The following is a 115,343-nucleotide window of genomic DNA, read 5'->3' as shown; positions in this document are numbered from 1 at the left end:
CCGAGACACCGCGTCGCTTCGTCGATGCGGTGTTTTCGTGCGCGCAAAACCTATAATCAGCTGACGTCTGACAGCACCTGATCAAGCGCCGAGACGAAGAATTCTGACTGTTCCGCCGTAAAGATCAGCGGCGGCCGGATTTTCAGCGTATTGGCATAGCGTCCTGCGCCACCGACCAGAACCCCTTTGAGCTTCATCGCATTGATGATCTTTTTCGACAGGGCCGCATCCGGCGCGCCGGCGCCATCGACGAGATCAAGGCCGACAAAGAGACCGGCACCACGCACCGCACCGATGCGCGCATGCCGGGATTTGAGCCCCTTCAGCTGATCGAGGAACAGTGCGCCGGTGCGGGCAGCATTCTCCACCAGACCTTCGCCCTCGATCACATCCAGCACTGCCATGCCCGCGGCCGCTGCCACCGGATTTCCGCCGAAGGTATTGAAATAATTGGTGTCGGCACAGAAGGCTTGCAACAATGCCGGGCGGGTGACACAGGCCCCCATCGGAAAGCCATTGCCCATCGGCTTGCCCATGGTGACGATATCAGGCTCGATGCCATGCCGCATGAAGCCCCAGAGCCCGCCGCCGGTGCGGCCAAAGCCGGGCTGAACCTCGTCGGCGACATAGAGACCGCCGGCGTCATGCACCGCTGCGACCACAGGCTTCAGAAAGCCGGCCGGATCGGCGTGGATGCCATCGCTGGAAAAGATGGAGTCGGCGAAGAAGGCCGCCAGGCCAAAACCGGCTTCGGCAAGCTCCGCTGCGGCCTTTTTCACATGGGCCGTGAACCAGCCGGCAACATCGCCTTGCGGCGCATCCGCCTGTGAAGGTGCCGGAATGACCCGCACCCAGTCGGCCGGTTTGCGATTGCGCGAAATATCGGGCGAGATCTCGGTTACAAAGGCGGTATTGCCATGATAGGCGGCCTCGGTGACGATGAAGCCCGCATTGCCGGTCGCCTCGCGGGCAATCCGCATGGCAATGTCATTGGCCTCGCTGCCGGTGCAGGTGAAGATTACATTGGACAGATCACCGGGGAAGGTCGACAGCAGCCGCGCCGAATAATCCTCAACGATTTTCACCAGATAGCGGGTATTCGTCGTCAGTGTTGCCGATTGGCGGGCAATCGCTTCGGCCACATGCGGATGACAATGGCCGACCGAGGGGACATTGTTATAGGTATCGAGATAGGCCTTGCCGTCAGCGTCATACATATAGGCGCCCTCGGCACGGACCGCCTCGATCGGCCTTTCGTAAAACAGTACCGAGGCCGGTCCGAAGGTTGCGGAACGCGCGCGTATCCGCTCGGCAAGCGAGCCATCCAGCTCCCCGGCCTTGGCCGGATCGAAGCGGTTGTGATCGAGAATGCCTTCATGCATGCCCATGGGATTTCCTCAATGATGATTGCTGAGATAGCGCTCGGCGAGCGCCACCGTGCCGTCGGTATAATCCGTGCCCAGGGCCTCGGCCGTCGGCGTTTCGGCATGCGATGCGATCCAGGCCGTCAACTGCATGCGCCGGAGCATGATGAACATCGGCAGCGCCGCCTCATGCGCTGCAGAAAAGGGCGCAACACTGCGATAACCGTCAAGCCATGCCGCCATCAGTTCCGGCACGACCGGCTCATGTTCAAGAAATGAGATCGCTGCTGCGAAATCATAGGCATACCAGCTCAGGCCGCAGTCATCGAAATCAATCACGCCCAGCCGGTCGCCATCGACGAGAAGATTGGCAGCCCGCATATCACAGTGCACCAGACCGAAACGATCCTCGCCTTCGCCGTAGCGGGCGGTATCGGCCTTGAGCACCTCATGGGTCCGCTCCAGCACCGCCTTGCCGCCGGCCGTCAGGCCAAGGGCATCACGCCAGTCACCCCAATGGGCCGACGGACCGAGAATGGTCTCGAAATTCCAGACCTTGCGGTCAAAGCCCTGAGGTTTCTGCCACTGCCGCGCATGGCCATGAAGGCGGGCATTGATGGCGCCTAGCCGTCCGTACCACTTCACCTGGTCGCTGTCGGCATCGGGTTCGCTGCCCGACATGAAGGAGAAGGCAACAGCGTGGCGCTGATGCTCGCCATCGGAGAACTGGGTCAGATAATCACCGCCGGTCGTGGCAATCGGCTGCGGGGTTTCCACCACGCCGTCTTCGCGCAGCGCCGTGATCCAGGCCAGTTCTGAAAGGATCTGCTCCCGCGTATGATAATCCGGCCGGTGAACCCGCACGATCATCCTGTCCCCGCCTGCCGGATCCTGCGCCAGATAGGTGGCATTTTCCGAAATGGTGAGCAGTTTCACCTGCATATCCGGCGGCATGCCCCAGGTCGGGATCGCGCCGCGCACACCGTCTTCAAGCCGCTTGAGAAAATCATCGCTATAGAGCATTCGCCAACCGTCTGTCGTTCCCCATTTTTGGGATATACAACATGATTGCCGTTGCATCTGCAACAGAAATCTCTTAACCCAAAAGTCCTGACCATGGAAAAAGAGCCGACTATTTGAACGCCCCATCGGCAACTACACCATTGATTGGGATGGAAAATCCCGAAAAATGTGACCTTTTGAGGCAAATCGCACTCCAGAAATGAAAAGACCGCAAATAATGTGTGGCATCGCAGGAAAAATGTGGCATCTCGCAGAAATGCACGTGAAAGCGCGTTTTTTAGGCAGTATCCTCACTTGACTAGAATTTCACCCCGCCGTAATGTTGGAAACATCACAGGCCCTTGGCGGCCGATGGCAATTGCGCCCCGATCATCATTCGCTTGCGGATGAGGCCGGGGTTTTTTGTTTTTTGAAGAGCGCACCCGATTTCGATGGCAATTCCGGTCTACCCAGTCACCTTGCTGTTTTCGACATCCGGCGCCTATGCGGCGCTCGGACGTGAAGCGCTGGCCGGCGGCCTTGCCGCCATTGCCGATATCAATGCCGATGACAGTCTCGCGATCCGGCTGGAGCCGCATATTGCCGATCCCGGCGGCTCGGATACGCTCTATGCCACGCTTGCCGAAGCCGAGATCCGAACCGGTGCGCGTCATGTCGTCGGCACCATCACCTCATCGAGCCGCAAGGAAGTCATTCCCGTGGTCGAGCGCCATGCGGCGCTGCTCTGGTATGCCTTTCCCTATGAGGGTTATGAGGCCAGCGACCGGACGCTTTATGTCGGCGCCTGCCCGAACCAGCATCTTCTGCCGCTTTTCGCTCATGTCCTGCCGCGCTACGGATCGCGGGTTTTCATTGTCGGGTCCAACTATATCTGGGGCTGGGAAGTGGCGCGCATCGCCCGCGAACTGGCGGAGGCAAAGGGCGGCACGGTTCTGGCCGAACGTTACCTGCCGCTTGGCATCCAGACCACCGAGCATCTGATTGCCGAAATCATCGACAAGCGTCCCGATTTCATCCTCTCCAATCTGGTGGGCGAGAGCCAGAGCGCCTTTGTCCGCGCCTATGCCGCGCTTGGACGCGACAATGCCGATTTTGCACCGGCAAACCGGCCCGTCATTTCCTGCAACCTGACCGATGTCGACCTTGAAGCGCTCGGCGACGATGGTGCCGGCCACATCACCGCCTCGCCCTATTTCGATGCGCTCGACACGGCAGAAAACCGGGCTTTCAAGGCGCGCATGAGTGAGCGCCATGGCGCCGCCAAGACGATTTCCTCGCCGTTTGCCTCGGTCTATTCGGCCACCGCAATCCTCGGCCAGGCCATTGCCGAGGCTGGCAGCGACGACCCTTCCGTCATTCGCGAAATCGTCACCACCCGGCAGTTTTCAACGCCGATCGGCCCGATCAGCATCAGCCGCAAGACATTGCATGCCGCCCTGCCCTATCATCTGGCGGAAGCCGGGACCGACGGGCGCTTTTCGATCTTCGCCTCCAGCGATGCTGCCATGCCCGCCGATCCCTATCTGGCCTCACCTGCGGCGCGCGCCGCCCTTGAACCACCCCCCGAGCGCAACAGCGACCGGCCCGGCCGGCTGACGGTGATCAAATGACCCAGCGCCGCCGTCCCGACCTCGCCGCGTGGCGGGCGATCATCCTGCATCCGCCGCATGCCTCGGTCGACCAGCTGATCCGCCAGCTGGAAATGCTGCATGTCTCGGTCCGCCATGTGTGGCCGCAGCTCGATGAAGCCGACGCCGACGCCGATGTGATCTTTTTCGATGCCGACAGCGGCCATGACGGCCAGTTTCCCTGGCCGGCCGGCTTTGCCCCCATGCCGCTGATCGCTCTGGTCGGCTCCGAGGCGCCAGGGCGGATCGAATGGGCACTGTCGCAGGGCTCCAACGCCCATCTGATGAAGCCGATCGGCTCGACCGGGGCCTATTCGGCGCTGTTGATGGCCGCCCACGCCTTCGAGGCGGTCAGAACCCGGACAGACGATATCCGCGCCCTTGAAACAAGGCTCAGACAGCGCCCGGCCGTCGTGCATGCGGTGCTGAAGCTGATGCATGACGGTGCACGCGACGAACAGGCGGCGATGAAGACATTGCGCGCCATCGCCATGACCTGGCGGATGACAATCGAGGAGGCGGCAGAAGCGATCTGCCGCGATGACGGACATACCAGGCGTGGTGCCTGAGGCAAAAGGAGTAACAATACGTGACGATCGCGGAAGGTTTCGCGCCCTATGGCGACTACCAGACCTGGTACCGGATTACCGGGGATCTCAAATCCGGCAAGCCGCCCCTGATTGTCGCCCATGGCGGTCCCGGCTGCACCCATGATTATGTCGACAGCTTCAAGGATATCGCTGAAACCGGCCGCGCCGTCATTCATTACGATCAGATCGGCAATGGCAAATCGACCCATCTGCCGGAAAAGGGCGCCGATTTCTGGACCGTCGATTTCTTCAAGAAGGAGCTGCACAATCTGATCGATCATCTCGGCATCCGTGACGGCTACTGCCTGCTCGGCCAGTCCTGGGGTGGCATGCTCGGTGCGGAATTCTCCGTCGACCAGCCGGAAGGCCTGAAGGCACTGGTGATCGCCAATTCTCCCGCCAAGATGGAAACCTGGATTTCGGAAGCCAACCGGCTGCGTGAAGCCCTTCCCGCCGATGTGCAGGAAACGCTTCTGAAGCATGAGACGGCCGGCACCACCGACAGCGCCGAATACAAGGCTGCGACGGACGTCTTCAACGCGCGCCATGTCTGCCGCATCGTGCCGATGCCACCGGAGGTCAAGCATACCTTTGACCAGATCGACGAGGACCCGACCGTCTACCACACCATGAACGGCCCGAATGAATTTCATGTCATCGGCACGATGAAGGACTGGTCGATCATCGGCAGGCTTTCCACCATCATCGCCCCGACCCTGCTGATTTCCGGCCGTCATGACGAGGCGACGCAGGCCTGTGTCACCCCCTATCTCGATGAGATCCCGGATGTGCGCTGGATCGTCTTCGGCAGCTCATCGCATATGCCGCATGTCGAAGAGCGGGCTGCCTGCATGGCTTCGGTTGCCGCCTATCTCGATGAAAAGACCTGCTGACCTCTGCTGCAATACGGGTGGCAGCCCTGCCGCCCGCCCCGACGCATGAAAACCGAAACAACAACCATGAAACAAGAACAAGGAACAGCTAGATGACCTTCGCCAAGACGATCCGCATGGCCGGCACCGCGCTTGCCATCGGCCTTTTGAGCCAGACTGCCCTTTCCGGCATTGCCCATGCCGATGAGCGCGCCGACCTGATGGCCGCCCATCGCGGCGGAACGATGACGCTCTCGGCCGTATCGGCCGCCGGTACCATCGACCCGCATGTCAACTACACCGCCGAATTCTGGCAGGTGTTCCAGATGCTCTATGACGGTCTGGTCAAGTTCAAGCAGGCCTCGCGCGCCGATGGCTTTGAAATCGTGCCGGATCTGGCCGAGGCTATTCCCGAGCCCCAGGATGGCGGCAAGACCTATGTCTTCACGCTGCGCAAGGGCATCAAATTTGCCAATGGCAAAGAGGTTACGCCGGAAGACGTGGTAGCCTCGTTCCAGCGCATCTTCAAGATCCACGGCCCGACCTCGGGCAGCTTCTACAACAACATCGTCGGCGCCGACAAATGCCTTGCCGATGCGGACAACTGCACACTGGAAGGCGGTATCGTCGCCGATGACGCGGCCAACACCATCACCTTCCATCTGGTGCAGCCGGATTCGGAATTCTTCGACAAGCTTGCGGTTCCGCACGCCTCGATCCTGCCGGCTGACACGCCTGCAACCGATGCCGGCACCGCCTATATTCCCGGCACCGGCGCCTACATGATCGAAAGCTACGATCCGAACGACAAGATGGTGCTGAAGCGCAATCCGAACTTCACCGAATGGAGCGCGGACGCCCAGCCCGACGGTTTCCCCGACGAGATCGACTATCGTTTCGGCATGACGGAAGAATCCGCGATCACGGCGATCGAGAATGGCCAGATCGACTGGATGTTCGATGCCCCGCCGGCTGACCGTCTGAACGAGCTTGGCACCCAATATGCCGATCAGGTTCACGTCAATCCGCTGGCCGCCTTCTGGTATGCGCCGATGAACACAAATCTGGCCCCCTTCGACAATGTCAAGGTTCGCCAGGCGGTGAACTACGCCATCGACCGTGACGCGCTGGTCAACATTTTCGGCGGCCCGGTTCTGGCCCAGCCGACCTGCCAGATCCTGCCGCCGGACTTCCCCGGCCATGTCGACAGCTGCATCTACACCAAGGATCCGGGCGAGAGCTGGTCTGCACCGGACATGGAAAAGGCCAAGCAGCTGGTCGAAGAGTCCGGCACGGCCGGCGAGAAGGTCACCGTGATTGCCGAAGACACGGCAACATCGCGCGCCATCGGCACCTATCTGCAGTCGGTACTTGCCGATCTCGGCTATGATGCAACGATGAAGGCGATCTCGCCGAATATCCAGTTCACCTACATCCAGAACACGGACAACAATGTCCAGATCTCGGTATCGCAGTGGTACATGGATTACCCGGCAGCCTCGAACTTCCTCAACGTGCTGCTGTCCTGCGCCTCGTTCACACCGGGCAGCGATGCCTCGATCAACATTGCCGGCTATTGCAACAAGGATATCGACGCCAAGATGACGGACGCCATGCAGACGGCGATCACCGATCCGGAAAGCGCCAACACCATGTGGGCCGATATCGACAAGGCCTATATGGCTGAAGCACCGGTCGCACCGCTGTTTACGCCGAAGAATGTCGACTTCACCTCGAAGCGGGTCGGAAACTTCATGTTCTCCAACCAGTTCCGCTGGGTGATCGATCAGTCCTGGGTTCAGTAACCCGATCCGACACGGCAGGTGCCGGTTTTCCGGCGCCTGCTCCTTTCCCTTGAAGATGACGGAAGACGGAATGTCCGAAGCCCTTGCCGTTCAGCCCGAAGGCGAGCCCGACGCAGCACCGCGCGCCGGTCAGAGCCCGTTTCGCCGCGCCTGGACCATCCTGCTCAGCGACCGGGCGGCGATTGCCTCCTTTGTCGTGCTCGTGGCCATTGTCGCGGCCTGCCTCGCCGCGCCGCTTTATGCACGCTATGTCGCTCAGACCGATCCGTTCCGGTCCAATCTCAACGGCTCGATCACGCTTGACGGCAAGAAGGAAAAGGTCATGCAGGCCTCGACCACCGGGCTGGGTCTCGGTGTCACGCCGATCGGACCGACATGGCAGGGCCAGTATATGCTCGGCGCGGATACGCAAGGCCGCGACGTTGCCGCGCGCCTTCTCTATGGCGGGCGCAATTCGCTGCTGATCTCCTCTGCCGCAACGCTGATCTGTCTGGTGCTCGCCGCCGCGATTGGCGTGACGGCGGGCTTTTTCGGCGGCTGGGTCGATATGGTCCTGTCGCGCATTCTCGATGTCTTATGGGCCTTTCCGGTCTATCTTCTCGCCATTTCGCTCTCGATCGTGCTGCTCTCGCAGGGCTTTGCCATCGGCCCCTTCGAGATTACCTCCGGCAGCCTGATCCTGCCGATCGGCATTATCGGCATCATCTATGTGCCCTATATCGCCCGTCCGGTGCGCGGCCGGGTGATGGCGATGCGCGAAAGCGAATTCGTGCTCGCCGCGCGCGGACTTGGCATTCCGCGCTGGCGCATTCTGATCAAGGATATCCTGCCCAATGTGACGACAACGCTGATCGTCTATATCCCGATCATGATGGCGCTCAATATCGTCACCGAAAGCGCGCTCTCCTTCCTTTCGATCGGCGTGCAGGCCCCCGATGCCAGCTGGGGCACGATCATTCAGGACGGCCAGTCGCTGCTCTACACGCGGCCGATGGTGTCACTGGCACCGGGCATTTCGATCGTGCTGACAGTGCTCGCGCTCAACGTTCTGGGCGATGCCGTGCGTGATGCGCTTGATCCGCGCACCAAGCTGCGCTGAGGGAGAAAAGAGATGATCCTTGCCATTCTCCAGCGCCTTGCCCAGATGGTCTTTGTCCTGTTCGGCATTTCCGTTCTGGTGTTCCTGATCTTCTTCGCCACGCCGGGTTCCGACCCGGCAGCGCGTATCGCCGGGCGCAATGCGGCTCAGGAAACCGTGCAGGCAATCCGCGCCGATTTCGGCTTCGACAAGCCGCTGCCGGTCCAGTACGTGATCATGATGAAGAAGCTGTTCGTCACCCAGGACCTGACCTCCTTCGTCAATCGCGGCCTCAAGGTCGTGCCGCAGGTGATGAATGCGGCGCCGATTACCCTGTCCCTTGTCTTCGGTGCTGCCGTCCTGTGGGTCATCGGCTCCATCATTGTCGGCGTGCTGGCGGCGCTCACCCGCGACACGGTGATCGACAAGGGGCTGATGGTGCTGGCGCTGATCGGCGTGTCCATGCCGGTCTTCTGGTTCGGCGAAATCATGAACCTCGTCTCGCAGAGCCGGTTCCATGATACCTGGCTGTTCTCCTGGGTGCCGGGCCTCGGCTACAAGCCCTTCTTCGATGGCCCCTTCCTCTGGTTCAAGACACTGGTGATCCCGTGGTTCACGCTGGCGGCGCTCTATATCGGCATTTACGGTCGGGTGCTGCGCGCCAATCTGGTCGAGGCTTATCAGGAGGATTATATCCGCACTGCCCGCGCCAAGGGGCTTGCCCCCTCCCGCGTGATGCTGCGCCATGCGCTGCGCATGTCGATGATCCCCTTCGTCACCATGTTCGGGCTTGATTTCGGCGTGCTGGTCGGCGGAGCGGCGCTACTCACCGAAGTGGTCTTCGGGCTCAATGGTGTTGGCCGCCTCACCTATCAGGCCATGCTCAATCTCGACCTGCCGATGATCCTCGCCACCGTGATGTACGCGTCTTTCTTCGTCGTCGTCACCAACGCCATTGTCGACATACTCTATGTCGTGATCGACCCGCGTGTGAGGGGCCGCTGATGAGCGACACAACACCACTTCTCGATGTTCAGGGCCTTTCCGTTTCCTTTGCCACCGACCGCGGCCGGGTGAAGGCGATCGATGATGTCTCCTTCAGCGTATCCAAGGGCGAGATCCTGTCGATCGTCGGCGAGAGCGGATCGGGCAAATCCGTGACGCTGATGTCGCTTCTGGGCCTCAACGACCGCAAGACCTCCTTTGTCGAAGGCGCGGTCTCGTTTCGCGGCAAGCATATCCTCGAAATGCCGGACCGGGAGCTGCGGCGCATTCGCGGCGCGGGGATCGGGCTGATCTCGCAGGATCCGATGACGGCGATGACGCCGGTCTACACCATCGGCTGGCAGATCGCCGAAGCGATCCGCGCCCATGAAAACGTCTCGAAGAAAGCCGCAAGAGCACGCGCCGTCGAGCTTCTCGCCGCCGTTGGCCTGCCAAATCCTGACGAGGCCGTCGACCGCTATCCGCACCAGCTTTCCGGCGGCATGCGCCAGCGTGCGATGATCGCCATGGCGCTTGCCTGCCGCCCCGCCCTTCTGGTCGCCGACGAACCGACAACGGCCCTCGATGTCACCGTGCAGGCACAGGTGCTGGACCTGCTTTTGCGGCTGCGCGATGAATTCGGATCGGCGATCATCCTCATTACCCATGACATGGGGGTCGTGGCGGAAGTCGCGGACCGGGTTCATGTCATGTATGCCGGGCGCATGGTCGAAAAGGGCACGACGGAAGACGTGTTCGAACGACCGATGCATCCCTATACGGTCGGCCTCCTGTCCTCGATACCGCCGTTGACGGGACCGAAACTCGCCCGGCTTTCCGCCATTCCCGGCATGCCGCCAACGCCGGAAAACATTCCCGCCGGCTGTGGCTTTGCTCCGCGCTGTCCCCATGCGCGTCAGGAATGCGCCGCCCGCCCGCCGATCCGCCGCGACAATGACCACAGCGCGCTTTGCGTGCTTGACGACAAGGAAACAGACGCCATGCGCATTGCCTGGTCCAACCGGATGGCGGAGGCATAATCCATGGAAAAACCACTGCTTTCCGCCGTCGGTCTGACCAAGCATTTCACCGTCGGCAAGACGATCCGCCCCGGCTCAGGCCGCATTGTTCACGCCGTTGAGGGCGTCAGCCTCGATGTGATGAAGGGCGAAACACTCGGCCTTGTCGGCGAATCCGGCTCGGGCAAATCCACCTTCGGCCGCTGCCTCACCCGGCTTTACGAGCCGACGGCGGGCCGGCTCGAATTTGACGGTACCGATATCACCAGAACCGGCGAGCGCGGGCTGTTGCCGGTGCGGCGGCGCATGCAGATGATCTTTCAGGATCCCTCCGCCTCGCTCAATCCGAAACGCCGGGTGCGTGATATTGTCGGCGATGCCGTCCGGGTGCACGGACTGCGCCGCGGCAGGGCGGTCAATGAATGGCTGGACGAGCTGATGGATCTGGTCGGCCTGCGCCCGGAATATCTCGATCGCTACCCGCATGAATTTTCCGGCGGCCAGCGCCAGAGGATCGGCATTGCAAGAGCACTCGCCGTGGAGCCGGAGCTGATCGTTGCCGATGAGCCGGTCTCGGCCCTCGATGTCTCTGTCCAGGCGCAGATCGTCAATCTTTTCACCGAACTGCGCGAGAAACTCGGCCTGACCTATGTCTTCATTGCCCACGATCTCGCCGTCGTCCGCCAGGTCTCGACCCGGGTCGCGGTGATGTATCTCGGCACGCTGATGGAAACGGGTCAGACAGACGCGCTTTATGCCGCGCCGCTGCACCCCTATACGCAGGCCCTGCTCTCGGCGATCCCGCAGCCGGAGAACCGCGGCAGGCGCAGGCGGATCCTGCTCACCGGCGAAATTCCAAGCCCGATGAACCCGCCGAAGGGCTGCGTCTTTTCCACCCGCTGTCCGCTGGCGACCGAGCGCTGCCGCACCGAGCGGCCAGAGCTGGCAAAACGCGCCGATGGCCGGGCCGTTGCCTGTCATTTTCCGCTGGAGGCGGCAGGATCGTAAAATTCGTCACGGCTTCTTCCTTCGCACCGCAAAATCTGCATTAATTCCCCGATAAGACAAGGGGACGGACGGTCCGAAGGGCCGCGATCTGGTGAGACATGACCTATGCGATGATGGCGGGCGGCACGCTGTGGCGTTTTGCCGACCTGAAGACATTGATGGCAAAGGCAACGCCGCTGCGCTCCGGTGACCGGCTGGCAGGCGTCGCCGCCGACAGTGCCGAAGAAAGCGTCGCGGCACGCATGGCGCTCGCCGAACTGCCGCTTTCGACCTTCCTCAATGAGGCGCTGATCCCCTACGAAGACGACGAGGTGACGCGGCTGATCATCGACAGCCATGATCAGCACGCCTTTGCCGAGATCGCGCACCTGACCGTCGGCGATTTTCGTGATTTCCTTTTGTCGGATACGACCGACAGCACCGTGCTGTCCCGTATCGCCCCCGGGATCACGCCGGAAATGGCCGCCGCCGTTTCCAAGCTGATGCGCAATCAGGATCTGATCCTGGCGGCGCAGAAATGCCGGGTGGTGACGGCGTTTCGCAACACGATCGGCCTTCCCGGCCGCATGGCCGTGCGGCTGCAGCCGAACCACCCCTCCGACGATCGCATGGGCATCGCCGCATCGATTGTCGACGGGCTGCTTTATGGTTGCGGCGATGCGGTGATCGGCATCAATCCGGCCTCCGACAATGTCGCCGTGCTGTCCGATCTCGTCGAGATGCTGGCCGAGATCATCGCCCGCTACGAGATCCCGACGCAATCCTGCGTGCTGACCCATGTGACCACCTCAATCGAAATGGCCAATCGCGGCCTGCCGGTCGATCTGGTCTTCCAGTCGATCGCCGGTACCGAGAAAGCCAACAGCTCCTTCGGCATATCGCTCGACATGCTGCGCGAGGGCCATGAGGCAGGGCTGTCGCTGAAGCGCGGCACGGTCGGCGAGAATGTGATGTATTTCGAGACCGGCCAGGGCTCGGCCCTTTCGGCGGACGCCTTCTTCGGCTGCGACCAGCAGACGCTGGAAGCGCGCGCCTATGGCGTGGCGCGGGCCTTTTCGCCGCTGCTCGTCAACACCGTGGTCGGCTTTATCGGCCCGGAATATCTCTATGATGGAAAGCAGATCATCCGCGCCGGGCTGGAGGATCATTTCTGCGGCAAGCTGATGGGCGTGCCGATGGGCTGCGACATCTGCTACACCAATCATGCCGAGGCCGATCAGGACGATATGGATACGTTGCTGACATTGCTGGGCACCGCCGGCGTCAGTTTCATCATGGGCATTCCCGGCTCTGACGACGTGATGCTGAACTATCAGTCGACCTCCTTCCACGACCAGCTCTACCTGCGCCAGGTGCTCGGGCTGAAACGGGCGCCGGAATTCGAAGCCTGGCTGGAAAAGGTAAAGGTCACCGACACGGCCGGCCAGCTTCTGCCGCAGGACACCAGCCAGAGCCTGTTGAGGATCGCCTCATGAATGACAATTCTGCCAGAGACGGGGCCAGGAGCGGCCACATCCACGATCCCTGGGAGGGGTTGAAACGCTTCACCGATGCCCGCATCGCCATTGGCCGGGCGGGATCATCGCTGCCGACGCAAGAAGTGCTGTCCTTTGCCCTGTCGCATGCCCGCGCCCGCGATGCCGTGCACACGCCCTTTGATCCCGAACCGCTGGAACAGGGCCTTCAGGCGCTCGGCCTTGCGACCATCCGTGCAACGAGCCGGGTGCCCGACCGCGCCACCTATCTGGCCCGCCCCGATCTCGGGCGGCGGCTTTCCAGAGGCTCGGCAGAGGCCATTGCAGCGCTTGGCGCAGAACCGTGCGACATCGCGCTGGTGATTGCCGACGGGCTTTCGACCACCGCCATTGCCGCCAATGCGCTGGGTTTCGTCAGCCATCTCCTGCCGATGCTGAAGACGATAAAACTCTCTGTCGGACCGGTGGCGATTGTTGAAAACGGCCGGGTGGCGCTCGGCGACGAGATCGGTGAAATCCTGAAAGCCCGCATGGTGATCATGGCGATCGGGGAGCGGCCGGGACTTTCCTCGGTCGACAGTCTCGGCGCCTATCTGACCTTCGCACCGAAGGTTGGCCGCTCAGATGCGGAGCGCAACTGCATCTCCAATATCCGCGCCGGCGGGCTGAAGCCGCCGCTTGCCGCCGAAAAGGCCTTCTGGCTCACCCGCGAGGGCCTGCGCCGCGGGCTGACCGGCGTCAATCTGAAGGAAGAGACCGGCACGATGCTGCCGGAAGACTGAGGCTCAGATCCGCACCAGCGCCTTTGCCAACCGCTCGGCCCAGAGCGCGACGCCTGCAGGCTCTGCCACCAGATCCTGCCTGAGTTCGACCAGGACGGCATCAAGACCGCGATCATCGCCATGCACCGGCACGGCATAGTCGCTTTCCCGATCGATCGAATAGGGCACATTGGCGCCGAGCACGAGGCTTTGATCCGCGCCAAGCGCCGACAGCAAAGCCGCGCCGAAGCCTGAAGCCGCGCCATAAAGCACGCCGGCATGCCAGGGCCGGGCAACACCGAGAAAGACCGGCGTGAAGGAATGGATGGTGACGATCCGGGTCTTCCGGCCTGCGTCCTGGCGGCTGTCGAGACAATCGGCGATGGTTGCGTGAAACGGATCGAAGATCCGCTGCATGCGTCTGTCGATCGCTGCGGCGCTCAGATCACGATTGCCGGGAATATCGGTCGCCTCGGAGCGCTCCGGCATCATGCTTTGAGCGCCCTTGGGGCGATTGAGATCGAGCACCAGCCGTGAAACCGTGCCGAGAAAGGCCGGGGCATCGAGTGCCGCCGCCAGTGCGCGACAGACGTCAGCCGCGCCGATATCCCAGGCAATATGGCGGCAAAGTTCGGTTTCCGGCAGGCCAAGCCCGGCATATTCCGCCGGAATGAAGCGCGATGCATGCTCGCAGATCAGCACGAATTCCGATGCGCCACCGGCATTGACAATCTCGACCGGCGCCGGCCAGTCCTGCACCCTTTCGCCCATCAATAGGCATCCCGGTAAAGGGTGCAGACGGTATCGTCATCGAAATCCTCACAGGCAATCAGTTCAGCCTGCTTCTCGCCGATCAGTGTTTCGATGAAAAGCGGATCGAAGAAGCCGCAGACGACCGGATCGGCAGCAAGGGCCGCAAGCGCATCAGGCAGATTTTCCGGCAGGCGATAAAGCCCCGCCTCTTCGCGTTCTGCATCCGAAAGCGCGGCCGGATCGCCGGAAAAGACCGGCGGCGGCCCGAGCCGCTTCTTGCACCCCTCAAGTCCGGCCAGGACCAGTGCGGCAAGCGCCAGATAGGGATTGGCCGTGGCATCGGCAGCACGATATTCCAGATTGAACTGCTTGGCCGGATTGCGCCCGCCCGCGGTGGACACCGGGCAGGCTCTGAGCGAGGCCTCACGATCCTTGTCGCCAAGCCAGGTATAGGACGCGCTCCAGCTGTGTGGCTTCAGCCGGAAGAAGGAGGCCGGGCTCGACGCCGTCAGCGCCACAAGGGCACGCATATGGGCCAGAATGCCGGCGGCAAAATGCCCCTGCGCCTCTGACATGCAGGCCGGTCCGAAGGGATCGAAACTTGCCGGATAGCCGGCGCGGTCGATCAGGCTGAAATGGATATGCACGCCGTTCCCGACAGCTGAAAGCGCCGTTTTGGGCGCGAAACTGGCACGAAAACCGCTGTTCTGCGCTATTTCGCGGGTGATCTCGCGGATCGCCACTGCCCGGTCTGCGGCCGCCAGCCCGTCACAGGCGGCATGGGTGATCTCGAACTGATCGAGCCCATATTCGGCAATCACCACTTCCGGCTCGACGCCCGCCTCGTCGAGCGCCGCCATCAGCTGCGGGGCAAAGCCGCCCGCGCGCCTGAGACCGGCAAAGGAAAGCACATGACCGAAGGGCAGATCAGCGCCCAGAAGCTGGAATTCATGCTCGAAGGCCACTTTCAGCCGGTAGCCGGTCTCAGCCTCCAGAAGCGCCAGTGCCTGTTTCAGGATGGTGCGGCAGCAGCAGGCCCAGGGGGAGCCATCAAGCTCCACCAGATCACCGCAGATCATGTCGAAGGGGATCTCAGCGCCGCTGTTTTCAGTCCGGAACCGCGCCGTCATGTCCGGCATCAGCTTCAGATCGCCGGTGGAGCCGAAGGGATTGGGATCGGCAATCGTGCCGAACGGTGTCAGCGACAGATTGGCCTGCAGCCAGCCGACGCCGTTTTTCTCCACCTTTTCCAGCACCTTGGCGGCGACGAAGCGCCCGCGGGTGATGGCGGTTAAATCGGTGGTGACAATTCCGGTCAGTGCCTCGTAAGTCATAACCTCACTCCCCCTTGCCAAGCGCATTCAGCCTTTCGACCACCGTTTTCGTATCGGCCTGCCAGCAATAGCCGGAAAAGGCGGCAAGACCGGCCGCCTGGCGTTCCGGCGTCGCGGTCATGGAGGCATCGGTGACGCAGGTGACATAATAGCCCCGGTCGGCCGCATCACGCACTGCCATGTCGACGCACTGATCGGTCATGATGCCGAAAATGATCAGCTGACGGATGCCGAGATTTTTCAGGATGTAGTCGATATTGGTCGAATTGAAGACGCCCGACGAGGTCTTGGGCAGCATGATTTCATCGCCTTCCGGCATCAAGTCCGGCAGCGGCAGCCCGTCTTCAAGGCTTGGCGGAATATGGATCGGCGTCAGCTTGTGATCGAGCGAGCGGTCGCGCCCGTCCTCCGTCAGGCTCTGGATGATGGTGTGCAGCACCTCAACGCCGGCGAAACGCGCCGCCTGTACCAGCGCGATGGCATTGGGTACGGTTTCGCTTGCCGTCATGCGGTAGAAATAGTGATCCGCCCCGCGATCCGGATGATGCGGATCGGCCCCCGGCACCAGCCAGATGCGCTGCATATCGACCAGAAGCAGGGCTGTCGCGCCCTTCTCATAAGGCGCATCGCGCCGCATCAGCATGCCTGAATTCATCGCACTATTCCCCATTTTGCGTATTTTCATCCACCGGTCCGCCCGGGCCGATGCTGCGCGGCGGCCGGTTGCCGCCGCCAAGCGTCACCCGGTTATTGTCCCTGATAGCCTCCAGCCGCTCGATCCGCTCCCGCGCGGCCGGGTCGAGATCGGCGATGAGATAGGAGGCAAAAGCCTCTGCCTGGGCCATGACCGGCGCCATCGTGTCAAAGGGTGAAGCCGCCTGAACCTGGGTCATGATCGTCACCTCGGCCACCTCCGTGACCGGCGAGCACCACGGATCGGTGAACAGCACGATCCGCGCCCCCTGGCTGGCAGCCTGTTCGGCAAAGGAGACGATATCGGCCTGATAACGGCGATAATCGAACACGATCAGCGTATCGGCCCGGCCAATATCGACAAGAAGATCGAAGCGCGCCGGAGACAGAGGGCCGAGATCACGGACATCGGCGCGCATCTGGCCAAGATAGGCAGCAAGCATCGAGGCGATGAAACCGGAAAAGCGCCCGCCGACCAGGCTGACCTTGCGCTTCGGATCCATCACCAGCTTTGCCGCCCGCTCGAAACTCTGCGGCGGCGTCGCCGAGACGGATTTTTCCAGACTGTCGATCACCGAGGCAAAATAGGCGGCAAAGGCACCGGCCGTACCGGCTTCCGCGGGCGGGCGCTTGGCCTCCATCATCAAAAGCGGCGAATGAAGCCGGGCTTCAACTTCTGCCAGAAGCGTATGCTGGAAAGCCGGATAGCCGTCAAAACCAAGCTTGACCGCCAGCCGCCCGACCGTCGGATCGGAAACACCGGCGCGCCGCGCCAGCGCTGTCGCCGGGCCAAGGCCTGCCGCCGGATAATCGGTCAACAGCACACGCACGATCTTCTCCTCCGAGGGCGTGAAGGCGTGGCCGCCGCTGAGAAGAATGTCCCTGATTGCCATGGTGGCGCTGATCCGTGCTGTGGTCATTTCTGTAGAGGAAAATACAGAATGAAGAAATATCGTCAACTGTGAAGAGATATTGACATCACCGGCCAAGCGGGCTTAGCCTCATGTCATAACAAGGGGAACATAGCGGGGTTACGGATCATGGATATCCGCAACTATACTGCCTTCGTCGCTGTCGCGGAAACCATGAATGTGACGCGCGCCGCCGAGACGCTGAACATCACCCAGCCAGCGCTCTCGCGTCAGATCAAGGCGCTGGAAGCGTCACTGGGTGTGGCACTGACGGCAAAATCGGGCCGCAATATCCGGCTGACGCCGGAGGGTGAGGCGCTTTATTCGCGCATCAACGAGGTGCTGGTTGCCGAGCGCAATCTCAGGATCTTTGCCGATGACATCGGTCGCGGCGAAACCGGGCTGATCCGCATCGGCGCCTGCTCACAGCTGATCGAGCGCTACCTGCCATCGTTTCTCAAGGGCTGGCGGCAGGACAATCCCGGCATCGAGATCCGGCTGGAAGATGGCGGCGGGCCGGAGCTTGCCGGCAAGCTGAAGGACGGGCTTTTGCACATGACCGTGAGCGCCGAACCCTCACAGCCAATCGATATTTTCGAGGCCGTGCCACTGGGAACACTCGGCTTTCTTGCGGTTGGCAGCCCGGACTATCTCGGCACCAGCCATGCACCGGTCGAGCTTTCTGACCTTCTCACCATGCCGATCCTGACACTCAACCGCAAACATGCCTCACGCGAGGTGTTCGATGCTGCCTGCCGGGTTTCCGGCACCGTGGCCGAGATCGTGCTGGAAAGCTATTCGCCGCATACACTGTTTGCCATGGCCGATGGCGGCAACGGCGTTGCCGTGGTGCCCTCCTCCGCCCGCCCGCCATCGGAACGGCTGACCAGCCGGCCGATCGCGCTCAAGGGTGCGGCTGTGAAATTCGGCATCTGTGCCATGTGGAATACGCGTCAGCCGCTGCCGGCCTATGGCCGCCGTTTCATCGATGCGCTGGGCGCGCATATCCGCGCCGATCAGGCCATATCCGCGGAAAGCCTGCCCGGCGCCCGCTACGGAAGGCTTCAGGTGATCTGAAGCGTCTCGTCATCCATTCATGCCGTTTGTGCATGGATTTTTCGCTGAATTATTCATTGGACGATGTTTTCGCCTTGGCGCTAGCCTGCCTAACGGCTGTGCAAAACACAAAACTGCACCCAGACAAGGCATTTCAAGCAGGAGCAGAACGGGGACATGGCATTCTTGCGCAACCTCAATCAGGAGCGGATCGTTTTCGCCATCACCATCGCGATTTTCGCGCTGGCCTCGCTGATGCTGCCGGGTTTCTTCTCGGCGGAAAACCTGGTCGCCATTGTCCGCTCGATCTCGGTGCTCGGCATTCTGGCGCTTGGCATGTCGATCATCATCATTGGCCGCGGCATTGACCTTTCCATGGTCGCCATCATGGCGATGACGGTGGCCTGGTATCTGCAGATGCTGAATGACGGCACGCCCGATGGCTTCGCCCTGCTGCTGGCGCTGTCCGGCGTGATTGCCATTGGCCTGATCAACGGCTTTCTCGTCGCCTATGCCGATGTTCCGGCGATCTTCGTCACGCTCGCCACCGCCTCCTTCGTCTTCGGCTTCGTCCGCTCGCAGCTGATCGACACGGATGCCGTGCCCGTGCCCGATGGCCACTGGATCGAGTTTATCGGTAGTCTGCGCTTTGCCGATGTGCCGATCGAGGTGTTCATTTTCGCGGCCCTGGCATTCGCCGCCTTCATCTTCCTGCGCTTTTCCAAATGGGGCCGCTACGTCTATTACGCCGGCGACAATCCGGAAGCTGCCCGCAATGCCGGCATGCCGGTAAGGCCGATGATGGTGCTGCGCTATGTGCTCTCGGCCATTTCCGCCTTCACCGCCGGCATTCTGACGGCCGGGAGCCTGCAGTCGATCAATACCCGCGTCGTCAATTCGACGCTGCTTTACGACATCGTGCTGATTGCCGTGATCGGCGGCATCGGCCTTTCCGGCGGCAAGGGCGGCGTGCGCAACGTGCTCGTCGGCGCGGCGCTGATCGGCATCATGCTCAACGCGATGACCATCCTCGATATTCCGCTTCTTTATCAGAACCTGATCAAGTCGGCGATCCTGCTCGCCGCCATCATCATCGACGGGCTTTTGAACCCGCGTGACGAACAGACCGCCCAGCAGGGCGATATCTGACGCATTGAATGCCCGCCCGGCAACGCATCCGGGCGGAAACCAGAACCGAACCAGGGGAACGACGACAATGAAACTGACGAAGACCATCCTTTCCGCGGCGGCATTCGCCGCCCTCTCCTTCACCGGCATTTCAGCGGCTCAGGCCGCTGGCGATCCGGGTCCGGGCATCTATTCCGAAGCCCTTGCCGGCAAGAAGGTCATGCTGGTGCCGATGGCCATGGGCTTTGACCTGGCCCAGGGCTGGGCCGCCATTCTGGAACGCGAAGTCAAGGCTTTCGGCGGCACCTTCGAAACGCGTGATCCGAACTGGAGCGTTGAAGCCGGTGCCCAGGCGCTGACCGAAGCGATCTCCTCGGCCGAAAAGCCGGATGTGCTGGTCGTCATGTCACCGGACCTCAACTCCTATTCGAAGCTGATGAAGAAGGCGCAGGCCGCCGGCATCTATGTGATCCTGATCGACAACCCGGCCAACTTCAAGGCGGATGCCTATATCGGCTCCGACTGGACCGAGCTTGGCCGCCTTGAAGCCTCGGCTGTCATCAAGGGCTGCGGCCCGGATTCATCGAAGAAGATCGGTCTCGTTCAGGGCGATCAGGTCAACGCCACCAGCCTGTTCCAGTATGCCGGCATCATGGACGTGCTGAAGGATAATCCCGATTTCGAAGTCGTCGCCAAGCCCGACAGCAACTGGGACGCCACCACATCGCGCAATGTCACCACGACCATGCTGCAGCAGCATCCCGATCTCTGCGGCATCATCGATTTCTGGGATGGCGATGCCACCGGCGCGGCAGCGGCAATCCGCGATGCCGGCATGCAGGATCAGATCTACCTCGTCACCACGGGCGGCGGCGAGAAGACGGCGGACTGCGACACGCTGATGGATGGCACCTATGATGCGGTCGTCACCACCGAGCTGAAGCAGGAAAGCTTCAACATGGTCACCATCATCAAATATCTCCTGCAGAGCGGTCAGCCGGCCGGTACGGCATCGCCCTATATCTACACGCTTTTGAAGGCGACCACCAAGGACACGCTGCAGCCTGACAGCTGCTGGGACCTGAAGGCGCTGCAGGCCGAAATCGACGGCTGATTGCCCGCGCATGACGAAACGGGAGGCCTCCCCGAAGGCCTCCCCCATATCCCAAAAGCCTTTTCTTACGGTCATAATCGATGCTCTCTCGCGAACGCCTTCAGGCCTTGCGCTACAATCTCATTCCCGATCATCTGATCGGCGAGATCCTGACCAAGCGCTGGACCGACAACGCCATTCCCTTTGTGGCGCTCGTCGTCGTCGTCTCCATTTTCGGCACGGCGATCCCCGGCTTCTTCGAGCCTTTCTCACTGCAGGAATCGACGCGGCAGCTCGGCGAATTCGCCATTGTCGTCATCGGCCTGACGGTGGTCATGCTCGGCGGCGGCATCGATCTCTCGGTCGGCTCGATCTTCGCGCTTGCGACCTTCTCGGCCGTCTCGACCTTCTTCATTCTCGAACAGCCGGTCTGGGTCTCGCTGCTGGCCTCGCTGGCAACGGGTGCGGTCTTCGGTGCGATCAACGGCTATCTGATCGGATTTCTGCGGCTGCGCGCCTTTTTGACGACGCTTGTGACCTTCATCATCGGCAGAGCGCTGTTCGACATCCTGATCGTGCAGTTCGGCGCCGAGATCCAGATGTCCTTCATGTCGTCGGATGCCTGGGATTTCATCGGCGACAGCACGGTTCTCGGCCTTTCCGTGCCGGTTCTCTCCGCCATCATTCTGGCGATCATCACCCATATCGCACTGACCCGCTCACGCCCCGGCTGGCATGTGCTGGCCGTTGGCGGTTCGCGCCGCTCGGCCCACAATGCCGGTATCCGCGTCCGCCGCACCGTGTTTCTCACCTATGTCTTTTCCGGGCTGTGCGCCGGTTTTTCCGGCTTTCTCATTGCCTGCCGACTATCAGGCGCAGGTCCCGGCACGGGTTCGGGGCTGGAAATTCTGGCACTGACGGCAGCCGTTGTCGGCGGCAATGCGCTTGGCGGCGGGCGCGGCTCGGTCACCAAGGGACTGATGGGCGCCATTATCGTTCTGGTGATGAATAACGGCCTGATCCGGCTTGGCTATGGCACCGGTACCAATCAGATGGTGCTTGGCATCATGCTGGCGGTTGCCGTCACCATCGATATCCGCTGGCTGAAGAACCGCCACAAGGTGCTGAACGAGGTCTATGTCGCTCCGGTCTATCTGAAAATGGGCGAGGCGCTTTCGGCAGAACCCGGCTCCGGCACCGCCTATGCGCTCAACAACCAGCTTTCCGAAGCAAATGCCATCGGCCTTGGCGAACTGGAAGGACCGGAAGACGTCATCCTCGACAATGACGACCATCTTTACTGCGGCACGCGGCACGGCGAGATCGTCCGGTTCTTTGCCCCGGACTACACCCGTTCCGAAGTCTTTGCCCATGTCGGCGGCTTCCCGCTCGGCCTTGCCTTCGACAAGGACCAGAACCTGATTTCCTGCGTTGGCGCCATGGGGCTGTACAAGATCTCACCCGATCGCGAGGTCACCCGGCTTTCAGCGGAAACCAAGCGCTCGATGACGTCAATCGTGGATGATGCGCGCCTGCGCGACCCGAACGACCTCGACATCGCCCCGGACGGAAAGATCTATTTCACTGACAGTACCAAGCGCTATGACGCCCATGAATGGACGCTGGATTCGATCGAGAACCGCGGCACCGGGCGCCTGCTCGTCTATGATCCGAAGGACGGTTCAACCAAGACCCTGCTTGATGGCTACCGCTACACCAATGGCGTCTGCATGGCCCATGACGGCAGGTCGCTGTTCTTCTCCGAAAGCTGGGCCTGCCGCATTCACCGTTACTGGATCGAAGGCCCGAAGGCCGGCACCGCCGAATGCGTCATCAAGGACATGCCGGGCTATACCGACAATATCAACCGCGCCTCCGACGGCACCTACTGGATGGCCTGGCTTGGCATGCGCACGCCGAGCTTCGACCTGTCGCTGCGCCATCCCGCCATGCGCAAGCGCATGACGCGGCGGCTGCCGCAGGATGACTGGCTGTTCCCGAACATCAATACCGGCGGTATCGTCAAATTCGACGATGACGCGAAGATCATCCATGCCTTCGGCGACCTTTCCGGCCAGTCCCACCCGATGGTGACCTCGATGCGCGAGCACAAGGGCGAGCTGTTCATCGGCGGCATCTTGAACAACCGTATCGGCCGCTACCGGATCGATGGGGCGGACAAAAACTGGACAGGCTTTGATTCCTACTGGGGAGGCCGGGCATGATCTTCGATCCGATCCTCGATTTCTTCCGCGGCAAGGCGGTCACCATTCCCCCGCTCGATGGCGCCTTCCGCCCCAATTCCGGGCTCGAACAGGCCAAGGTCGCTGCCACGCTCAGCGAACCGGACAATCTCATTGTCCTTGACGGCGTATTGCACTGCTCTTCCGGCAATGCGCTCTACCGGCTTGCCTCAGGCGAAGCGCCGCAAGCGGTGCAAAGCTTTGACGCCCCGATCACCGCGCTCGCCGTCTCGCCGACCGGCAAGCTTGCCGTGGCGCTGGAAACCGCGGTGCTGCTTGTCGGTGACGAGCCGATCCACCTGCTTCCCGAGATCCGGGCGATCACGGCGCTTGCCTTTGCCGCCGACGGTTCGCTCTGGCTCGCCAATGGCTCTTCCGAACATTCCGCCTCCGACTGGGCAACCGACCTGATGAAGAAACGGGCCACCGGCTCGCTCTGGGTGCGCCGCAAGGAAGGCGAGGCCTTTCACAAAAAAGCATCAGGCCTCGCCTTCCCCTATGGGCTGCTGCCACGCGCCGGCGGCAGCGTCGTCTTTTCCGAAAGCTGGCGTCACCGGCTGATGGAAATCGACGCCGACGGCCATATTTCGGCACTGATCGAGCAGATCCCCGGCTATCCGGCGCGGCTGATGCCGAGCGACGATGGCGGGGCCGTGATGGCCGTTTTCGCCCCGCGCAACCGGCTGATCGAGCTTGTGCTGCAGGAAAGCCATTACCGCTTCGACATGATCGCCACCGTGCCGCGCGCCTACTGGATCGCCCCGGCACTCTCCTCCGGCAAGAGCTTTCTTGAACCGCTGCAATGCGGCGGTATCCGTTCCATGGGCGTACACAAGCCCTGGTCACCGAGCCGCTCCTACGGGCTCGTGGTGCGGCTCGACCGCGAGATGAACCCGGTTTCCAGCTATCACAGCCGCGCCGATGGCAAGCGCCATGGCATCTGCAGCGCCATTGCCTTTGGTGGCGAAATCCACGCAGCGTCCAGGGGCGGCGATATCATCGTCAGCCTTGCCGACAAGACAAGCGAGGTGCATTGACATGGACGAACCGATCATCCGCATGGACAAAATCACCAAGGCCTATCGCGGTGTGCCTGCGGTGAAAGAGGTCGATTTCGAACTGAAGAAAGGCGAAATCCACGCGCTTCTCGGTGAGAATGGCGCGGGTAAATCGACACTGACCAAGATGATGGCCGGCGTTGTCGAGCCGACTGCCGGAAAAATGTTCTTCCACGGCCAGGAAACCGTATTCGCCTCACCGAGTGCTGCCCTTGATGCCGGCATCGCCATGGTGTTTCAGGAAACCAGTCTCGTGCCCTCCATGACGGTGGCGCAGAACCTTTATCTCGGCTCAGAGAAGTTCCTGAACCGGCTGCGCGGCACCTATATTTCCGCCCAGCAGTTTCTGCAGTCGCTCAATTTCGCCGTCGATCCGACCGCGCTGGTGGCAACACTGGGTGCCGCCAAGAAGCAGATGGTCGAGATTGCCCGGGCCGTGCATCACAATGCCGAGGTGATCATTTTCGACGAGCCGACAGCGACGCTGACGCCGGAGGAAAAGCGCCACTTTTTCGCGCTGATCAGACGGCTGAAGGCGCGCGGCGTCTCGGTCGTCTTCATCTCCCATGCGCTGGAAGAGGCGCTGATGATTTCCGACCGGCTGACCATTCTGCGCGATGGCGAACTGGTTGCCACCGGCAAGACCAGCGACTTCACCCGCGACAGCATCATCGCCGCCATGGTCGGCCGCCAGCTGTCCGGCGCGCTCTATCGCGACCGCTCGGAAACCGGCGTGCGCAAGGCTGGCAAGAAGGTGCTCTCGGTCCAGGATATTTCCATGGGCGCGATGGTGCGCAACAATTCCTTCTCGGTGTTTTCCGGCCAGATCACCGGCGTGTTCGGGCTGATCGGCTCGGGCCGGACCGAAACCTTCAAGGTGGTTGCAGGCATCGAGAAACGCGACTTCCTGCGCGGCGGCTCGATCGTGCTCAATGACAGGCCAGTGCGCTATTATGTCCCGAGCGAGGCGGTGAAGGAGGGCATTGTCTATGTCACCGAGGACCGCAAATCGGAAGGTTTCTTCGAGACCATGTCGATTGCCGAGAACATCTATGGCGGGCTGATCGCCGCCGGGCACGACAAGGCCTGGTATGTCAGCAGTGCCGAGATGCAGGCGGTTTCTGCCGACTGGTCGAAGAAGCTCAATATCCGCGCCATCAATGACAATGCCCGTGTGGTCGAGCTTTCCGGCGGCAACCAGCAGAAAGTGGTGATCGGCAAGGGGCTGGTGCAGCAGCCGAAACTGGTGATCTTCGATGAACCGACGCGCGGCGTCGATGTCGGCGCCATCGCGGAAATCCACCAGATCATCAACAAGCTCGCCGATGACGGCCTCGCCGTGGTGGTGATTTCGTCTTACCTGCCGGAGATCATGAATCTCTCTGACCGCATTCTGGTCTGCCGTCAGGGCCGTATAGTCGAGGAGTTCTCGCCCGCCGAGGCAACAGAAGCAAAAATCATGTATGCCGCCGTCCACTGACGGCAGGCAGACAATCAGAGGAAACAGCTGAAGGAGACAATCATGTCAGCGGAACGCACCACCTGGACCTATTGGCGCGGCGAATGGCGCAAGGGCGACGTGCGCATTCTGGGTGCCGCATCCCATGCGACCTGGCTCGGATCGCTGGTGTTTGACGGCGCGCGGCTCTTCAATGGCGTGACGCCGGATCTCGACCGTCATTCGGCCCGCATCAATGCCTCAGCCGAGGCACTGGGGCTGATCCCGACCCTTTCCGCCAGCGATATCGAAGCTCTGACTCGTGAAGGACTGAAGAAATTCGCGCCCGGCACCGATGTCTATATCCGGCCGATGTACTGGGCGGAGGAAAGCGATGTCGGCACCGTGCCGCCGCTCGCCTCCTCCACCGATTTCGCGCTCTGTCTGGAAGAGATGCCGATGGTCGAACCGACGGGCTTTTCGATCACCACCACCAGCTTCATGCGGCCGACGCTGTCTGTGATGCCCGTCAATGCCAAGGCGGCCTGTCTTTATGCCAATAATGCGCGGATGATGCGGGAGGCCAAGGCCAGGGGTTTCCAGAACGCGCTGGTGACCGACTTTGCCGGCAATGTCGCCGAGCTGGCGACCTCGAATGTCTTCATGGTCAAAGGCGGCGACGTCTTCACGCCTGTTGCCAACGGCACCTTTCTGAATGGCATCACCCGCCAGCGTGTGGCAGGCCTGCTCAGCGATGCCGGCATTGCCGTGCACGAGATTTCGCTGACGGTGGACGATTTCCGGCAAGCCGATGAAATCTTCTCGACCGGCAATATTTCCAAGGTCGTGCCGGTGAGCGGCTTTGACGACCGCAGGTTCGAATACGGGCCCATCTCCAAGAAGGCCCGGCAACTTTACATGGACTGGGCGCAAGCCTGACAAAAGGATCATAGGGAGCGACAACATGGCGACCGTAAAACTGATGAGTGATGAAGAGGCGGAGGCAAACCCTGCGGTCAAGGCGGTGTTTGACGATATCCGCGCCACCCGCAAGACCGACTTCATCAATAATTTCTGGCGTGCACTGGCCTTTGATGCCGCATTGCTGAAACGCACATGGGAAGGGCTGAAAGCGGTCATGACCGTTCCCGGCGCCATTGATCCCAAGACGCGGGAGATGATCTACACCGCCGTGTCGATTGCCAATGCCTGCACCTATTGCGTCCATTCCCACACCGCTCAGGCCAAGGCGAAAGGCATGAGCGACGCCGAATATGCCGAGCTTCTGTCGATCGTTGCCCTTGCCGGCCAGACCAACCATCTGGTGACCGGAATGCAGGTTCCCGTCGATCCCGAATTTGTCGCCTGAGGACTGAAGATCATGGACATGGCACTTGTCGCCACGCGACCCGGCGGGTCCGGGGTCATGGAATGGACTGCGCTTGAAACCGGCACGCCGGGCGACGGCGAGGTTCTGGTCCGCCACACCGCCATCGGCGTCAATTTCATCGATGTCTATTTCCGTTCCGGCCTTTACCCCTGGGCGGAAGACACAATGATCCCGGGCGCAGAAGCCGCAGGCGTGGTGGAAGAGATCGGCCCCGGTGTCGGCGATCTCAAACCCGGTGACCGGGTGGCCTATGTGCTGCGCACCGGCGCCTACCGGCAAAGGCGGATCATGCCGGCCGAGCGGCTGGTGAAACTGCCCGACGGGATTTCGGAAAAGCTGGCGGCAAGCGTGATGCTGAAGGGGCTGACGGCACAATATCTGGTCACCGCCTCCCATGTCGTCAAACCCAGCGAGACTGTGCTGGTTCATGCTGCGGCCGGCGGTGTCGGCCTCATTCTCGGGCAATGGCTGAAGGCGCTTGGCGCCCGCGCCATCGGCACGGCGGGCTCGGAGGAGAAGGTGGCGCTGGCGCTGTCCCACGGCTATAGCGATGTGATCAATTACCGCACGGAAGATTTTGCCGCAAAGGTGATGGAACTGACCGATGGTAAGGGCTGTGAAGCCGTTTATGACAGTGTCGGCAAGGATACCTGGCGCGGCTCGCTGGCTTCGCTGAAACGCTTTGGCATGTTCGTCAATTTCGGACAGTCTTCGGGCATGATCGAGGGCTTCAAGCTTTCCGACCTCGCCAAGGGGTCGCTGTCGGCCAACCGGCCGATGCTGTTCGACTATGTTGCGAGCCGCGCTGATCTCGAGGCCCGCGCCGACGATCTTTTCGGCAAGCTGAAAAGCGGTGCGGTGAAGGCCGATGTGATCACCGAAATGCCGCTGCAAGAGGCAGGCGCCGCCCACGACGCGCTGGAAGGGCGCAAGACGCGCGGCTCGCTGGTTCTGACCGTTTAGCAAAAAAAACCCGCGCCTGGCCGGACTGGCGAGGCGCGGGCGGCATTTTCGTCCGTGATTATTCCGGTGTGCCGAGCTCGTGGGCAACCTCATAACCATCCATCTGCCAGGTCTTTACCGATGTGGCATCGAGATCCTGCTTGGCCAGATCGACAAAGCGGATATCGCTATTGTCATAGGTACGGAAATAGAAGCGCTTGTTGACGGTGTCGACAGCCGATGTCCACTGGGTGTAATCGGCAACCAAATTGCCATGCTCATCCTTTTCCGCGTCGCGGGCGACACCGCGCGGAATGTCGAAATTGTTGAGGATGTGGAAAGCCTCGAAGATCGCATCATCGCCGGTCTTGCTGGGCTCGACACCATGCGAGAAGATCGCGGCGCGGACAAAACGTGACGGCGAGGTGAAATCGCCCGGCATGCCCAGAAGGCCGGTGCCCTGGCCAAGACCGTTGATCGTGACAGGGCCAAGCTTTTGCGGCGGCACATTGTCGAGGCCGAGATTGACGTAATTCTGCAGGTTGGTCATGTGCCAGTCAAAGGGCGGGTTGTTGGTGATGACGCCGATCGGATCATCGCTCACCTGAAGCTTGCCACCGACATATTCAATCACGATCGTCTTGCCCGACGCATCGGTGACAACGAAATGGACCGGCAGAACCATGTTGAACTGCTTGAAAATCACCGGCGCGACGACGATGTTACCGAGCGCTGCCTTTACCTCGTCGACCGTGGCGAAATTGTCGAGGATATAGGATCCGAGCTGCCAGGAGGCGAGCGTCTTGCCGGCATCAGCCGCATCATAGGGCTGGTATTCAGCCGACTGCGCAAAATAGAAAAGTCCCATGGAGAGACCTTTCTCATTCACACCATCCACCAGATAGGGCAGGCCCATGGGATTGGCGCCGACGCTGGCATATTTGACATTCCAGGACAGGCCCGTTTTGCCATCCGGCGTCTCGCCAACGCGCTTGAGGCCATGCGGCACGACGATGACAGAGGCGTGGAGATCGACGTTGAACTCCATGGTACGGGCACGCACCACCGCACCATCCTCAGCCGTCAGTGTGATTCCGGTGCAGGCCTCGGCGGCCGGACCGAACAGCATGGCAGCCGTAACGGCGGCCGCGACAAGGCGCATGCCTTTTGAAAATCGGGATGTCATGATTTCTCTCCCTTTGCTTCTGCAAGCGGAGGTTTGCCTCCCCTGCAACGAAGCTGAATATGATTGCCAGTATTGCATCCTCCTCTCAGAAGGACGGCGCCAAGCTAGGAAGGCAACCGGGCAAATGTCTACAAATTGCGGGATGAAAAACCAGAAATGGTCCGGCAAGCGACGAAATGAAGCGGCACAATCACCGCATCAGGCCTGTTCGAACTCCACCAGCGTTCCGGCAAAATCCTTCGGATGGGCGAAGATCACCGGCTTGCCATGGGCGCCGATTTTTGGTGCCCCGAGAAGACGGGTGCCTGCGGCCTCAAGCCGTGCCATCGCCTGATCGAGATCATCGACCTCGAAACAGAGATGATGCACGCCGCCCGCCGGATTGCGCGCCAGAAAGGCCGCAACAGGCGATGCCTCGCCCAGCGGTTCAAGAAGCTCGATCTTGGTATTATCGAGAGAAACGAACACGACGCTGACGCCATGTTCGCTGAGCGCCTCGGCGGCGCTGACCGATGCGCCCAATGCGCGGTAAAGCGCTGACGCCGCCTCAAGATCCGGAACGGCGATGGCAACATGGTTCAGCCGCCCGATCATCTGCCCCTCAGACATTGCGGCGCTTTCCCTCGAGAAGATCAACGATCGCATGGGCCGCGTGCAGCACATTGGTCCCGGGGCCGAAGACGGCCGCAACACCATTTTCAATCAGAAAATCATAGTCATCGCGCGGGATCACCCCGCCGGCCACGACGAGAATATCCTCTGCACCCCTTGCCTTCAGGGCTTTGACCAGCTGCGGCGCCAGCGTTTTATGCCCGGCGGCAAGCGAAGACAGGCCAACAACCCTGACCTTTTCGGAAATCGCCAGATCGGCCGCTTCATCGGGGGTCTGGAACAGCGGGCCGGCGACAACATCAAAGCCGATATCGCCGAAGGCCGAGGCAATCACCCTGGCGCCGCGATCATGGCCATCCTGGCCAAGCTTGGCGATCAGAACCTTTGCCGGTCCCTTCTCCTGCTGATAGCCATCAAGCCGGTTCACCAGCGCCTCATATTCGGCATCGCCTGCAAAGGCCGGTCCGTAGACGCCGCTGACGACCTTCGGGGCGGCATCATGCTCGCCGAAGACCCGGCGCATGGCATCGGAAATCTCGCCGACGCTGGCCCGCGCCCGCGTTGCGTCCACGGCGGCCTCGAGAAGATTGCCATTGCCGGACCGGGCAATCTCTTCCAGCCGCGTCAGACAGGCTTCAACCTTTTTCGGGTCGCGCCAGCGGCGCATGCTTTCCAGCCGCTTCACCTGGGCTGCGCGCACGGCGGAATTATCGATGGCAAGCGTTTCGATCGGTGCCTCGTTTTCCAGACGGAAACGGTTGACGCCGACAACGACCTCTTCGCCACGATCAATGCGCGCCTGCCTGGCGGTTGCTGCGGCCTCGATCATCCGCTTCGGCAGACCATCGCTCACCGCCCTGGTCATGCCGCCGGCGGCCTCGATCTCCTCCATCAGCGCCCAGGCCTTTTCCGCCAGTTCATGGGTGAGGCTCTCGACATAATAGGAGCCGGCCAACGGATCGACGACCCGGGAAATGCCGGTTTCATGGGCGAGGATCAGCTGGGTGTTGCGGGCGATGCGGGCGGAAAAATCCGTCGGCAGCGCGATGGCCTCATCCAGCGCATTGGTATGCAGCGACTGGGTTCCGCCCAGCACCGCCGCCAGCGCCTCATAAGCCGTGCGGATGACATTGTTATAGGGATCCTGCTCGGCCAGCGACACGCCGGAGGTCTGGCAATGGGTGCGCAGCATCTTCGACGTCGGCTTCTTCGGATCGAACCCCTCCATCACCCGGCTCCAGAGCAGCCGCGCCGCGCGCAGTTTCGCCGCCTCCATGAAGAAATTCATGCCGATGGCGAAAAAGAAGGACAGTCGCGGCGCAAAGGCATCGACATCGAGACCGTTTTTCAACGCCGCGCGGACATATTCGCGCCCGTCGGCAAGGGTGAAGGCAAGCTCCTGCACCAGTGTCGCCCCGGCCTCCTGGATATGGTAGCCGGAGATCGAAATCGAGTTGAATTTCGGCATTTCGCCCGCCGTATAGGCGATGATATCGGCAACGATCCGCATCGAGGGTCCCGGCGGATAGATATAGGTGTTGCGGACCATGAACTCCTTGAGAATGTCATTCTGAATCGTACCGGAAAGCTCGGCGCGTGACACGCCCTGCTCCTCTCCGGCGACAATAAAGGCAGCCAGGATAGGGATCACGGCACCATTCATCGTCATCGAAACAGACATCTCCTTCAGCGGAATGCCGTCAAACAGGATCTTCATGTCCTCGACGCTGTCGATCGCCACGCCCGCCTTGCCGACATCACCCTCGACACGCGGATGATCGCTGTCATAGCCGCGATGGGTGGCGAGATCGAAGGCAACCGACAGACCTTTCTGCCCGGCGGCGAGATTGCGGCGGTAAAAGGCGTTGGATTCTTCCGCCGTCGAAAACCCGGCATATTGGCGGATGGTCCAGGGCCGTCCGGCATACATGGTCGCGCGCGGACCGCGCAGAAACGGCGCCTCGCCCGGCATGGAGCCGAGATGGCCGATGCCTTCGAGATCATCCGCTGTGTAGACCGGCTTGACGGCAATGCCCTCGGCGGTCTGCCAGACCAGCGTTTCGGGTGACGCCTTCAGTTCCTTTTCGGCCTGTGCGTTCCAGTTTTCCAGCTGCTCCTTCGCCATCGTCCCGCCCCCTTCAGCAGAATTCCATGATCAGCTCATCGACCGCAAGGCTCTGGCCGGCCTGCGCGGCAACCCGCTTCACCACCGCCTTGCGCTCGGCGCGCAGCACGTTTTCCATCTTCATCGCCTCGACGGTGGCGAGCGTCTGCCCCGCCTCGATCGTTTCGCCCTCATGGACAGCAACCGAGGTAATGACGCCCGGCATGGGGCAGAGAAGCAGTTTCGACGTATCGGGCGCCGCCTTTTCCGGCATCAGCCGGGCCAGAGCCGCCACGCGCGGACGATAGACCCGGCTCGTCACATCCATGCCGCGGAAGCGCAGCCGGATCGCCGTGCCGGTGATCTCGACCTTGGCATCAATTCCATCATTGCCGAATTCGAACCGGGCGAGCGTGCGGCCCGGCTTCCAGTCCGTGCCGAGGCCGAAGCCCTGCTCGCCCGGAAAGCTGAGGAAGAAATCGGCCCCATCGACGGCCACATGAACCGGCTGCGCGTGGCCGCCAAAGCGCACCACCCAGTCACTGCCGACCTTGCGCGTATGATTGCCGATCGTGCCGGACACCGAGGCTGCGCGCAGTTCCAGCATGTGGTGAATAACGGCGGCGATCGCAGCAAGCTCACGTGCAGCCATGCCGTCAGGGGCAACACCGGAAAACCCGTCCGGAAATTCCTCGGCGATATAGGCCGTCGACAGCCGGCCTTCGCGGAAACGCTGCTGCTGCATGACGGCGGCAAGGAAGGGCAGATTATGGCCGATCCCCTCAAGCTCGAACCGGTCCAGCGCTGTTGCCATGGCTGCGACCGCACGCTCGCGATCGGCTGCGAAGGCACAGAGCTTGGCGATCATCGGATCGTAAAACATCGAGATCTCTCCGCCCTCATAAACGCCGGTATCGTTGCGGATGACCGAACCGTCGGGCTGCGGCCCCTCTTCCGGCGGCCGGTATCGCGTCAGCCGGCCGATCGAGGGCAGAAAGCTGCGATAGGGATCTTCGGCATAGAGCCGGCTTTCGATTGCCGAGCCTTTGAGCGTGATGTCGCTCTGAGAGAAGCCGAGTTCCGCACCATCGGCGACGCGGATCATCTCGGCGACCAGATCAAGGCCTGTCACCAGCTCGGTCACCGGATGCTCGACCTGGAGCCTTGTGTTCATCTCGAGAAAATAGAAGTTGCGGTTCCGATCAACGATGAACTCAACCGTTCCGGCGGAGAAATAGCCGACGGCACGCGCCAGCGCCACCGCCTCCGCCCCCATGGCAGCGCGGGTTTCGGCATCGAGAAAGGGCGATGGCGCCTCCTCGATCACCTTCTGGTTACGCCGCTGGATCGAACATTCGCGCTCGCCGAGATGGACGATATTGCCATGCCGGTCGCCCAGAACCTGGATCTCGATATGGCGCGGTTCGACAATGAATTTCTCGATGAAGATGCGATCATCGCCAAAGGCTGAGCGCGCCTCGCTCTTCGACAGGCGAAAGCCCTCCCGGGCCTCAGCGTCATTCCAGGCAATGCGCATGCCCTTGCCGCCACCGCCGGCAGAGGCCTTGATCATCACCGGATAGCCGATTTTTCCGGCAATCACCGCCGCCTCGTCCTCATCGGCGATCAGGCCCATATGGCCGGGAACGGTGGTGACACCCGCTTCCGCTGCCAGTTTTTTCGAGGTGATCTTGTCGCCCATCGCTGCGATGGCGGCGGCTGGCGGACCGATGAAGGTGACACCGGCCTGTTCCAGTGCCTCGGCAAAGGCCTGATTTTCCGAAAGAAAACCATAGCCCGGATGAACCGCATCGGCCCCCGTTTGCGCAATGGCCGCCAGAATCCGCTCGATCACCAGATAGGACTGCGATGACGGCGCCGGCCCGATATGAACCGCCTCGTCCGCCTCGGCCACATGCAGCGCATCGCGGTCGGCATCGGAATAGACGGCAACCGTGCGGATGCCCATCTTCTTCGCCGTGCGGATGACCCGGCAGGCGATTTCACCGCGATTGGCAATAAGAATTTTCCTGATCATAGTCCTCACCCTCAAAGCGGGATCGTGTCGTGCTTTTTCCAATGCGTTGCCTGGCGCTTGTTTCTGAGCGCGGCAAAGGCACGGGCAATGCGGCGGCGGGAGGCATGCGGCTGGATCACCTCATCGATGAAACCGCGTTCGGCAGCGACAAAGGGATTGGCGAAACGGCGCTCATATTCTTCAGTGCGGGCGGCAATCTTGTCCGCATCACCAAGCTCCGACCGGTAGAGGATTTCGCTCGCCCCCCTGGCACCCATCACGGCAATCTCGGCCGTGGGCCAGGCATAATTGATATCGGCGCCGATATGTTTCGAGGCCATCACATCATAGGCCCCGCCATAGGCCTTGCGGGTGATCAGCGTCACCATCGGCACGGTGGCTTCGCTATAGGCAAACAGCAGCTTGGCGCCGTGCTTGATGACGCCGCCGGTCTCCTGCGCCACGCCCGGCAGAAAGCCCGGTACATCGACCAGTGTCAGGATCGGGATCGAAAAGGCATCGCAGAAACGGACGAAGCGCGCCGCCTTGCGCGAGGTCTCGATATCGAGACAGCCGGCCAGCACCATGGGCTGATTGGCGACGACGCCGATGGTTGCCCCTTCCAGCCGGATAAAGCCGGTGAGGATGTTTTTCGCATGCGCCGCCTGGATCTCGCAGAAATCCCCCTCATCGGCGAGCGCCGTGATCAGTTCGCGCATGTCATAGGGCTTGTTCGCGCTTTCCGGCACCAGTGTATCAAGCCGCATTTCCAGCCGCTCGGGATCGTCATGAAAGGGCCGGACCGGCACCGGCGCGCGGTTGTTGAGCGGCAGGAAATCAAACAGCCGCCGGACTTCCATCAGCGCATCGATATCATTGTCGAAGGCGGCATCGGCGACCGAGGATTTCTGCGTATGGGTTTTTGCGCCACCCAATTCCTCCGCTGTCACGACCTCGCCGGTTACCGTCTTCACCACATCCGGGCCGGTTACGAACATGTAGGAGGTATCCCGGACCATGAAGATGAAATCGGTCATGGCCGGCGAATAGACCGCACCGCCGGCGCAGGGGCCCATGATGACGGAAATCTGCGGAATGACGCCCGAGACTTCGGCATTGCGGCGGAACACCTCGGCATAACCCGCAAGCGAGGCAACGCCCTCCTGAATGCGCGCGCCGCCACTGTCATTCAGACCGATCACCGGCGCGCCGACCTTTGCCGCCATATCCATGATCTTGCAGATCTTGCCCGCATGGGTTTCCGATAGCGAGCCGCCAAGCACGGTAAAATCCTGGGAAAAGACATAGACCTGACGGCCATTGATGGTGCCCCAGCCGGTCACCACGCCATCGCCGGCAATCTTCTGCGATGCCATGCCGAAATCGACCGTACGATGGGTGACGTACATGTCGAATTCCTCGAACGAGCCCTCGTCAAGCAGCACTTCGATACGCTCGCGCGCCGTCAGCTTGCCCTTGCCATGCTGGGCGTCAACACGATGCTCTCCGCCGCCGAGCCATGCTTCGGCCCGGCGGCGCTCCACCTCCGCTATCACTGAACGCACAATTTCCTCCTCCGAAATTGACGATCGCAAATTACAATCGAAGGGCGATCTCGAAAAGAGTTGAGAATGTGCGATTGTGGAATTATAAAATAGGAAATATGAAATTGCGAATTTGCAAAATCCGGATGGACCCATGGCAACAGGCAAGCTCTTCATCGGCCGGAAAGTGCGCGAACTCCGTCTCGCCAGCAGGCAGACCCAGGCGCAGTTTGCCGAGCGGCTTGGCATTTCAACCAGCTATCTGAATCAGATCGAGAGCAATCAGCGCCCCGTCTCCGCCACCGTGCTTGTGGCGCTGGTCGACAAGTTCAAGCTGGATTTCTCGGAACTGGCCAGCGGCGAAACCGACCGGCTGCTGTCGGCCCTTTCGGAAGCCCTCAGCGATCCGCTGTTCGAAGCCTACAGCCCGAGCCCGCAGGAACTGAAGCTGATCACCCAGAATGCGCCAGGCTTTGCCCATGCGCTGATTGCCTGCCACCAGGCCTATCGCCGCAATTCGGAGCAGCTGGTCAGCATTGACCGCGATCTCGGCCGCGGCCTGACCGAGATGACCGCCTATGAGGAAGTGCGCGACTTCTTCCACTTCGTCGACAACTATATTCATGACCTCGATGCGGCTGCCGAAAGCCGCGCGGCAACGCTGAAAGCAGCCTCCCACGATCAGCGCCCGGCGCTGGCGGATCATCTGAAGCGCGCCCATGGCATTCGCGTGGCCTATGCCACCGACACGGCGCTGCAGCGTGACTACAACCGCAAGACCGGCGTGCTGACGCTCAATGCCTATGCCCCACCCTCGTCGCAGGCCTTTCAGCTTTCAATCACCATTGCCCAGCAGGAAGCCGGTGAGATCATGGACCGGCTGATCGCCGATGCCGGTTTCCGCAATGAGGAGGCAGGCGCGATCTGCCGCCTCGGCCTTGCCAATTATTTTGCCGGCGCGCTCTTGATGCCCTACGGCATTTTTGCCCGGGCCGCACGCGAGATGCGCCACGATATCGAACTGCTGTCGCTGCGTTTTGGAACCTCGCTGGAGCAGGTCTGCCACCGGCTTTCCACCCTGCAGCGGCCAAACGACAAGGGCGTGCCGATTTTCTTCGCCCGCATCGATCGCGCCGGCAATATCACCAAGCGCCACAGCGCCACGCGGCTGCAATTTGCCCGTTTCGGCTCGGCCTGTCCCTTGTGGAACGCCCATTTCGCTTTCGAGGCTCAGGGCAGCATCATCCGTCAGCTGGCGGAAACCCCGGATGGCGTCGGCTACCTGTCACTCGCCACCGCCGTTTCCAGAGGGCCAGGCGGCTTCAGCCGCTCGCGCGTCAACCATGTGCTGGCCTTCGGCTGCGAGATCACCCATGCCGATGCCTTCGTCTATGCAGACGATCTGGCAACATCCGACCGCAGCCGCTTCGACCCGATCGGCATTTCCTGCCGGATCTGCGAGCGGGCGGATTGCCCCAGCCGCGCCCAGCCACCGTTGAAACGCAGCATCGTCATCGACGCCGACCGCCGTGCCGATCTGCCTTACGGTTTCCTCTAGGGCATGATCCACCGGCCGCAGCGCTGCTTCAAGCGCACGGAAACCGCTTCACGCTGACGGTGGGCGGGCGCGACCATCTGTTGAAAATGACGGCCGATACCGCCTTTGCCATCGACAGCGTCACGCCTGCCGCCAGGCCGTGTCCGGCAGAAATCACGCTACGCCTGAACGCGCTGCCTGCGCAAAAAATGCCAACTTCGCTTGATTTTGCCGGTACCTTCGATAGATAGACGGTGCCTGCGGCGCGACAGATGCGCCGCAGATTTCCGGTTGAAACCGGAAAGGACGAAACATTGCCTCCAGCGAAAGGCCGAAAGCACATTATGCAGACGCCCTATTATCTGATCGACATGCAGCGCCTGAAGGCCAACATGGAAAAGATCGCCTGGCTGCGCGAGCATTCCGGCGCCCGCGCGCTTCTGGCCCTTAAGTGCTTTGCCACCTGGTCCGCCTTCGAGATGATGAGCCGCTATATGGATGGTACCACCTCGTCCTCGCTTTATGAGGTCAAGCTCGGCCGCGAGAAATTTCCCGGCGAAACCCACGCCTATTCCGTTGCCTATGCCGATCATGAAATCGGTGAGGTGCTGGCAAATTGCGACAAGATCATCTTCAACTCGATCGGTCAGCTCACCCGTTTTGAAGACGTCTCCAGCGACAGGATCCGCGGCCTGCGCGTCAATCCGCAAGTCTCATCGTCCGATTTTGACCTTGCCGATCCGGCGCGCCCCTATTCGAGGCTCGGCGAACATGATCCCGAGCGGATCGAAACCGTCATGGACCGGATTTCGGGCTTCATGTTCCACAATAATTGTGAGAATGAGGATTTTGACCGGTTCGAAGCCATGCTCGGCGTGATCGAACAGCGTTTCGGCCATCTGCTTGCCCGGCTCGACTGGGTTTCACTCGGCGGCGGAATCCATTTCACCGGTCCCGACTATCCGCTCGCGAAGCTTTCGGCGCGGCTGAAAGCCTTTGCCGAGAAATACGGTGTCCAGGTCTATCTCGAGCCTGGCGAGGCGGCCATCACCGGGGCGGCAACACTGGAAGTCACGGTTCTCGACACGCTCAACAATGGCAAGGATCTCGCCATCGTCGACAGCTCGATCGAGGCGCATATGCTTGATCTCCTGATCTATCGTGAAAGAGCGAAAATCCTGCCGGATACCGGCCCGCACAAGGTCATGGTCTGCGGCAAATCATGCCTTGCCGGTGATATTTTTGGCGAATTCTCGTTCGAAAAGCCCCTGAAAGTCGGTGACCGCCTGTCGGTCGAGAACGCCGCCGGCTATACGATGGTCAAAAAGAACTGGTTCAACGGGGTTGCCATGCCGGCCATCGCGATCCGCGAAGACGATGGCACGATCCGCGAGGTCCGCCGCTTCGGCTTTGAGGATTATGTCGCAAGCCTGTCATGAAACCGATCCGACGCGCCCCTAAAAAGGACGCATTACTGAATCTCATGGCAGGCCGGAAAAGGCCTGCCGGAACCTTGCTTTTCGCAGTCTTGCCGGACGGGAAGAACCCCGCCATGCTGCTTGAACCGGAGGTGTTTGCCCGATGAAGAAGAATGTACTGATTATCGGCGCTGGCGGGGTGGCCCAGGTGGTGGCCCACAAATGCGCACAGAACAATGACCTGCTCGGCGAAATTCATATCGCTTCGCGCACCGGTGCCAAATGTGAGGCCATTGTCGAAAGCGTCCGTGAAAAAAAGGCCATGAAGGTTGCGGGCGTGATTGCAGCGCATGAACTCAATGCGCTCGACATCGCCGCCACCGTCGCCCTGATCAGGAAAACCGGCGTTGAGATCGTCATCAATGTCGGAACCGCCTTCCTCAACATGTCGGTTCTGGAAGCCTGCCTGGAAACCGGTGCGGCCTATATCGACACGGCGATCCACGAAGAGCCGAACAAGATCTGCGAAACGCCGCCCTGGTATGGCAATTATGAATGGCAACGCAAGGAACGCTGCGCGGAAAAAGGCGTGACCGCCATTCTCGGCGCCGGCTTCGATCCCGGCGTCGTCAATGCCTATGCCCGCCTCGCCAAGGACGATTATGTCGACACGATCACGGATATCGACATCGTTGACATCAATGCCGGCGACCACGGCAAGTATTTTGCCACCAATTTCGACCCGGAAATCAATTTCCGGGAATTTACCGGCGTGGTCTATGCCTGGCAGAACAATGAATGGACCACCAACAAGATGTTCGAGATCGGCAAGGAATTTGACCTTCCGGTGGTCGGCAAGCGCATGGCCTATATGAGCGGCCATGATGAGATCCATTCGCTTTCCAAAAATATGGGTTCACCCAATGTCCGTTTCTGGATGGGGTTTGGCGAGCACTACATCAACGTCTTCACCGTGCTGAAAAGCCTTGGCCTTTTGTCGGAACAGCCGGTGAAGACCGCTGAAGGCCAGGAGGTTGTGCCGCTCAAGGTGGTCAAGGCCGTGCTGCCTGATCCCTCCTCGCTCGCGCCCGGCTATACCGGAAAGACCTGCATCGGCGACTTCGTCAAGGGCACCAAGGACGGCAAGCCGGCCGAAGTGTTCATCTACAATGTCGCCGACCACAAGGAAGCCTACGAGGAAGTCGGCTCGCAGGGCATTTCCTATACGGCCGGGGTTCCGCCGGTGGCTGCGGCCATGCTGGTTGCTTCCGGCGAATGGGATGCCAGGACCATGGTCAATGTCGAGGAACTCAATCCCAAGCCTTTCCTGCATATCCTGAACCATATCGGCCTGCCGACCCGGATCAGGGATGAAAATGGCGACCGGGCAATCGATTTCTCGAAGTAGCGCCCTGACCTGTCGCGCCGGACGCCGGAAACGGTTTTGCCTGGCACGATGCGCAGTCTCAATGTGCTGAGCGCCATGTATCCGAACGGAGGCATGGCGCTTCAGCGGACCGATCGCCCGACAAGAGGCGCCGGAGCCGGCGCTGCAGCCCGTCGCAACACAGCAGCCGCCGGAACGCAAAGGCGGGGTTTTTCTTTTGCTGCTTCGTGCTAAAACCGTCCCGACGAAACGGGCGGACAAGACATGTCACTGAAAGACAAACGCATTCTGCTGATCATTGCCGGCGGCATTGCCGCCTATAAGAGCCTCGACCTGATCCGCCGGTTGAAGGAGCGCGGCGCGGCCGTCACACCGGTGATGACCAAGGCGGCAGAGGAATTTGTCACCCCGCTTGCCGTCGGCGCGCTGTCCGGCGGAACGGTCTTTACCGATCTCTTCTCCCGCACCCAGGAGCAGGATGTCGGCCATATCCGTCTTGCACGTGAGAATGATCTGATCATCGTCGCACCGGCAACCGCCAATCTGATGGCGAAGATGGCCCATGGTCTTGCCGATGATCTCGCCAGCGCCGTATTGCTGGCCCGCGACTGCCCGGTGCTGCTGGCACCGGCGATGAACCCGAAAATGTGGTCGGCCCCGCCAACACAGCGCAATCTCGCAACGCTGCTGATGGACGGCGTCGAGACCATCGGCCCGATGAAGGGTGAGATGGCCGAACGCGGCGAAGCCGGCAAGGGCCGCATGGCCGAGCCGATGGAAATCGTCGTGGCGGCGGAAAAGCGGCTGGATGACAGCCCCAGACCGCTGGCCGGAAAGCACGCGATCGTGACGTCGGGTCCCACCGTGGAAGCCATTGATCCGGTGCGCTACATCGCCAACCGCTCATCGGGACGCCAGGGCCACGCCATTGCGGCAGCGCTTGCGCGGCTGGGGGCTCAGGTCACCCTCGTATCCGGCCCGGTCGCCATTGCCGATCCTCCAGGTGTTGAGACGCTCCATGTGGAAAGTGCCCGCGACATGCTGAAGACGGTGGAAAAGGCCCTGCCTGCCGATATTGCCGTGATGGTCGCGGCCGTCTCCGACTGGCGCGCCGCCGATACGGCGCAACAGAAGATGAAGAAGAAGCCGGGCGAAGCGCCGCCACCGCTGGCGCTCACGGAAAATCCCGACATCCTGAAAACCATCGGCCATCACGCCAGACGACCGCGCCTTGTGGTCGGCTTTGCCGCCGAAACCCGCGATGTCACCGCCTATGCCACCGACAAGCTTGCCCGCAAGGGGGCGGATCTGATCGTCGCCAATGACGTCTCCGAAGAGGGCGTGATGGGCGGCGGCCATAACCGGGTGACCCTGGTGACAAAGTCGGGCGCCGAGGAATGGCCGGACATGAGCAAGGATGCCGTTGCCGAGCGGCTGGCGCACTGGATTGCCGAACGCTTCGTCGCCCAGGCTAGCCTGCCATTCTGATCCGCTGCAGGATCGCCGAACAGGTTTCCGGCCCTTCCGCCAGAACGGCGGCATCAAGTGTGCGCACATGACCGCGCAGCGTGCTGACTTCATCCAGAAGCCCCAGAATGAGCGGCACCGCCTCGTCATTGACCTCCATATCCTCCGTCAGTTCGACAATCAGGGCCAGACGGGCAACATCCGTTTCGTCAAAGGTCGGACCAAGGGCGCCAGGCTGCGGCCTGACCCAGCTGCGGGTGATGCAGATGGACAAACGCTCCACCGTCAGCCTGTCGAGCCGTTGAAGAACCTCATTCTCGCTCAGCATGCTCATCTTTGCTCTCCCTTCCAGCCCGCGCGCGGATCATAGGCATTGCCGACCCGCCAGCTGCGGATTGCCTCTGCCAATGCCTCATCCGCCTTCGGCGGCAAGACAATCTTGAGGGTCACCAGCAGATCGCCGGCGCTGCCGCCGGACTTGGGCACGCCTTTGCCCTTCAGCCGCATGACCCGGCCGGAGGAGGAGTTCGCAGGCACCTTGAGATTGACGCGGCCCGTCGGCGTCGGCGCGGAAACGCTGCCACCCAGCACGGCCTCATCGACAGAGATCGGCAGTTCCATCGCCACATCATCGCCAATGCGTTCAAACACCGGATCCGGCGCGACGCTGATGCGGACAAAGGCATCGCCGGCCGGGCCGCCATTGAGGCCGGGTTCCCCCTTGCCGGAAAGCCTGAGCGTCTTGCCATCCTCGATACCGGCGGGAATGGACAGCTCGATCCGGCCGCCTTCGGGCAGATCGACCGTTTTTTTGGTTCCCAGAAGCGCTTCGATGAAGCCGACCGTCATCTGGAACTGCCGGTCCTGACCGCGCATTTTCATCCGCGCGCCGCCACCGGCCCCAAAGCCGCCGCGGCGGCCGCCAAAGGCCTGGGAAAAGAAATCGCCAAGATCATCGAAATTGCCGTCATAGCCATAGCGGCCCGACGGATCGGCCTCCGCATGGCTGCGATAATATTGCCGCTGCGGCCGCTCCTGCTGGTTCTCATCGATCTCGCCGGCATCATAGCGCCGGCGCTTGTCCGGATCAGACAGAAGATCATAGGCAGCGGTCACGTTCGAAAAGCTCTCGGCCTTCTTCTTGTCGCCGGGATTGAGATCGGGGTGCAGGGTCTTCGCCAGCTTGCGATAGGCCTTCTTGATATCCGCCTCGCTCGCATCCCTGGCGACGCCAAGCACGTCATAGGGGTTTCTGGTTTCGTTCTGCGCCATCCTGATTTCCGTTCAAAGGCAACATCCGTTGCGTTGTTTGCAGAAATTTAGGCATTCACCGCCGCGGTTTCCAGATCACGCGGATGTGATCGGCGCTTATTCTCGCCGCGCCAGCCGGAAGAGAACCGGCCGCGGGGGTCGAAACAGTCCTTGCAAATTTTCAATAATATCGTATATACGAAACTACGTATATTAACACGAGGGAGTTCGTCATGTCGCTTGATCGTATGGTTCTGGCCTTTGCCGGCATTATGGTTCTGATTTCCGTGCTGCTGACTGCGCTTGTCAGCATCTATTTTCTCTGGTTCACGGCCTTTATCGGCATCAATATGCTGCAGTCGGCTTTCACCGGTTTCTGCCCGGCCGCGATGATCTTCCGCAAGCTCGGTTTCAAACCCGGCTGCGCGTTCTGAAAGCCTGACGAGGGGCAATGATGATGAAAATTCCGTTCTGGCATTCCGCCATGATCGCCGGCGCCGTGCTCGCCGCATGGCCCGCCATGGCCGCGACACTGAAGCTTGAGCCCGTGACCGTTCCGGAATGGAAGGCGGTCTATGGCGCCGTCGAGGCACGCGACACCATTCCCGCCCGCGCGCGCATTGGCGGCACGCTGGAAACACTGGTGGTGACCGAAGGCGACGCCGTCAAGGCGGGCGATGTCATCGCAACCGTGAAGGATGACAAGCTCGACTATCAGATCAAGGCCTATGAGGCCCAGCTTCTCGGGCTGGAAGCCTCGCTGAAAAACGCCCAGTCGGAACTGGACCGCGGTCAGCAGCTGAATGAACGCGGCGTGCTGTCGAACCAGCAGCTCGATACGCTGAAAACCAATGTCGACGTGGTCACCAACAATATCGCGGCAACCAAGGCCAATATGGAAGTCGTGTCGCAGCAGATGCATGAGGGTGAAGTCGTGGCACCGGCCACCGGCAAGGTTCTGACCGTGCCGCTGGTCAAGGGGTCCGTCATTCAGTCGGGTGAAACCGTGGCGACGATCGGCTCCGGCGGCATTTTCCTGCGCCTGTCGATCCCCGAGCGTCATGCCAGTCTGCTCGCGGAGGGTTCGACCCTGGAAATCAGCCGCGCCACCGACGGCGCGCTGCAGCAGGGCCGGCTGGTCAAGCTCTATCCCGAACTCGAGAACGGACGGATCATCGCCGATGTCGATGTCACCGCCGATAATCTTCAGGCCGCCTATGTCGGGCAGCGCATTCTGGTGCGCGTTCCGATCGGCTCCCGGCAGGCGCTGATGGTGCCGGCAGACGCTGTCACCACGCGTTATGGCCTCGATTTCGTGACCGTTGACGCCGGCAATGGCGAAACACGCGAGAAAACCGTGATCACCGGCCGCCACAACACGGTCGATGGCAAGGATATGGTCGAGGTGCTGACCGGGCTCGAAACCGGCGATGAGGTGATCCTGCCATGAAACCGCAAAAGCTCGGGATTGCCGGCGGTCTGACGAAGAGTTTCATCTCCTCGCCGCTGACGCCCCTTTTCCTGCTGGCAGCGCTCGCGCTTGGTATTGTGGCACTGTTCACGCTGCCACGCGAGGAAGAGCCGCAGATCTCCGTTCCCATGGTCGATGTCATTGTCGAGGCCCCGGGCCTGAAGGCCGAGGACGCGGTCAAGCTGGTCACCGAACCGCTTGAGACCATCATCAAGGGCATCAATGATGTCGAGCATGTCTACAGCCAGACCAATGACAACCAGGTCATGCTCACCGCCCGCTTCAAGGTCGGCACGCCGGCCGATTCAGCGGTGCTGCGCGTCCATGACAAGGTCATGGCCAATATGTCGGCAATCCCCGTCGGCATTCCCGAGCCTTCCATTGTCGGCCGCACCATTGATGATGTTGCCATTGTCGCGCTGACGCTGACGCCCAGCGCCGACAAGGGCCAGGATGTGACGGCGGCCGATCTGTCACGCGTCGCCCGCGAATTGCAGACCGAGCTCACCAAGATCGACGATGTCGGTCTGACCTATCTCGTCGGCGAGACCGGCGATGCGATCCGTATCGCGCCCGATCCGGAAAAGCTGGCGCTGTACGGCGTCAGCCTGCAGGCCCTGACGGCCAAGGTGACGGCGGCAAACCGCGCCTTTTCGACCGGCACCGTGCGCAACAGCAATATGCAGATCGACGTCATGGCGGGCGAAACGCTGTCGACGCCGGAGGAGATCGGCAACCTTCTGATCACCACCAATGACGGCCGGCCGGTCTATGTCCGCGATGTCGCCAATGTCAGCTTCATCACCAATGATTCCGATGCCATCACCGCCAATGTCTCGCTCAATGCCGATGGCTCGGTCGATCGCGTTCCCGCCGTCACCCTTGCCGTTGCCAAACGGGCGGGCGCCAATGCGGTGACCGTGGCCGATCAGATCCTGCATCGTGTGGATGAGCTGAAGAGCCGGCTGATCCCCGACACGATGAGTGTCGCGGTGACCCGCGACTATGGCGAGACCGCCAATGAAAAAGCCAATGAACTGCTGTTCCACCTGGCACTGGCAACCATCTCGATCATCATTCTGGTCGCCATCGCCATTGGTCTGAGGGAAGCGCTGGTCGTTGCCATCGTCATTCCGGTGACGATCCTTCTGACGCTGTTTGCCGCCAATATCATGGGCTACACGCTGAACCGCGTTTCGCTGTTCGCGCTGATCTTCTCGATCGGCATTCTCGTCGATGACGCGATTGTCATCATCGAGAATATCGCCCGCCACTGGGCGATGAAGGACGGGCGCTCGCGCGTTGGCGCCGCCATTGATGCGGTCGCCGAAGTCGGCAATCCGACCATTGTCGCAACGCTGACCGTGGTTGCCGCCCTGCTGCCGATGATGTTTGTCTCCGGCATGATGGGCCCCTATATGAGCCCGATCCCGGCCGTGGCCTCGGCGGCAATGATCTTCTCCTTCTTCGTTGCCGTGATGATCACGCCATGGCTGATGGTGAAGATTGCCGGCACGGCCAAGCTGCACAATGAGGATGCCCATGGCGGCGGCCTTCTCGGCAGGGCCTATGCAGCCGTTGCCCGGCCGATCCTGAAAACCAAGTTCAGGGCCTGGAGCTTCATCGCCATCGTCGTCATCGCCACCTTCGGCTCGCTGAGCCTGTTCTACACCAAGCATGTCACGGTGAAACTGCTGCCCTTCGACAACAAGTCGGAACTGCAGGTCACGCTGGACCTGCCGGAAGGCTCATCGGTCGAAGAAACCGATGCGGTTGCCCAGGCCGTTGCCGCCGTCGTCCTCAAAACGCCGGAAGTAGTCTCGGTGCAGACCCATGCCGGCACCGCCGATCCCTTCAACTTCAACGGCCTCGTCCGCCACTACTACATGCGTGAACAGCCGCAGCAGGGAGACGTGCAGATCAACCTGACGCCCAAGGGGGAGCGCTCGCGCACCAGCCACGAGATCGCGCTTGACCTGCGCCAGCAGATCCTTGCCGACGTCAGCGTGCCGGATGGCACGTCGCTCAAGGTCGTCGAGCCGCCGCCCGGACCGCCGGTCATGGCGACGCTTCTGGCGGAAATCTACGGGCCCGATGCCCAAACCCGGCGCGCCGTTGCCGAAAAGGTGCGGGAAGCCTTCAATTCCGTGCCCTTCATTGTCGATGTCGATGACAGCTATGGTCAGCAGACCAAGCGGCTGCGGGTGACAATCTCCGGCGACGATCTCGAATATTACGGTGTTTCGGAAGACGATGTCTTCGACACGCTGCAGGCGCTGAATGCCACCACCACGGTCGGTTATTCGCATCGCGGCGGCGGCCGCCAGCCGATCCCGATCGAGATTGCCCGTCCCAAGGGTGACAAGGTGCTGGATGAAAGCTTCCTGGCAACGCCGGTTCCCTCGTCGCAAAGTGACGGTACGACTTCGGATGTCGTCGAGCTTGGCGACGTGGTGAAGGTCACCGAGGAGCCGACCTCTTACACGATCTTCCGCCATAACGGCCATTTCGCCGATATGGTCACGGGCGAGCTTGCCGGCGATTTCGAGGCGCCGCTTTACGGCATGCTGGCCGTTCAGGACGTTATCGACAAGATGGACTGGGGCAACCTGCCGAAGCCGGTGATCAAGCTTCATGGCCAGCCGGAAGACGAGGCCGAACCTGTGCTGTTGTGGGATGGCGAATGGGAAGTGACCTGGGTCACCTTCCGTGACATGGGCGCGGCCTTCATGGTGGCGCTTCTGGGGATCTATATCCTCGTCGTCGCCCAGTTCGGTTCGTTCAAGGTGCCGCTGGTCATCCTGACGCCGATCCCGCTGACCTTTATCGGTATCATGGCGGGGCACTGGCTGTTCCATGCGCCCTTCACCGCGACATCGATGATCGGCTTCATCGCGCTCGCCGGTATCATCGTGCGCAACTCGATCCTGCTGGTCGATTTCATCCGCCATGCGAAATCGGAGGACGTGCCGCTGACGGAAACCCTGATCGAGGCTGGCGCCATCCGCTTCAAGCCGATCCTGCTGACGGCACTCGCAGCCATCATCGGTGCGGCCGTCATCCTGGCCGACCCGATCTTCCAGGGGCTGGCAATCTCGCTGCTGTTCGGGCTGATCTCGTCGACACTTCTGACGGTTCTGATCATTCCCGCCATCTACCGGGTACTGCGAACCTGAAGGCGGAGACTTTGAACAACAGGCCGGGCCGCGTCCTGAAGCGCGGCCCGGTCACCGATCTGCGGATAGCGGCCGCATGGTTTCGCCGTGACCGACGCTGTCGAAAAGAGGCTCCATTTTACCCGCATTGCTGCCAGCAGGGGGCCGCTATTCTATTTTAGTTTGCATTCCGTTCGTTCATCGGACATTTTTGCGATGCACCTTTCAGGGAGGTGTCAAAATGGGGTTTCCTGCTCGTCAGGCTAAGCAAGGGAACAAAGCGTCCTTTGAGTAAGATTAATTCGATTCTGGAATTTCTCGTCATCGCGCATGAGGTCAATCGCCATGGCGACGTTGGTGCTGCGCTCAAAAAGGCAATCAACGCCTATCAATTCAAGCATTTCGGCCTTCATCAGCTTGTCGTCATAGATGGCGCCCGGTTCCCGGAACCCATATGGCAGGTTCTGCCGCCCTACTCGTTCGAGCATTATCTGGACAAGGAGTACTATCGCGTTGATCCGACCATGCTCCACCTCGAGACAGCGCAAGCACCCTTTTCCTGGGAAACCGCCTATCAGGTCATAAACAGCGACAGCCCGAATTATTCACAGGTTAAAATGCTGCGGGCCGAGGCCATCAGCTGGGGCCTGGTCTCGGGCTTCTGCCTGCCGGTGTTCCGTCGCGAGGGGCTCGTCGCCAATCTCTGGATCGCCTCGGATCTCAAGATCGATTTGTCGCCGTTCGAACTGACGCTGTTTTCTGCCATGGCGCATGTGGCTTACCATTGCCACATAAAGTTTGGCGGCGCATCCAAGCCGAGAATACCACGCGCAACCGGCAAGAATAATATGCTGCTAAGCGAACGCGAGCAAAGCATTTTGACCAGGCTGGCGGAGGGCATGACCTCGATCGAGATCGGTCGCTCGATCGGCATTTCAAACCATACGGTCGATTGGTATGTGAACGGCCTGCAGGAAAAACTTGGCGCACGCAACCGACAAAATCTGATAGCATCTGCCTTCCGAATTGGGCTAATCTCCTGATTGCGCCAGAATTACGTCCATGTCGCCTGTAAGCGATTTGCGCTTCAGCGGGTCATTGACTATGAATTTTATCAAGCGAATTTTCCGCCCGTGCTGTTGAGGAGGCCGTCCTTGCCGATTTCCAAAATTCTTGTTGCCAACCGTTCAGAAATTGCCATCCGTGTTTTTCGCGCTGCAAACGAGCTCGATATAAAAACGGTTGCCATCTGGGCGGAGGAAGACAAACTGGCGCTTCACCGTTTCAAGGCCGACGAAAGTTATCAGGTTGGCCGTGGTCCGCATCTTTCCCACGATCTCGGACCGATCGAAAGCTATCTGTCGATTGAAGAAGTCATCCGCGTCGCCAAGCTTTCCGGCGCCGACGCCATTCATCCAGGCTACGGCCTTCTGTCTGAAAGCCCCGAATTCGTCGATGCCTGTGCAGAAGCCGGCATTACCTTCATCGGCCCCAAGGCCGAGACCATGCGCCGGCTCGGCAACAAGGTTGCCGCGCGCAATCTCGCGGTTGAGGTCGGCGTTCCGGTGGTTCCGGCAACCCCGCCCTTGCCCGAAGATATGGATGAAGTGGCGAGGATGGCCGAGAAAATCGGCTATCCGGTAATGCTGAAGGCCTCCTGGGGCGGCGGTGGCCGCGGCATGCGCGTCATCCGTTCGAAAGACGATCTCGCCCGCGAGGTGACCGAGGCCAAGCGTGAAGCCAAGGCCGCGTTCGGCAAGGATGAAGTCTATCTGGAAAAGCTGGTCGAGCGTGCCCGCCACGTCGAAAGCCAAATCCTCGGCGACACCCATGGCAATGTGGTTCACCTGTTCGAACGTGACTGTTCGATCCAGCGCCGCAACCAGAAGGTCGTCGAGCGTGCGCCCGCGCCCTATCTGTCGGAAGAACAGCGCGCCGAACTTGCCGAATATTCGATCCGTATCGGCAAGGCGACCAATTATGTCGGCGCCGGCACCGTCGAATATCTAATGGATGCCGATACCGGCAAATTCTACTTCATCGAGGTCAATCCGCGTATTCAGGTCGAGCACACCGTGACCGAAACCGTGACCGGCATCGATATCGTCAAGGCGCAGATCCACATCCTCGATGGCTTTGCCATTGGGACGGAGGAATCCGGCGTTCCGCCGCAGGAGGAGATCAAGCTGCGCGGTCATGCGCTGCAGTGCCGCATCACCACGGAAGATCCGGAACATAATTTCATCCCGGATTACGGCCGCATCACCGCCTATCGCGGCGCCACCGGCTTCGGCATCCGCCTTGACGGCGGCACGGCCTATTCCGGTGCGGTGATCACCCGCTATTATGATCCGCTTCTGGAAAAGGTGACCTCCTGGGCACCGACGCCGGAAGAGGCCGCCCGCCGGATGAACCGCGCCTTGCGCGAGTTCCGTATCCGTGGCGTGGCGACCAACCTCACCTTCCTTGAGGCGATCATCACCCATCCGAAGTTCATGGAATACAGCTATACGACGCGTTTCATCGATGAAACGCCGGAGCTGTTCTCACAGGTGAGACGTCAGGACCGTGCCACCAAGCTTCTGACCTATCTCGCCGACGTGACCGTCAACGGCCACCCGGAGGTCAAGGGCCGGCCAAGGCCGTCCGATGAGATTGCGCCGCCGGTTGTACCCCATATCGGCGACAGTGAGCCGAAGGCCGGCACCAAGCAGCTTCTCGACGAGATGGGGCCGGAAAAATTCGCCAAGTGGATGCGCAACGAAAAGCGCGTGCTCTTCACCGACACCACCATGCGTGACGGTCACCAGTCGCTGCTTGCCACCCGCATGCGCACCCATGACATTGCCACGATCGCCGGCACCTATGCCCGGGCGCTGCCCGAACTGCTGTCACTCGAATGCTGGGGCGGTGCCACCTTTGACGTTTCCATGCGCTTCCTGACGGAAGATCCGTGGGAGCGGCTGGCGCTGGTGCGCGAAAAGGCGCCGAACCTGCTTCTGCAGATGCTGCTGCGCGGCGCCAATGGCGTCGGCTACAAGAACTATCCCGACAATGTCGTGAAGTTTTTCGTCCGCCAGGCGGCCAAGGGCGGGATCGACCTGTTCCGCGTCTTCGACTGCCTGAACTGGGTCGACAATATGCGCGTGTCCATGGATGCCGTGATCGAGGAGAACAAGCTCTGCGAAGCGGCAATCTGCTACACGGGCGACATTCTCAACGAGAAGCGTCCGCAATATGATCTGAAATATTATGTCGATCTGGCCAGGGAGCTGGAAAGCGCCGGTGCCCATATCATCGCCATCAAGGATATGGCAGGCCTGCTGAAGCCGGCTGCCGCCAAGGTGCTGTTCAAGGCGCTGCGCGAAGAGATCGGCCTGCCGATCCACTTCCACACCCATGATACATCGGGCGTGGCAGCGGCTACGGTTCTGGCTGCCGTCGATGCCGGCGTTGATGCGGTTGACGCCGCCATGGATGCCTTCTCCGGCAACACCTCGCAGCCCTGCCTCGGCTCGATCGTCGAAGCGCTGAAGGGCCATGAGCGTGATCCGGGTCTCGATACCGGCTATATCCGCCGCATCTCCTTCTACTGGGAGGCCGTTCGCCACCAGTATTCGGCCTTCGAGAGCAATCTCAAGGGGCCGGCCTCGGAAGTCTATCTGCATGAAATGCCGGGTGGCCAGTTCACCAATCTGAAGGAACAGGCCCGTTCGCTCGGTCTTGAAAGCCGCTGGCACGAAGTGGCCCAGGCCTATGCCGACGCCAACCAGATGTTCGGCGATATCGTCAAGGTAACGCCGTCCTCCAAGGTTGTCGGCGACATGGCGCTGATGATGGTGAGCCAGGATCTTTCGGTCGCCGATGTCGAAAATCCGGGCAAGGACATGTCCTTCCCCGATTCCGTCATCTCGATGCTGAAGGGCGATCTTGGCCAGCCGCCGGCCGGATGGCCGCAAGCGCTGCAGAAGAAGGCACTGAAGGGCGACAGTCCCTATGTCGTGCGCCCGGGATCGCTGCTGGAAGATGCAGATCTCGAAGCCGAGCGCGCCGAAGGTGCTGAAAAGATCGGCCGCCCGCTCGATGATTTCGAGCTTGCTGCCTATCTCATGTATCCCAAGGTCTTTGTCGATTATGCACTGGCGCTGGAAACCTATGGTCCCGTCGCCGTCCTGCCAACGCCATCCTATTTCTACGGCATTGGTGAAGGCGACGAATTGCTGGCCGAGATCGAACGCGGCAAGACACTGGTGATCCAGAACCAGGCGATCACCTCGGTGGACGAGAAGGGCATGGTTTCGGTGTTCTTCGAACTGAACGGCGCCCCGCGCACGATCAAGGTTCCCGACCGCGCCCATGGTGCCGCCGGCGCCGGCGCGCGGCCGAAGGCCGAGGTCGGCAACACCGCCCATGTCGGTGCGCCGATGCCGGGCGTGATCTCCACTGTTGCCGTTACGGCAGGTCAGCAGGTCTCCGTCGGCGACGTTCTGGTCTCCATCGAGGCGATGAAAATGGAATCCGCGCTTCATGCCGACCGTGACGGCGTGATCAAGGAAGTCCATGTCAAAGCCGGTGACCAGATCGATGCCAAGGACCTTCTGGTGGTCTACGAGGCTTAAGCCTTACCGACCTTCAGCTTGACGATCGAGAGGGCCGCGAAAGCGGCCCTTTGTTTTTGGGCTTGCATGCCGGTTCATGCACGTTTATGCATGATCAAACGCGATTAATCCGGAAAATCGGCATGAATGATATATTGATGCGCGAGCGGCAGACGGCCATCATGCAACGGCTTTCGCAGGACGGGCGGGTGATTGCCGCCGATCTGGCGGCAGATTTTGCCGTGTCCGAAGACACGATCCGGCGGGACCTGCGGGAGCTTTCCGCACGCGGCCTGTGTGAACGGGTCTATGGCGGTGCGCTGCCGGTTACGCCATCAAGCGGCCGGCTTGGCCGCCGCGATCATGAGAACAGCGACGTCAAGGCGCTGCTTGGCCGCGCCATCGCCGCCGAAATCATGCCGGGCATGAGCGTGTTCCTCGATGCTTCCAGCACCAACATCGCCGCCGCCCGCGCCATGGCCGATGCAGATGTAACGCTGGTCACCAATGCACCGGCCATCGCTGCGGCGCTCGATGCCCATGCCGCCGTGACCGTCATCATGATCGGCGGCGTCATCCACCGATCCGTCGGCGGTGCGGTGGACGCCAAAGCGGTGTCGGAGCTTTCGCAATTTCATTTTGATCTCTGCGTGCTGGGCGCCTGCGGCGTCGATATCGAGGCCGGAGTGACCTGTTTTCACTATGACGATGCACTGTTCAAGCGCGCCGCCGCCGCCCGTGCCGACCGGATGATCGCAGCGGTCACCGCGGACAAGATCGCAACCCGTGCCCCGCATGCGGTGACCGCGCTCACCGCCCTGGACGGGCTGATCGTCGATCCCGCCCTTGATGGCGAAGCATGGGCGGCGCTGCGATCTGCCGGTGCCAGGCTGATCTCCGCCGGAAAGGAGACAGCGCCATGACGATGATTGCCCATGTGGCGGTGTGGACCGGTGATCTGGAACGGATGGCGGCATTTTACCGAGATCACTTCGGCGCTGTGATCGGTCCGCGCTATGAAAGCCGGCGCAGACCCGGATTCGTGTCCCGCTTCATCACCCTGTCTCAGGGTCCTGCCATAGAAATCATGCAGCTGCCGCAACTTAAGCCCGCGATCGCCGGTGCGGAACGGCAAGGTTATGCGCATCTGGCGATCGCACTCGGAAGCAGCGATGCGGTGGACCGGATGGCCCGCAGGGCCGAGACAGAAGGCTTTCTGAAAAGCCCGCCTCGCCGGACGGGCGATGGCTTTTACGAAGCGGTGATTGCCGATCCTGACGGCAATCCGATTGAAATCACGCCCTGATGAGAACGCTATGACCGAATTTGCCTCCATTGCGCGTCCGACGCGCTATATGACGAAGAAACGGAGCGCCGTGTCGCTGCTCTTCCTCATGAACGGTTTCTTCACCGGATCCTGGGCACCGAAGATCCCGGAATTTGCCGAACGGCTTCAGCTTTCAGAAAGCGCACTCGGGCTGATGATCCTGACCTTCGGTGTCGGCTCCATTGCCGCCATGCCCGTGACCGGCATCGCCATTGCCCGGTTTGGCTCGGCCCGGGTGCTGAAAACCGTGGCGCTTTCATTCCTGCCGATGCTGCTGCTGATCACACTCGTCACCAGCGTGCCGCTCGCCGTCATCATCATGATCCTGTTCGGCTCCACCATGGCGATGATGGATGTATCGATGAACGGCAATGCGGTCAGCGTCGAGAAGGTCGAGCATCGCTCGATCATGTCGTCCTGCCACGCCTTCTGGAGCCTTGGCGGGCTGATCGGTGCTGCCCTTGGCGGCATGCTGATCGCCGCCATCGGTGTTTTCGGCCACGCCATCATCGCCACGCTGATCGGCGGCGGCCTGATCGCCCTAGCATGGAAAAATGTCACACCGGATGCGCCGGAAACGGAGGCCAAACGCGAAAAACTGCGCCTGCCGCTGACGCCGCTTCCATGGCTGATCGGCATCATGGCGCTGTTTTCGATGATCCCGGAAGGGGCAATCATGGACTGGAGCGCGCTTTACCTGAAAGATGAGCGGATGGTCGCCATCGCCTGGTCCGGCTTCGGCTTTGCCGCATTCGAGCTGGCCATGACCGCCATGCGCTTTGCCGGCGACAAGGTGCGCGACCGTTTCGGCGCCGTCTCGACCCTGCGCTTCTGCGCCGCCATGTCGGTTATCGGCCTTCTCATGATTGGTCTTGCGCCTTCCGTACCGCTGGTGATTTTGGGCTTTGCCATTGCCGGCATCGGCATTTCCAACATGATCCCGATCGCCTTTTCGGCTGCCGGCAACCTGCCGGGCCTTGCACCCGGCATTGGCCTTTCCGTCACGACAACGCTTGGCTATTCCGGCATATTGGTGGCGCCGTCCGCCATCGGCTTCATCGCCGAACATACCGGCTTTGCTCCGGTCTATGCCGGACTTGCCCTGCTTCACGTGGTGGTTTTCGCACTGGCTCCGCTCGCCCGCCATGCGGATCGGGGCTGATCGCAGGATCTCGACAATGTTGACATGAGCCAAGCTTTGATCCACCTGAAGGACATGAAAATAGCCGAGCCGGAGACTGTCATGACAGCCGAGCACAATTTTGATCCCAAACCCCGCCGTTCCTCCGTTGCCGTCGATGTCGGCGGTGTGATTGTCGGCGGCGGGGCGCCGGTGGTCGTGCAGTCGATGACCAATACCGATACGGCTGATATCGATTCAACCGTTGCCCAGGTCGCAGCCCTTCACCGGGCCGGATCGGAACTGGTGCGCATCACCGTGGACCGCGATGAGGCCGCTGCCGCCGTGCCGAAGATCCGCGAGCGGCTGCTGCGGCTTGGCATGGATGTGCCGCTGATCGGCGATTTCCACTATATCGGCCACAAGCTGCTTGCCGATCACCCGGCCTGCGCCGAGGCGCTGGCCAAATATCGCATCAATCCCGGCAATGTTGGCTTCAAGGACAAGCGTGACAAGCAGTTCGCCCAGATCATCGAAATGGCGATCCGCTACGACAAGCCGGTGCGCATCGGCGTCAACTGGGGTTCGCTTGATCAGGAGCTCCTGACCAGGCTGATGGATGAAAACAGCGAGAACGGTTCGCCGCTTTCCGCCCGTGAGGTCACCCGCGAGGCGATCGTCCAGTCGGCGCTTCTGTCGGCCGAGCTTGCCGAAGAGATCGGCCTGCCGCGCAACCGGATCATCCTGTCGGCCAAGGTCAGCCAGGTTCAGGACCTGATCGCGGTCAATTCCATGCTCGCCACCCGGTCTGACCATGCGCTGCATCTGGGTCTGACCGAGGCCGGCATGGGCACAAAGGGCATTGTCGCCTCCTCGGCCGCCATGGGCTACGTGCTGCAGCATGGCATTGGCGACACGATCCGTGTCTCGCTGACGCCGGAACCCGGCGGCGACCGTACCCGCGAAGTGCAGGTGGCGCAGGAATTGCTGCAGGTGATGGGCTTCCGCCAGTTCGTGCCGGTGGTCGCCGCATGTCCCGGCTGCGGCCGCACCACCTCGACGGTGTTTCAGGAACTGGCATCCAAGATCCAGGCCGATATCCGCAAGAACATGCCGGTCTGGCGTGAGAAATATCCGGGCGTCGAGGCGCTGAATGTCGCGGTGATGGGCTGTATCGTCAACGGACCGGGCGAAAGCAAGCATGCCGATATCGGCATTTCGCTGCCCGGAACCGGCGAGACCCCCGCCGCTCCGGTCTTCATCGACGGCAGGAAGGCCATGACCCTGCGTGGCCCCAATATCGCTGCCGATTTCGAAGGCCTGGTCGCCGATTACATTGAAAAACGCTTCGGTGCGGGAAGCCAGGCGGCGGAGTAAAGCCGCCTAGTCCTTCCGGTAAATCCGTCCGCCGCCCTTCTTTTCCCCGGTATCGCTGACACCGGGGAATGTGCCCTTGCGCACGGCGGCAAGAAATTCGCGGCCGAGGCGGACCTTGTCGCCGATATAGAGATCATCCCAGCCTTCACCGTAAAGCGCGGGAAAATGAAAATCGCCCGGCTCAAGGGCCAGAAGCCGGGTCTTCAATATTTCCGTCAGTTCGGAATCGAGCATCATTTCTTGGCGTTCTCGAAACGCTCCCAGATCGCATCCATGCCGTCATTGAGCGCATTATAGACGCCACGTTCCTTCAGCAGCTTCACCACCTGTTCATTGGTGCCGCCCTTGGTCGCCGATTCCAGTGTCAGCTCGGAAAAATTCAGATGCGGTGCGTTCTTCGCGGTCGCCGCCAGCGCGTAGAAAACCGCACCGGAAAAGGCACGCGCCTTGTCGGCCGGGACATTTTTCGCCTCCAGCCAATCGGCAATCGTCTCGTAATAGGCAAAGGCCCCGGCAAGGGTCGAAGTGGCAACGCAGAGCGCCTGATATTCCTCAGGCGTCTCAACCGCGACTGCCGTGCCGAGCGGAGAAAACATCGCGACGATTTCATCATCGGGCGGATAGATCGGCGTCGGTCCGCCATGGAAGGCAACCGCCGGGAGCGGCGTTACCAGCGTCACCGTGTCAGCCGGTGCGACAAGCGCCCTGATGGCCGCCACATCATAGGTGGCCATGAAGGAGACGACATGCTGGCCAGCGCGGAAGGTCAGCGTCTTCAGGATCTCGCCAGCCCCAAGCGGGCGCAGCGCCAGAAACAGCATGTCTGCAGCATCAATCACCGCCTGATTGCTTGCCGCCACCGTCACATTCGCGAAACGTGCCGCCAGCTCTCCGGCAATCTGCCCATTGCGTGGCGACAGGATGATGTCCGGCTTGTCTCCCGCAACCGTGCTGAGCCCGATCACAACCGCCTTGGTGATTTCGCCGGTACCGATGAAGCCGAGTGCCATGCCGTTTTCCTTCCCGATGTTTCAGAACCATGATTTTGGGCGGAAAGCATAATCCGCGAAACCATGATTGCAATCGATGACGCATAAGAAAAGGCCCGCAGCCTGTCTCAGCTGCGGACCTTCAACCTGAATGCCGGGTCAGTCTTATGCCGCCGCGGCGGAACGGTTCTGGCGATTTTCGATCAGATCATCAACCACGCCGGGATCGGCCAGCGTTGATGTATCGCCGAGCGCACCAAAATCATCCTCGGCGATCTTGCGCAGAATGCGGCGCATGATCTTGCCGGAACGGGTTTTCGGCAGGCCGGGAGCGAACTGAATCTTGTCCGGCGTTGCAATGGGGCCGATTTCGGCGCGCACCCATTTCACCAGTTCCTGACGCAGTGCCTCATTCGGCTCATGCTCGCTCATCAGTGTCACATAGCAGTAGATCCCCTGCCCCTTGACCGGATGCGGATAGCCAACCACGGCAGCCTCGGAGACGAAATGATGCGAAACCAGCGCGCTCTCGATTTCCGCCGTGCCAAGCCGGTGGCCGGAAACGTTGAGCACATCGTCGACACGGCCGGTGATCCAGTAATAGCCGTCCTCGTCGCGCTTGCAGCCGTCGCCGGTGAAATATTTCCCCTTATAGGTGGAGAAATAGGTCTGGATGAAGCGGTTGTGATCACCATAGACGGACCGGGCCTGGCCGGGCCAGCTGTCGGTGATGCAGAGATTGCCGTCAACGATGCCCTCGCCCTCCAGCACCTGGCCCTCATTGTCGACCAGCTGCGGCTTGATGCCGAAGAAGGGTTTTGTGGCAGACCCCGGCTTCAGATCGGTGGCGCCCGGGAACGGCGAAATCATGATGCCGCCGGTTTCCGTCTGCCACCAGGTATCAACAATCGGCAGGCGCTCTTCGCCGACCACGCGGTGATACCATTCCCAGGCTTCCGGGTTGATCGGTTCGCCGACCGAGCCGAGCAGCCGCAGGCTTTCGCGCGAGGATTTTTTGACCAGGTCATCGCCAGCGCCCATCAGGGCGCGGATCGCCGTCGGCGCGGTATAGAGGATATTGACCTTGTGCTTGTCGATCACCTCCCAGAACCGGCCGTAATCCGGGAAATTCGGCGTGCCTTCGAACATCACCGTGGTGGCGCAATTGGCGAGCGGCCCATAGACGATATAGGAATGCCCGGTGACCCAGCCGACATCGGCCGCGCACCAGAACACCTCGCCCTCGCGATAATCGAACACATATTCATGGGTCATGGAGGCCCAGACGAGATAACCGCCTGTGGTGTGCAGAACGCCCTTCGGCTTGCCGGTGGAACCGGACGTGTAGAGAATGAACAGCGGGTCCTCCGCCTTCATCTTCACCGGCGGGCATTCCGGTTTCACCGTCTTGATTTCCTCGTGATACCAGACATCGCGGCCCGGCGCCCAGCCGATATGACCGCCGGTGCGGCGCACCACCAGAACGTGATTGACCAAGACATATTGCTTGGCGGCGATATCGATGGCGAGGTCGACATTTTCCTTCAGCTGGATCGGCTTGCCACCACGCACGCCCTGATCACAGGTGATGACGAAGGTCGATTCACAGTCAACGATACGCCCCGCCAGCGCTTCCGGCGAAAAGCCTGCAAAGACCACGGAGTGAATGGCACCGATACGGGCGCAGGCGAGCATCGCATAAGCCGCTTCCGGGATCATCGGCATGTAGATCGTGACGCGATCACCCTTTTTCACGCCATATTTCTTCAGCACGTTCGCCATGCGGCAAACCTGATCATAAAGCTGGTTATAGGTGATCTTCTTGTCGATATAGGGGTTGTCACCCTCCCAGATGATGGCGGTGCTCTCGCCATGGGTCTTCAGGTGACGGTCAATGCAGTTATAGGACACATTGGTCTGGCCGTCCTCGAACCACTTGATCGAGACGCGGCCGTTGAAGGACGTGTTCTTCACCTTGGTGTAAGGCTTGAACCAGTCGATCCGGCGACCATGCTTGTCCCAGAACTTGACCGGATCCTCGACGCTTTCCTCATACCACTTGTCGTATTTCGCCTTGTCGATCAGGGCGCGCGCTTTTTCCGATTTCGAAACCGGGTAGACCTTGGCTGACATGGCTTCCTCCTCCGAAGTTGTTCAGCATTTCTCCGACCGGCGCCTGCAAGCGCACGGGTTAATCCTGATTCATAACAACATCGGATGTGGCATCAATAAGACATTCGTCAATTCTGGCTTCTGATTTGCAATTGGCGAACTTTCACACTATAGAGATGCCATGATTTCCCGGAAAATGTGGTAACGACCCACGGCCCGCGACACCGGCGCGGACGACAGAAGGACTTTATCCAAATGGCACAGAAGCTGCTCATGCCCAAGGCAACCGCCGTCTGGCTCGTAGACAACACAGCCTTGTCGTTCGATCAGATTGCCGAACTCTGCAAATTGCACCCGCTCGAGGTGAAGGCCATTGCCGATGGTGAATCCGCACAGGGCATTAAGGGCCTCGACCCGATCTCGACCGGCCAGCTTTCGCGTGACGAGATCGCCCGCGGCGAAGGCAACCCGAACTACAAGCTCAAGGTCTCGGAGCCGCGCGTGCGCGTGCCGGAATCCAAGCGCAAGGGCCCGCGCTACACGCCGGTTTCCAAGCGCCAGGACCGCCCGAACGCCATTCTCTGGCTGGTGCGAAACCATCCGGAACTGAAGGATGCGCAGATTTCGCGTCTCGTCGGCACCACCAAATCGACCATCGAGCAGATCCGCGAGCGCACCCACTGGAACGCCGCCAATCTGACGCCGATGGATCCGGTGACGCTCGGCCTTTGCAGCCAGATCGACCTTGACCTCGAAGTTGAGCGCTCCGCCAAGGACCGGCCGCTGCCCTCGCCCGAGGAAATGGAAGCCACGCTGGTCTCGGCCCGTGATACCGAAGGCCTCGGCAATGATTACGACGATCGTCGCGAAGAGCGCGAAATGTCGGCTGATGAGGTTTTCTCGCGCTTTTCGTCACTGAAGAAGGACGACGAGGAAGAGGAAGACGACAAGTTCTGATCGCTTTCGATCCCGGATAACAAAAGGGCCCGTTCGGGCCCTTAGTCTGCTGACAAATTCGTTCACATTGCCTGTTTGGGGTGAAATAGCCCCTCCCTCCGTCGTCATCCCCGTGCTTGTCACGGGGATCCAGATTCATAACATATTGAATAGACGGATTCTTTCGCCGCGCGGACGCGCGTCGGCTGGATGCCTGTGACAAGCACAGGCATGACGTCGGCAAAAAGGGGCAAGGTTCGTCAGCAACCTGAGGGCCCGTTCGGGCCCTTTTTTCATTTCAGGCGGCATTTTTCTCATCGAAACGCCGCCGCGCTTCATCGATCTCGATGCGGTTGTCGATGGTCCAGCCGTAAAGGGCGCAATAGAGCGATTTCAGCGATGCGCCGAGCGGTGTCAGCGCATATTCGACCGCCACCGGCGATGTATCGATCACGCTGCGCGAGACAAGGCCATTGCGCTCCAGGCGCCTCAGCGTCTGGGTCAGCGCCTTCTGGGTAATGCCGTCCAGCCGCCGCTTCAGCCCGTTGAAACGCTGCGGCCCATAGGCCAGCACCGCCAGAACCATGATCGACCATTTGCCCGAAATCTCGTCAAGGATCGCACGCGACTGGCAGGACACATCAAATTGCGGGCAGCTGTCCGGCTGATATCGATCCATGGTGGTTTCCTCGCCTATACCTGGGTGCGTAAAAGTGCCTTATTGACACTAGGTTTATAATTTATACCTAAGGCCTGTTCAAACCAATTTCGAGGTTCTCCCATGCCGACCAGCTCCGTTGACACGCTTTTCAGACCCTTCAGCTTCAAAAAACTGAACCTGAAGAACCGTTTTGTGATGGCGCCGATGACGCGCCAGTTCTCGCCGGAAGGCGTGCCCGGCAGCAATGTCGCCGATTATTACCGCCGCCGCGCTGAAAACGACGTGGGGCTGATCCTGTCTGAAGGCACGGTGATTGACCGCCCGACCTCGAAGAACCATCCGAACATCCCGGATTTTTACGGCGAAAAGGCACTGGCCGGCTGGAAAAATGTCATCGACACGGTCCACGCCGCCGGTGGCCGGATGGGCCCGCAGATCTGGCATGTCGGCCCGACCATCAACAGCCCGGACTTTCCCGATCCCGACCAGACGGAAAGCCCCTCCGGCCTTGTTGCGCCCGGCAAGCCGCGCGGCCGCGCCATGAGTGACGCCGATATCGCCGATACGATCGCAGCCTTTGCCAAAGCCGCCGCCGATGCCGAGCGGCTGGGCTTCGACGTTGTCGAAATCCACGGAGCCCATGGCTATCTGATCGACGAGTTCTTCTGGGCACCGCTGAACCTGCGTGAAGACAAATGGGGCGGCGCATCGATTTCCGAACGCGTCCGCTTCGCCGTTGAGGTCGCAAAGGCGGTTCGCGCTGCCGTATCGGACGACATGCCGGTGATCATGCGGCTCAGCCAGTGGAAGCAGCAGGATTACAAGGCCCGTATCGCCAGCAATCCGGATGAGATGGCCGAATGGCTGGAGCCGCTGGTCGATGCAGGCGTTGATATTCTCCATTGCTCGCAGCGTCGCTTCTGGGAACCGGAATTTGCCGAAATCGACGGCGAAAAGGGTCTGAACTTTGCCGGCTGGGCCAAGAAGATCACCGGCGTCCCGACGATTTCGGTCGGCTCGCTCGGCCTTTCCGGCGCCGACTTCCTCGGCTCGTTCGGCGGCCAGCAGACGGCGGCCTCAGCCGAAGAGATCACCAATCTGGTGGAACGGATGGAAAAGGACGAATTCGACCTGATCGCCGTCGGCCGGGCGCTGATCAAGGACCCGGAATGGGTGAAAAAGGTGAAGAACGGCGAGACCGACAAGCTCGAAGCCTTTTCACGTGAAACACTGGCCGAGCTTTACTGACGGACATGATCGGGGCGGCGTCAGCCGCCCTTTCTGCGTCGCATCAGGCGGCTGTGTGCTCATGCTGGCGCGGTGATGTGCCCATGACGCGCTTGAAGGCGGTGGAAAAGGCAGCCTCGGACTCGTAGCCAAGCGACAGCGCGATCTGCCCCACCGGTTCCTTTGCGCTCTTCAGCCGGTCGGCCGCCAGCAGCATGCGCCAGCGCGTCAGATAATCCATCGGCGTTGATCCGACCAGCAGCCGGAAGCGCTCGGCAAAGGAGGAGCGCGACATGCCCGCCTGCTCCGCCAGTCCGGCAAGCCTCCAGCGTCGGGACGGATCAGCATGAATGGCGCCGATCGCCGCGCCGATCTGCGGATCGCTCAAGGCTGAAAGCCAGCCGGCATCACGATGTTGATTGCCCACCAGATAGGCGCGCAAAGCCTGCAGCAGCAGCATATGCGCCATATGTTCGCCCATCAGAAACGAACCCGGGCGCGGTTCCGCAAGCTCCTGGCGCATGCGCGCAATCGACCACAGGAATGCCTCACGATCATCTTGCCGGTTGATGTGAACGACGGGTGGCAGAACATCGATGAGCATGCCGGCACTTCCGCCGGCGATGGCAAAATGTCCGCCGATCATGCCGAAATCACCACCGCCATTGATCATCAATACGCCGCCATCCGCCGGGCGTTTGAGAAATTCGCGGAAATCAACCGGCTCAAGATCAAGATCCGTCGCCAGGCGGAAAGGCAGGCCGCGCGGCAGGATAAAAAGATCGCCTTCAACCAGCCGGACGGGCGCGCCCGCCCCCTCCACAGCCAGAAAGCAGGCGCCGCTGGTAATACCATAGCATTTGATACCCTTATGGCCGCCATAGCTGACAGACCAGGGTCCGCCAACTTCGAAACCACCAAACATATAGCTCTTCACCTGCAACAGCGACAGGACGTCAGACAGGGGATCCATAACCAGTCTCCGGACGATTGCGAAAGAAATACGGACGACAACGCATAGATCGTATCGCCTCCGCCCCCTATCCTGCAAGCATCGGATCCGATGAATTTACCGAAACGACTGACAGGATGATTTCACCATGCGTGTTTTTGTAACCGGAGCCTCTGGCTGGGTCGGAACGCCGACCGTGGCCGCGCTTGTTGCCGCCGGCCATGACGTGACCGGTCTTGCCCGCTCCGATGGCGCCGCCGCAAAGATTGAGGCCGCTGGCGCGAAAGTGCTGCGCGGCACGATCGAGGACTATGATCTTCTGGCCGAGGCGGCCGCTGCCGCCGATGGCGTGATCCACACGGCCTTCATTCATGATTTCGCCCATTTCGCCGAGAACTGCGCCATTGACGGCAAGGCCATTGCCGCCATGGTGGATGCGCTTTCAGGCACTGGCAAGCCCTTCATCGCCACCTCCGGAACCGGGGTGCTGCAGACAAGCGAACTGGCAACGGAAGAGATGATGGCCCCGGAAAACACGGGATTCCCGCGGATTTCGGAAAAGGCCAGCTTTGCCGGGCTGGACAAGAATGTGCGGGCCATGATCGTCCGCCTGCCGCCGACCACCCATGGCAGGGGCGATCATGGTTTCACCCCCTGGCTGATCAATATCGCCCGCGAAAAAGGCCATGCAGCCTATGTCGGCGACGGTGGCAATTGCTGGGCAGCGGGCCATCGGCTCGATGCAGCGAAGGTCTTCACCCTGGCCCTGGAAAAGGGCGAAGCCGGTGACCGTTTCCACGCCGTGGCGGAGACAGGCATTGCCATGCGCGACCTCGCCTCGGCCATCGGCAAGGGCCTTGGCGTTCCGGTGAAGAGCATTTCGGCTGAAGAGGCAGAGGCCTATTATGGCATGTTCACCCATTTCGCGATGATGAACAGCCGCGCCTCAAGCGCCCTCACCCGCGCGAAACTCGGCTGGCAGCCGGTTGAAAAGACCCTGCTCTCAGACCTCGCCGAGGACTATTACTTCACGACGTGAACCCTTTCGGCACGCGGGCCTTCCGCGTGCCGGTCAAAACCTGTCCTCAGGCCGGATAGTCGCGATGGCCGAAAATGGCCGAACCGACACGCACATGGGTGGCGCCGAAGGCAACAGCAATCTGATAATCCGACGACATGCCCATCGAGAGCTTGTGAAGGCCGTTTTCGCGGGCAAGATCAGCAAGCAGGGCGAAATGCGGTCCGGGATTTTCATCAACCGGCGGAATGCACATCAGCCCCTCGATCGCAAGCTTCAGCTCGTCGCGGCACAGCGCCAGAAAATCGGCCGTTTCACGCGGATCAATGCCCGCCTTCTGCGGCTCGTTGCCGGTATTGACCTGAACAAACAGCTTCGGATGCCGGCCCTGCTTCTCGATTTCCTTGGCCAGAGCGCGGGCGATCTTTTCCCGGTCAACGGTTTCGATCACATCAAAAAGCGCCACCGCTTCCGCCGCCTTGTTGGACTGGAGCGGCCCGATCAGATGCAGTTCGATGCCATCGGTTTCCTGGCGCAGGACCGGCCATTTGGCCTCGGCCTCCTGAACCCGGTTTTCACCGAAGACCCGCTGGCCGGCGGCAAGAACGGGGCGGATATCGTCAACGGGGAAGGTCTTGGACACGGCAACAAGGGTCACTGAACCCTCCGGCCGTTCGACCTCATGGGCGGCAGCAGCGATGGTGTCGCGCACAGTCTTGAGGTTTTCCGTCACACCCATCGGTCTTTTCCTTTCCCGTCATCCGCATTATATCTGCCACGCGAAGCGAAGCAGCCGGCTGCAATCAACCACGCCCTGCCTTACCTTTCAACGCCACACTTGGCCACGGCGCCCTGCAAAGCCTGCCGATCCCCTGAAAACGGCCTGATTTGCTTGACGCCTCTCGTCTTTCGTGGTGAAGCTCAGCCCGCAATCGAGCGACAGGAATAAAGTTACACCGATATGGCCAGCGAACGTTACAACCCCCGCAAAGTCGAACCCGAATGGCAGCAGAAATGGGCCGCCGACGAGGTTTTCAAGACCGAGAATGATGAGACGCGGGAAAAGTACTACGTCCTAGAAATGTTCCCCTATCCATCCGGGCGCATTCATATCGGCCATGTGCGCAACTATGCGATGGGCGATGTCGTCGCCCGCTACAAGCGCGCCCGCGGCTTCAACGTGCTGCATCCGATGGGCTGGGACGCCTTCGGCATGCCGGCCGAAAACGCCGCGATGCAGAACAAGGTCCACCCCAAGGACTGGACCTACCAGAACATCGCCACCATGCGCGGGCAATTGAAATCCATGGGGCTTTCGCTCGACTGGGCGCGTGAATTCGCGACCTGCGATGTCGAATATTACCAGCGCCAGCAGGCACTCTTCCTCGACATGATGGAAAAGGGGCTGGTCTACCGCAAGCAGTCGAAGGTCAACTGGGATCCGGTCGACATGACCGTGCTCGCCAATGAGCAGGTCATCGAGGGCCGCGGCTGGCGCTCCGGCGCGCTCGTGGAACAGCGCGAGCTGACCCAGTGGTTCTTCAAGATCACCGATTTTGCCCAGGATCTGCTCGACGCGCTCGACACGCTCGACCACTGGCCGGAAAAGGTCCGGCTGATGCAGAAAAACTGGATCGGCCGTTCCGAAGGCATGGCCGTGCGCTGGGAAATCGCCGACAAGGCCGGCAAGGCCGGTGATCTCGACGAGGTGACGGTCTATACGACCCGCCCCGACACGCTGTTCGGCGCCTCCTTCCTCGCCATTGCCGCCGACCATCCGCTGGCAAGGGAAGCCGCAAAGCACGACGAGAAGGTCGCCAGCTTCTGTGACGAGACCCGCCGTGCCGGCACCTCGCTCGCAGCGCTTGAAACCGCTGAGAAAAAGGGCATCGACACCGGCATGACCGTGCGGCACCCCTTTGATCCGTCCTGGGAATTGCCGGTCTATGTCGCCAATTTCGTGCTGATGGACTACGGCACGGGCGCGATCTTCGGCTGCCCGGCCGGCGACCAGCGCGACCTCGACTTCGCCCGCAAATACGGCCTGAAGGTCACACCTGTCGTCATGCCGAAGGATGGCGATGCCGCGACATTTGAAATCGGCGACGAAGCCTTCACCGATGATGGCGTGATGATCAATTCCGGCTTCCTCGACGGCATGTCTACGGACGATGCCTTTGAAACGGTGGCAAAAAAGCTGGAAACCGACATGCTTGCCGGTTCCCCGCGCGGTACGCGCAAGGTCAATTTCCGCCTGCGTGACTGGGGCATTTCGCGCCAGCGCTACTGGGGCTGCCCGATCCCGGTCATCCATTGCGATGACTGCGGCGTGGTGCCCGTGCCGAAATCCGATCTGCCGGTGAAGCTGCCCGACGATGTCACCTTCGACAAGCCGGGCAATCCGCTCGACCGCCACGAGAGCTGGCGCCACGTCGCCTGCCCGTGCTGCGGCAAGCCCGCCCGGCGCGAGACCGACACGATGGATACCTTCGTCGATTCGAGCTGGTACTACACCCGCTTCACTGCGCCCTGGGAAGACACGCCGACCGACCCGAAGATCGCCAATCACTGGCTTCCGGTCGACCAGTATATCGGCGGTATCGAACATGCGATCCTGCATCTGCTCTATTCGCGCTTCTTCACCCGGGCGATGAAGGAAACCGGCCATGTCGGCATCGACGAGCCGTTCAAGGGCCTGTTCACCCAAGGCATGGTGGTCCACGAGACCTATCGTCTCGGCGGCTCCGGCACCAATGGCAGCTGGGTGTCGCCGACCGATGTGACGATCACCGAGGATGAGAACGGACGCCGCGCCGTGCTGACCGCGACCGGCGAGGACGTCGCCATCGGCGCGATCGAGAAGATGTCGAAGTCGAAGAAAAACGTCATCGATCCCGACGACATTCTCGCAACCTATGGCGCCGATACCGCTCGCTTCTTCGTTCTCTCGGATTCGCCGCCCGACCGCGACGTGGTCTGGACCGAAGCCGGTGTGCAGGGCACGTTCCGCTTCGTCCAACGCATCTGGCGGCTGATTTCCGAAGCCGCTCCGGCGCTTGAGGGCGTGACACCCGCCGCCGGCACGAACGGAAAGGCGCTGGAAATCTCGCGCGCCGCCCACAAGACCGTCAAGGCCATCAGCGACGATCTCGACAATCTGGCCTTCAACAAGGCGATTGCGCGCATCTATGAGCTCGTCAATGTCCTGGCAGCACCGCTGAGCGAGATTGCCACCGGCAAGGCCAGCCCCGACATGGCGGCAGCGGCAAAGCAGGCGAGCCTGTTCCTGACGCAGTGTTTTGCACCAATGATGCCGCATCTGGCCGAAGAATGCTGGAAGGTGCTCGGCGGAGAGGATATCATCGCCCGGGCATCCTGGCCGGTCTTTGATGCAGCGCTGACAGCGGACAATGATGTGCTGCTGCCGGTACAGATCAATGGCAAGAAACGTGCGGAACTGACCGTATCACGCGACGCCAGCCAGGATGATATCAAGGCCGCGGTTCTGGCCCTTGATGCCGTTATCAAGGCGCTGGATGGCAAGGCGCCGAAGAAGCTGATCGTCGTGCCGCAAAGGATTGTGAACGTTGTTGTCTGACCGCTTTGCCCGAACTGCCCGTACCAGCCTTATCTCCCTGGTTCTTCTTGGTGCCGCTGCCGGCCTTTCGGCCTGCCAGGTGCGCCCGCTTTACGGCGGAAGCCAGGGCAAGGCGCTCAGCGAAAACATGGCTGCAATCGCCTACAACACGCCGACAACACGCGTGGCGCAACAGGTGGAGAACCAGCTGATCTTTCTGAGCGGTCGCGGCAAGGGCGAAAGCGCCAATCCGCTCTACCGTGTCGACGTCAGTGCCTATGCAGCGACGTCGGACGTGCTGGTGGAGGACAATTCCGATACGGCTGATGCCGGCCGAACGATTGTGGTCGCCAATTATGCGATGCGCCGCGTTTCCGACAACAAGCTCTTGACCTCCGGTACGCGCAGATCGATCGCATTGCTCGACTTCCCGTCGCAGGAATATGCCAAGCTGCGCGCAATCCGCGATGCTGAAAATCGTGCGGCAAAGGACGTCGCCGAGCTGATCAATGCTGATCTTGCAATTGCGCTCACCAAGGAAGCCGCGGCACAGCCCGCGGCAGGCGTGCTGCCGCCACCTGCATCTGCGGCAGCCCCGGCCAACTGACGCCCCGCGACAGCCATTCGACCCGGATTTCAGGGGCAGATCTGACGATCTGCCCCTCAGAATGTCCGTTTCGGGTGGTGGCATCTCTCGTCATCCCCGAGCTCGTCACGGGGATCCAGGCTCTTCACGACACCGGACGACTATTGTCTTTCGCCGCGCGGACGCGCGTCGGCTGGATGCCTGTGACAAGCACAGGCATAACGTCAGCGAAAAGCGCAAGCTTTGTCAGCAGCCTGCGGGCAGATCTTGGGATCTGCCGCTTTTGTCAGTCTGCCGCTCCGGCACGCTCATATGTGGATAGAAAGCCTCAGCCATTTGGCCGCTTAAGGCTAAAGGAGTATCGTCGGGCCGATCACATCAGGAGCCATTGCGGCTCCAAAAGAGCGATCATCCTCCTGTCCCAGAGCCGGCAGGACAACAGGGACGAGCGATGACCGAGATAAAATCACACCAGTTCGACAATTTCGTCCGCCGCGAGGCCGGTCGATATCGGCTGTTTCTCGTCTATGGTCCCGATCGCGGGCTTGTGAGCGAACGCGCGGCCCTGATTGCCGATCAGACCGGCGTCGACCTTGCCGATCCGTTTTCCGTCATGAAGCTGGAGACCGCCGATCTTGATACCGGAGCAGGCCGGATCCTCGATGAAATGAATGCGATCGGGCTGTTCGGCGGTTCGCGCCTTGTCTGGATCCGCGGTGGCGGTTCGGAAAAGCCACTCGCCGATGCCGTGTCGATCCTGAGCGAGGCACCGCCGGAGAGCGCCTTCCTGATTATCGAAGCAGGCGAATTGCGCAAGGGAACCGCCCTGCGCAAGGCTGCAGAGCGAAGCGGCGCCGTCGCCGCCATTCCCTGCTACAGCGACGACGCGCGCGCCTTGAACCAGCTGATCGATACCGAACTCGCAACCGCCGGACTGCGGATGACGCCTGCAGCGCGGCAATTGCTGCTGACCCTCATTGGCGGCGACCGGCTGGCCAGTCGCAACGAAATCGAAAAGCTCATGCTCTACGCCCGTGGCATGGACCTCATCGATGAAGCACAGGTCCGCGAGATCATCGGCGATGCCAGCACGATCTCCGCCGACGAGGCGGTTGATGCGGTTCTTTCCGGCGATCCAGCGCAGCTGAAGCGCGCTATGGCGAAGATCACCCAGTCGAAGACGCCGCTCTTTCTCGTGCTGAACGGCTGCCTGCGGCAGTTTCAGCAGCTCGATCTCATGCGTGCCGATATGGAAAGCAATGGCAGCCCGGTTTCAAGCGTGATGCAGAGCCATGGACGCGGCATCTTTTTCCGGCGCAAGCCGCTGGTCGAGGCCGCGCTCTCACGCTGGAATTCAGCCGCGCTGAAGCAGGAACTGTCACTGTTACAGGCTGCCGTCCTGCGCAGCAGGCAATATCCGCAGCTTGAAGACAGCATCGTCATGCAGAGCCTGCTTGCCACCACACTGAAAACTGCACGCGCCGCAAGGCGCCGCTAATATACTGTAAATAATATTTAAAATTGTATCATAATATTTTGTTATGATACAAATAGACGCCGTTTCTGCGCAAAATCGCTATCGCCGTGACAAGCCGCGCCCAGCCGCCGGTGCCAGCGGAAGACCCAGAATTTGCGAACCGGAAATCACCCCGGACGGCGTTCAAGCCGATGGCAGATATCATCCAGCTGGTCGAGCGTGCGATAGGCGATCTTGATCTGACCGCCATTTGCCTTGTGGTCGATGGTGACCGTCAGACCGAGAATATCCCCGAGCGATCGCTCCAGCGCCAGTGTGTCGGCATCCTTTTCCACGGCAGACGATGAGCTGCGACGCCCCTCCCCGCCTTCGATCGCCCGCTGGGCAAGCTTCTCGGTATCGCGCACCGAAAGCCCCTTGTCGACAATGATACGCGCCAGCGACAGCGGATCGGGCGTCGAGATCAATGCCCGGGCATGGCCGGCCGACAGCGCCCCGCTCGACAGCAGATCACGTACCCCTTCCGGCAATTTCAGAAGCCGAAGGCTGTTGGCGACATGGCTGCGGCTTTTGCCGATGATCTCACCAAGATCGTTCTGCGTATAGCCGTGCTCGGCCATCAGCGCCTCGTAACCATTTGCCTCTTCCAGCGGATTGAGGTCAGCGCGCTGGACATTTTCGACAATGGCGATCTCGAGCGCGGTCCGGTCGTCAACGTCGCGGATCAGAACCGGAATTTCCGCCAGACCGGAAAGCTGGGCCGCCCGCCAGCGACGTTCGCCGGCAATGATTTCATAACGCTGCTCGGCGATGGTGCGAACAACAACGGGCTGGACAATCCCATGCTGGCGGATGGAGGCAGCAAGATCGCGCAGTTCCTCCTCCTCGAAATATCGCCGCGGATTGCGGGGATTGCGGGTCACGAATTCGATGGGAACCTGCCGATCCGGATGGATGACCGGTGTTTCTGACACCGTGGTCTGCGGCTTTTCGATATCGCCGATCAGGGCGGCAAGACCGCGCCCGAGACGGCGCTTGGAGGTTTCATCATTCATGATCTTCATCCACTCTCATGCAGGCGAAGCCTCAGGAGGCTCCGCTCATTGGCAATTTAGGCAGCAGCCAGCGCACGCTCACGCTGAATGATCTCCGATGCCAGCTGGATATAGGCCTGACTGCCCTGGCATTTCAGATCATAGAGGATGACCGGTTTGCCAAAGGACGGCGCTTCCGAGACCCGGACATTGCGCGGAATGAGCGTCCGATAGACCTTGTCGCCCATATAGTCGCGCACATCACTGACCACCTGCTGAGCCAGATTGTTGCGCGAGTCAAACATGGTCAGCACCACGCCCTGAATCTCCAGCCCAGGATTCACTGAATTACGGATTTGCGAAACCGTATCAAGCAGTTGGCTCAAGCCTTCAAGCGCAAAAAACTCACACTGAAGCGGCACTAGAATAGAGGCAGCGGCAGCCATGGCGTTCATGGTGAGCAGATTGAAGGATGGCGGGCAGTCGCAAAACACGTAACGATACCGGGCCATATCAGGCGCTGTCAGCGCATCACGAAGCCGGAAAACCCGGCGCGGATCCTGGGAGATTTCCATCTCGAAGCCGAGAAGATCGAGCGTCGAAGGGATCAGGTCGAGATTTGGAACAGCCGTCGGAACCGCACAGTCAACGGCCGGCCTGTCTCCCATCAGAACATCATAGGCCGACAGCCGACGCTGATCGCGATCGATGCCAAGACCGGTCGACGCATTGCCCTGCGGGTCAAGATCGACAATCAGAACCTTTTCGCCGATTGCCGCCAGGGCCGTGGCCAGATTGATGGCCGTTGTCGTCTTTCCGACGCCGCCCTTCTGGTTGGCAACCGTAATGATACGCGTTTTGTTAACCATACTTGAAATCCGCCCGCCTGGCCGGCTCTAAATATGCCGGAGATTGCTGACTTCTAGAACCACAGAGCCGGGTTCAACCCTACTTTGATGTTGTATCAAATCGAATTGCCATTGGCCACGCGCTTTGTCGATCTCGCTCTGATAATCCCGGCCTTTATGGAAATAGCAGCGGAATTTTTCCTGCTTTTGTGCAAAAGGCTCGGCAAAACCGAAGAGTTCATCGAGTGATGCCAGGGCCCGGGCAGACATGTAGTCGATCTTGTCGATGATTGCAGGCGCTGCTTCTGCACGGATTGCATGGACAGAGGCGCGCGCACCGGTCTCACGGATGGCCGTGCGCAAAAACGACGCCTTCTTGTTGTTGCTTTCGACGAGATGGACCCAGCCCTCCCCTGCTTCTGCCAGGAGAATGGCCGTGATCATGCCGGGAAAGCCGCCACCGGAGCCAATATCGATCCACTGATACGGACCAGGATTGAGCTGAAAGATCTGAGCACTGTCAGCGACATGGCGGTCCCAGATCTGTGTTTTTGTTGACGGCGCAACGAGATTGATGGCCTTGGCCCATTTTTCGAAATGCGCGACGAAATGTTCGAGGCGGTCCTGTGTTTCACGTGAAACACTCTGACCATTCAGTTTCAACGGTGCCATCATGCAGCCTGCAATTTCAATCTCACAATCAGCAGCGACAGGGCTGCCGGTGTCATGCCATCCACCCGGCTGGCCTGGGCAATATTGTCCGGACGCGCCGCCTGAAGCTTGATCTTGAGCTCGTTGGAGAGGCCCGACAAGGCCGAATAGTCAAAATCCGCAGGAATAAGCCGCCCTTCATCCTTCTGAACCTGAGCGATGTCAGCGGACTGGCGGTCAAGATAAACGGCATAGGCCGCTTCGATCTCGACAGCTTCGCCGACTTTGCCGTTGATCGCGGCAAGCTCCGGCCATATTGCTGCAAGCGAAGCAAGCTCCTGATCCGGATAGGACAGAAGATCGAAGGCCGTCCGTCGCTGGCCATCCTGGTTGAGTTTCAGGCCATGATTGACGGCTTCACTCGGTGTCAGAGAAAGCGACTTCAGCAACGCGCAGGCGCGGCCGAATGCATCTGCATGGGCTGCAAATTTCCGTGCCCGATCCGTCCCGACCACGCCAAGTTCGATCCCCAGAGGGGTCAGCCGCATATCCGCATTATCGGCCCTGAGCGTCAGACGGTATTCGGCCCGTGATGTAAACATGCGATAGGGTTCGGCAACGCCCCGGCTGGTGAGATCGTCAATCATCACGCCGATATAGGAATCGGTTCGGGAAAAATGGAAGGCCGGAAGCCCGCCGCAAAGCCGCGCCGCATTGAGGCCTGCCACCAGTCCCTGCGCACCAGCCTCCTCATAACCGGTCGTTCCATTGATCTGACCGGCGAGAAACAGCCCCGGCAGTTTTTTCAGCTCGAGACCTGCGGTAAGCTCCCTCGGGTCGACATGATCATATTCGATCGCATAGCCAGGCTGCAGGATCGAAACCCGCTCAAGCCCCGGGATCGAATGGATATAGGCGTCCTGGACCCATTCCGGCAGCGATGTCGAGATCCCGTTGGGATATACCGTGTCATCGTCAAGGCCTTCAGGCTCGAGGAAGATCTGATGCCCGTCCCGATCACCAAAACGCATGATCTTGTCTTCGATCGACGGACAATAGCGCGGCCCGACGCCTTCAATCTGCCCGGAATACATCGCTGACAGTCCGATATTGTCGCGAATGATCCGGTGCGTCTCCGGCGTCGTCCGGGTCACGCCACAGGCTATCTGCCGATTAGCGATCGTTTCCGTCATGAAGGAAAACGGGACCGGGTCGCGATCTGCCTCCTGGCTTTCAAGTGATGCCCAGTCAATCGTCTTGCCGTCGAGACGCGCAGGCGTCCCCGTTTTCAGCCGCCCGAGTGTCAGTCCCGCCCGGCCAAGCGTTGTCGACAGGCCGACCGAAGGCGCCTCCCCTACCCGACCGGCCGGGATTTTCTTGTCGCCAATATGGATCAGACCGCGCAGAAATGTCCCGGTTGTCAAGACGGCGGCGCCGCAGGCGAACCGCCGGCCATCCGCTGTTGTCACAGCTTCGACCCGTCCACCAGCGAAAGCGATATCAAAGACATCGCCTTCAATGATCGTCAGATTGGCGATTTCGGCCAGTTCGGCCTGCATGGCAAGGCGGTAGAGCTTGCGATCGGCCTGGGTTCTCGGGCCCCGCACCGCCGGTCCCTTGCGGCGGTTCAGCATGCGATATTGGATGGCCGCCGCATCCGCGACCCGGCCCATCAGGCCATCCAGCGCATCGATTTCGCGCACCAGATGGCCTTTTCCCAGGCCACCGATCGCCGGATTGCAGGACATGACACCGATTGTCTCGGCCTTATGCGTTATCAGGGCGGTTCTTGCCCCTGCCCTTGCCGCCATGCTTGCGGCTTCACACCCGGCATGACCACCGCCAATGACGATGACATCAAACTTCATTGCGTCCATGAAATGCTCCGAGGGTCTCGCTTCTACAGCGCCATTGTCTTAACGCGCCGGATGCATTGACCCCATTTACGGTTCTGGCTGTTTGTGCCGTTTCAAAGGCCTCAAGTCAAGGATGTTTCACGTGAAACACTCAAGCGTTACTTGCCGATGCAGAAACTCGAAAATATCACATCAAGAAGATCTTCGACATCGACCCGTCCGGTAATACGGCCCAGGGAATCGGCCGCCCTGCGCAAGGCTTCGGCCGGTATTTCCGGCGAATGATGCCGCAAGGCCAGTGCTTCATCAATATGACTGCCGGCCTGCCGCAGACAATCGATCTGCCGCTGACGCACAGGAACCGAGAGATTGCTGCCCGAGACGACGTTTTCAAGGCGCTGAGCGATCAGCTCGACAAGCTGCTCCAGCCCATCGCCCCGCCGGACCGAAATTGTCAGGTCAAAATCCGCCGCCCGCTCGGTTCCACCGGCCAGATCGGATTTGGTGAGGATCTGCAAAATGCCTTCGCCGGCCGCAGCCACGGCCTCAGGCTGATCAGCCGCAACGAGAGCCAGAACGAGATCCGCACTGTCACGCAGAGCTTCCGCCCGTCTCACCCCTTCACGCTCGACAATATCATCGGTCTCGCGCAGGCCCGCCGTATCGTAAAGCCGGACAGCATAGCCGCCAATATCGAGACTGACCTCAATACTATCCCGCGTCGTGCCAGCAATATCGGTGACAATGGCAATATCGCGCTTGGCCAAGGCATTGAGAAGACTTGATTTCCCGGCATTTGGCGCCCCTGTCAGGACCACCTTGAAGCCATCGCGGACAATCGCGCCGATCCGGCTGCCGTCAAGGTGATGACCAAGCTCTCCGGCAAGCGCTTCAACATCCTTCCAGATTTCGGCCGTGACCGAACCCGGCACATCATCCTCATCGGCGAAATCAAGCTCAGCCTCGATCATGGCGCGGGCATGGATCAATCGCTCTGCCCAGCCATTATAGAGGGTTGAATGATGACCCTCGGCCTGTTCGAGCGCCAGCCGCCGCTGCATTTCAGTTTCGGCGGCGATCATGTCCGAAAGGCCTTCCGCCTCGACCAGGTCGATCTTGCCATTCTCGAATGCCCGGCGGGTAAATTCGCCTGCTTCGGCATGGCGCAGATCTGGCAATGCAGAGAGGCATTCCAGCATGTGGTTGACGACGGCACGCCCGCCATGAAGATGAAACTCGACGCAATCTTCACCGGTAAACGATGCCGGCCCCGGAAAGGAAAGCACCAAAGCCTGGTCGATGGTCCCCCCTTCCCCATCAACCAGTTTCATCAGCCTGGCAAAACGCGGCGACGGCACACTTCCGGCAATGATGGTACATGCCGCAAAGGCGGCGGGTCCCGATAGCCTGATCACGGCAACACCCGAAGGCAAACCTCCGCTCGATAGCGCGTAGATTGTATCACTGCCGCTGGACATGAACCGCTCCGTTAATATTTCATTGACTATGTTGCATTGCAGCAAAATGCAAAAGCGGCCCGTGTCAGAGACACCGGCCGCCATAATGCCATTCATCTGAGCCGCGATCAGGTGTTCATCGAGTCGAAGAAATCGCCATTGCTCTTGGTCTGCTTCAGCTTGTCGATCAGGAACTCGATCGCATCCGTGGTTCCCATCGGCGCCAGAATGCGGCGCAGAACAAAGATCTTCTGCAGATCCTGACGCGGTACCAGCAGATCTTCCTTACGGGTACCGGATTTGAGAATATCCATGGCCGGGAAGATACGCTTGTCGGCGACCTTGCGGTCAAGCACGATTTCCGAGTTGCCCGTGCCCTTGAATTCTTCAAAGATCACTTCGTCCATGCGGCTGCCGGTGTCGATCAGGGCCGTGGCGATGATGGTCAGCGATCCGCCTTCCTCGATGTTTCGCGCAGCACCGAAGAAACGCTTCGGCCGCTGGAGTGCATTGGCATCGACACCACCGGTCAGAACCTTGCCGGAGGACGGAACGACGGTGTTATAGGCGCGGCCGAGACGGGTGATGGAGTCGAGCAGGATCACGACATCGCGGCCATGTTCGACCAGACGCTTGGCTTTCTCGATCACCATTTCCGCGACCTGAACGTGACGGGCCGCCGGCTCGTCAAAGGTTGACGAAACCACTTCGCCACGCACCGAACGCTGCATGTCCGTCACTTCTTCCGGGCGCTCGTCGATCAAAAGCACGATCAGGAAGCATTCCGGATGGTTGGCTGTGATGGAATGGGCGATATTCTGCAGAAGGACAGTCTTACCGGTACGCGGCGGCGCGACGATCAATCCGCGCTGGCCCTTGCCGAGCGGCGCGACGAGATCGATGACGCGCGACGACAGATCCTTCGAGGTCGGATTTTCGAGCTCCATCTTGAAGCGCTCATTCGGATAGAGCGGCGTCAGATTGTCGAAATGAACCTTGTGGCGGATCTTTTCCGGATCGTCGGAATTGATGGTGTTGACCTTCAGAAGGGCGAAATAGCGCTCGCCTTCCTTCGGTCCACGGATCGGCCCTTCTACCGTATCGCCGGTCTTCAGCGAGAAGCGGCGGATCTGGGAGGGGGAAATATAGATATCATCCGGACCCGGAAGATAATTGGCATTGGCAGAACGCAGAAAACCGAAGCCATCCTGCAGAACTTCGACCACGCCTTCGCCGATGATCTCGACGTCCTGGGCAGCGAGCATCTTCAGGATCGCAAACATGAGTTCTTGCTTGCGCATCGTGCTGGCGCCCTCGACCTCAAGCGATTCAGCAAAGGTCAAGAGGTCGGTCGGGGTCTTGTTCTTAAGTTCTTGGAGCTTCATTTGAGACATGAAGGAAACCGTATCGATGTGTTAGGAAGATTGAATGAGGCTGATTGCGATTGTCTTGCGACGCCAGTTTGTGGCGCAGGGGCGTTGAGCGCAAAGCCTTTCTGGATGAGTTGCCGGGAAGATACTGATTTGCCGCTCGCGATACAAGAGAAAACCGCTGGTTTTGCAAAAACTTTTGACCTCAATGGCCAAAAGAACATCAAAACGGCTTCAAAATCACCATTATCACGGCAATTATCATCAAAACTGTCGGAATCTCATTGACGATCCGCCAGTGTTTCGGGCTTTTGTTGCGCGCATCGCGTGCAAAATCCTTGACCGCCCGTGCGAAATAGCCGTGCACACCGGACATGGCGACAACGGCCAGAAGCTTCACATGAAGCCAGCCGCCCATGAAATGAAAGCCGGTCCAGGCGAGATAGAGGCCGAAGATCCAGCTCAGGATCATTGCCGGGTTCATGATCACCTTCATCAGCCGGGCTTCCATGACCTTGAAGGTTTCCGACTGTTCAGATCCCGGTGCGGTATCGGCATGATAGACGAAAAGCCGCGGCATGTAGAACATGCCCGCCATCCAGGCGATCACCGCAATCACATGGATAGCCTTGGCCCAGAGATAGAAATTCTCGCGATCAAAGACAAAAAGTCCAAGACAGATGAACAGAAACACAAGCAGCGCCGTCAATGCGCGGCTTGCCGCCTTTTTTCCGGCTCTCGCACCGGTCTCTTTCTCAATTGCCAAAAAATGCTCTCCCGCTAAACCGTTTTTTGCCGGACCATCTCGACAAGCGCGCCGACATGGGCCGGATCCGCCTCTGGTGTAATGCCGTGGCCGAGATTGAAGATCAACGGTCCATCACCCAGCTTGTCGAGGATGCGCATTGTCGCATGGGCCATGGCCTCGCCGCCGGCAACGACGGCGAGCGGATCCAGATTGCCCTGGATCGGTCCGTCTTTCTGCAGCTCTGCGGCAAATTCAAGCGGCACAGTCCAGTCAAGGCCGATCGCATCGGCACCTGTCTTCTGCCGGTAGTGCTTCAGCATCATTCCGGCACCCTTGGCAAAGGCGATGATCTTTGCATCGGGACGGGCGGCCCTGACCTTGTCGATGATCCGCCTGACCGGCCTTGCGGCAAAAGCATCAAAATCCTCTTCGCCGAGAATACCGGCCCAGCTGTCGAAAATCTGCACCGCATCCGCACCCGCCTCAAGCTGACGGATGAGATAATCGGCAGACAGATCGGCAAGCAGATCGAGCAGCTTCAGAAAGTCCTGCCTGTGGCGATAGGCAAACAGCCGTGCCGGCGCCTGGTCGGGGGTGCCGCGCCCGGCAATCATATAGGTGGCAACGGTCCATGGCGCCCCGCAAAAGCCCAGCAGCGCCGTTTCCTGGGGCAAGGCGGCACGAATATTGGAGACCGCTTCGATGACAGGGTTGAGATGGGTTGCGACCGCGTCAAGCGGCAAGGCCCCAATCATCTCCGCTGCAATCGGTTCCATCCGTGGTCCCTCACCCTTTTCAAAGCGAACCTGGCGCTTCAACGCATCGGGGATAACCAGAATGTCGGAAAACAGAATGGCTGCATCAAAGCCATAGCGGCGGATTGGCTGAAGCGTCACTTCTGTCGCAAATGCGGGATTGTAGCAGAGTGACAGGAAGTCTCCTGCTTCAGCACGGACAGCGCGATATTCCGGAAGATAGCGTCCTGCCTGACGCATCAGCCAGATCGGTGGCGGGGTTTCGGTTTTGCCTTCCAGCACCCGCATCAGCCTGCGTGAGACCATTTTCCCCAGCCTTCCCTAATATGAATCTGATGATTTCGGTTTTTCTTTTATTTCTTAGAGTCTGTGACGATCAAGGATTAAAGCCCATCCACCTTTTCCACCGGATCTGGGGATAAACGCGATCATCCGTGGAAGCGCAATAGACGCTTTTGTGGAAAAGATCAAAATTGTTCTGAATAAGTACGTTCTATCAATGGGTTAGAGGAGGCCCCGTCAATGGTGGTATTTGTGGATTGGGCGGGAGAATATCTGAAGCCTTCCGAATTATCCCCGTTACCCACATTTTCACGTGAAACATCTCCCGGTCATGGCGTATGTGGATAAGACGGTGGGTTTCCCACAGGCCTGTTTACGGCCTTCTCATTTCATCCTCAGTTGTCCCGCGTTATGAACAGGAGGTGGTGGACATGGTGGAAAACCGAAAAAACTTCTTCCACCTGCATCTGATCTCCGATTCGACCGGTGAGACACTGATATCGGCTGGGCGTGCCGCCTCGGCGCAGTTCGGCGCCTATGAACCGATCGAACATGTCTATCCGCTGATCCGCAGCCGCAAGCAGCTGCTGGCGGTTCTGCGCGCCATCGACGAAGCGCCGGGCATTGTCCTCTATACCGTCGTCAACGAGGAACTGGCCGCGCTGATTGACGAGATGTGCCGCGACATGGAGGTACCTTGCGTCAATGTGCTCGAGCCGGTCATTGCCAAGTTCCAGACCTATCTCGGCACCATGTCGCGCCGCCGGGTCGGCGCGCAGCACTCGCTGGACGAGGATTATTTTGCCCGCATCGAGGCGCTCAATTTCACCATGGATCATGATGACGGGCAGATGCCTGAAAATTATGATGATGCCGATATCGTTATTCTCGGCGTCAGCCGCACCTCGAAAACGCCGACAGCAATCTATCTCGCCAATCGCGGCATCAAGACTGCGAATATTCCTGTCGTACCCGGCGTGCCGCTGCCGCCAAGCCTGATCAGGGCGACAAAACCGCTGATCGTCTGCCTGATCGCGTCGACCGGACGGATCTCGCAGGTGCGTGAATATCGTGAATTCGGTCATGGCGCCGATGAAGGGAAAAGCGAATATACCGATCGTGCGGTGATCGCCGAGGAACTGAAATATGCACGCAGCCTGGCTGCGGAAAACAACTGGCCGGTCATTGACGTCACGCGCCGTTCAATTGAGGAAACGGCGGCGGCAATTCTTGCCCTGAAGGATCAGCTCAAGTAACCAGTCCGGGCGGCGGCAACAGCGTGACAAAGGAAGATCAGCCATGACAGAAAACATCAGACCGGCGCTGGTTCTGGCGTCGACCAGTCCGTCGCGCCGCAAGCTTCTGCAAAATGCAGGGCTGTCCTTTTCGAGCGTCCGTCCGCATGTGGATGAGCGCGCGGTCGAAGCCCCCTATCGTTCCGCCGGCGTCCGGCCGGAATTTCTGGCTGGGCTTCTGGCACGCGAGAAGGCGCTGGACGTATCGCGCCGCATGCCTGCCGCCATGGTGATTGGCGGCGATCAGGTCATGGCCTTTCAGGGAAAACCCTATTCGAAACCGGAGAGCCGCGAACAGGCAGCGGCGCATCTTCGGCTGCTGTCTGGCAAGACCCATTTTCTCCACAGCGCTGTGGCAATTGCGCGTGACGGTGAAATCCTCTTTGAAACTCTGGAAACAGCGACGATGAGGTTGCGGGTGCTGCCGGAAAGCGAGATCAAGCTCTATCTCGCCGGCCTTGCCGATGATGTGCTGTTCTCCTCCGGCCTCTACCAGCTGGAGGGCACGGGCGTGCGCCTTTTCGACAGGGTCGAGGGCGATTATTTCACGATTTTGGGTCTGCCGATGCTTCCGCTTCTGGCCGGCCTCAGACAACTGGATTGCATTGATGGCTGACACCAGACACGGCTTTATCATCGGTCACCCTGTGGCCCATTCGCGCTCACCGCTGGTGCACGGGCACTGGCTGCAACGCTACGGCATCGATGGCGATTATGTCCGCATTGATGTGGCGCCGGACGATGTCGGCGCCTTCATGGCGCGTCTGCGCAGCGGCGAGGCTGGTCTTGTCGGCGGCAATGTCACCATGCCGCACAAGGAGGCGGCCTTTCGCCTTGCCGACCGGCCGGACGAGATGGCGCAGGCGCTCGGCGCGGCCAATACGCTCTGGGTCGAAGACGGACTGGTCCATGCCACCAATACGGACGGGCATGGCTTTGCCGCCAACCTTGATGATTGCCATCCCGGCTGGGACCAGACGGAAAAGGCGGTGGTTCTGGGGGCCGGCGGCGGTGCGCGCTCGATCCTGCTGGCGCTGAAAAAGCGCGGCATTGCCGATATCCGCCTCGTCAACCGGACGATTGGCCGGGCCGAAGAGCTGGCGGCCCGTTTTGGTCCGGGCATTGTACCGACCGTCATGGATGATCTTGGTGCGGCCATGGATGGCGCCGGTCTTTTCGTCAACACAACGTCGCTCGGTATGAAGGGGTCAGCTGTTCCGGCTTTCGATTTCTCCCTGCTTTTGTCAAAGGCAGTGGTCGCAGATATTGTCTATGTGCCGCTGATGACGCCAATCCTGAAACAGGCGGCGGATCAGGGTTTGCGCACCGCAGACGGACTTGGCATGCTGCTGCACCAGGCCGTGCCGGGTTTTGAGAAATGGTTCGGCAGGACACCGGTCGTCGATGCGGAACTCCGTGCCGAGATCATTGCCGATCTGGAGAAAAACGGATGATCATCCTCGGCCTGACCGGTTCGATCGGCATGGGCAAATCGACCACGGCACAGTTTTTTGCCGATCAGGGCGTGCCGGTGCATGATGCCGACCAGGTGGTCCACGACCTCTATCGTGGTGAGGCCGTGGCGCCTGTGGAACAGGCCTTTCCCGGCGTGACGGTCGACGGGGTGATCGACCGGGCCCGTCTCAGTGCCGCACTTGCCGGCAAGGCGGAGAATTTCAGAACGCTCGAGGCCATTGTTCACCCGCTCGTGCTTGCAAGACGCCAGCTGTTTCTCGCAGCCGCGGCAGCGGCAGGGGCCGATCTGGTCGTGCTCGATGTTCCGCTTCTTTATGAGACCGGCACGGATCAGGCTGTGGATTACGTGGCTGTGGTGACAACCGATCCGGACACACAGCGCGCCCGTGTGCTTGAACGGCCCGGAATGACGGCAGAAAAATTCGAAACCATCCTCAATCGGCAGATGCCGGACAGCGAGAAGCGCGCCCGGGCCGATTTTGTGATAGAGACAGGTCAGGGCATGGCAGCGGCGCAGGCGGCGGTTGCAGCCATTGTCGAGACATTGCGGAATAAAGGGCGGCAGGCAGAATGAAGGGCGTTCGCGATATCATTTTCGATACCGAAACCACAGGCATGGACAGGAATGACGACCGGATCATCGAAATCGGTGCGGTCGAACTGATCGATCACTTCCCGACCGGCAACACCTTCCACGTCTATATCAATGCCGACGGCAAGAGCGTGCATCCGGACGCTTTGCAGGTGCACGGCATTTCTGATGATTTTCTCAAGGACAAGCCGGTCTTTTCGGCAATTGCCGACGATCTTCTGGCCTTTTTCGATGGCGCCCGCTGGATCGCCCATAATGCGAGTTTCGACATGGGCTTCATCAATGCCGAGCTTGCCCGGCTCGGCAAAAAGCCGATCCCGGATGATATGGTCTTGGACACGCTGGCGCTGGCGCGCCGCAAGCATCCCATGGGCCCGAACAGCCTGGACGCTCTTTGCCGGCGCTATTCGATCGACAATGCGCATCGCACCAAGCATGGCGCTCTTCTCGATGCCGAGCTTCTGGCGGAAGTCTATATCGAAATGTCGGGCGGCAGGCAGGCAGCCTTCCGGCTGGTCAATGCCGGGGCGGGCGACGACTATGACAGTGACGGCAATGTCCGGGTTCTGCCGCCGCTGGTCCGGCCCGAACCCCTGCCCTCGCGCATTCACCCCGAAGAGATCGAGGCCCATCACAAGCTGATCGCCCGCATGAAGGGCAACGCATTGTGGGAAAAATTCGAACACTGAGCGGGAACGAGGATTCCGCCAAGAAAAAAGCCCGGCATCTGACCGGGCTTTTTCATGTCTCTGATATGCTGCCGCTCAGTTGGTCGGCTGCTGAACCTTGGCGCGGGCCTGTTCTTCGGCCATGCGCTTCTGGAACATCTGGGCAAAATCGATCGGATCGACGAGCAGCGGCGGGAAACCGCCATTGCGCGTGGCGTCAGCGATGATCTGGCGTGCGAAGGGGAAGAGCAGACGCGGGCATTCGATGAACAGCATCGGCAGCACGTGTTCCTTGGGGAAGTTGGCAACGCGGAAAACACCGCCATAAACCAGTTCACACAGGAACAGCGGCTGATCGCCGGACTTGGCCTCCGCCTTCAGGGACAGGATGACATCGAAATTGTCATCGCCCAGCGGATTGGCATTCACATTGACGCTGATGTTGATGCCGGGAGCGGCGTCGCGCTTCTGAAGAGAAGCCGGTGCGCCGGGATTTTCAAAGGACAGGTCCTTGATGTATTGCGTGAGAATGCTCAGCGAAGGGGCTGCCTGCTTCTGTGCGCCGTTTTCGTCTGCCATTTCGCTTCCTTTCGAAGTGGTAAATCTGGGAAAGCCAGTTAGCACTTCGCCCGAAGCCATACAACCCTTGGCGGGGGAACAGCGGTTCGCTGACAGTGATATTGTTTGTTCTGTGACCGATTATCGTCAGGCCCTTGCGATGAAACCGGTGGTAAACTGACGAAAGAAAAGTTACAGCCAATTCGCGATGGCTGCAGTTTCGGCCGGTCTAGTTCTTGGGTTTGTCGTTCTTGTTGTCGATCCAGGGTGAACCGGGATCAGCCTTGGTATCCGAGCTGAAATCGGAAGAATCGAGATCGACAACCGTGGCATCCGGCTTGCGTGATGACGAACCGCCCGAACGGTAGGAAAAGGACCGCTGGGAAAAAACGCTGATGTCCTTGCGGAAATATTTCCACACCAGATCCCGGATCGGCGGCACAAACATCAAGAGACCGATGATATCGGTGACGAAGCCCGGTATCAGAAGCAGGATTCCGGCCAGCACGATCATCACGCCGTGGATCATGTCGCGGCCCGGATCGGCATCGGCGCGCATATCGTCATTCAGACGTTGCAGCACCGAAAAGCCCTGGATCCTGAGGAGGGCGGCGCCGAGGACGGCTGTCGCAATGATCAGCGCAAGCGTTGGCAGCACACCAATGGCGCGACCGACGATGATGAATCCGGCGATTTCCACAAAGGGAAAGACGAAGAGTGTTATGAGAAGTGGCAAAGGGCTTCCCGCTTGTCTCGATCTGGCGTTATCATTAACTCATATTGGTATGAGCGCCGAAGAATTACAGTGCTACATTTGAATCGTGGTGTTGTGAAGTCTATATGGTGGCTTGAGAACGATAGAAACGGCGGTAGAAAGCAAAAATGGGCACAAGTGATCTGATTACCCTGTTCTTCCTGGTCGCCGCGGTGGTGATATTTTTTCAGCTCCGCAACGTGCTGGGCCGTCGTACCGGCAATGAAAAGCCGCGCTATCAGCAGCAGTCGACGATGCGTGAGGCAGCCGATGCGCCGCAGCAGGCCCGCCGTGAGGGCAAGGTGATTACCCTTCCCGGCGCCGATAAGGAGCGCGAGGCGCAGCGTTTCGAGGCGATCGACAAGATGACCGCCGTCGGCACGCCTGCCAATGAAGGGCTGCGCATGCTGGTGAAGGCCGATCCGCAATTCGACCCGGCCGAATTCGTCAAGGGTGCGCGTTCAGCCTATGAGATGATCGTCATGGGCTTTGCCGATGGTGACCGGCGCACGCTGAAAAATCTTCTGTCGAAAGAAGTCTTTGACGGTTTCAACGCCGCCATGAGCGAGCGCGAGGCCAAGGGCGAAAGCGTCAAGGCCAATTTCGTCGGCATCGAGGAAATCACTGTTACGGCTGCGGAAATGGTCAAGCAGGAGGCCCATGTCACCCTCAGGATTGTCTCGCAGCTGATTTCCGCCACCTATGACAAGGAAGGCACCCTCGTCGAGGGACATCCCGAAGAAATCGCTGAGGTTCGCGATATCTGGACATTCGCCCGTGACACGCGGGCACGCGATCCGAACTGGAAGCTGATCGCGACGGCCTCGGAGTAGGCCGTGCAGCGTCTTATCAAAAGGCTGAGATACCGGCCGGCGACGGTGGCCTGAATGGCAAGACGCAGGCTGACGCCGGAAGAGCGTGCCCTGTGGGGCAAGGTGGCAAGAACAGCCAGGCCGCTCCCCGGCAAGACAATCGAGCAGCCGCCCGAACCCGGCGAAACCTTCTCTGAATTGATGAATGGCAGCCAGCTGCCGAAAAAACGGCGCGAGCAGAAGGATGCGAGCGTTTCACCTCTTGCACTGCCAGCCGGGCGGAAGCAGGATCGGCGCGAGCACTTTCCGCTGGAGCGCCCGGTCAAGCGCAAGCTCTCCAAGGGACGTATTCCGATCGATGCGCGTATCGATCTGCACGGACTGACACAGGCTGACGCGCATGTCAGGCTGCTGGCCTTCATCAGCCGCGCCCATTATGGCGGGCTCCGGCATGTGCTCGTGATTACCGGAAAGGGCGCATCGCTTGGCAGCGATGGCGTGCTGAAACGGGCCGTGCCGCTGTGGTTTTCTATGCCCGAGTTCAGAGCGCTCATTTCCTCCTATGAAGATGCAGCGCGCCATCACGGCGGCGAGGGCGCGCTCTATGTGCGGCTTGCCCGCAGGAAGGGAATGGAGCCATGACCCCCTTCGGGGAAGCGGTGCGGCAGCTCAGATCCGAGCGCGGCGTGTCGCAGAAACAGATGGCAGCCGCCATCGGTGTTTCGGCAGCCTATCTTTCGGCGCTGGAACATGGACGCCGCGGCAAGCCGAGTTTCGATTTTCTTCAGCGCGTTGCCGGCTATTTCAACGTTATCTGGGACGATGCTGAAGCCTTGTTCGATATTGCCGATGTTTCCGATCCGCGCGTCGTTATCGATACCGCCGGCCTTTCAGCCGCTCACACCGCCTTTGCCAATCATCTCGCGCGCCGGATCGGCACGCTGGATGAGGAAGGCCTTGCCCGCATGGAAGCGCTGCTTTCCGACTATGCCGGGCGTCAGAACTGACATTTGTGAAAATTGGCACTTGAGGGAGGTCAATGCGACGAAAGTCGATTATCCCTTAGCCTAAGGGGCAGGATTTCGGGGTGTCGGCAAATCCCCCCCTGCCCGGTCTTCATTCAGGAAGATGAGGCAATCCGGACCTGCCGAGCTTACCCGTGATCCGTCCACAACGGTTCCCACTCTAAAAGGCTATGGAGTACGAAAATGAGCCTTCACAGTGTCCCGACGGACGGAATTAAGCTTGAACAGGCCGATCTGCTCAATGGCGAATTCCGCAATCAGATCATCCGCGAGAGCTATCTCTATCTTCACTGGAACGGCATTCTGACCCAGAATGGCGCCGAACGGGAAATGGCGACCTTTGGCGGACATCGTCTGCGCATGGCCGATATCCCGCTTGACTCGATCCTGGCGGACGAAATCTAGGCTTTTTGGCTGCGTTTTGCGGTCAGCTGCCTGCCTTTTGCGGCAGGGTGGCCAAATGCACTGGGAATACCCATATTTCAGCGATAAAAGGGTCTGCGGCGATTTGAGCCAAAGGCGCTTTTGACCTAGAGTGACTGCTGAAAATTGCCGTGATTCGGTGCGACAACGTACCCATCACTCGTCAAGTTTGGAAAGACCAGTTCATGACCGAAACCCCAGAGAAGTCCGGTGGCGAACCCGCCGCCTACGACGCCGATTCGATCAAAGTGCTGAAAGGCCTCGATGCGGTTCGCAAGCGGCCCGGCATGTATATCGGCGATACGGATGACGGCTCGGGTCTGCACCACATGATCTATGAAGCCGTCGACAATGCGATCGACGAGGCGCTCGCCGGTCATGCCGATCTGGTGACCGTGCGGCTGAATGCCGACGGTTCCTGCACGGTGATCGACAATGGCCGCGGTATTCCGACCAACATCCACCAGGGTGAAGGCGTTTCGGCTGCCGAAGTGATCATGACGCAGCTGCATGCTGGCGGCAAGTTCGACCAGAACTCCTACAAGGTCTCCGGCGGCCTGCATGGTGTCGGTGTATCGGTCGTCAATGCGCTGTCGACGTGGCTGAGCCTGAAGATCCGCCGTGACGGTCAGATCCATGAGATGCGTTTCACCCATGGTGTGCCGGATGCGCCGCTGGCCGTGACGGGCAGCTATGCGCCCAATCCGGAAGCGGAAGGCACCTATGAGGGCCGCAGCGGAACCGAGATCACCTTCCTGCCAAGCACGGAAACCTTCACCAAGACCGAGTTCGATTATGACACGCTGGAAAAGCGCCTCCACGAACTCGCCTTCCTCAATTCCGGTGTCCGCATCCTTCTGCTCGACAGCCGCCATTCGGAAGAGCGTTCGAAGGAAATGCATTATGATGGCGGTCTGACCGCTTTCGTCAAATATCTCGACAAGTCCAAGAAGCCGCTGGTGGCCGAGCCGATTTCGATCGCGGCCGAGCGTGACGGCATCACGGTGGAAGTGTCGATGTGGTGGAATGACAGCTACCACGAAAACGTGCTCTGCTTCACCAACAACATTCCCCAGCGTGACGGCGGCACGCATATGGCCGGTTTCCGCGGTGCGCTGACGCGCCAGGTGGTTTCCTATGCCGAGACTTCCGGCATCCTGAAAAAGGAAAAGGTATCACTGACCGGTGATGACTGCCGCGAAGGCCTGACCGCCGTTCTGTCGGTCAAGGTGCCGGATCCGAAGTTTTCCTCGCAGACCAAGGACAAGCTGGTCTCTTCCGAGGTGCGTCCGGTGGTCGAAAGCTGCGTCAACGAGGCGCTTGGCCAGTGGCTGGAAGAACATCCGAGCGAGGCCAAGATCCTGGTTTCCAAGGTGGCAGAAGCCGCCGCCGCGCGTGAGGCGGCCCGCCGTGCGCGTGAACTCACCCGCCGCAAGGGCGCGCTCGATATTGCCTCCCTGCCCGGCAAGCTGGCGGATTGTTCGAACCGCGATCCGTCCAAATGCGAAATTGTCCTCGTCGAGGGTGACTCGGCTGGCGGATCTGCCAAGCAGGGCCGCTCGCGCGAAACCCAGGCCATCCTGCCGTTGCGCGGCAAGATCCTGAATGTCGAGAAGGCGCGCTTTGACAAGATGCTGTCGAGCCAGGAAATTGGCACGATGATCACCGCTTTCGGCACGGGCATCGGCAAGGACGAGTTCAATCCGGACAAGCTGCGCTATCACAAGATCATCATCATGACCGATGCTGATGTCGACGGCGCCCACATCCGCACCCTGCTTCTGACCTTCTTCTTCCGGCAGATGCCGGAGCTGATCGAACGCGGGCATATCTATATCGCCCAGCCGCCACTCTATAAGGTGTCGCGCGGCAAGTCGGTTCAGTATCTGAAGAACGAGCAGGCTCTGGAAGATTATCTGATCGGTCAGGGTCTGGACGAAGCCTCGCTGCGGCTTGCCAATGGCGAAGTGCGTATGGGCGAGGATCTGCGCCGGCAGATCATCGATGCAATCCGGCTGCGCAATCTGATGGAAGGCCTGCATTCGCGCTATGACCGCAGCGTTGTCGAACAGGCTGCCATTGCCGGCGCGCTCAATGCCGAGAGGGTCTCCGATCAGGCGGAAGCAGAGCGGCTTGCCGAAGACGTCGCCCGCAGGCTCGACGTGATCGCCGAAGAGACAGAGCGTGGCTGGGAAGGCAGTGTTCGCGATGATGGCGGGCTCCGCTTCGAGCGCACCGTGCGCGGCGTCAAGGAAGTCGCCGTTCTCGACATGGCGCTGATCGGTTCTGCCGATGCCCGCTATATCGATCAGCTTCAGCCGCGTTTCCATGAGGTTTTCGGCACGCCGCCGGTTCTGGTGCGCAAGACCGATGAGACCGTGCTTCACGGTCCGCGTGCGCTGCTGGAAGCGGTGTTCGAGGCTGGCCGCAAGGGCCTGACCATGCAGCGATACAAAGGCCTTGGCGAAATGAATGCCGAGCAGCTGTGGGAAACGACGATGGATCCGAATGTCCGCTCGCTGCTTCAGGTCAAGGTTTCCGACGCCACCAGCGCCGATGGCCTGTTCTCGCGTCTGATGGGCGATGAGGTCGAACCGCGCCGCGAATTCATTCAGGATAACGCGCTGTCCGTGGCCAATCTGGATATCTGATCCGGGTCACCTATCAGGCTTGAAATGAAAAGGCGGCTCGGCAGAGCCGCCTCAGACTGTTGGCAAAGTCGTTCAGATTGACTGTTCGGGGTGGATGGAATGAATGGCCGCCCCTCCGTCGTCATCCCTGTGCTTGTCACGGGGATCCAGATTCATAAGGCATTGAATAGAAAAGTTCTTTCGCCGCGCGGATGCGCGTCGGCTGGATACCTGTGACAAGCACAGGCATGACATCAGCAGAAGGGGCGAGGTTTGTCAGCAATCTGAGGCGGCTCAAGCGAGCCGCCTTTTTCACATCGTCATTCCAGAAGGCCACATCAAAGCGGCGGCGTGCCGTTTTCTGCCAATGCATTGCCAGCGAAATAGAGCGAGCCACCGATCATGATCCGGGGCGCCCTGTCGTCCTTGCGGGCACGCAGCTGGATTGCCTCCAGCGCTTCCGTAATCGCCGAGACGGGCTCGGCCGACAGCCCGGCATCGGCCGCCGATGAGGCGAGCGCCACCGGATCGATGAAGGCCTCGGTTCCGCGGATCGGCGCGCAATAGACATAATGGGCAAGACCGGCGAAATGCTCGAAATAGCCGAACGGATCCTTGGTGTTGATCATGCCGATGATCAGATAGAGCGGCCGCGGATCGCGCTCCTCGAAATTCGCCAGCGCCTCGGCAATCACCTCGCCGGCGCCGGGATTATGGCCGCCGTCAAGCCACACTTCCGAACCTTCCGGCGCCAGATCGAACAGCTTGCCTTCATGCAGGCGCTGCAGGCGTGCCGGCCAGAACACCGAACGCATGGCAATTTCGGCCGCCTTTTCATCGATCGGAAAACCACCGGCCTTGACGGCGGCAATGGCTGCTGCCGCATTGGCATATTGGTGGCGGCCGGGCAGGATCGGCAGCGGCAGATCCATCAGCCCGTCGCCATCCTGATAGACCATCCGTCCATGCTCCTCATGGGCGGAGAAATCCTGGCCATAGACGTGGAGCGGGCAGCCGAGACGGTCCGCCGTGGCGATCAGCACCTCTTCGGCGGCTTCGAATTCCTGCTGGCCGATGACGACGGGAATGCCAGGCTTCATGATGCCGGCCTTCTCCGCTGCGATCAGCTCGACGCGGTCACCGAGATAGGCCTGATGGTCGAGCGAGATCGGCATGACCACGGAGACCATCGGCTTTTCGATGATGTTGGTGGCATCGAAACGGCCGCCAAGACCGACTTCGAGAATGACGGCATCGGCCGGGATCTCGGCGAAAAGCACGAAGGTCGCTGCGGTCAGCAGTTCAAATACGGTTGCCTTGGCACCGCCATTGGCGGCTTCAACCTTGCGCAGTGTCTCCGCCAGAAGCATGTCATCGACATAGCTGCTGGTGCCGCCCGGGCCGCCGATGCGGAAACGCTCATGCCAGTGCACCAGATGCGGCGAGGAATGAACATGAACGGAAAGGCCGGAGGCTTCCAGAAGCGCGCGGCAGAACGCCGTCGTCGAGCCCTTGCCGTTGGTGCCGGCAATATGGATCACGGGCGGCAGCTTCAGATGCGGGTTGCCGAGCTTTTCCAGAAGCACGCGAATGCGATCAAGCGACAGATCGAACCCCTTGGGATGCAACTTCATCAGGTGTTCGATCACCTGTTCGGCTTCGCCGAACGACTGGTTATCCATGGTGTTTCCGCTTTTCAAAAGCGCCCGACCCGGAAGATGCAGCCAGGAATATCGTCGGAAACGGATATTCCTGCGCAGGAGCCAGGGGCCAAGCGGCCCTTCTTATTGTTTATTATCGTCAGGCAGCGTCGGCTTGTTCGCCAGGCGATGTCGGTTTTGGCGGTTCGATCAGGCTCGGCACGCCGGGCGCCGGGCTGTGCATCAGGATCTTCAGCGTGCGGGCCAGCGTTTCCGGGATGTCGTGACGCTTGACGACCATGTCGACCATGCCGTGTTCCAGCAGATATTCAGCGGTCTGGAAGCCCTCGGGCAATTGTTCGCGAATGGTCTGCTCGATCACGCGGCGGCCGGCAAAACCGATCATCGCGCCCGGTTCGGAAATGTGAATATCACCGAGCATGGCATAGGATGCGGTGACGCCGCCGGTGGTCGGGTTGGTCAGAACGACGATATAGGGCAGGCCGGCCTCGCGCATCTTTTCGACCATCACCGTGGTACGGGCCATCTGCATCAGCGACAGAATGCCTTCCTGCATGCGCGCACCGCCCGAAGCCGGAAAAATCACCAGCGGGCATTCTTCCGAAAGCGCACGTTCAAAGGCTGTGATGATCGCCTCGCCCGCAGCCATGCCGAGCGATCCGGCAAGGAAGTTGAATTCATGTACGACGGCAACCAGCGGCAGGCCGTGAACAGTGCCGAAACCGGACAGGATCGTGTCTTCCTGATCGGCCTTGGCGCGGTTTTCCTTCAGCCGGTCGGCATATTTCTTGGAGTCACGGAATTTCAGCGGGTCCTGCGCCACCTTGGGCTGCGGCAGCGCCTCAAAGCTACCGCCATCGAACAGATCGGCCAGACGTGCCTTGGCCGGCATCTTCATGTGATAGCCGGAGGACGGGATGACCCACTTGTTTTCTTCCAGATCGGTGTGAAACACCATCGCCCCGGTTTCGGGACATTTGATCCACAAATTCTCGGGAACCTCGCGTCGGCCCAGCATGGAATTGATCCGCGGGCGCACGTAATTTGTAATCCAGTTCACCACAAGAACCTCCTTTTTGTTCCCTGTCGAGACCGCGCATCTCTCGGCGCGGTCGTCATCGGAACCTTAATCAGGCATATCTTACGCGAAGGGTTTTCCCTTCGCGTAAGATATTCTTGGCCTGCCCTGTGCCAGATTTATTCGGCGGCCGCAAGGCGGGCGTCGCGAACACCGCTTGCCAGCCCCTTGACGAAGGTGGCGACGGCGGCAACCGTATCGGGGCCGGCCGTGTCATTTTTGCCAAGGCTTCCGGCGATCTGATTGACCACCGCCGTGCCGACGACAACACCGTCTGCCACGGCGCCGATCAGGCGTGCGTGTTCCGCCGTCTTGACGCCGAAGCCGACGCAGACCGGCAGTTCCGTATGCGCCTTGATGCGCTGCACCGCTTCGCCGACGATGGACGGATCGGGCAAGGCTGAACCGGTAATGCCGTTCATCGAGACATAATAGACAAAGCCCGAGGTGTTGTTGAGCACGACCGGAAGCCGCTTGCCGTCGGTGGTCGGAGTGGTCAGGCGAATGAAATTCAGCCCCTTGCTCAGGGCCGGAATGCACAACTCGCTGTCCATTTCCGTCGGCAGATCGACGACGATCAGGCCGTCAATACCGGCTTCAAGCGCATCGTCGACAAAGGCCTCGACGCCATAGATGTAAATCGGGTTGTAGTATCCCATCATCACGATCGGGGTTTTCTGGTCGCCTTGGCGAAACTGCCGCGCCAGCTCCAGCGTCTTCTTCAGCGTCTGACCCGCTTTCAGCGCCCTGAGGCCCGCAAGCTGGATCGCCGGACCATCGGCCATGGGATCGGAAAAGGGCATACCGAGTTCGATGACGTCGGCGCCGGCGCCTGGCAGCGCCTTCATGATGGCAAGCGATGTGTCGAAATCGGGATCACCGCCCATGAAATAGGTGATCAGTGCCGGACGGCCCTCAGCCTTCAGATCGGCAAACCTTTGTTCCATACGTTCTGTCATGCAAGTCTCCACGGCATCCGTTCCGGCCTGAACGGTTCCATCATATGTTTGTTCCGACCCGAATGCCGCCGTCTCAGCAGCCTGCGGCGCCAAAGGGTCGATCAGTCATCTTCAGCGCTCTTGGTTTCAGCCCAGAGCGATACGGCATCCATGACCGCATGATGGACCTGGCGCATTTCCTTGATCAGCGCATCAAACTGGCTCTGGCCAAGCTTGCCGGCCGTAAGGGCTGCCATGGCCGACACGACCTCGACATTGAAAACATTCTGTCGCGCCAGCGCATCGAGGATCACCTGATCGAGATCAGGTGCTTCAGGCTCGCCCTCTTCCTCCAGAAGCTCCATGACGGCTTCTGCGAGATCGGCGATCTCTTCGATCTCTTCGGTCCGGTCAATTTTTGCCATATTTTACATTTCCATCCCCATCATCTTCCCGATGGTCGGCACGTCCTTGTCGCCGCGACCGGAAAGATTGACCACAATAATCTCGTCCTTGCCCATTGTCGGCGCGCGCTTGATGGCTTCAGCAATCGCATGGCTCGATTCAAGCGCCGGAATGATGCCCTCAAGCCGTGTCATCAGCTGAAAGGCCGCGACGGCTTCATCATCCATGATCGGCACGTAATTGACGCGGCCGATATCATTGAGCCAGGAATGTTCCGGTCCGATGCCGGGATAATCAAGGCCGGCAGAAATGGAATGGCCTTCCTTGATCTGGCCATCGCCGTCCTGCAGCAGATAGGTGCGGTTGCCATGCAGCACGCCGGGGGAACCCGCCGTCAGCGATGCGCAGTGCTCGTCGCCTGAAAGACCGAGCCCGCCGGCTTCCACACCGACGATCTGAACGCTCTCATCGTCGAGGAAGGGGTGGAAAATGCCGATGGCGTTGGATCCGCCGCCAACGGCGGCAATCACCATATCGGGCAGACGGCCTTCGGCTTCAAGGATCTGCTGGCGGGCTTCCGTGCCGATCACTGACTGGAAGTCGCGCACCATCTCCGGATAGGGGTGCGGGCCAGCGGCCGTACCGATCATGTAATAAGTGCTGTCGACATTGGTGACCCAGTCGCGCATCGCCTCGTTCATGGCGTCTTTCAGCGTGCCGTGGCCGGCCGATACCGCGTTCACCTCGGCGCCGAGCAGCTTCATACGGAACACATTCGGTGCCTGACGGGCGACATCGGTCGCGCCCATATAAACGACGCAAGGGTAGCCGAAACGCGCTGTGACCGTGGCCGATGCCACGCCGTGCTGGCCGGCGCCGGTCTCGGCGATGATGCGGGTCTTGCCCATGCGCTTGGCGAGCAGGATCTGGCCAAGACAGTTGTTGATCTTGTGCGAACCGGTATGGTTCAGCTCCTCGCGCTTGAAATAGATCTTGGCTCCGCCGAGATGGGCGGAAAGACGCTCGGCATGATAGAGCGGGCTTGGACGGCCGGTATAGTGCTTGGCGAGGCTTTCCAGCTCGGCCTTGAATTCCGGATCGTTCTTGGCCTTTTCCCATTCAGCCTGAAGATCGAGGATCACCGGCATCAGCGTTTCGGCGACGAACCGGCCGCCGAAAATGCCAAACATCCCGAAATCGTCGGGACCGGTGCGGAAGGAGTTCGGTTTCGGGCTCTCGTTCAAGGTCATCTCCATTCCATCAGGCCGTTGCGGGGCGGGCAAGCGCCTTTTCCACGGCATCAAAAAAAGCATCGATGCGGGCCGGATCCTTCACACCGGGCGCGCTTTCCACACCCGAGGAAACATCCAGCGCCCGCGCGCCGGTGCGCGTCAGGGCTTCCGCCACATTGTCGGCGTTTAGTCCGCCGGACAGGAAATAGTCGATATTCTCCGAAAGCCCCTCTAGCAAGCGCCAATCGAAGGAAACCCCGTTGCCGCCCGGCAGATCGGCGCCTTTCGGCGGTTTGGCGTCGAAAAGAACCTTGTCGGCGATACCATCATATTCTTTGACGAACATCAAATCATCAGCCGTGCGGACGGAAAATGCCTTGATCACCGGCAGGCCGAACAGCGCCTTGACGGTGAGCACGCGTTCTGGGCTTTCGCTGCCGTGAAGCTGGAGGAAATCAGGGCGCGCTGCGTAGACGATTTCCTCGAGAAGCTCGTTGTCAGCATTGACGGTGACGGCGACGGTCTTTGCCCGGCCGCGCACATGTTCGATCAGCCTTGCGGCAATATCCGGCTCCACATGGCGTGGGCTCTTTTCAAAGAAGATGAAGCCGACATGGCTGGCATGGCGGGCAATCACCTGGTCGATTGCCGCTTGGGTGCTCAGTCCGCAAATCTTGATATCCGGTCGTCTCATGTCCCTGTCCATGGCCGGGCATGCCCCGGTTCTTTCATCCGTTGTTACTGCGCCTCGAAGCGCAATGCATGAAGCAAGGTGCCACGTTCCTTAAGCCAGGCGCGTGCCGAAGCTGTATCGGGACAAAGGCTTTCGCACAATGCCCAGAACCGAGGACCGTGGTTCATCTCGGTCAGATGCGCCACTTCATGGGCGGCAAGATAGTCGATCACGTGGGGCGGCGCCATGGCGATCCGCCAGGAGAAATTCAGGTTCCCGCGAGCCGAGCAGGAGCCCCAGCGGCTTCTGGTATCCTTGAAGCTGATCGTGGCAAAGCGCTTGCCGCTTGCGGCCGCGTGAACCTTCACCCTTTCGGTGATCTCATGACGGGCCTGCTTCTTCAGATAATCGGCAACCCGGCGGCCGATCGCCTCTTTCGGGCCGGAAACGCGCAACAGCCGCTCGCCGCCTTCGGAAACCGCCTCCGTCAAACCGCGCAGCCTGCCGGAGTGGCAGACGCGATGCCGCTCGCCGCCAATCGGCACGATGCTGCCCTCGCCCACGACGCCGCCATCGCCTGGAAAGCGCTTCAGCCTTTCGGCCAGCCAGTCGTGATGGCGCGTCAGAAAAGCCTCGACCTCGCGACGCGGCAGACCCGGCGGCAGCGTCAGACTGAGCGCGTAGCCGCCAGGTTCAATCTTCAGCGTCATGCGCCGGGCACGCCGGCTGGTCCTCACGGTCAGCGGAACCTCGCGCCCGTTAACGCTGAGTGCCTGTGTCTTGTCTTGGGCCTTTGCCACGGAAAGCCGCCCTTTCTCGCAATGGCTTCTTCACGCCATCAATAGAGCAATTTCTGCAAAAGGGAAAATGGTCCGCTACGGGCCTGTCGTCGCGCTCCGTTCTGACATGTCGAAATCAGCGGACAAAGAAAAAGCTGATATCTCGCAGGGATGGAGATATCAGCTGGTTTTGGAGGTCATTATGAGGGGTTTATTGTTCTTATAAGCTACCATTTTGACCCGTTTCACGTGCCTTTCTGGCATTCATGAAGCGGTCGAATTCCTCGCGGTCGCGTGCTTTTCTCAGCTCCCGCATATAGTCATCAAATTCCGCATGCATCTCGTCAAGCTTGCGACGCTCTTCCTCGATGCGATCCATTTCAGCCCGGCGCCATTCGTCAAAGGCGCTGTTGCCGCTGTCTCTTGCCGTTGGTCCACCGGTGCCGCGCATACGGCGCTTGCAGGCTCTGAAAGCCCGGCGTGAAGTCCGGCTGAAGTCATCACCGGGGCGATAGAAGCGATCTCCCCAGATGATATAGGCAAGCATGACCAGCCCCAGAGGCCAGAACACCACAAAGCCGATCACCATCAATGCGATCGTCAGCGGGGTCCATGCCGGACGTAGCAATGCCGTTTCGTTCATCTCATTCTTCCTCGGTTGCATGGAGCGGTTTTTACCGCCTACAAGCTTTAACTGGGGATGATCGAGATCAGCTTCAAGCCAAACGCGGTCAAATTCGTCTGGTTCCAGAATTAGCGAGGAATATGGGCGAAAATAGGCTCGTATTCCAGCCTTGACGTGGAATCAATGTGGGTTTCATCTGGCATGAGCCCCGGTTATCATTCTGACTGAACGTCCGGATCCACTGATTTCAACTTCAATCTTTGTTCAATGTCATTGTCACACGAAAGCCGCGTCCCATGACCGAAAGCAATCACCGCATCTCCGAACATCCGATCGACCCGCTGTTTCTCAACCGCTGGGCGCCGCGTGCCTTCAATGGCGAGGCGATGCCGGAGGAGGATCTGTTGACGGTGCTTGATGCCGCCCACTGGGCACCGTCGGCCAGCAATCATCAGCCCTGGCGCTTCGCCTGGTTCCGGCAGGGCACGCCGCTCTTTGCCGATGCCGTGGAATTGCTGATGGAGGGAAACCGTGTCTGGGCCTCAAGGGCTTCAGCGCTGGTCTTTGTCGTCTCGAAGAAGACCTATATCAATCATGAGGGTATAGCGACGCCGCTTGCCACCCATGCCTTCGATTCCGGTTGTGCCTGGGGCATGGCGGCAATGCAGGCCAAGATGATGGGCTATGAAACACATGGCATGGGCGGGATCCTAAAGGATGCGATTGCCGAATACCTCAAGCTCTCGGATGATTATAGCGTCAACATGGCCTTTGCCGTCGGCAAGCTTGGCCCGGTCACGGCGTTGCCGGAAAAGCTGCAGGCCCGCGAGGTGCCGAGCAATCGCAGGGCGCTTGGCGAGGTCGCCGCCGAGGGGTGGATCGTTGCGGATTGATCAGGCCATCTCGGCGCGTTCGAACTGCGAGCGGTAAAGGCGGAAATAGCGTCCCTTTGCCGCCAGCAATGCGCTGTGATTGCCCTTTTCCACCACATTGCCGCCTTCCATATAAGCGATGACATCGGCGTCACGGATGGTGGAAAGCCGGTGGGCGATCACGAAAGAGGTCCGCCCGGTGCGCAGGCGGTTCATGGCCTGCTGCACCAGAAGCTCGGTGCGGGAATCAACCGAGCTCGTCGCTTCATCAAGGATCAGCACGGCGGGGCGCATCAAAAAGGCCCGGGCAATCGTCACCAGCTGTTTCTGCCCGGCGCTGAGTGCGCCGCCGGTCTCATCCATCACTGTGGCATAGCCATCGGGAAGCAGGCTGGCAAAACCATCGACATGGCAGGCTTTCGCGGCCTCGATGATTTCATCATCACTGGCATCGGGGCGGCCATAGGCGATATTTTCCTTCAATGTGCCGGAAAACAGCCAGGAATCCTGCAGCACCATGCCGAACTGGCGTCTCAGCGCCGGCTTGGCGATTTTCGCCGTATCGATCCCATCGAGCAGGATCTGCCCGCCATCGACCTCGTAGAACCGCATCAGGAGGTTGACCAGCGTCGTCTTTCCCGCCCCCGTCGGACCAACAATGGCAACCGTCTGGCCAGGCAGTGCTTCCAGCGACACATCCTCGAAAAGCGGCTTGTCCTTCTCATAACGGAAGCGCACATGTTCAAAGCGAACATGCCCCTTATGCTTCTCAGCCGCGGCAAGGGCATCCGTCTCTGGCGGCATCTCATCCATGTCGAGCAGTTCGAAAACACGCTCCGCCGAGGCAAGACCGGATTGCACCAGGGTTGCCATGCCGGCGACCTGCTGGATCGGCTGGCCGGTCTGACGGATATATTGGATGAATGCCTGCAATTCACCGACGGAGAAGGCGCCAGCGACGACCCGCAGGGCGCCGAAGATGACCACGGTGATGAAGGCAAGGTTGGAGACCAGCATGCTCACCGGCTGGATCACACCGGCAATCAGCTGGGCGCGGAACGCGTGATCCTTCAGCGCCTGATTGGCTTTTTCGAAACGCACCTCGGTGCGGCGGCGATGGCCGAAAACCTGCACCAGCGTGTGCCCGGTAAACGCCTCTTCCACCTCGGCATTGAGCTCGCCGGTATAGCGCCACTGGCCGGCAAAGCCAGGCTGGGCCCTGCGCGCCAGAAGTCGGGTGATGACGACGGCAAGGGCAAGTGCGGCGAGTGCGACCAGCGCGACCATGGGCGAAAGGATCAGCATCATGACGATCACGCCGATCAGTGTCAGCGTCGCCATCAGGAGCTGGCTCATCAGCTGCTGCAGGCTCTGGGTGATATTGTCGATATCGTTGGTGACACGGCTGAGCACCTCGCCGTGAGGCTGGCGGTCAAACCAGGCCAGCGGCAGGCGCGACAGCTTGTTTTCCGCCTGCTGGCGCAGATTGCGGCTCAGCGACTGGACAACATCATTGATCAGCCAGGCCTGGCGCCAGTTGAGCGCCGAGGCGCCGAGATAGAGAATGGCGACAATGACAAGATGAACGGCAATGCCGGCAAAATCGACCGTTCCCGTCGCAAGCATGGAGCTGACGACCAGATCGGTCGCCTTGCCAAGCTGCCAGGGGCCAAGCGTGGAGAGCGTCACGGCGATGGCGGTCATGAAAACGGCAAGCGCAAGCTTCACTCTGGACTGCAGCAGGAAAGCCGTCGTCCGCTTCAGCGCCGCGCCGGTATTTTTCGGCTTGCCGCCGGAGGCATGCATGGCTGCACCGGGAGGGCCGCGTCGGGGAATGACAGGCGGATTTTGCGTATTGTTGCGTTTATCGCTCATTCCTCGCCCTCCCGGCGTGTCTGGGAGGCGACGATCTCGGCATAGGCCGGGGTGGTGCGCATCAGTTCCTCATGTCCGCCAATTCCGGCAATGTGGCCATTGTCGAGAACAATGATCCGATCGGCATTTTGCAGTGTTGCGACGCGCTGCCCGACAATCAGCGTTGCCGCATTGCGGGTTTCAGGCCCCAGCGCGGTTCTCAGCCGCCGGTCGGTGGCATAGTCGAGCGCGGAGAAACTGTCGTCGAAAAGATAGATTTTCGGCCTGGCGGCAAGAGCGCGGGCAATGGTCAGACGCTGGCGCTGGCCACCGGAAAAATTGTCGCCGCCCTGCGCCACCAGTGCATCTAGGCGATCAGGCAGATTTTCGACAAAGTCGCGCGCCTGGGCAATCTCCAGCGCGTGCCAGAGGTCCTCGTCGCTTGCCTCGGCCGCACCGAAGCGCAGATTGGAGGCGATGGTGCCGGAAAACAGAAAGGCCTTTTGCGGCACGAGGCCGATATCGTGGCGCAAAAGATCAGGATCGCGGTCGCGCACATCAACGCCGCCAATCGTCACGCTGCCGCCGCTGACATCATAGAGACGCGGGATCAGGTTGATCAGCGTCGATTTGCCGGATCCGGTCGAACCGATAATACCAACCGTCTCGCCGGGTTCGAGCGAGAAGGAAATATCGCTGAGAACGCTGCGTTCGGCACCCGGATAGCCGAAGTCGACGGCATTGAAGCTGAGCGAAAGCGGGGCATCGGCGGACGGGTGGCGGATCACGGCCGGTGCGCGGATTTCCGGTTCGACCGACAGCACGGCGGAAATGCGCCGGGCCGAAACCAGTGCGCGTGGTGCGAAGGCGAACAGCATCGAGGCGATCATCACCGAGATCATGATCTGGACGATATAGGACAGGAACGCCACCAGCGCGCCGACCGGCATGGCGCCAGCGCCGATCCGCCCTGCCCCGAACCAGACCACGGCAACCGAGGTCATCTGCAGCACCAGGACGACGGCTGGCATATTGAGCGCCATCAGCCGTCCGGTTTTCAGCGCCGTGCCGGTCAGCGCATCATTGGCGGTGGCAAAGCGCTGCTGCTCGGTTTCGTCGCGGACAAAGGCGCGGATCACCCGCAATCCGTCAATCTGTTCGCGCAGCACGGCATTGACCCGGTCAATCTGGCCCTGCATGCGGGAGAAGAGCGGTAAAGTGCGGCCGAGGATCAGACCGACCGTCACGATCAGGATCGGAACACTGACCAGCAGCAGCAGCGACAGCGAGGCATCCTGGCGCACCGCCATGATCGCCGCACCGAAACCGATGATCGGGGCGATCATGATCATGGTCAGAAGCATCACCAGCATGTTCTGCAGCTGCTGCACATCATTGGTGTTGCGGGTGATCAGCGAGGGAATAGAAAAGCCGTTCAGCTCGGCAAGCGAAAAGCTCTGGACCCGGAAAAACAGCGCGCGGCGGATGTCGCGGCCGACGCTCATGGCAATATGAGCGGCGATGGCAACACCCGCGGCGCTGAGGATCAGCTGGATGAAGGCTGCGGCAAGCATGATGCCGCCAACGCGGAAAATATGCGGCACATCATCGGCGAGAATGCCCTTGTCAATCACGTCGGCGGAGAGGTTCGGCAGCATCAGCATCGCCGCTGCCTGGCCGATCTGGCAGACAAACAGCACCAGAACCAGCGGAAGATAGGGCCTGAAGATCGCCTTCAGGCTGTTCGGCTGTTCGGTGTCTTGGGCCGACGCGGCAAGCGTATCGGCGCGGAGAAGCGCGCTATTGTCTGTCATGGAAAACCGGTCGTGGTGGTGTGCGAAGTGACGATATCTCAAGTCTGTGTAATTCAAAAGCGATCGTAAGACGAATGCGCGAAGTCAAATGAGCGGACATGAAAAAGCCCGCGCGTCTCCGCACTGGGTCAGATTGCTGACAAAGTCATTCAGATTGCCTGTTTGGGCTGGAACAGCCACTCCACCCATCGTCATCCCCGTGCTTGGTCCACGGGGATCCAGGCTCTTCACGGCATTGGAATAAGAGAGTTTTTCGCCGTGCCGACGCATCGCGGCTGGATGCCTGTGACATGCACAGGCATGACGTCTGAACGTGCAGGTAGGTTTATCAAAAGTGAGAGCCCGCGCGTTTCCGCACGGGCTCTGATGCATTCAGCTGATTTTGGAGGGATCAGGCGATGGCGCCGTTGATCCAGCTTGACAGAGCGGTTTTCGGCGCGGCGCCGACCTTGACGTCCGCGACTTCGCCAGCCTTGAACATGGCGAGCATCGGGATCGAGCGGACGCCGTATTTGACGGCCAGATCGGGATTGTCATCGACATTGAGCTTGGCGATCTTGACCTTGCCGCCCATTTCCTCGGCAATTTCCTCAAGGCTCGGGCCGATCATGCGGCACGGGCCGCACCATTCCGCCCAGAAATCGACGATTACGGGTTCAGCGGACTTCAGGACTTCTTCCTCGAAATTGACGCTGTCGACTTTCACTGTTGCCATCTTATTGCTCCTTGGCAATTTCTGTCGGGCCGTTAAGGCCCGCGCGCGACCGCAGTCGCTGCAATATTCGGTTTGGTGCCTCATGTGAGCATGGCCTGCCGGGAAATCAATGGCAAGGGATCACTTTGTCGAGAGCACCCCCAGGGTTTCATCAAGCATGGCCGGGCTCAGCGCAATGACGGCGCGGTTTTCGGAATAGACCAGCAGGCATTCGACCGCTTTGCCCGGATAGAGCGGTTTCAGGATCTCGGCATAGACCGCCATCTGCGCGGCGTGGGAAAAAGGCACGCTGGCGGCGTCCTGCGGCGGGTTGCGATTGGTCTTGTAGTCGACGATCAGCACCCGGTCGTCAGCAATCGCCAGCCGGTCGAGCCGGCCGGAAACGGCAAAGGCATCGCGTCCCAGCGTCACGGTGCCGGTGATGGAGACCTCTGCCCGGCTGTCGGGTCCAAAGACCGGCGCCAGTCGTTCATCGCTCAGCAGCGCCATCACATCGTCGCCGAGACGGGCGCGGGCTTCAGGCGACAGCATATGGCCGGCACGTTCGAGATAGCGCCGGCAGCCGGCGTCGCGCTCGGCTTCGGCAAGGCCCGGCAACAGCTGCAGCAACCGGTGGGCCAGCCGGCCACGCTCAAGCCCGTCGCCGGGTTTTGCGGCGGAGAAGAGCGGTGAGGCCGTCATCGGCGCGGGATCTTCCACCTCCAGCCCCGCCCGCGACGGGCTGAGCGGCGGGATCGGCCGTTCGGCATCGCGGAAGGGTTCGAGCAGACGGGCCGGCAGTTCCGGCATGTTGTTTGTTTCGCCGTCCGTGACGGTCGCAGCGTCGAATGTGCGCGGTCGCACGGCTTCTCGCCATAGAAGCGTCTGGTAATCGCCATCCGGGCCGGTGACGGTCACGGTCTCTGCCCTGCCCTTGTCATCGGCGGAAAGCGCTGATGCGATCATCGCATGCCAGGAGGCGTCATTGTCGCGCTTGCCACGATAGCCGGTAACGATCAGCCTGTCGGCTGCGCGGGTCATCGCCACATAGAGCAGGCGGCGATATTCTTCCTCTGCCTCGCTTTCGCGGTGGCCAAGGTCGGCGAGCACCCGGGCATCTGCCCCTTTCTTGCCGCCATGCCAGACCGGCAGTCCACCCTCCATCATGCGAAAACCCGAGAGATGGCCCGGCACGAAGGCCTTGCCGCCGCTGTCGACCACAAAGACCACCGGCGCCTCCAGCCCCTTGGAGGCGTGCACCGTCATGATCCGAACCTCGTTTCGGCCCTTGTCCTGTTCACGCTTGACCTCGAGCCCGCCCTGATCCAGCACATCGAGAAAGGATTGCAGACCCGGCAGACCATTGTCCTCATGCGCCGCCGCGACATTGAGAAATTCATCGAGGATATCGCTTGCCTCGCTGCCAAGCCGGGCGAGAAAGGCGCGGCGGCCACCCTCCTTTGCGAGAATATCGGCATAGAAATCAAAGGCGGCACGGCGGCGGGCAAGGCCGATGGCCCGCTCAAGCCTTTCAACGGCGACGACGAAGCGTTGTTCGCCTTCGCCCGACAGCCGTCGCAGCGCTGACCAGACATGCTCGCCGGCGGTGCGTCTGGCGGCGATGGCGAAGAGATCGTCCTCATCGAGATTGATCAGCGGGCTTTTCAGGATGGCGGCAAGCGACAGGTCGTCTTCCGGCAGAATGGCGAAGCGGCCAAGCGCCATCAGGTCCTTCACCGCGATATGATCGGCGAGTTTCAGCCGGTCGGCGCCGGCAACCGGAATGTCATAGGGCGTCTTCATCAGCCGGGTCAGCGCATTGACGAAGCCATCGCGCTTTCTCACCAGAACGAGAATGTCACCGGGGCGCACCGTCCGCTCATGGCCACCCTCGATAATGGTTTCGGTGCCGATCATCGCGGCGATCCGCGCGGCGATCCGGCGCGCCAAAACCGCGGGTGGCGCGCTTTCCGGCGTTGCGTCAAAGGGGGCGGTCCAGTCCTCGTCCTCGTCCGTCTCGGCCGGAGCGATCTTTTCCCACACTTCCACTAAGCCCGGATGGCCGAGCCGGTTGGAAATATGAACCGGCGCCTCATCCTCGGCGGAGAGGCCGCGCCGGTTTTCAGCCGTCTTGAACACCTGATCGACGGCGGAAAGCACGGATGACGTCGAACGGAAGGACAGCGGCAGGCCGATCCTGGAAAAATCGGCACTGCTTTGCCTGACGCGGATCTGCGTTGCCCGGCCTTCGGCGGCAAAGCGCTCGGGACGGGCGCCCTGAAAGGAATAGATCGACTGCTTCTCGTCGCCGACGGCAAACATGGTCCGGGTCTGCGCCCGCGCGCCCTCGCCGGCAAAGAAATCCTCGGTCAGCGAGCGCACCACATCCCATTGCAAGGGGGCGGTGTCCTGGGCTTCGTCAACCAGAATATGGTCAATGCCCTGATCGAGCTTGTAGTGGATCCAGCGGCTGGAATCGGCGCGGGTCAGAAGGGCTGCGGCGCGGGCGATCAGATCCTCGAAATCGAGCTTGCCGCGCCGTTTCTTCAATTCCTCGTAGCGCTGATCCAGCTTTTCGGCGATCACCAGCGCCGAGACAGTCTTTTCGAAGATCGTGAAGCTGTTGAGCCGGTCGGAAAGCTGCTCGATGAAAGCCGCCGATGCAATCAGCGCTTCGGCGATATCGGGGGCCGTTTCCCGCAGAGACTTGAAGGCAAGGGTCGATTCGGCCTTTGCCGCACCGGTTTTGGTCAAGAGCGCGTCCTGCAGCAGCGTCAGCCGCGTGGCCGCATCGTCGCAGGCCCTGATGGTGCTCAGGGCCTTTGCCAGATCGGCGGAACGCTTGCCGCCATCGGCGCGGGCAATCTCGATCAGCGTTGCAATGGCGGCGGCGTCAAGATCGGGCAGCGGCCAGGCGGAGGCGGCAATGGTTGCAGCCGTTTCGTCTTCACCAAAGCCGTATTGGCGGCCGAGCGACCGGCGCAGGGCCTTTCCCCCGGATGCCGCGGCCCTGGCGCTGATGAAAAACGGCCTGAGCGCATGGCGGGCGGAAACGATCTCGCCGAGCAGCCGTTCCAGCCCGCTGTCATCGGCGGTATCGAGCACATGGGCAAAGGCTGCGGCCAGCGCTTCATCCTCGCCTCTGGCGGCGGCGGAAAAAAGTTGGCGGCGCGCATCTTCCAAAAGCGTGGCGGCGGCAATGTCATCCAGCACGGCAAAATGGCCGGCGACATTGGCCTCCAGCGGAAACTGGTGCAGCAGCTTCTCGCAAAAGGCATGGATGGTCTGGATCTTCAGCCCGCCCGGCGTTTCGAGTGCGCGGGCGAACAGCCTTCGGGCAATGGCAAGCTTCAGGCCATCGGGCCTTGCCCCTTCGATCTCTTCGATCACGGCCGCCAGCCGGTCGTCCGGCATCACTGCCCATTCGGCAAGTCGTGCGAAGACGCGGTTCGACATTTCAGAGGCCGCCGCCTTGGTATAGGTGAGGCAGAGTATGGCAGAGGGTCTGGCACCGGCCAGAAGCAGGCGGACGACGCGCTGGGTCAGCACATGGGTCTTGCCGGAACCGGCATTGGCCGAAACCCAGACCGTGCGGGCAGGATCAGAGGCAAGCCGCTGCTGGCCTGTGGTCCAGGACAGCCAGTCTTCAGCCGGTGCATCGAGCCCCGGCACAGAGGCATCATTCGCCATTGCCGCCCTCCTCGTCTTCTGCCGTCATCCATTCCGCCACCCGGGCGAGGTGGTCATATTCCCCGCCGAAGTCGCGCTGGCGCGCTGGGATCAGCCGGGATGTGAAGGGCTTCTCATTCGTCTTCAGCAGCGTGATGAAGCGCGAGAACTGCTTCAGCGCATCTTCGGCCAGCGTCATGGCGGTGATTGCATCTTCGGTTTTGGTCGCCGGTTTTTCCAGCTGGTCGACATCAAAGCGGCGACCGGGGCGCAGCCGGACATATTTCAGGCTCGCCGTCGTCGTCGCCGGCAGGTCGCGGAACGCGCCGGCGGCAAGGGCGGCGGCTTCCAGCGGCAATTGCGGTTCCAGAAGCGCCCGCGCTTCGTTGACGGAAGGGGAAAGGCCGGTCTTGTAGTCGATGATTTCCGCACTGCCATCGCTCAGCAGGTCGATCCGGTCGGCAATGCCGGTCAGCCGCACCCCGGCGAGCGGGATATCGAAACCCGCACCTGCTTCCGTCATGGTCCTGTCGATGGCAAGGCGGGCCTGCCGGTCAGCCTCGAAGGTCAGAAGCGCCTCGGCGACGCTGCGGATGCGCGGCTCCCAGCTCACCGCTAGATGCGGCGGCAGTTCCGCTTCCATCAGAAGCTGGTTGACGATCTCCGTCATGGCAGCCCTGCCCGCCTCGCTTTTCGGATCGGCGCCCGATTTCAGAAACTGCTCGGCCATGGCGTGGTAGAGCGTGCCGCGTTCGGCCATGCCGGGATCGGCATTGAAGGGTAAAAGCGGGTCGAGCTTCAGCACCTTGGCAGCATAGATCGCATAGGGGTCACGCCGCAGCCTGCCGATCTCGGAGAAGGAATAGCGTTCCGGCTGGAATTCCGCCGGAGGTTTCGGTTCAGGCCGCGGCGCAGGCCGCTGGCGCTCCTTGCGGTCCAGCTCGGCGGCATAATGGCGATAAAGCGCACCCCGTTCGGCCAGTTTTTCGATCAGATCCGCACCGGCAAAGGCGCCGAGCCGCTGCAGCCAGCGGCTGGCAACGGTCGGGGCAGAGCCCTGGCGCAGCGCGCGGGTGAAAATCAGCCTTTTCGTGCCGGCGGCCATGGTGAAATCATGGGCCAGCTGGCCGATGCGCTTTTCCGGCGGTTCCAGGCCGATCTCGGCCTTCATACCGCGTGACAGAAAGGGATTGTTCTTCGGCTGGGTCGGCCAGACGCCCTCATTCATGCCGCCGATGACAATCGTATCCGCCTCCTGCAACCGGGCTTCCACCGCGCCGAAAATGAAAACGCGCGGATTGCCCATCGAGCGCGGCTTGACCGCATCGGAGGCGATCAGGGCAGCGGCAATATCGATCCATTGCGGCCCGTCAGCTTCCATCGGCGTTTTCGAGGCCATGCATTCCGACAGCATGGTGGAAAGCCGTTCACCGGCCTCGCCACCCCAGAGCGCGGAGAGATCGCCATCGGCGGAAAGGGCAACGGCCTCGAGCGCGCGGCCGGTGCGTTCCGCCCAGGCGGAGACGGCAATCGTCTCGGTCATCGGCGCTGCATCCGGTCCGCGCGCCACCAGCATTTCGCAGAGCGGCACAAGGGCTTCCTGGATCCGCCGGCCAAGGTCGAGTGCCTTTTCCGGTGCCTGTTTGGGCAGGGCAGAGCGGAAGCGCGGTATGTGGCGCTGGTCCTGCTCTTTCTCCAGCGCCTCGGCGATGATGGTTTCAAGCTGGCCCGGATCGATCATCCGCGTGCCGCCGCGCAGGGCGATCAGCTCCAGTGCCGCGCCTGAAAGCCGCATATCGCGGGCCGAGAGGCCGAAACGGGCGAGCGGGTGCTTGATGAGCGCTGCCAGAACCGCCGGATCGCCGGGCTTCAGCGCCGTCTCCAGCATCAGCACCATCAGCGTGCCCTGCAGGGTCTGCAACAGCGGCGTACCGGCGGAATCATCGGCATCGATGGCAAAGCGCTTCAATTCGGCGGTCACACGGCGCGCCAATGCGCGGTCCGGGGTGATCAGTGCTGAAATTGCGAGTCTGCCATCGGCCCGCGGCTCATCGAGTGCGAGGCGGAGTGCGATGGCAATAGACAGGGCCTCCTCACGCTCGTTCGATGCCTCGATCAGGCTTGTATCGGCAAAGGCGGCATCGAGGGCAGCAGCGTCAAAACGGAGGCGTGCAGCACCCCAGCCATCCGTTCTCTCGGCGGGCGCAAAGGCTTCCGCCAATATCGCGTTGCGATCGGCAATCTCGGGCGTGGCCTGCCCGAGGCTTGTGAAGGCGGCGCGTGTTTCGCCGAGCCGTTCGATCAGCCGCGCCATTTCATATTGCGGATGGGCGCGGTTTGAGGGCTCGGGCTGCGACAGATCGGCATCCGGTGCCGTCAGTGCGGAAAAGGCGTCATCTTCCATGGCGAGATCAAGGCCCGGCAGCACCACGACACCCTGTGGCAGGCTGGCGACGGCGGCAATCAGATCGGCAATTGCCGGAACCGAACCGGTCGAGCCGGCAATGATGACCGGCGCAGTGCCGGAAAGGGAAGACAGTCTCAGAGCCTCGGCAGCAAGCAGCCGGTTTCGGTGCATGACGGCGGAAGCCCGGCCCAGCTCATCCAGCCGTTCGGGCCAGTAAAGGGCGGCGATATTGAGGAATTCAGCGGTCAGCTGCCACCAGATTGCATAGTCTTCGCCATTCAGTGTGTTCAGCTGCGCCCAGTCGACGCCCTCGGTTTCCATGGCATCGATCAGTTCGGCAAGATCGCGGGCGAGCCAGACGGCGTCAGCCGGACTTGCCGGCGCAATCAGCGGCGAGCCGCCATGCAGGCCGGCAAGCGCCTCCGACAGACGGTTGCGCCAGGGCAGGATGAGGCCGGCAAGCTCAAGCAGGCGTTCGACGGGTGCAATGGGCTCCATGCTGTCGGCAATCGCGCCCGGCACTTCGGCAAGAAGCGCCTCGTCCTCATCGGTTTCGCCGAGCGGACGGATCTGCGGCAGAATGGCGGTGCCGCCGCCCAGCAGCTGCGCAAATTCGGCGCGCAGAACACGGGCGGCACGCCGTGTGGGCAGAAAGATCACCACATCGGCAAGGCTGAGCGGATTGTCAGGCTGATAGGAAAAGCCGGGCGCAAGCCGGCCGGCAAGAAGGGCTTTGGCAAGGGTGGCGAGAAAGGGCGCGCCGGGCGGAATCGTGAAAAGGCCTGTGCCCTTATCTTCGGTCATGATCCCCTCCTGCCTCATTGGCGCATGATCTGGCCGGAACCAAAAGAGGATCGGCAGGCTCATGCAGCTCCACAAATGTGTCAGGGCAGCGGTCCTGTTCCATCAGATCGCATGGCGCTGCCGACATTTGAGGCAAGGTTTACGCATCGCCGCCCTGAAGCGCAAGCGGGAGACCCTGCCGGATACGGTACCGGCAGGGCAGGGTTCATCAGCCTTCCAGAACAATGACCTTGGTGCGGACCTTGGGGTCGACGCGGGCATAGAGGTCGATAATGTCCTGATTGATCATGCGGATGCAGCCCGACGAAACGGCCTGACCGATGGAGGTCCAGTCCGGATTGCCGTGAATGCGGAACATGGTGTCGTTGCCGTTGCGGTAGAGATAGAGTGCGCGGGCACCGAGCGGGTTCATGACACCCGGATCCATGCCGCCGGAATATTCCTTCAGTTCCGGCTGGCGCTGGATCATGGCAAAGGGCGGATACCAGGTCGGCCATTCGGCGCGGCGGCCGACATAGGCCTCGCCGGACCAGCGGAAGCCATCACGGCCAACGCCGATGCCATAGCGCACGGCCTTGCCGTCTTCGAGCACGTAATAGAGGAAGCGGTCCTTGGTATCGACGATGATGGTGCCAGGCTTTTCGTCGGTCTTGTATTCGACAATCTGGCGGTGATAGGCGTCGGGAACCTGATGGATCGGAACACGCGGGACCTGGAAACCGTCGTCAACGGTGGCTGCATAGGCAGAAACCGGTGCCATCACCGGTTTCGTTTCTGCCGTGGTGGTGCAGCCGGTGGCGGCCAGAAGCCCCGTCAGGGACAATGCAAGAAAGGTGGATTTCATATACATGTACAGACTCGTGCTCCGGGCGTTAACCGTGGGTTGTGCAATTACGGCGGATTTTAGACAGTTTATGGTTAATAATTTGTCTATATTCAAGCACGAGTAGAAGCTTCGGCTCCATTGCGACGGAAGCAGGACGTGTCATGTTGTCAAAATGCATCGATTAACCGGAGGTGGGCGATGGCAATCATCGATCTGCACAACAAGAATCCGATGGCTGATGGCCGGCAGTCGGAAAATGCGCTTCTGGTGCGCCGTGGCGTTCAGCAGCTGCTGCGGCACATGCGCCACGCAGCGATTGCGGAAATGACCCTCAGAAATGGTCGCCGGGCGGATCTGATCAGCATTTCGGACAAGGGTGAGATCTGGATCATCGAGATCAAGTCGTCACTGGAGGATTTTCGCGTCGATCATAAATGGCCGGATTATCGCGCTTATTGCGACCGGCTGTTCTTTGCCACCCATGCGGCGGTGCCGCTTGAGGTGTTTCCGGACGATTGCGGCCTTGTTCTGGCCGATCGATTCGGCGCGGAAATCCTGCGCGAGGCTCCGGAGCATCGCCTGCCTGCGGCCAGGCGCAAGGCGCTGACGCTGGAATTTTCACGCCTGGCGGCCGAGCGTCTGACGCTTGCCGAATGGGCACTGGAAAAATTCGAGAAAGAGCAGGGCGGCTGAGACTGCCGCTATCCTGTCCGGGCCGTCAGCGCGGCGCGCGCTTTGCCAGAATGCGCTGCAGGGTACGGCGGTGCATGTTCAGCCTGCGGGCGGTTTCGGACACATTGCGATCGCACATCTCATAGATGCGCTGAATATGTTCCCAGCGCACCCGGTCGGCCGACATCGGGTTTTCCGGCGGCTCGACCCGATGGCCGGGCTTTTGCAGCAGCGCATTCAAGATATCGTCGGCATCGGCGGGTTTGGCCAGATAATCCAGCGCGCCGAGCTTCACCGCCGTCACAGCGGTTGCGATATTGCCATAACCGGTCAGCACAATGATATGCGTGTCCTCACGCAGCCGGCGGATGTCGGAAATCACGTCAAGTCCGTTGCCATCGCCAAGCCTCAGGTCGATCACGGCAAATTTGGGTGGCCGGTTGCGGGCGCTCTCGATGCCTTCGGCCACGCTTTCGGCGATATCGACCTCGAAGCCCCGGATCTCCATGGCACGGCCGAGACGCCGCAGAAATGGCCCGTCGTCATCTACGATCAGTAGGCTGCGTTCCTGGCCAAGCTCCTCCGGCCATGAATCGTCATGCGTGCTTTCCTTGCCTGCTGCCAGTGTCGTGTCTTCGCCAACTTTCGTCATGGTGCAATCTCGTTGCGGGTACGGCCCGCTTTCTGCTTCCTCGCCTTATAACGCTTATGAACCTCCCTTTCGTGGGGGTAAACCCCATAACAGGCGGTTTTTCCGCAAAGTGACGTCGGAAAGGCATCACTGGTGATGGCGCTTGCCTTCGCTGGCAAGCTTTGTCACCTTCGCTCACTTGATAAATTGCAAGGGGGTATCCGGCGCATGGACGGCAATGCACGCGCGCGCAATCGCGCTCTTTTTCTCGGCAGCCTTGGCGGCGGCCTGGAATTTTATGATTTTGTGATCTACGCAACCTTTGCCGCCCAGATCGGCCAGGTGTTCTTTCCCGCCGAAGACGCCGCCGCGCGCATGCTGGCCGCCTTCGCCGTCTTTGCTGCGGGCTATCTGGTCCGCCCGATTGGCGGGGTGCTGTTTTCCCATTTTGGTGATCGCCACGGCCGCAAGATGATGCTGCGCATCTCGATTGCCGGCATGGCGGGATCGACCTTTCTGATCGCGCTGATGCCCGGCTATGCCGAATGGGGTGTTTTCGCGGCTGTGGCGCTCGTGGTGCTGCGCATGGTGCAGGGGCTCTGCCTTGGTGGCGAGATCCCCGGCGCCATGACGCTGATTACCGAAACCATGCCGAAGCGGCGCGGATTTGCCTGCGGCGTGCTGTTCATGATCATCAATGTCGGCATGCTGGCGGCTCAGGCCGTGCAATGGGCGATCCAGCAAAGCCTCTCCGATGCAGCGGTTTTGAGCTATGGCTGGCGGATCGGCTTCTTCATTGGCGGCGTGATTGCCATTGTCGGCTTCGTGCTGCGCGCCCGTCTTTCGGAAAGCCCGGCCTTTGCCGAGATGGAGGACAGTGCCCATAAGGTTCCGCTTGTACCGCTTCTGAAAGAGCATGGCGGGCAGGTCGTCACCGGGCTGTTCATCACCGGGCTCGGTGCTGCCGCCGTGCCGCTGCTCTATCTCTACATGAACAGCTACCTCACCGAATTCCTGCATTATGAGGCCGATCCGGTGGCCAGTGCCGTTCTTGTCGGCACGATCCTGTTTTCGCTGCCCATGCCGCTGGCGGGGCTGATTTCCGATTATATCGGCATCAAGGTGCCAGCCTTCATCGCTGCCCTGGCGCTCGGCATTGCCGCCATCCCGCTCTATATCTGGATGGGGTCAGGCATTGCGGCGCTGATGCCGGCGATGATCGTGATCTCGCTGATCGGCGCCTTTGCCTGGGGCGTCGGGCCGGTGATGCTGACGGCGATCTTCCCGACCGATGTGCGCTATACCGGTGTTGCCTTCGTCTACAATATCGGCTTTGCCATTGTCGGCGGTCTGACGCCGCTTGCCGCCACCTGGCTGATCCAGACCACCGGCAGCACGCTGCCGCCGGCATGGCTTTTGGCGGTGTTCTCGCTGCTGGCGGCAGGTGCGGTGCTGACGGCGAAAATCCGTCCCGCCGTTGAAGGTTAGTCGGCCGTCTGCGGTGCGGAATCGGCTTCCATGCGCCGGCGCGGCCAAGAAACGGCAATCCGGGCGCCCGATCCTTCGGGCTCCCGGTTGGTGAATCTCAAGGTTGCGCCGGAGCGTTCGAGAAGGGTCTTGGCAATGAACAGGCCAAGGCCCATGCCTCCGGCACGCGCCGTTCCCGCTTCACGGCCCCGACCGGAAACGAAGGGATCGCCGATGCGCGGCAGGATCTCTGCCGCATAGCCGCTGCCATCGTCCTCAATGACGATCGTGACCGTGCTGTCATCATATGCGACCGTGAGGCGTACCTTTTCCTCGGCATGTTCGACGGCGTTCTCGACGATATTGCCAAGGCCGAAGATGATGCCGGGATTGCGGATGCCGACCGGTTCATCCTCCCGTGCGTTCTCATAGATGATCTCGATGTTGCTGATGAAGGGGCGGTGCGGCGCGACCACATCTTCCACCAGCGAGGAGAGCGGCAGAAGCCGCATATGGGCCTCGTCCTCCTTCGACATGGCGGTGAGCCGCGCCAGAATTTCACGGCAGCGTTGGGCCTGGCTGACCAAAAGCATCACGTCCTCGCCGTGGCGTTCATCGGTGCCAAGCGTGGCGGCCATTTCCTTGGCCACCAGCAGTATGGTCGCCAGCGGTGTGCCAAGCTCGTGGGCGGCGGCGGCGGCAAGGCCGTCCAGCTCGGACAGATGCTGCTCGCGCTGCAGCACCAGTTCGGTTGCCGCCAGCGCGTCGGCCATCTGCTGGGCTTCGAGCGAGATCCGCCGCGCGTAGAAGGCGGCAAAGGCCAGCATTGCCAGAATGCCGATCCAGATGCCGAGGCGCAGCACCGGATCAACATCCAGCATTTCGCCGTCATACCAGGGCAGGGGAAACGGCGTCAGCGCGAAGCCGGATACGCAGATGATGGCAAGGCCAAGAAGGGTGAGCGCATGTTTCAGCGGCAGGGCGGTGAAGGAGATGATCACCGGCACTGAGATCAGCGCGACGAAGGGATTGGCAAGGCCGCCGGTCAGGAAGAGCAGGGCGGAGAGCTGGAGAATGTCGAAGCCGATCATGACAAAGGCGCTGCCGGGGCTGACCCGCTGGGTCAGCGGAAAACGCAGCGCCAGCACCAGATTGCCGACGGCAAGCGCTGCAATCAGCACGATGACCGGCACAAGCGGCATCGAGAAGCCAAGGCCGAAGGCGACGATGGCAATCGTCACGACCTGCCCTGCGGCGGCAAGCCAGCGCAGCCGGACAAGCGTTTCCAGGCGCAGGGTACGCCGGCCTTCGCCTTCCATCATGTCGGGTATCGGGGTTCTCATCCGCCTCTCCATGTCCGTGCGATGTCTGCGCGCTGGCGCGATCCTATCATGTCCCGCGCGGCTTGGCCCGGCGTGTCGGTGTCGCACTGGCCGGGTCTTCCGGCCAGACATGTTTTGGATAGCGTCCGCGCATCTCGGCACGCACATCCTTCCACGAACCGGCCCAGAATCCCGGCAGGTCGCGGGTTGTCTGGATCGGCCGGTGGGCGGGCGAGGTCAGTTCCAGAAGCAGCGGCACGTCACCGGCAATCGTAGGATGGCGGGTGAGCCCGAACATTTCCTGCACCCTTATGACAAGACGCGGTTCGTCGCCGTCGTAATGAATCGGGTGCCGCTCATCGGTCGGCGCGGTGAAATGGGTCGGCGCCAGCCGGTCGAGTTCACGGCCGCGTTCATAGCCGAGCATCGCGGCAAGGCCATCGGACAGGCTTCTGGCCGTCACGGCACCAAGCGCGGTGACACCCGTCTGAAACGGAGTGAACCAGGCATCGAGATCGGCCAGCAGCGCTGCGTCTGAAAAATCGGGCCAGCTGTCGCTGAGCTTGCGATGGAGGAAATTGACCCGCTCGCGCAGATGGTTTGCATCTTTCGAGAAAGAAAGCGCTGAAAGTCCGGTCTGCCGCAAGCCATCGGCAAGGGCCGCCGCTGCGATGGCGCCAGAGGGCTTGCCGCGCGGGGTGTCCTCAAGCAGCAGGGCGCCAAGCCGTCTTACCCGCCGTGCCCGGACAGTGCCGCTCGGCTTGTCGAAGAAACACTCATCCGCGGTTTCAATGGCGTCGGCCATTTCGGTTTCCAGCGCCTGGCGCGAAAGGCTTGCAGCGGCGAGGATCCGGCTTTTGGCGGCCGCGCCGGTAAGATCGGCGACGACGAGAAAATCCGCTGCTGCCAGCGCATCGTCATCCGCCAGCTCGGCCCCGCGTCCATTGGCAAGCAGAAAGCGGCCCGCGCCGCCGCGTCGCATGGCAATCCGGTCGGGAAAGGCATGGGTCAGGGCGGTCGCGACATCGAAAATCGCTCCGCTCCGCGCCTTTTGGCCAAGGGTTGCGGCGATCCGCCTTGCAAGGCTGCGTGCGGCCTCGGCGCGCGGGCCGCGCTCGCCGGCAAAGCGCAACAGCCGTGCGGCGAGATCCGTGCCATTGCCGCCCAGGCCCTGTTCGCCCATCATCACCGCAAGGCGGGCGGCGTCTTCGGCCATGCCCTCGCGCGCGGCATGGCGCACCATGGCGGCAAGGCGCGGCGGCAGCGAAAGCGCGCGGATGTCTCGCCCGGTCGCGGTGATGCGGTTGTCATCGTCGAGCGCACCAAGGCGCTTCAGCAGCTGGCGCGATTCCGCCAGTGCCGGGGCTGGTGGCTGATCGATGAAGGGCAGGGAGGCCGGGTCGGTGACCCCCCAATGGGCCAGGTCGAGGGCAAAGTCCGTCAGATCGCTCGACAGGATTTCCGGCGGGTCAAAGGCGGCAAGAGCGGCATTCTGGCCCTCATGCCAGAGCCTGATCGCCGTGCCTGGCGCCGTGCGTCCGGCGCGGCCGGCGCGCTGATCGGTGGCGGCGCGCGAGGCGCGTACGGTCTCCAGCCGGGTAATCCCGGTCGAAGGCTCGAACACGGGAAGACGTTTCAGCCCGCTGTCGATCACGATGGTGACGCCATCAATGGTGATCGAGGTCTCGGCAATCGCCGTCGCCAGCACCACCTTGCGGGTGCCGGCCGGCGCAGGGCGGATCGCGGCATCCTGCTGGCTGCGCGACAGGTTGCCATAGAGCGGGGTCAGCGTCACATGCGCGCCAACACGGCCGGAAAGCCGCTCCAAGGTCCGGGTGATTTCGGCCTGGCCGGGCAGAAAGGCGAGGATCGATCCGGTCGCTTCGGCAAGCGCTGTGGAAATGGCCCGCGCCATGCTGTCTTCGATCCGTTCGCCGGCAGGGCGCGGCCGGTAGCAGAGCGTGACCGGATAAGCCCGTCCGGCGCTTTCTATCACCGGGGCGTTGCCGAGCCGCGCGGAAATGCCGGCCGTATCGAGGGTCGCCGACATGACGAGGATCTTCAGGTCCTCGCGCAGGCCGGCGCGGATGTCCAGTGCGAGCGCCAGGCCGAAATCACCATCCAGAGAACGCTCGTGAAACTCGTCGAAAATGACGGCGGATATCCCGGAAAGCTCGGCATCATCCAGCGCCATGCGGGTGAACACGCCCTCCGTCACCACTTCAATACGGGTCTTCGACGAGATCTTGCTGTCGAGCCGCATCCGGTAGCCGACCGTTTCGCCTGTCTCTTGGTTCAGCAGTTCCGCCATCCGGTTGGCGGCTGCCCGTGCTGCCAGCCGGCGAGGCTCGATCAGGATGATCTTGCCGGGCCCCATGGCTGCGACCGCGAGAAGATGGAGCGGCACCAATGTCGTCTTTCCCGCACCTGGCGGGGCCGCCAAGACGGCAAGTCCGCCCGTCAGGAGTGCTTCGGCCAGCGGATCAAGTATCTCTGTGACTGGCAGATCCGGCAATGTGCCCATGAAGAGCGCTCCCATGAAGGACATCGATATTATGCGACAGTTCAATGAAAATCCGCCGCGCGCCTTGATTAATGCAAAAGCCGCTGCGGCGCAAAAGCGCTATAGTCTTCATCAGCACGATAGCGAACAGGAACTGGCCGGGAGGGCCGGTCCGGGAGGTCGGTGGAGCGCCTAAAAAAACAGCATTCGGATATTCTGCCTTACCGGTGGGCAAGGGTGACTGTTAACGCTTTCTTAAGGTCCCGGCAGATCGAAAAAATGACAAAAATGCTATGTTATCAGTACCTTACAAAAAATGTCATTTTTTCTTCAAAAAGGCGTTGACGGTATTGGTTAGGTAGGTCTATAAGCCGCCTCACCGAACGACGGGGCGCCACGGAGCTGGAGCTTACGGTTCAACGCGAAATCAC

98 protein-coding genes are annotated in these 115,343 nt (G+C 60.7%); 52 read left to right on the top strand and 46 right to left on the bottom strand.

From position 1 onward, the window contains the following. Positions 1-56 precede the first annotated feature (56 nt). Positions 57-1,388: an aspartate aminotransferase family protein gene (locus tag HCK86_RS16925; RefSeq protein ID WP_176085657.1), complete on the bottom strand. Its 1,332-nt coding sequence runs from the start codon at positions 1,386-1,388 to the stop codon at positions 57-59. Positions 1,389-1,397: 9 nt separating this feature from the next. Further along, positions 1,398-2,387 (bottom strand): phosphotransferase enzyme family protein, encoded by a 990-nt coding sequence (locus HCK86_RS16920; protein WP_176085656.1) that lies wholly within the window; start codon positions 2,385-2,387, stop codon positions 1,398-1,400. 431 nt (positions 2,388-2,818) lie between these two features. On the opposite strand from HCK86_RS16920, the gene HCK86_RS16915 reads away from it, so the two are divergent. The 10 genes from HCK86_RS16915 to eutC all read left to right on the top strand — a co-directional run bounded on the left by HCK86_RS16915 (position 2,819) and on the right by eutC (position 13,628). Then, on the top strand, positions 2,819-3,997 hold the full coding sequence (locus HCK86_RS16915) for a transporter substrate-binding protein (RefSeq protein ID WP_176085655.1): 1,179 nt from the start codon (positions 2,819-2,821) through the stop codon (positions 3,995-3,997). Continuing rightward, a complete protein-coding gene (locus HCK86_RS16910) occupies positions 3,994-4,584 on the top strand; it encodes an ANTAR domain-containing protein (RefSeq protein WP_176085654.1) in 591 nt (196 codons plus the stop codon). Before HCK86_RS16915 ends, HCK86_RS16910 begins: the two co-directional genes overlap by 4 nt. 20 nt (positions 4,585-4,604) lie before the next feature. After that, on the top strand, positions 4,605-5,498 hold the full coding sequence (locus tag HCK86_RS16905; protein ID WP_176085653.1) for a proline iminopeptidase-family hydrolase: 894 nt from the start codon (positions 4,605-4,607) through the stop codon (positions 5,496-5,498). Between the two features lie 92 nt (positions 5,499-5,590). Continuing rightward, a complete protein-coding gene (locus HCK86_RS16900) occupies positions 5,591-7,282 on the top strand; it encodes an ABC transporter substrate-binding protein (protein WP_246739646.1) in 1,692 nt (563 codons plus the stop codon). A 70-nt stretch (positions 7,283-7,352) separates the two neighbouring features. Beyond that, positions 7,353-8,381, top strand: a complete 1,029-nt coding sequence (locus HCK86_RS16895; RefSeq protein WP_176085652.1) for an ABC transporter permease — start codon at positions 7,353-7,355, stop codon at positions 8,379-8,381. Between the two features lie 12 nt (positions 8,382-8,393). Beyond that, positions 8,394-9,365, top strand: a complete 972-nt coding sequence (locus HCK86_RS16890) for an ABC transporter permease (RefSeq protein WP_176085651.1) — start codon at positions 8,394-8,396, stop codon at positions 9,363-9,365. Further along, positions 9,365-10,384 (top strand): ABC transporter ATP-binding protein, encoded by a 1,020-nt coding sequence (locus tag HCK86_RS16885; RefSeq protein WP_176085650.1) that lies wholly within the window; start codon positions 9,365-9,367, stop codon positions 10,382-10,384. Before HCK86_RS16890 ends, HCK86_RS16885 begins: the two co-directional genes overlap by 1 nt. 3 nt (positions 10,385-10,387) lie before the next feature. Then, positions 10,388-11,371, top strand: coding sequence for an oligopeptide/dipeptide ABC transporter ATP-binding protein (locus HCK86_RS16880; protein ID WP_176085649.1), 984 nt, complete (start codon positions 10,388-10,390; stop codon positions 11,369-11,371). 98 nt (positions 11,372-11,469) lie between these two features. Next, the gene (locus HCK86_RS16875) at positions 11,470-12,846 is read left to right on the top strand and encodes an ethanolamine ammonia-lyase subunit EutB (RefSeq protein WP_176085648.1); all 1,377 of its coding nucleotides are present in this window, start codon (positions 11,470-11,472) and stop codon (positions 12,844-12,846) included. Further along, complete coding sequence (eutC, locus tag HCK86_RS16870; RefSeq protein WP_176085647.1) at positions 12,843-13,628, top strand: ethanolamine ammonia-lyase subunit EutC; 786 nt, start codon at positions 12,843-12,845, stop codon at positions 13,626-13,628. The genes HCK86_RS16875 and eutC overlap by 4 nt, the downstream gene beginning before the upstream one ends. 3 nt (positions 13,629-13,631) lie before the next feature. Here the strand turns inward: eutC and HCK86_RS16865 are convergent, their stop codons facing one another. From HCK86_RS16865 to HCK86_RS16850, 4 genes are read right to left on the bottom strand one after another with little or no spacing between them, the layout of a single operon-like run. Further along, positions 13,632-14,378 (bottom strand): N-formylglutamate amidohydrolase, encoded by a 747-nt coding sequence (locus HCK86_RS16865; RefSeq protein WP_176085646.1) that lies wholly within the window; start codon positions 14,376-14,378, stop codon positions 13,632-13,634. After that, entirely contained in the window at positions 14,378-15,694 is a 1,317-nt protein-coding gene (locus HCK86_RS16860) for a glutamine synthetase family protein (protein ID WP_176085645.1), read from the bottom strand. The genes HCK86_RS16865 and HCK86_RS16860 overlap by 1 nt, the downstream gene beginning before the upstream one ends. A 4-nt stretch (positions 15,695-15,698) precedes the next feature. Next, a complete protein-coding gene (locus HCK86_RS16855; RefSeq protein WP_246739645.1) occupies positions 15,699-16,349 on the bottom strand; it encodes an isochorismatase family cysteine hydrolase in 651 nt (216 codons plus the stop codon). Between the two features lie 4 nt (positions 16,350-16,353). After that, positions 16,354-17,307 carry a MurR/RpiR family transcriptional regulator gene (locus HCK86_RS16850; RefSeq protein WP_246739644.1) on the bottom strand — a complete coding sequence of 318 codons (954 nt, stop codon included), beginning with the start codon at positions 17,305-17,307 and terminating at the stop codon, positions 16,354-16,356. Positions 17,308-17,427: 120 nt separating this feature from the next. Here HCK86_RS16850 and HCK86_RS16845 point away from each other — a divergent pair, with 120 nt between their 5' ends. The 9 genes from HCK86_RS16845 to HCK86_RS16805 all read left to right on the top strand — a co-directional run bounded on the left by HCK86_RS16845 (position 17,428) and on the right by HCK86_RS16805 (position 27,667). After that, positions 17,428-18,375 (top strand): LysR family transcriptional regulator, encoded by a 948-nt coding sequence (locus HCK86_RS16845; RefSeq protein WP_176085644.1) that lies wholly within the window; start codon positions 17,428-17,430, stop codon positions 18,373-18,375. A 156-nt stretch (positions 18,376-18,531) separates the two neighbouring features. Beyond that, positions 18,532-19,503, top strand: a complete 972-nt coding sequence (locus HCK86_RS16840) for an ABC transporter permease (RefSeq protein ID WP_176085643.1) — start codon at positions 18,532-18,534, stop codon at positions 19,501-19,503. Between the two features lie 67 nt (positions 19,504-19,570). Next, positions 19,571-20,596 (top strand): sugar ABC transporter substrate-binding protein, encoded by a 1,026-nt coding sequence (locus tag HCK86_RS16835; RefSeq protein WP_176085642.1) that lies wholly within the window; start codon positions 19,571-19,573, stop codon positions 20,594-20,596. 80 nt (positions 20,597-20,676) lie between these two features. Continuing rightward, a complete protein-coding gene (locus HCK86_RS16830; protein ID WP_176085641.1) occupies positions 20,677-22,800 on the top strand; it encodes an SMP-30/gluconolactonase/LRE family protein in 2,124 nt (707 codons plus the stop codon). Next, a complete protein-coding gene (locus HCK86_RS16825; protein WP_176085640.1) occupies positions 22,797-23,855 on the top strand; it encodes a hypothetical protein in 1,059 nt (352 codons plus the stop codon). The genes HCK86_RS16830 and HCK86_RS16825 overlap by 4 nt, the downstream gene beginning before the upstream one ends. A gap of 1 nt (position 23,856) precedes the next feature. Further along, on the top strand, positions 23,857-25,356 hold the full coding sequence (locus HCK86_RS16820; RefSeq protein WP_176085639.1) for a sugar ABC transporter ATP-binding protein: 1,500 nt from the start codon (positions 23,857-23,859) through the stop codon (positions 25,354-25,356). Positions 25,357-25,398: 42 nt separating this feature from the next. Beyond that, positions 25,399-26,253, top strand: coding sequence for a branched-chain amino acid aminotransferase (locus tag HCK86_RS16815; RefSeq protein ID WP_176085638.1), 855 nt, complete (start codon positions 25,399-25,401; stop codon positions 26,251-26,253). A gap of 25 nt (positions 26,254-26,278) precedes the next feature. Then, the gene (locus HCK86_RS16810; protein ID WP_141150209.1) at positions 26,279-26,683 is read left to right on the top strand and encodes a carboxymuconolactone decarboxylase family protein; all 405 of its coding nucleotides are present in this window, start codon (positions 26,279-26,281) and stop codon (positions 26,681-26,683) included. Positions 26,684-26,695: 12 nt separating this feature from the next. Beyond that, positions 26,696-27,667, top strand: coding sequence for a quinone oxidoreductase (locus tag HCK86_RS16805; protein ID WP_176085637.1), 972 nt, complete (start codon positions 26,696-26,698; stop codon positions 27,665-27,667). Positions 27,668-27,725: 58 nt separating this feature from the next. Here HCK86_RS16805 and HCK86_RS16800 read toward each other — a convergent pair whose 3' ends face one another. The 5 genes from HCK86_RS16800 to HCK86_RS16780 all read right to left on the bottom strand — a co-directional run bounded on the left by HCK86_RS16800 (position 27,726) and on the right by HCK86_RS16780 (position 35,130). Beyond that, positions 27,726-28,832 carry a choloylglycine hydrolase family protein gene (locus HCK86_RS16800; protein ID WP_176085636.1) on the bottom strand — a complete coding sequence of 369 codons (1,107 nt, stop codon included), beginning with the start codon at positions 28,830-28,832 and terminating at the stop codon, positions 27,726-27,728. A 198-nt stretch (positions 28,833-29,030) separates the two neighbouring features. Then, positions 29,031-29,426, bottom strand: a complete 396-nt coding sequence (gene mce / locus HCK86_RS16795; RefSeq protein ID WP_176085761.1) for a methylmalonyl-CoA epimerase — start codon at positions 29,424-29,426, stop codon at positions 29,031-29,033. A 7-nt stretch (positions 29,427-29,433) separates the two neighbouring features. Next, on the bottom strand, positions 29,434-31,569 hold the full coding sequence (scpA, locus tag HCK86_RS16790) for a methylmalonyl-CoA mutase (protein WP_176085635.1): 2,136 nt from the start codon (positions 31,567-31,569) through the stop codon (positions 29,434-29,436). Positions 31,570-31,582: 13 nt separating this feature from the next. Further along, complete coding sequence (locus HCK86_RS16785; RefSeq protein ID WP_176085634.1) at positions 31,583-33,586, bottom strand: acetyl/propionyl/methylcrotonyl-CoA carboxylase subunit alpha; 2,004 nt, start codon at positions 33,584-33,586, stop codon at positions 31,583-31,585. Positions 33,587-33,597: 11 nt separating this feature from the next. Then, the gene (locus HCK86_RS16780) at positions 33,598-35,130 is read right to left on the bottom strand and encodes an acyl-CoA carboxylase subunit beta (RefSeq protein WP_176085633.1); all 1,533 of its coding nucleotides are present in this window, start codon (positions 35,128-35,130) and stop codon (positions 33,598-33,600) included. Between the two features lie 133 nt (positions 35,131-35,263). Here HCK86_RS16780 and HCK86_RS16775 point away from each other — a divergent pair, with 133 nt between their 5' ends. The 4 genes from HCK86_RS16775 (at position 35,264) to coaBC (ending at position 40,939) form a co-directional block, all read left to right on the top strand. Continuing rightward, a complete protein-coding gene (locus HCK86_RS16775; protein ID WP_176085632.1) occupies positions 35,264-36,667 on the top strand; it encodes a helix-turn-helix transcriptional regulator in 1,404 nt (467 codons plus the stop codon). A gap of 320 nt (positions 36,668-36,987) precedes the next feature. Then, complete coding sequence (nspC, locus tag HCK86_RS16770; RefSeq protein ID WP_348641092.1) at positions 36,988-38,085, top strand: carboxynorspermidine decarboxylase; 1,098 nt, start codon at positions 36,988-36,990, stop codon at positions 38,083-38,085. Positions 38,086-38,227: 142 nt separating this feature from the next. Further along, entirely contained in the window at positions 38,228-39,472 is a 1,245-nt protein-coding gene (locus HCK86_RS16765; RefSeq protein WP_176085630.1) for a saccharopine dehydrogenase family protein, read from the top strand. A gap of 243 nt (positions 39,473-39,715) precedes the next feature. Then, entirely contained in the window at positions 39,716-40,939 is a 1,224-nt protein-coding gene (gene coaBC, locus HCK86_RS16760) for a bifunctional phosphopantothenoylcysteine decarboxylase/phosphopantothenate--cysteine ligase CoaBC (protein WP_176085629.1), read from the top strand. Here coaBC and HCK86_RS16755 read toward each other — a convergent pair. Beyond that, complete coding sequence (locus HCK86_RS16755) at positions 40,923-41,252, bottom strand: chaperone modulator CbpM (protein WP_210245264.1); 330 nt, start codon at positions 41,250-41,252, stop codon at positions 40,923-40,925. The genes coaBC and HCK86_RS16755 overlap by 17 nt on opposite strands. Continuing rightward, positions 41,249-42,190: a DnaJ C-terminal domain-containing protein gene (locus HCK86_RS16750; protein WP_176085628.1), complete on the bottom strand. Its 942-nt coding sequence runs from the start codon at positions 42,188-42,190 to the stop codon at positions 41,249-41,251. Before HCK86_RS16750 ends, HCK86_RS16755 begins: the two co-directional genes overlap by 4 nt. Positions 42,191-42,402: 212 nt before the next feature. On the opposite strand from HCK86_RS16750, the gene HCK86_RS16745 reads away from it, so the two are divergent. From HCK86_RS16745 to ispG, 9 genes are all read left to right on the top strand, one after another. After that, positions 42,403-42,603, top strand: coding sequence for a DUF2892 domain-containing protein (locus tag HCK86_RS16745; RefSeq protein WP_176085627.1), 201 nt, complete (start codon positions 42,403-42,405; stop codon positions 42,601-42,603). Positions 42,604-42,620: 17 nt separating this feature from the next. Continuing rightward, complete coding sequence (locus tag HCK86_RS16740) at positions 42,621-43,619, top strand: efflux RND transporter periplasmic adaptor subunit (protein WP_246739643.1); 999 nt, start codon at positions 42,621-42,623, stop codon at positions 43,617-43,619. Then, positions 43,616-46,816, top strand: a complete 3,201-nt coding sequence (locus tag HCK86_RS16735; protein ID WP_176085626.1) for an efflux RND transporter permease subunit — start codon at positions 43,616-43,618, stop codon at positions 46,814-46,816. Before HCK86_RS16740 ends, HCK86_RS16735 begins: the two co-directional genes overlap by 4 nt. 212 nt (positions 46,817-47,028) lie before the next feature. After that, on the top strand, positions 47,029-47,838 hold the full coding sequence (locus tag HCK86_RS16730) for a LuxR family transcriptional regulator (protein WP_176085625.1): 810 nt from the start codon (positions 47,029-47,031) through the stop codon (positions 47,836-47,838). Between the two features lie 111 nt (positions 47,839-47,949). Beyond that, positions 47,950-51,414: a pyruvate carboxylase gene (gene pyc / locus HCK86_RS16725; RefSeq protein ID WP_176085624.1), complete on the top strand. Its 3,465-nt coding sequence runs from the start codon at positions 47,950-47,952 to the stop codon at positions 51,412-51,414. A 122-nt stretch (positions 51,415-51,536) separates the two neighbouring features. Beyond that, the gene (locus HCK86_RS16720; RefSeq protein ID WP_176085623.1) at positions 51,537-52,316 is read left to right on the top strand and encodes a DeoR/GlpR family DNA-binding transcription regulator; all 780 of its coding nucleotides are present in this window, start codon (positions 51,537-51,539) and stop codon (positions 52,314-52,316) included. Next, positions 52,313-52,699 carry a VOC family protein gene (locus tag HCK86_RS16715; RefSeq protein ID WP_176085622.1) on the top strand — a complete coding sequence of 129 codons (387 nt, stop codon included), beginning with the start codon at positions 52,313-52,315 and terminating at the stop codon, positions 52,697-52,699. The genes HCK86_RS16720 and HCK86_RS16715 overlap by 4 nt, the downstream gene beginning before the upstream one ends. Before the next feature lie 10 nt (positions 52,700-52,709). After that, positions 52,710-53,882 carry an MFS transporter gene (locus HCK86_RS16710; protein WP_176085621.1) on the top strand — a complete coding sequence of 391 codons (1,173 nt, stop codon included), beginning with the start codon at positions 52,710-52,712 and terminating at the stop codon, positions 53,880-53,882. 81 nt (positions 53,883-53,963) lie between these two features. Continuing rightward, complete coding sequence (gene ispG / locus HCK86_RS16705; RefSeq protein ID WP_176085620.1) at positions 53,964-55,217, top strand: flavodoxin-dependent (E)-4-hydroxy-3-methylbut-2-enyl-diphosphate synthase; 1,254 nt, start codon at positions 53,964-53,966, stop codon at positions 55,215-55,217. A 6-nt stretch (positions 55,218-55,223) separates the two neighbouring features. On the opposite strand, the gene HCK86_RS16700 is transcribed toward ispG, so the two are convergent. From HCK86_RS16700 to acs, 3 genes are all read right to left on the bottom strand, one after another. Next, positions 55,224-55,454 carry a DUF1413 domain-containing protein gene (locus tag HCK86_RS16700; RefSeq protein WP_210259943.1) on the bottom strand — a complete coding sequence of 77 codons (231 nt, stop codon included), beginning with the start codon at positions 55,452-55,454 and terminating at the stop codon, positions 55,224-55,226. Next, entirely contained in the window at positions 55,451-56,227 is a 777-nt protein-coding gene (locus HCK86_RS16695) for a pyrroline-5-carboxylate reductase (protein ID WP_176085619.1), read from the bottom strand. Before HCK86_RS16695 ends, HCK86_RS16700 begins: the two co-directional genes overlap by 4 nt. Before the next feature lie 144 nt (positions 56,228-56,371). Next, positions 56,372-58,339 (bottom strand): acetate--CoA ligase, encoded by a 1,968-nt coding sequence (gene acs, locus HCK86_RS16690; protein ID WP_176085618.1) that lies wholly within the window; start codon positions 58,337-58,339, stop codon positions 56,372-56,374. Between the two features lie 234 nt (positions 58,340-58,573). On the opposite strand from acs, the gene HCK86_RS16685 reads away from it, so the two are divergent. After that, positions 58,574-59,275, top strand: a complete 702-nt coding sequence (locus HCK86_RS16685) for a DUF1013 domain-containing protein (RefSeq protein WP_141150186.1) — start codon at positions 58,574-58,576, stop codon at positions 59,273-59,275. A 277-nt stretch (positions 59,276-59,552) separates the two neighbouring features. Here the strand turns inward: HCK86_RS16685 and HCK86_RS16680 are convergent, their stop codons facing one another. Further along, complete coding sequence (locus HCK86_RS16680) at positions 59,553-59,933, bottom strand: helix-turn-helix domain-containing protein (RefSeq protein WP_176085617.1); 381 nt, start codon at positions 59,931-59,933, stop codon at positions 59,553-59,555. 102 nt (positions 59,934-60,035) lie between these two features. Here HCK86_RS16680 and HCK86_RS16675 point away from each other — a divergent pair, with 102 nt between their 5' ends. Beyond that, positions 60,036-61,163, top strand: coding sequence for an NADH:flavin oxidoreductase (locus HCK86_RS16675; RefSeq protein ID WP_176085616.1), 1,128 nt, complete (start codon positions 60,036-60,038; stop codon positions 61,161-61,163). A 43-nt stretch (positions 61,164-61,206) separates the two neighbouring features. On the opposite strand, the gene HCK86_RS16670 is transcribed toward HCK86_RS16675, so the two are convergent. Next, on the bottom strand, positions 61,207-62,115 hold the full coding sequence (locus HCK86_RS16670; protein WP_176085615.1) for an AraC family transcriptional regulator: 909 nt from the start codon (positions 62,113-62,115) through the stop codon (positions 61,207-61,209). Between the two features lie 127 nt (positions 62,116-62,242). Here HCK86_RS16670 and HCK86_RS16665 point away from each other — a divergent pair, with 127 nt between their 5' ends. Next, positions 62,243-63,133: an SDR family oxidoreductase gene (locus HCK86_RS16665; RefSeq protein ID WP_176085614.1), complete on the top strand. Its 891-nt coding sequence runs from the start codon at positions 62,243-62,245 to the stop codon at positions 63,131-63,133. 46 nt (positions 63,134-63,179) lie between these two features. Here HCK86_RS16665 and HCK86_RS16660 read toward each other — a convergent pair whose 3' ends face one another. Then, on the bottom strand, positions 63,180-63,851 hold the full coding sequence (locus HCK86_RS16660; RefSeq protein ID WP_176085613.1) for a YggS family pyridoxal phosphate-dependent enzyme: 672 nt from the start codon (positions 63,849-63,851) through the stop codon (positions 63,180-63,182). 222 nt (positions 63,852-64,073) lie between these two features. On the opposite strand from HCK86_RS16660, the gene leuS reads away from it, so the two are divergent. From leuS to holA, 3 genes are all read left to right on the top strand, one after another. Next, positions 64,074-66,710, top strand: a complete 2,637-nt coding sequence (leuS, locus tag HCK86_RS16655) for a leucine--tRNA ligase (RefSeq protein ID WP_176085612.1) — start codon at positions 64,074-64,076, stop codon at positions 66,708-66,710. Then, the gene (locus tag HCK86_RS16650; RefSeq protein WP_176085611.1) at positions 66,703-67,296 is read left to right on the top strand and encodes a hypothetical protein; all 594 of its coding nucleotides are present in this window, start codon (positions 66,703-66,705) and stop codon (positions 67,294-67,296) included. The genes leuS and HCK86_RS16650 overlap by 8 nt, the downstream gene beginning before the upstream one ends. Positions 67,297-67,726: 430 nt before the next feature. Next, positions 67,727-68,773, top strand: a complete 1,047-nt coding sequence (gene holA, locus HCK86_RS16645; RefSeq protein WP_176085610.1) for a DNA polymerase III subunit delta — start codon at positions 67,727-67,729, stop codon at positions 68,771-68,773. 146 nt (positions 68,774-68,919) lie between these two features. On the opposite strand, the gene HCK86_RS16640 is transcribed toward holA, so the two are convergent. The 8 genes from HCK86_RS16640 to hemE all read right to left on the bottom strand — a co-directional run bounded on the left by HCK86_RS16640 (position 68,920) and on the right by hemE (position 77,777). Next, the gene (locus HCK86_RS16640; protein ID WP_176085609.1) at positions 68,920-69,807 is read right to left on the bottom strand and encodes a ParB/RepB/Spo0J family partition protein; all 888 of its coding nucleotides are present in this window, start codon (positions 69,805-69,807) and stop codon (positions 68,920-68,922) included. A gap of 56 nt (positions 69,808-69,863) precedes the next feature. Next, complete coding sequence (locus tag HCK86_RS16635) at positions 69,864-70,655, bottom strand: ParA family protein (protein WP_176085608.1); 792 nt, start codon at positions 70,653-70,655, stop codon at positions 69,864-69,866. 27 nt (positions 70,656-70,682) lie between these two features. Beyond that, positions 70,683-71,297, bottom strand: a complete 615-nt coding sequence (rsmG, locus tag HCK86_RS16630; RefSeq protein WP_176085758.1) for a 16S rRNA (guanine(527)-N(7))-methyltransferase RsmG — start codon at positions 71,295-71,297, stop codon at positions 70,683-70,685. A gap of 8 nt (positions 71,298-71,305) precedes the next feature. Next, entirely contained in the window at positions 71,306-73,162 is a 1,857-nt protein-coding gene (gene mnmG, locus HCK86_RS16625; protein WP_176085607.1) for a tRNA uridine-5-carboxymethylaminomethyl(34) synthesis enzyme MnmG, read from the bottom strand. A gap of 137 nt (positions 73,163-73,299) precedes the next feature. Then, complete coding sequence (gene mnmE, locus HCK86_RS16620) at positions 73,300-74,619, bottom strand: tRNA uridine-5-carboxymethylaminomethyl(34) synthesis GTPase MnmE (protein WP_176085606.1); 1,320 nt, start codon at positions 74,617-74,619, stop codon at positions 73,300-73,302. A 107-nt stretch (positions 74,620-74,726) separates the two neighbouring features. Beyond that, positions 74,727-75,992 (bottom strand): transcription termination factor Rho, encoded by a 1,266-nt coding sequence (rho, locus tag HCK86_RS16615; RefSeq protein WP_141150173.1) that lies wholly within the window; start codon positions 75,990-75,992, stop codon positions 74,727-74,729. Positions 75,993-76,191: 199 nt separating this feature from the next. Beyond that, positions 76,192-76,734, bottom strand: a complete 543-nt coding sequence (gene hemJ / locus HCK86_RS16610) for a protoporphyrinogen oxidase HemJ (protein ID WP_176085605.1) — start codon at positions 76,732-76,734, stop codon at positions 76,192-76,194. A gap of 14 nt (positions 76,735-76,748) precedes the next feature. Then, entirely contained in the window at positions 76,749-77,777 is a 1,029-nt protein-coding gene (hemE, locus tag HCK86_RS16605) for a uroporphyrinogen decarboxylase (RefSeq protein WP_176085604.1), read from the bottom strand. A 410-nt stretch (positions 77,778-78,187) separates the two neighbouring features. Between hemE and HCK86_RS16600 the strand changes: the two genes are divergently transcribed. Genes HCK86_RS16600 through dnaQ form a run of 5 tightly spaced genes read left to right on the top strand, consistent with a single transcriptional unit; the run spans position 78,188 to position 81,805 of the window. Continuing rightward, positions 78,188-79,009: a pyruvate, water dikinase regulatory protein gene (locus HCK86_RS16600; RefSeq protein WP_176085757.1), complete on the top strand. Its 822-nt coding sequence runs from the start codon at positions 78,188-78,190 to the stop codon at positions 79,007-79,009. A 55-nt stretch (positions 79,010-79,064) separates the two neighbouring features. Continuing rightward, positions 79,065-79,664, top strand: coding sequence for a Maf family protein (locus HCK86_RS16595; RefSeq protein WP_176085756.1), 600 nt, complete (start codon positions 79,065-79,067; stop codon positions 79,662-79,664). After that, positions 79,657-80,502, top strand: coding sequence for a shikimate dehydrogenase (locus tag HCK86_RS16590; RefSeq protein WP_176085603.1), 846 nt, complete (start codon positions 79,657-79,659; stop codon positions 80,500-80,502). Before HCK86_RS16595 ends, HCK86_RS16590 begins: the two co-directional genes overlap by 8 nt. Then, a complete protein-coding gene (gene coaE, locus HCK86_RS16585; protein WP_176085602.1) occupies positions 80,499-81,098 on the top strand; it encodes a dephospho-CoA kinase in 600 nt (199 codons plus the stop codon). The genes HCK86_RS16590 and coaE overlap by 4 nt, the downstream gene beginning before the upstream one ends. Next, positions 81,095-81,805, top strand: a complete 711-nt coding sequence (gene dnaQ / locus HCK86_RS16580; protein ID WP_176085601.1) for a DNA polymerase III subunit epsilon — start codon at positions 81,095-81,097, stop codon at positions 81,803-81,805. The genes coaE and dnaQ overlap by 4 nt, the downstream gene beginning before the upstream one ends. A 75-nt stretch (positions 81,806-81,880) precedes the next feature. On the opposite strand, the gene secB is transcribed toward dnaQ, so the two are convergent. Continuing rightward, positions 81,881-82,363 carry a protein-export chaperone SecB gene (gene secB, locus HCK86_RS16575; protein ID WP_176085600.1) on the bottom strand — a complete coding sequence of 161 codons (483 nt, stop codon included), beginning with the start codon at positions 82,361-82,363 and terminating at the stop codon, positions 81,881-81,883. A 208-nt stretch (positions 82,364-82,571) separates the two neighbouring features. Then, positions 82,572-83,078, bottom strand: coding sequence for an FxsA family protein (locus HCK86_RS16570; protein ID WP_176085599.1), 507 nt, complete (start codon positions 83,076-83,078; stop codon positions 82,572-82,574). A gap of 146 nt (positions 83,079-83,224) precedes the next feature. Between HCK86_RS16570 and HCK86_RS16565 the strand changes: the two genes are divergently transcribed. From HCK86_RS16565 to gyrB, 5 genes are all read left to right on the top strand, one after another. Then, positions 83,225-83,929, top strand: a complete 705-nt coding sequence (locus tag HCK86_RS16565; RefSeq protein ID WP_176085598.1) for a Tim44/TimA family putative adaptor protein — start codon at positions 83,225-83,227, stop codon at positions 83,927-83,929. 54 nt (positions 83,930-83,983) lie between these two features. Beyond that, complete coding sequence (locus HCK86_RS16560) at positions 83,984-84,550, top strand: Smr/MutS family protein (protein WP_176085597.1); 567 nt, start codon at positions 83,984-83,986, stop codon at positions 84,548-84,550. Further along, positions 84,547-84,915, top strand: coding sequence for a helix-turn-helix transcriptional regulator (locus HCK86_RS16555; RefSeq protein ID WP_176085596.1), 369 nt, complete (start codon positions 84,547-84,549; stop codon positions 84,913-84,915). The genes HCK86_RS16560 and HCK86_RS16555 overlap by 4 nt, the downstream gene beginning before the upstream one ends. Positions 84,916-85,116: 201 nt before the next feature. After that, positions 85,117-85,338, top strand: a complete 222-nt coding sequence (locus HCK86_RS16550) for a hypothetical protein (RefSeq protein ID WP_176085595.1) — start codon at positions 85,117-85,119, stop codon at positions 85,336-85,338. A 203-nt stretch (positions 85,339-85,541) separates the two neighbouring features. Beyond that, positions 85,542-88,007, top strand: coding sequence for a DNA topoisomerase (ATP-hydrolyzing) subunit B (gyrB, locus tag HCK86_RS16545; RefSeq protein WP_176085594.1), 2,466 nt, complete (start codon positions 85,542-85,544; stop codon positions 88,005-88,007). 317 nt (positions 88,008-88,324) lie between these two features. On the opposite strand, the gene HCK86_RS16540 is transcribed toward gyrB, so the two are convergent. The 8 genes from HCK86_RS16540 to HCK86_RS16505 form a co-directional block, all read right to left on the bottom strand. Then, positions 88,325-89,668, bottom strand: coding sequence for a folylpolyglutamate synthase/dihydrofolate synthase family protein (locus tag HCK86_RS16540; RefSeq protein WP_176085593.1), 1,344 nt, complete (start codon positions 89,666-89,668; stop codon positions 88,325-88,327). Between the two features lie 118 nt (positions 89,669-89,786). Further along, the gene (accD, locus tag HCK86_RS16535) at positions 89,787-90,707 is read right to left on the bottom strand and encodes an acetyl-CoA carboxylase, carboxyltransferase subunit beta (protein ID WP_176085592.1); all 921 of its coding nucleotides are present in this window, start codon (positions 90,705-90,707) and stop codon (positions 89,787-89,789) included. Positions 90,708-90,844: 137 nt separating this feature from the next. Further along, on the bottom strand, positions 90,845-91,684 hold the full coding sequence (gene trpA / locus HCK86_RS16530; protein ID WP_176085591.1) for a tryptophan synthase subunit alpha: 840 nt from the start codon (positions 91,682-91,684) through the stop codon (positions 90,845-90,847). 101 nt (positions 91,685-91,785) lie between these two features. Further along, positions 91,786-92,088, bottom strand: coding sequence for a hypothetical protein (locus HCK86_RS16525; protein ID WP_176085590.1), 303 nt, complete (start codon positions 92,086-92,088; stop codon positions 91,786-91,788). 3 nt (positions 92,089-92,091) lie between these two features. Continuing rightward, positions 92,092-93,312 carry a tryptophan synthase subunit beta gene (gene trpB, locus HCK86_RS16520; protein WP_176085589.1) on the bottom strand — a complete coding sequence of 407 codons (1,221 nt, stop codon included), beginning with the start codon at positions 93,310-93,312 and terminating at the stop codon, positions 92,092-92,094. Between the two features lie 16 nt (positions 93,313-93,328). Next, a complete protein-coding gene (locus tag HCK86_RS16515; protein ID WP_176085588.1) occupies positions 93,329-93,994 on the bottom strand; it encodes a phosphoribosylanthranilate isomerase in 666 nt (221 codons plus the stop codon). A 44-nt stretch (positions 93,995-94,038) separates the two neighbouring features. Further along, positions 94,039-94,773 (bottom strand): SprT family zinc-dependent metalloprotease, encoded by a 735-nt coding sequence (locus HCK86_RS16510; protein WP_348641090.1) that lies wholly within the window; start codon positions 94,771-94,773, stop codon positions 94,039-94,041. Positions 94,774-94,972: 199 nt separating this feature from the next. Next, positions 94,973-95,395, bottom strand: coding sequence for a DUF2852 domain-containing protein (locus tag HCK86_RS16505; RefSeq protein ID WP_176085587.1), 423 nt, complete (start codon positions 95,393-95,395; stop codon positions 94,973-94,975). Positions 95,396-95,673: 278 nt separating this feature from the next. Here HCK86_RS16505 and HCK86_RS16500 point away from each other — a divergent pair, with 278 nt between their 5' ends. Next, complete coding sequence (locus tag HCK86_RS16500; protein WP_176085586.1) at positions 95,674-96,270, top strand: nitroreductase family protein; 597 nt, start codon at positions 95,674-95,676, stop codon at positions 96,268-96,270. Here HCK86_RS16500 and HCK86_RS16495 read toward each other — a convergent pair whose 3' ends face one another. The 6 genes from HCK86_RS16495 to HCK86_RS16470 all read right to left on the bottom strand — a co-directional run bounded on the left by HCK86_RS16495 (position 96,271) and on the right by HCK86_RS16470 (position 108,341). Then, the gene (locus HCK86_RS16495) at positions 96,271-98,124 is read right to left on the bottom strand and encodes an ABC transporter ATP-binding protein (RefSeq protein ID WP_176085585.1); all 1,854 of its coding nucleotides are present in this window, start codon (positions 98,122-98,124) and stop codon (positions 96,271-96,273) included. After that, positions 98,121-99,917 carry an ABC transporter ATP-binding protein gene (locus tag HCK86_RS16490; protein WP_176085584.1) on the bottom strand — a complete coding sequence of 599 codons (1,797 nt, stop codon included), beginning with the start codon at positions 99,915-99,917 and terminating at the stop codon, positions 98,121-98,123. The genes HCK86_RS16495 and HCK86_RS16490 overlap by 4 nt, the downstream gene beginning before the upstream one ends. A 391-nt stretch (positions 99,918-100,308) precedes the next feature. After that, positions 100,309-100,632 carry a thioredoxin gene (trxA, locus tag HCK86_RS16485; protein ID WP_141150149.1) on the bottom strand — a complete coding sequence of 108 codons (324 nt, stop codon included), beginning with the start codon at positions 100,630-100,632 and terminating at the stop codon, positions 100,309-100,311. 120 nt (positions 100,633-100,752) lie between these two features. Continuing rightward, positions 100,753-104,301, bottom strand: coding sequence for a double-strand break repair helicase AddA (addA, locus tag HCK86_RS16480; RefSeq protein ID WP_176085583.1), 3,549 nt, complete (start codon positions 104,299-104,301; stop codon positions 100,753-100,755). Continuing rightward, positions 104,291-107,491, bottom strand: a complete 3,201-nt coding sequence (addB, locus tag HCK86_RS16475) for a double-strand break repair protein AddB (protein ID WP_176085582.1) — start codon at positions 107,489-107,491, stop codon at positions 104,291-104,293. The genes addA and addB overlap by 11 nt, the downstream gene beginning before the upstream one ends. A 208-nt stretch (positions 107,492-107,699) precedes the next feature. After that, complete coding sequence (locus HCK86_RS16470; RefSeq protein WP_176085581.1) at positions 107,700-108,341, bottom strand: L,D-transpeptidase; 642 nt, start codon at positions 108,339-108,341, stop codon at positions 107,700-107,702. Between the two features lie 174 nt (positions 108,342-108,515). On the opposite strand from HCK86_RS16470, the gene HCK86_RS16465 reads away from it, so the two are divergent. Next, positions 108,516-109,010, top strand: a complete 495-nt coding sequence (locus HCK86_RS16465) for an MmcB family DNA repair protein (protein WP_176085580.1) — start codon at positions 108,516-108,518, stop codon at positions 109,008-109,010. A gap of 25 nt (positions 109,011-109,035) precedes the next feature. On the opposite strand, the gene HCK86_RS16460 is transcribed toward HCK86_RS16465, so the two are convergent. Continuing rightward, the gene (locus HCK86_RS16460) at positions 109,036-109,641 is read right to left on the bottom strand and encodes an ActR/PrrA/RegA family redox response regulator transcription factor (protein ID WP_176085579.1); all 606 of its coding nucleotides are present in this window, start codon (positions 109,639-109,641) and stop codon (positions 109,036-109,038) included. 207 nt (positions 109,642-109,848) lie between these two features. On the opposite strand from HCK86_RS16460, the gene HCK86_RS16455 reads away from it, so the two are divergent. Next, entirely contained in the window at positions 109,849-111,108 is a 1,260-nt protein-coding gene (locus tag HCK86_RS16455; protein WP_176085578.1) for an MFS transporter, read from the top strand. Here the strand turns inward: HCK86_RS16455 and HCK86_RS16450 are convergent. Both HCK86_RS16450 and hrpB read right to left on the bottom strand, forming a co-directional pair. Next, a complete protein-coding gene (locus tag HCK86_RS16450; RefSeq protein WP_176085577.1) occupies positions 111,105-112,430 on the bottom strand; it encodes an ActS/PrrB/RegB family redox-sensitive histidine kinase in 1,326 nt (441 codons plus the stop codon). The genes HCK86_RS16455 and HCK86_RS16450 overlap by 4 nt on opposite strands. 46 nt (positions 112,431-112,476) lie before the next feature. Further along, a complete protein-coding gene (hrpB, locus tag HCK86_RS16445; protein ID WP_176085754.1) occupies positions 112,477-114,933 on the bottom strand; it encodes an ATP-dependent helicase HrpB in 2,457 nt (818 codons plus the stop codon). Between the two features lie 13 nt (positions 114,934-114,946). Here hrpB and HCK86_RS16440 point away from each other — a divergent pair, with 13 nt between their 5' ends. Then, the gene (locus HCK86_RS16440) at positions 114,947-115,108 is read left to right on the top strand and encodes a hypothetical protein (protein ID WP_176085576.1); all 162 of its coding nucleotides are present in this window, start codon (positions 114,947-114,949) and stop codon (positions 115,106-115,108) included. Positions 115,109-115,343 lie beyond the last annotated feature (235 nt).

Origin of the sequence: Martelella sp. HB161492 (assembly GCF_013184775.1) — a bacterium.
In the GTDB taxonomy this organism is placed as follows: domain Bacteria; phylum Pseudomonadota; class Alphaproteobacteria; order Rhizobiales; family Rhizobiaceae; genus Martelella.
The sequence above is the reverse complement of the archived record's forward strand: the minus strand, read 5'-3'. Positions and strand labels throughout refer to the sequence as shown.

What these genes read in the sequence shown, in the direction of transcription:
- HCK86_RS16810 (WP_141150209.1), top strand. Translation starts at nt 26,279, where the DNA reads ATGGCGACCGTAAAACTGATGAGTGATGAAGAGGCGGAGGCAAACCCT.
- HCK86_RS16875 (WP_176085648.1), top strand. Translation starts at nt 11,470, where the DNA reads ATGACCTATGCGATGATGGCGGGCGGCACGCTGTGGCGTTTTGCCGAC.
- HCK86_RS16490 (WP_176085584.1), bottom strand. Translation starts at nt 99,917, where the DNA reads ATGACAGACAATAGCGCGCTTCTCCGCGCCGATACGCTTGCCGCGTCG.
- trpA (WP_176085591.1), bottom strand. Translation starts at nt 91,684, where the DNA reads ATGACAGAACGTATGGAACAAAGGTTTGCCGATCTGAAGGCTGAGGGC.
- gyrB (WP_176085594.1), top strand. Translation starts at nt 85,542, where the DNA reads ATGACCGAAACCCCAGAGAAGTCCGGTGGCGAACCCGCCGCCTACGAC.
- HCK86_RS16515 (WP_176085588.1), bottom strand. Translation starts at nt 93,994, where the DNA reads ATGAGACGACCGGATATCAAGATTTGCGGACTGAGCACCCAAGCGGCA.
- HCK86_RS16550 (WP_176085595.1), top strand. Translation starts at nt 85,117, where the DNA reads ATGAGCCTTCACAGTGTCCCGACGGACGGAATTAAGCTTGAACAGGCC.
- hrpB (WP_176085754.1), bottom strand. Translation starts at nt 114,933, where the DNA reads ATGGGCACATTGCCGGATCTGCCAGTCACAGAGATACTTGATCCGCTG.
- HCK86_RS16715 (WP_176085622.1), top strand. Translation starts at nt 52,313, where the DNA reads ATGACGATGATTGCCCATGTGGCGGTGTGGACCGGTGATCTGGAACGG.
- HCK86_RS16755 (WP_210245264.1), bottom strand. Translation starts at nt 41,252, where the DNA reads ATGAGCATGCTGAGCGAGAATGAGGTTCTTCAACGGCTCGACAGGCTG.
- HCK86_RS16695 (WP_176085619.1), bottom strand. Translation starts at nt 56,227, where the DNA reads ATGGCACTCGGCTTCATCGGTACCGGCGAAATCACCAAGGCGGTTGTG.
- HCK86_RS16735 (WP_176085626.1), top strand. Translation starts at nt 43,616, where the DNA reads ATGAAACCGCAAAAGCTCGGGATTGCCGGCGGTCTGACGAAGAGTTTC.
- HCK86_RS16670 (WP_176085615.1), bottom strand. Translation starts at nt 62,115, where the DNA reads ATGGATCCCCTGTCTGACGTCCTGTCGCTGTTGCAGGTGAAGAGCTAT.
- HCK86_RS16900 (WP_246739646.1), top strand. Translation starts at nt 5,591, where the DNA reads ATGACCTTCGCCAAGACGATCCGCATGGCCGGCACCGCGCTTGCCATC.
- HCK86_RS16740 (WP_246739643.1), top strand. Translation starts at nt 42,621, where the DNA reads ATGATGATGAAAATTCCGTTCTGGCATTCCGCCATGATCGCCGGCGCC.
- HCK86_RS16800 (WP_176085636.1), bottom strand. Translation starts at nt 28,832, where the DNA reads ATGACATCCCGATTTTCAAAAGGCATGCGCCTTGTCGCGGCCGCCGTT.
- scpA (WP_176085635.1), bottom strand. Translation starts at nt 31,569, where the DNA reads ATGGCGAAGGAGCAGCTGGAAAACTGGAACGCACAGGCCGAAAAGGAA.
- HCK86_RS16820 (WP_176085639.1), top strand. Translation starts at nt 23,857, where the DNA reads ATGGACGAACCGATCATCCGCATGGACAAAATCACCAAGGCCTATCGC.
- HCK86_RS16565 (WP_176085598.1), top strand. Translation starts at nt 83,225, where the DNA reads ATGGGCACAAGTGATCTGATTACCCTGTTCTTCCTGGTCGCCGCGGTG.
- trxA (WP_141150149.1), bottom strand. Translation starts at nt 100,632, where the DNA reads ATGGCAACAGTGAAAGTCGACAGCGTCAATTTCGAGGAAGAAGTCCTG.
- HCK86_RS16835 (WP_176085642.1), top strand. Translation starts at nt 19,571, where the DNA reads ATGAAACTGACGAAGACCATCCTTTCCGCGGCGGCATTCGCCGCCCTC.
- HCK86_RS16855 (WP_246739645.1), bottom strand. Translation starts at nt 16,349, where the DNA reads ATGAATTCAGGCATGCTGATGCGGCGCGATGCGCCTTATGAGAAGGGC.
- HCK86_RS16765 (WP_176085630.1), top strand. Translation starts at nt 38,228, where the DNA reads ATGAAGAAGAATGTACTGATTATCGGCGCTGGCGGGGTGGCCCAGGTG.
- HCK86_RS16450 (WP_176085577.1), bottom strand. Translation starts at nt 112,430, where the DNA reads ATGAGAACCCCGATACCCGACATGATGGAAGGCGAAGGCCGGCGTACC.
- HCK86_RS16915 (WP_176085655.1), top strand. Translation starts at nt 2,819, where the DNA reads ATGGCAATTCCGGTCTACCCAGTCACCTTGCTGTTTTCGACATCCGGC.
- HCK86_RS16925 (WP_176085657.1), bottom strand. Translation starts at nt 1,388, where the DNA reads ATGGGCATGCATGAAGGCATTCTCGATCACAACCGCTTCGATCCGGCC.
- HCK86_RS16890 (WP_176085651.1), top strand. Translation starts at nt 8,394, where the DNA reads ATGATCCTTGCCATTCTCCAGCGCCTTGCCCAGATGGTCTTTGTCCTG.
- HCK86_RS16680 (WP_176085617.1), bottom strand. Translation starts at nt 59,933, where the DNA reads ATGGATCGATATCAGCCGGACAGCTGCCCGCAATTTGATGTGTCCTGC.
- mnmE (WP_176085606.1), bottom strand. Translation starts at nt 74,619, where the DNA reads ATGTCCAGCGGCAGTGATACAATCTACGCGCTATCGAGCGGAGGTTTG.
- HCK86_RS16750 (WP_176085628.1), bottom strand. Translation starts at nt 42,190, where the DNA reads ATGGCGCAGAACGAAACCAGAAACCCCTATGACGTGCTTGGCGTCGCC.
- holA (WP_176085610.1), top strand. Translation starts at nt 67,727, where the DNA reads ATGACCGAGATAAAATCACACCAGTTCGACAATTTCGTCCGCCGCGAG.
- HCK86_RS16880 (WP_176085649.1), top strand. Translation starts at nt 10,388, where the DNA reads ATGGAAAAACCACTGCTTTCCGCCGTCGGTCTGACCAAGCATTTCACC.
- HCK86_RS16660 (WP_176085613.1), bottom strand. Translation starts at nt 63,851, where the DNA reads ATGGGTGTGACGGAAAACCTCAAGACTGTGCGCGACACCATCGCTGCT.
- HCK86_RS16825 (WP_176085640.1), top strand. Translation starts at nt 22,797, where the DNA reads ATGATCTTCGATCCGATCCTCGATTTCTTCCGCGGCAAGGCGGTCACC.
- HCK86_RS16830 (WP_176085641.1), top strand. Translation starts at nt 20,677, where the DNA reads ATGCTCTCTCGCGAACGCCTTCAGGCCTTGCGCTACAATCTCATTCCC.
- HCK86_RS16560 (WP_176085597.1), top strand. Translation starts at nt 83,984, where the DNA reads ATGGCAAGACGCAGGCTGACGCCGGAAGAGCGTGCCCTGTGGGGCAAG.
- HCK86_RS16775 (WP_176085632.1), top strand. Translation starts at nt 35,264, where the DNA reads ATGGCAACAGGCAAGCTCTTCATCGGCCGGAAAGTGCGCGAACTCCGT.
- HCK86_RS16555 (WP_176085596.1), top strand. Translation starts at nt 84,547, where the DNA reads ATGACCCCCTTCGGGGAAGCGGTGCGGCAGCTCAGATCCGAGCGCGGC.
- secB (WP_176085600.1), bottom strand. Translation starts at nt 82,363, where the DNA reads ATGGCAGACGAAAACGGCGCACAGAAGCAGGCAGCCCCTTCGCTGAGC.
- hemE (WP_176085604.1), bottom strand. Translation starts at nt 77,777, where the DNA reads ATGGTCTCACGCAGGCTGATGCGGGTGCTGGAAGGCAAAACCGAAACC.
- HCK86_RS16700 (WP_210259943.1), bottom strand. Translation starts at nt 55,454, where the DNA reads ATGATGCTCGATTCCGAACTGACGGAAATATTGAAGACCCGGCTTCTG.
- HCK86_RS16860 (WP_176085645.1), bottom strand. Translation starts at nt 15,694, where the DNA reads ATGACTTACGAGGCACTGACCGGAATTGTCACCACCGATTTAACCGCC.
- HCK86_RS16525 (WP_176085590.1), bottom strand. Translation starts at nt 92,088, where the DNA reads ATGGCAAAAATTGACCGGACCGAAGAGATCGAAGAGATCGCCGATCTC.
- addA (WP_176085583.1), bottom strand. Translation starts at nt 104,301, where the DNA reads ATGGCGAATGATGCCTCTGTGCCGGGGCTCGATGCACCGGCTGAAGAC.
- HCK86_RS16675 (WP_176085616.1), top strand. Translation starts at nt 60,036, where the DNA reads ATGCCGACCAGCTCCGTTGACACGCTTTTCAGACCCTTCAGCTTCAAA.
- HCK86_RS16540 (WP_176085593.1), bottom strand. Translation starts at nt 89,668, where the DNA reads ATGGATAACCAGTCGTTCGGCGAAGCCGAACAGGTGATCGAACACCTG.
- HCK86_RS16465 (WP_176085580.1), top strand. Translation starts at nt 108,516, where the DNA reads ATGGCAATCATCGATCTGCACAACAAGAATCCGATGGCTGATGGCCGG.
- rho (WP_141150173.1), bottom strand. Translation starts at nt 75,992, where the DNA reads ATGTCTCAAATGAAGCTCCAAGAACTTAAGAACAAGACCCCGACCGAC.
- HCK86_RS16640 (WP_176085609.1), bottom strand. Translation starts at nt 69,807, where the DNA reads ATGAATGATGAAACCTCCAAGCGCCGTCTCGGGCGCGGTCTTGCCGCC.
- HCK86_RS16805 (WP_176085637.1), top strand. Translation starts at nt 26,696, where the DNA reads ATGGACATGGCACTTGTCGCCACGCGACCCGGCGGGTCCGGGGTCATG.
- acs (WP_176085618.1), bottom strand. Translation starts at nt 58,339, where the DNA reads ATGTCAGCCAAGGTCTACCCGGTTTCGAAATCGGAAAAAGCGCGCGCC.
- HCK86_RS16635 (WP_176085608.1), bottom strand. Translation starts at nt 70,655, where the DNA reads ATGGTTAACAAAACGCGTATCATTACGGTTGCCAACCAGAAGGGCGGC.
- HCK86_RS16815 (WP_176085638.1), top strand. Translation starts at nt 25,399, where the DNA reads ATGTCAGCGGAACGCACCACCTGGACCTATTGGCGCGGCGAATGGCGC.
- HCK86_RS16865 (WP_176085646.1), bottom strand. Translation starts at nt 14,378, where the DNA reads ATGGGCGAAAGGGTGCAGGACTGGCCGGCGCCGGTCGAGATTGTCAAT.
- leuS (WP_176085612.1), top strand. Translation starts at nt 64,074, where the DNA reads ATGGCCAGCGAACGTTACAACCCCCGCAAAGTCGAACCCGAATGGCAG.
- HCK86_RS16685 (WP_141150186.1), top strand. Translation starts at nt 58,574, where the DNA reads ATGGCACAGAAGCTGCTCATGCCCAAGGCAACCGCCGTCTGGCTCGTA.
- HCK86_RS16845 (WP_176085644.1), top strand. Translation starts at nt 17,428, where the DNA reads ATGGATATCCGCAACTATACTGCCTTCGTCGCTGTCGCGGAAACCATG.
- coaBC (WP_176085629.1), top strand. Translation starts at nt 39,716, where the DNA reads ATGTCACTGAAAGACAAACGCATTCTGCTGATCATTGCCGGCGGCATT.
- HCK86_RS16505 (WP_176085587.1), bottom strand. Translation starts at nt 95,395, where the DNA reads ATGAACGAAACGGCATTGCTACGTCCGGCATGGACCCCGCTGACGATC.
- HCK86_RS16590 (WP_176085603.1), top strand. Translation starts at nt 79,657, where the DNA reads ATGGCTGACACCAGACACGGCTTTATCATCGGTCACCCTGTGGCCCAT.
- HCK86_RS16455 (WP_176085578.1), top strand. Translation starts at nt 109,849, where the DNA reads ATGGACGGCAATGCACGCGCGCGCAATCGCGCTCTTTTTCTCGGCAGC.
- HCK86_RS16710 (WP_176085621.1), top strand. Translation starts at nt 52,710, where the DNA reads ATGACCGAATTTGCCTCCATTGCGCGTCCGACGCGCTATATGACGAAG.
- HCK86_RS16745 (WP_176085627.1), top strand. Translation starts at nt 42,403, where the DNA reads ATGTCGCTTGATCGTATGGTTCTGGCCTTTGCCGGCATTATGGTTCTG.
- HCK86_RS16500 (WP_176085586.1), top strand. Translation starts at nt 95,674, where the DNA reads ATGACCGAAAGCAATCACCGCATCTCCGAACATCCGATCGACCCGCTG.
- HCK86_RS16850 (WP_246739644.1), bottom strand. Translation starts at nt 17,307, where the DNA reads ATGACCACAGCACGGATCAGCGCCACCATGGCAATCAGGGACATTCTT.
- addB (WP_176085582.1), bottom strand. Translation starts at nt 107,491, where the DNA reads ATGACCGAAGATAAGGGCACAGGCCTTTTCACGATTCCGCCCGGCGCG.
- mnmG (WP_176085607.1), bottom strand. Translation starts at nt 73,162, where the DNA reads ATGGACGCAATGAAGTTTGATGTCATCGTCATTGGCGGTGGTCATGCC.
- ispG (WP_176085620.1), top strand. Translation starts at nt 53,964, where the DNA reads ATGACAGCCGAGCACAATTTTGATCCCAAACCCCGCCGTTCCTCCGTT.
- HCK86_RS16910 (WP_176085654.1), top strand. Translation starts at nt 3,994, where the DNA reads ATGACCCAGCGCCGCCGTCCCGACCTCGCCGCGTGGCGGGCGATCATC.
- HCK86_RS16495 (WP_176085585.1), bottom strand. Translation starts at nt 98,124, where the DNA reads ATGAGCGATAAACGCAACAATACGCAAAATCCGCCTGTCATTCCCCGA.
- mce (WP_176085761.1), bottom strand. Translation starts at nt 29,426, where the DNA reads ATGATCGGGCGGCTGAACCATGTTGCCATCGCCGTTCCGGATCTTGAG.
- eutC (WP_176085647.1), top strand. Translation starts at nt 12,843, where the DNA reads ATGAATGACAATTCTGCCAGAGACGGGGCCAGGAGCGGCCACATCCAC.
- HCK86_RS16440 (WP_176085576.1), top strand. Translation starts at nt 114,947, where the DNA reads ATGAAGGACATCGATATTATGCGACAGTTCAATGAAAATCCGCCGCGC.
- HCK86_RS16470 (WP_176085581.1), bottom strand. Translation starts at nt 108,341, where the DNA reads ATGTATATGAAATCCACCTTTCTTGCATTGTCCCTGACGGGGCTTCTG.
- coaE (WP_176085602.1), top strand. Translation starts at nt 80,499, where the DNA reads ATGATCATCCTCGGCCTGACCGGTTCGATCGGCATGGGCAAATCGACC.
- dnaQ (WP_176085601.1), top strand. Translation starts at nt 81,095, where the DNA reads ATGAAGGGCGTTCGCGATATCATTTTCGATACCGAAACCACAGGCATG.
- HCK86_RS16785 (WP_176085634.1), bottom strand. Translation starts at nt 33,586, where the DNA reads ATGATCAGGAAAATTCTTATTGCCAATCGCGGTGAAATCGCCTGCCGG.
- HCK86_RS16460 (WP_176085579.1), bottom strand. Translation starts at nt 109,641, where the DNA reads ATGACGAAAGTTGGCGAAGACACGACACTGGCAGCAGGCAAGGAAAGC.
- HCK86_RS16885 (WP_176085650.1), top strand. Translation starts at nt 9,365, where the DNA reads ATGAGCGACACAACACCACTTCTCGATGTTCAGGGCCTTTCCGTTTCC.
- HCK86_RS16665 (WP_176085614.1), top strand. Translation starts at nt 62,243, where the DNA reads ATGCGTGTTTTTGTAACCGGAGCCTCTGGCTGGGTCGGAACGCCGACC.
- HCK86_RS16840 (WP_176085643.1), top strand. Translation starts at nt 18,532, where the DNA reads ATGGCATTCTTGCGCAACCTCAATCAGGAGCGGATCGTTTTCGCCATC.
- HCK86_RS16895 (WP_176085652.1), top strand. Translation starts at nt 7,353, where the DNA reads ATGTCCGAAGCCCTTGCCGTTCAGCCCGAAGGCGAGCCCGACGCAGCA.
- HCK86_RS16920 (WP_176085656.1), bottom strand. Translation starts at nt 2,387, where the DNA reads ATGCTCTATAGCGATGATTTTCTCAAGCGGCTTGAAGACGGTGTGCGC.
- HCK86_RS16720 (WP_176085623.1), top strand. Translation starts at nt 51,537, where the DNA reads ATGAATGATATATTGATGCGCGAGCGGCAGACGGCCATCATGCAACGG.